This is a genomic window from Kitasatospora sp. NPDC053308, from assembly GCF_055585785.1.
Genome location: NZ_JBVJJY010000002.1, coordinates 321,334 through 435,308 on the forward strand (window position 1 = coordinate 321,334; position 113,975 = coordinate 435,308).

Here is a 113,975-nt window from a genome sequence, read left to right on the forward strand (position 1 = left end):
GCCGCCGCGCGGCTCCGGGAGGCCCTGCGGTGAAGCTCTCGCCGGCCGACCTGCACGCCTCCCTCTCCGACCCGCTGCTGGATGCGATGACCTTCCTCAACGAGGTCACCACCCGCCACCCCGGTGCCGTCTCCTTCGCCCCCGGCCGCCCCTACGAGGGCTTCTTCGAGCCCGAGGACGTTCCGGCGCACCTGGAGCGCTTCCTGGCGCACCTCGCCGACCGCGGCCTCGACCGGGACGCCGTGCGCACCACGCTGTTCCAGTACGGCCCCACCAAGGGCATCGTCAACGACCTGGTCGCCCGCACCCTGGCCAACGACGAGGGCCTCACCGTCGCCCCCGAGGCCCTGGTGCTCACCGTCGGCGCCCAGGAGGGCATGCTGCTCACCCTGCGCGCGCTCTGCGCCGGACCGGACGACGTGCTGCTGGTCAGCTCACCCTGCTACGTCGGCGTCACCGGCGCCGCGCGGCTGCTCGACCTGACCACCCGGCCCGTCCCCGAAGGCCCGGACGGCGGCCCGGACCCGGAGGCCGTCCGCGCCGCCGCCCGCGCCGTCCGGGCCGAGGGCCGCCGCCCGCGTGCCCTCTACGTCGTCCCGGACTTCGCCAACCCCTCCGGCGCCAGCATGCCGGTCGCCGCCCGCACCCGGCTGCTGGAAGCGGCCGCCGAGGAGGGCGTGCTGGTCGTCGAGGACAACCCGTACGGCTTCTTCGCCCGCACGCCCGGTCCGCGGCCGACCCTGAAGGCGCTGGACCGGCACGGCCGGGTCGTCCACCTGGGGTCCTTCGCCAAGACCTGCTTCCCCGGCGCCCGGCTCGGCTACGTCGTCGCCGACCAGGAGGTGGTGGGGCCCGCGGGCCGGCGCCGGCTGCTGGCCGACGAGCTGGCCAAGCTGAAGAGCATGACGACGGTCAACACGCCCGCGCTCAGCCAGGCCGTCATCGGCGGCATGCTGCTGGCGCACGACTGCCGGCTGCGCGCCGCCAACGCCCGCGCCACGGCCCACTACGCGGCCGGGATGGACACCCTGCTGCGGGAGTTGGACCGGCACTTCCCGGCCTCCGAGCGCCGGCGCCTGGGCGTCTCCTGGAACCGGCCGGACGGCGGCTTCTTCGCCGTCCTGACGGTGCCGTTCACGGCCGACGACGCGGCCATGGAGCGCTGCGCCCGCGACCACGGGGTGCTGTGGACGCCGATGGCGCCGTTCTATCCGGCGGGCGGCGGTGAGCACCGGCTGCGGCTCTCGATCAGCTCGCTGACGCAAGCTCAGATCATCGACGGCGTGGCGAAGTTGGCGGCCTTCATCCGCTCCTGACGGCCGCGGGCGCGCACACCGAAGGGGGCCCGGCTCGGGGTGAGCCGGGCCCCCTTCGACGGCGGCCTCTCAGCGCACCCGGGTGGAGAACAGCCGCGCCGACCAGTACACCGCCAGGACGGTCATCGCCACGACCACCAGCAGCCCCTGCCAGACCGCGCTGTCCCCGGCGTGCCCGGAGAACAGCGCGCGCATGCCCTCCACCGCCCAGTAGAAGGGGTTCCAGCGGGCGAGCTGCTGCAGCCAGTCCGGCGCCAGGGTGAGCGGCAGCAGCACCCCGGACAGCAGCGCGATCGGCTGCGCCAGGGTGTTCACCACCGGCGCCATCGCCGCGTCGGCGGGCACCATCAGCGCGATGCCGAAGGAGATCGCCGAGGTCATCAGCGCCAGCAGCCCCAGCAGCAGATAGGCGAGCAGCAGGTTCAGCGGGCTCACCCGCAGTCCGAACGGCAGCGCGATCAGCGTGATGAGGACGGCCTGCACCAGCAGCGCCACCATCTCCCGCAGTGCCCGCCCGAGCAGCAGCGCCAGCCGGCTCACCGGCGTCACCCGGGAGCGCTCGATGATCCCGGCCTTGAGCTCGCCGAGCAGGCTGAAGCCGGTGAACAACCCGCCGAAGATGCACAGCACCGCCAACAGGCCCGGCACGTACACCTGGTAGGCGTCGGCGTAGCTGTTCGCGCCCTCGGGGGCGAGCACCTTCTTCAGCAGCGGTGCGAACAGCAGCAGGTAGAACAGCGGTTGGATGATGCCGACGGCGATCCACACCGGGGTGCGGATCATGAGCAGCAGCTGGCGCTGGAAGACCAGCCAGGTGTCACGGGCGAGCTTCACGGTCTCCCCAGGAGGTCGTACGGGTCCCCGCCCTGCGCGGTCTACCCGCAGGGCGAGCGGGTCAGGACTGCCGCAGCGAGCGGCCGGTGCGGGCCAGGAACACGTCGTCCAGGCTGGGCCGTTGGAGCTGGACGGTGCCGGGTGTGACACCCGTCGCCTCCAGGGCGCGCAGCAGCTGCGGGATGGCGGCGGCGCCGTCCTCCAGGTACAGCCGCAGCCCTTCGTCCCCGTCGGCCTCCAGCCGGTGCAGGTACGGCTGCGGGCGCAGCACCGCGGCCGCCCGTTCGGCGACGCCTGCGCCGCCGTCCAGGCCGACCAGCACGACGTCGCCGGAGATCTCGCGCTTGAGCGCCTCGGGCGTGCCCTCGGCCACGACCCGGCCGTGGTCGACGATGGCGACCCGGTCGCAGAGCGCGTCGGCCTCGTCCAGGTAGTGGGTGGTGACGACGACGGTCATGCCCTCGGTGCGCAGCCGGCGGATCTCCTCCCAGACGCGCGCCCGGCCGGCCGGGTCCAGTCCGACCGTCGGCTCGTCCAGGAACAGCACCCGGGGCCGGTGGATCACCCCGAGCGCGATGTCCACCCGGCGGCGCTGGCCGCCGGAGTAGGTGGCGCACGGCCGGTCGCCGAACTCGCCCAGGTCGAAGGCCTTGAGCGCGTCCTCGGCGGCCTGCACGGCCCGCGCCTTGGGCGCGCCGTACATCCGGGCCTGCAGCACCAGCTCCTCGCGGGCGCTGACGTGGTCGGTGGTGCCGCCGCCCTGGGCGACGTAGCCGATCCGGCGGCGGACGCCGGCCGGGTCGGCGGACAGGTCGGCGCCGGCGACGGCGGCCTGCCCGCCGTCGGGGCGGATGAGGGTGGCCAGCATGCGCAGGGTGGTGGTCTTCCCGGCGCCGTTGGGGCCGAGGAAGCCGTAGATCTCGCCGGCGGCGACCGACAGGTCAATGCCGCGGACGGCGTCGACGGTCTGGTGCCCGCCGCCGCGGCGGGAGGTCTTCTTGCGGTAGGACTTGCGCAGTCCCGTGGTCTCGATCAACCGGAACTCCCGTACGGGGATGGGCTGCCACGGCACCTGGGAGGCGGTGCTCGGCACCTGCGGAGGGCGGTGCTGCTGCGACACCCTAGGGCGAACTCCGGCCCGGAAACAATGGCCTAGACCAATGGACGTGCGATCTCCCGGTCTGCTAATGGGGTTCCGGGCAGGGCTCAGCCGAGCGCCTCCAGGCGGTCCGCGGCCGCCCCCGCTCCGCCGCCGGCCAGCAGGTCCTTCCCGAGCCGGACCGCGGTGTCGCGGTACGCCGTCGTCCCGAGGACGGCCAGCAGTGCGGCCGCCAGCCGCTCCGGGGTGACCCGGGCGAACGGCACCCGCAGCCCGGCCCCGGCCGCCGCGACCCGGGCGGCGACGAACGGCTGGTCGTGCCGGATCGGCGCGGTGACGAGCGGCAGTCCGTGCGCCAGCGCCTCGCCCACGGTGTTCATCCCGCCGTGGCACAGCACCGCGTCCAGCTCGCCGCGCGCCATCAGTTCCAGCACCGGCGCCCGGTCCACCGCGACCGCGTGCGGCGGGAGTTCCGGCAGCAGGGCGGGTGGCGCCGCGAACACCGGCTGCACGGAACGGCCGCACAGCTCCAGCGCCCAGGCGGCCCGGGCCAGGAAGTCCGCGCCCAGCTCGCCGGCCAGCGTTCCCATGGTCACCAGCACCCGGCGGCGGCCCGGCAGCAGCCGCTCCCACGGGAAACCGGGATCGTGCGGCCGGTCCGCGATCACCGGCCCGACCGCGGCGAGGCCCGGCGGGGCCGGCACGGTCGCACCGGTCAGCGCCGGACCGCTGGTCGCCACCACCAGGGCGGGGGAGAACCGCGGGTCGACGTACTCCTCCGCCGGCAGCCGGGCGCGCTCCCACAGCCCGCGCAGCAGTCCGGTCATCCATGCCTCGACCTGCGGCAACGCCCGGTACGGACGGCCCAGTTCCATCGCCCCGGGCGCGAAGCTCGCCCACGGCAGCCCGTGCCGGTGCGCGACCAGTGCGCCCGCCGGGGTGTGCTGGTCGACCAGCAGCATGTCTGGCCGGTACTCCCGTACGGCGGCGTCCAGCGGTTTCGCGGTGAACCGCGCGTACGGGAGGATGAAGCCCTCCCAGAGCGAGCGCAGCGCGGCCAGCCCGTGTCCGCCCTGCGCCCGGAACGCCCGGGTGCCGGTGCCGAGCACGCGGGCGTCGGCGCCGAGCAGCGGCCGCAGCACCGACTCCGTCCCGGTCCAGGCGACGTCGTGGCCGCGTGCGGCGAGTTCGGCGGCGATGCCCGCGGCCGGGTTGACGTGTCCGGTCAGCGGGGGCATCACCAGCAGGAACCGCGTCATCGGGCGCCCTCCTCGGGGAGCAGCCCCTGCAGGTCGGCGACGGTCAGCGCCTCCAGGGCGGCCAGGTCGAGCCCGGCGCGCAGTGCGGCCAGGTCGGCGGCCGGGCCGAAGCGTTCGCTCAGGCGCTGGGCCAGCACGGCGAGTTCGGTCTCGTCCAGCAGCAGGTCGCCGTCCAGCCGGGCGTCCGGCGTGACGCGGCCCGCCCAGCCGGGCGGCCCGTCGGCGGCCTCGACCAGCAGCGCGACCAGCGCCGGATCCAACGGGACTGCGCGGGATGGCGGTTCGGGATGTGCCATGACAGGGGCTCCCACCTGCTCGGCGGTGCGACGGCGCAGGGCGGCCGCACCGGTGAGCGGTCGACGGATTCGGGAGGGTGGCCGCCTCGGCGGCGGGCGCCACCGGGCGCGTCTCGGGGTTCGAGATCACTTGTGCGACCCGGCGGGCGTCGGAATACTAGCCCGCGTGACCGCACTGGAGGCAGTGGCCGTTCACCTCCCCCCACACGCCGTGCCCATCGAGGCGGTGGGCGAGCGCATCGGCCTGACCCCACGTCAACTTCGTCTCTTCCGCCGCTTCCACGGCCTGGACCAGCTGCGTCTGGATCCGGCCGGGACGCTGCCCGACCTGCTCGACGCCGCCCTGGACGACCTGCCGGAGCTGCGCGGACGCGAACGCGACATCCGCTTCGTGATCCACGCCCGCAGCATGCCGGTGGCGGTGCCCCACCCGTTCAACCCCCTGCACGAGCTGCTCGCCGCCCGCGGCCTCGCGCACGCCGACGCCTTCACGGTGACCCACCACGCCTGCGCGGTGGGCCTGCTGGCCATCGACCTGGCCGGGCGGCTGCTGGCCTCCGATCCCGACCCGGCGGCGCTCGCGCTGGTCCTGGCGGGGGAGAAGACCTTCACCAGGGACGCCCAAGTGGTGCCCGAGACCGGCATCTTCGCCGAGGGCGCGGCTGCCTGCCTGGTCAGCGCCGGTGGCGAGCGCCACCGGGTGCTCTCCTTCGCGGTGCGCCAGCGCCCGGAGTTCGACGGCCGGCTGGCCGAGGACCCGGACCTGCTCGCCCGCTACCAGCGCGAGTACCCGAACGTGATGGTCGAGGCGATCGAGGCCGCCCTCGACCAGGCCGGTCTGGACCTCTCGGACCTGGCCGCGATCCTGCCGCACAACGTCAACCAGGCGTCCTGGCGGATGATCGCGCGCCGCATGGGCTACCCGGTCGAGAAAGTGGTGCTGGACAACGTGCGGTCGGTCGGGCACAGTTTCGCTGCAGACGGCCTCATCAATCTCCACACCGCCTCCACGCGGGGTCTGCTCCGCCGCGGCGACCACTACCTGATCGCCGCCGCCGGTGTCGGAGCCACCTTCTCCGCGATGGCCTTGCAGTGCTGACGGCCCGTCAGTGACCCGGGATCGTCGGCCGCACCCGGAACCCCTCAGGACGCACTTCCCACGTACGACGGGACGGTACCCCCATGTCAGAACCAGTGGTCCAGACCAGTGACCCCGAGCTGCGGGAGCGGATCCTGCACGGCATCGGCGAACTCCTGCCGCGCGTCCTCAAGCGCGACCTGCCCGAGATCCCGCAGGACGCCTGCCTCTTCGACGACCTCGGCCTCACCTCCGCCGGCACCATCGAACTCATCCTGGAACTGGAGGAGTCCCTGGACATCCAGGTGGACGTCGAGCAGATCACCGAGGACGACCTGCGCTCGGTCACCCGGCTCGCCGAGTACGTCGCCGGACACGTCATCCCCGAGGACTGACCGGATGGCCCCCGGCCCCCGCGGCCTGCGGATCACCCGGGCGCTCGCCCGGTCCTTCGACGGCCGCTCGGAGACCGCGCTCGACCCGGACCTGCGGGTGTTCGTCTCCGACCTGGTCCGCCCCTACGGTTTGCCCCTGCGCGAGGACCTGCTGCGCGAGGGGGCCGGCCACTGCTACGAGGAGCTCGCCGCCGGACTGCTGCGCGAGGCGCTCGCCGAGGACGAGCCGGTGGACCTGCTGATCCTCGCCTTCGACACCCCGGACGTCCGCCCCGGTGCGCCGTCCTCGCTCGCGCTCAGCCGCTCCGTACCCGGCAGTCCGCTCGCCTTCGCGATCTGCGACCAGGGCACCGCCGCCGCCTTCACCGCCCTGCGGCTGGCCGCCGAGCACCAGCGCACCGGCGCCTGCCGGCGGGCCGTGGTGGTGCTCGCCGAGCAGACCGCCCTGCACTACGAACCGTCGCTGCCGGTCGCACTGCCGGAGCGGCACGCGGCGGTGGTGCTGGTCTGCGAGGAGGCGCCCGGCCCCGGCCTGACCGTGCGGCAGGTCACGGGCGCCCCGGCGGCGTCCGCACCGGAAGCGCCCGTGCCGGAGCAGGCCGCACCGGGGCAGGCCGGACCGGGGCAGACCGCACTGGAGCAGACCGCACCGGGGCAGGGTGTGCCGCAGCGGGGTGCTCCGCAGCGGGCCGTACGGGATCGGGCCGAGGAGCTGGGGCCCGGGGTGGAGGTCGTGCTCGACGGCGGCTTCGACCCGGAGCAGGCCCCACCGGCCCAGCCGTTCACCGGCCTCTGGGCGCGGCTGGCCGAGCACCTGCCGCGCTGGCGGGCGCGCGGGCGGCCGGTGCTGCTCGCCGGGTACGACCGGCGGCTCGGGGTGCTCAGCACGCTGACACTGCCGTGACCGGGATCGGGTTCTGGCGCATCGACGCGGAGCAACCCGCCAGCGTCGTCGAGGAGTTGTGGCAGCTGCTCGACCCGCACGAACGCGCCCGGACGGCCGGCGCGAGTCCGGAGCTGCGCAGCCGCTTCACCGTGGTGCGCGGTGCCGTCCGGCAGCTGGTCGGCGCGCTGCTCGGGGTGTGTCCGGCCGGGCTGGTCTGGCGGCGCGGTCCGAACGGGAAGCCCGAGGTCGATGGCGCCGAGGGCCTGGGGGTGAGCTGGTCCGCCTCGGGCGTGCTCGGGGTGCTGGCCCTCGCCGAGGGGCGCGCGGTCGGCGTCGACGTCGAGCGGCTCCACGACGCCCGGACGGCCGAGCGGATGGCGGCCCGCTGGTTCCCGGTCGAGGAGGCGCGCTCGGTCGCCGAGCCGGCCGAGCCCTCCGAACGGGCGGCCCGGTTCACGGCGCTCTGGTGCCGTCGCGAGGCCTGCGTGAAGGCGTACGGCGGGCGGCTGACGCAGTCCTTCGGCGTGCCGGTGGCGGGTCCGTCGCCGGTGCTGGTGGTGGACCCGGGCGCCCTCGGCCCCGGTCCGGTCAGGCTCTGCGACGTCCCGGTCCCGGGGCCGTTCCGGGCCGCGGTGGCCGCGCTCGGAGAATCGCCGTTACATGTCAACTCCCATGTATGGCAGTGGACTTGACGGTACATCAACGACGTGCGGCTGTGGTCTGGACCAACCTGTGAGGCCGCTGGTAGCGTCCCGACCGCACGCGGCCCAGGGCCGGCCGCAGCCCCCTCCCGGCGAGCCGAAAGGCGCGTACGACGTGACTCCGCACGACCTCATTCCCCGCGAGACGGCACCCCGCGAGACGGCACCCGGCGAGACGCCCCGCCGCGAGGCGGCTCCCCGCGAGACGCCCTCCCGCACGGCGGCCCGGCACGCCGTGCCCCCGCACGCCGCGGCCCCGGCCGGCGACCGGCCGGCCGACCGGCGGATCGCCGTCCGCTTCGCGGCCGCGAGCAGCGGCTCCGGCCCGCTCACCCGCGGACAGGACAACATGATCCGCTGCATCCGCAGCTCCGCCCCGGAGCAGATCAACAAGGACTCCGTCTGGCCGGTGCCGCCCGGCACCTCGCTCTCCGCAGGCCTGGTCGCCCTGCGCCTGCTGGTCGAGCGGCACGAGTCGTTGCGGACCTCCTTCCCCGTGGGCTCCGGCCCGGACGGCTTCCCGGATCGCCAGGTGGTGCACCCGAGCGGCCGGTTCACCGTGACCGTGGTCGACGGCGGCACCGAGGACGACGAACGACTGGACGCGCTGGCGGCCCGGTTGGGCCGGGAGGACCTCCCCGTCCGGTTCGACCTCACGGTGGCGCCCCGGATCCGGTTCACCCTGGTCGCCCGGGGCGAGCGGCTGCTGCGCCTGGCCGCCGTGGTCTGCCACGCGGGCGCCGACGGCGCCGCCACCGCCGTCCTCATCCAGGACTGGTACGCCCTGGCCGCCGGAAGGCCGCTGCCCCCGGTCGCCGCCCCGACCCCGCTGCGGCTCGCGGCTGCCGAGCAGAGCAAGCAGGGCCGCCGGAAGGCGGCGGCGAGCCTGCGGCACTGGGCCCGGGTGCTGGGCACGGGCCCGCAGACCGTCTTCGCCGACGCGGGTGTCACCGGCCCGCCGCGCGACCACGCCGCCCTGATGGTGCGTTCGCAGGCGGGGGCCGACCACCTCGCCGCCGTCTGCCGCCGGGTCGGCGCGAGCCCGTCCGTGGTCCTGCTCGCCGTGTTCGCCGCACTGGTCGCCCAACGGGCGGGCCGCCGGGGCGAGCTGGTGATGTCGGCGCTCTCCGCCAATCGCCACCAGGCCGAGTTGGTCGACCACGTCGGCACCCTCGCGCAGGACGCGCTGATCCTGCTGGACACCGATGCGGCCGACCTCGATCAACTGATCGGGCGCGCGAAGTCGGCCTCGCTGAAGGCCTATTGGCACAGCGTCCTGGACGCCGAGCAGGTCTGGCAGCTGGTCGAGGACGTCGCCCACCTGCGCGGCTCGCGGTTCGCCCGCCAGGTCGTCGTCAACGACCTGAGCCTCACCGTCCCGCCCGCCGTGGCAGAGGCCCAGCCGCTCCCGTCCGCGGATCCCGAACTGACCCCGCTGCCCAGCCCCCCGCTGCCGGTCCGGCTGATGCTCGCCATCCTGCGGATCACCGGCAGCCTGGACTTCGTCCTCGTCGCCTGCCCCCAGGTGCTCGACGCCGAGGAGGCGGAGGGCTTCGCCCGAGCCCTGCTCGCGGTGCTCGCGGCCGCCGCGGAGGGCCCGGTGCTGCTCGCCGACCTGCCCGCCGTGCTCGGCCCGCCGGCCGAGGTGCGCGAGGGCGAGTGGCGACTGATCGACGGTAGCCGGATCGACCTCGGGGCGGTCCGCGACCTGCTGGACACCGCCCTGGGGCGCCATCGACTCAGCTTCATCGACGGTGAGTTGCTGGCCGAGATCACCACCGCCGATCCCGCACTCGACCCGGCCGCCGCCCACCGCGCCGTCGTCGCCGCCCTGCCGGGGCGCGACACCGCGATGGCGCCGCACCGCTACGTCGTCCGGCGCGTGACGCCGGACGGCGAGGAGGTCGAGTCCGGCAGCGGCCGCGACCCGGAGATCGTCGCCCGGCTCTCCGCCCTCACCTGAACCGCCCGCCCCTCAGCTGAACCACCGGCCGCTCACCTGCACCGCCCGCCCCTCACCTGAACCGCCTGCCCGTCGCCGGTAGCGCCGGCCTCGCCCGGATCCGCCCGGCGTCCGACTGGACCACCCGCTCCGCCCGATGTCCGCGCACCGAGCGGCCCTCCCCGCTCACCCGATGCGCCCGGCTCACCTGAAGGGATGACCGTCGGTCGCCGTGGCACGCTCACCCCGACGGGTCCTCGACGCCCGCCCCGAAGGGCCGTCCCCGCTCCCCGCACTCCTCCACCCCGTCGGCGGCGGGTCCCCGGGCGAGGTCCCACGCGCAGGTGGAGGTCGCCCCCGAGGTGAGCCCCCACGGGCTGGGGACCTCCTCGGCGTCGTCGCCCTGCAGCGGCAGCCGGTCGATCACCGCGACCAGTGCGGGGGGCAGCTGCGGCGCCAGCCCCCGGTGCACCCGGGACAGGATGTCGCGCCGGACGTCCTCCGGCAGCAGCGGCCTGGTCATCCGCAACGGGCGTGGCCCGGTCGGGCGTTCGGCGATGGCCAGTTGGTCCGACCAGGCCCGCCAGTAGTCGGCGTCATCGGTCTCACCGAGCATCAGGTGGTGCAGGTGCAGGCAGTACGCGGCCGTCCCGCTGCCGGATCCGGCCGCGAAGCGCCACCAGAACTCGGCGCCCTCGGCCTTGCCGGTGGCGTACAGCAGCGCCCCGAACACCTCCGCACCCTCCGGCTCGATCCGGCGCGCGTTGACCAGCAGGTCGAGGCCGCGCGAGGCGTCCGGCGCGCCCAGGACGAGGGCCACCACCAGGCCCAGCTCGAAGGCGGCCTGCTCGTGCTCCGTGGGCAGGTGGGCCGGCGCGGCCGTCAGCCGGGCCTGGCGGACCTCGGCGATCCGCTCGGCGTGGGCGCGTTCGGGCCGGGGCACGTGGAACACCGCGCGCCCTCCGCCCGCCGTGCACGCCCCGTCCGGCGGGGGCTCGACCGGCCGCCTTTCCGTCACAGTTCGCCTCCGCGGTCCGGGAGTTCGCCGACCCCGAGCCGGCGTGCCAGGCGCTCGCGGGCGTGCCGCAGGTTGGAGTGCACCGTGGCCACCGGTCGGCCGAGGTACGCCGCGATCACCTTGACGTGCAGGCCCAGGAGGTAGCGCAGGATCACCACGTCCCGTTGCCGGTCCGGGAGTTCGAGGATCGCCGCGTACAGCCGCACCTCGTCCGCCTCGCTGTGCAGCAGACCGTTCGCCACCTGCTTGAACGCGCCGATCACCGCCGCGAAGGTGACCGCCTCGACCTCCACCGGCTCCTCGGCGGACACCCAGTCCGAGACGTGCCGGTTGGCCAACCGCCAGGCGTACGCGGCCGGTTCCTCGAACCGCAGGACCTGCGGCCAGCAGCGCGCCAGGTCGGACTTGACCGCCTCGACCACCAGGGCGGCGTCGGCCTGGCTTCCTATCCTGGTCAACGCCAGGGCGTGCCAGGCGGGTTCGTGCGTCTCGCAGAAGGCCGCGTAGGTGAGGTCCAGGCGGAGGCCGAAGTCCGTGTGGACCGTGCGCTCCGACTCCGGCCCGCCGCTGAACTCCACTGTCGTCCCGTCCCGGTAGCCGCGTACGGGGGCACCCCTGTCGATCGTCATCGAGCCTGCTTTCCGTGGCCGTCGACTGCTCGCCGGGCCACCCGAGGGTCGGGCTGTCCGTGCCCATCCTCAGTCCATCGGGCCCGTCACTCCAGGCTGCCCGGTGAATACAGATAGTCATTCCATCGGATCGGGTGACTTATTGACCCCGGTACGGTCGCGATTGCCCCCCGGATACCGTGGGCAGCAATGCGATCCAGTGCCGTGACGAGAAGGGAGACGCGATGGGTCTGTTCGACGGAGTGGACCTGCGGCTGAACGTGCCGCACTCGGCCCGGATGTACGACTACTTCCTCGGCGGCTTCACCAACTTCGCCGCCGACCGCGAGGCCGCCGGCCACGCCCTCGCCGTCGCACCCTGGCTGCGCACCGCCGCCCGTACCAACCGCTCGTTCATGCACCGGTCCACCCGCGCGCTCGCCGAGGCCGGGTTCGACCAGTTCCTCGACATCGGCACGGGGATCCCCACGTCGCCCAACCTCCACGAGGTCGCCCAGAGCGTCCACCCCGCCGCCCGGGTCGTCTACGTCGACAACGACCCGATCGTCCTCTCGCACGCGCAGGCCCTGCTCACCGGCACCCCGGAGGGCCGCACCGCCTACGTCGAGGCCGACGTCAGGGACGTCGACGGGCTGCTCGCCGCCCCCGGCCTGCGCGACACCATCGACCTCGGCCGCCCCGTGGCCCTCTCCCTCAACGCCCTGCTCCACTTCGTCCCCGACGACCTGGGCGCGCACGCGCTCGTCGACCACCTCAAATCCGTGCTGGCCCGCGGCAGCGCCCTGGTGATCTCCCACGTCACCCCCGACTTCGCCCCGCAGGACATCGCCGACCTGACCCGCGTCTACGCATCCGCCGGTACGGTCGGCCAGGCCCGCACCCTGCCCGAGTTCATCCGCTTCTTCGAGGGCTGGACCTTCCTCCCCCCGGGGCCCGTCCCCACACCGCACTGGCGCCCGTCCGCCGACCAGCCCGCCGTCGAGGCCGCGGAGGCCGCGCTCTACGGGGCGGTCGCCCTCAAGCCGTGACCCGCGCGGGTCGTTCCCCGCCGATGTCCGCCGTCGACGAACCATCGGGGCGCGCGTCGCGTCCTGTGATTCCGGAAGCGGCTGCCCGCCGCGACATCCGGACGGAGGGGGACCATGTCCACGCAGTCTTCGCAAGCCCGACCCAGCCGCCGCGCCGTCCTGGGGCTCGGCCTCGGAACCGCCGTCGCCGTCACGGCCTCGACCGGCGGACCGGCTTACGCGCAGAGCGGATCCGACGCCCACCGGCAGCTCGCCGCCCTGGAACGGGACCACGGCGCCCGCCTCGGCGTGTTCGCCCAGAACGTGTCGACGGGGCGGACGGTCCGCTACCGCGCCGACGAACTGTTCCCGATGTGCTCGGTCTTCAAGACCCTCGCGGCCGCCGCCGTCCTGCGCGACCTGGACCGGGACGGCGAGTTCCTCGCCCGGCGGATCCACTACACGGCGGAGGACATCACGAGGTCCGGCGGCCAGGAGAGCTCGGCGACCACCCAGAAGCACCTGGCGGAGGGGATGACCGTCGCCGAGCTCTGCCGGGCGGCCATCGACCACAGCGACAACACCGCCGGCAACCTGCTGCTGCGCGAACTCGGCGGACCGACGGCCGTCACCGACTTCTGCCGCTCGACCGGCGACCGCGTCACCCGCCTCGACCGCTGGGAGACCGAACTCAACTCGGCCGAGCCGGACCGGGTCACCGACACCACCACCCCGCGCGCCATCGCCCGCACCTATCGCCGCCTCACCCTCGGCCACGCCCTGCCGCCCGCCAAGCGCGAGCAGCTCACCACCTGGCTGCGCGGCAACACGACCAGCACGAACCGGTTCCGCAAGGGCCTCCCGGCGGACTGGGCCCTCGCGGACAAGACCGGCACCGGCCGGTACGGAACGGCCAACGACGTCGGCATCGCGTGGACCCCGGCCGGCGAGCCCGTCGTCCTCGCCGTCCTGACCACCAAGCCCGACGAGGCCGCCGTCAAGGACGAAGCGCTCATCGCCACGACCGCGGCCCTGCTCGCCTCCGTCCTCGGCTGAGACCCACCCGCCCGGCGGGGGCCACCTCGCCGGGCACCGCTCCCTCGGTCGGCACGCCCTCCGGCGCCCTGTGCCGGGCACCAGTCCCTCGGTCGACGCTCCCTCCGGCGCCCTGTGCTGGTCACCGTTCTGTCGGCCGGCGCTCCTCCCGGGGTGCTGTGCCGGACGACGCTCCCTCGGCCGACGCTCCCTCCGGCACCCTGCCGGCCGCCGCGCGCCCCTTCCGGCGTGGCACGCCACCCGTGCGCCCCCTCCTCACCGGGCCCAGACTGGTGGTGGACCGATGCCGCCCCGCGACGCTGGGAGACGCATGCTGCTGGGACTCACCACCGCGCTGGTCGCGACCGTCTGCTTCGGCTTCGGGGCGGTCTTCCAGGCGCGCGGCGCCCGCTCGGCCCCGCGGGCCGACCGGGTACGGGCCGGCCTGCTGGCCGCGCTGGTGCGTTCCTGGCAGTTCCTGACCGGGACGCTGCTGGACATCGTGGGCTTCGTGCTGAGCATCGTCGCCCTGCGCACCCTCCCGCTCTTCCTGGTGCAGGCCGTCACCAACGCCAGCCTGGCCGTCACCGCGCTGGCCGCCGTCTGGCTGCTGGGGGCGCGGCTGCACCGGGCGGACCTCGTGGGCATCGTCGCCGTCGTGGTCGGCCTGACCCTGCTGGCTCTGGGCTCCGGGAAGGAGGGCCGCAACCACGCCCCAGCCGCCTTCCACTGGGCACTGCTCGCCACCACCGCCCTCATGCTGCTCGCCACCCTGGTCCTGGTGCGCCGCAGCGGCACCGCGGCCGCCGCCGGGCTGGGCCTGCTGGCCGGGATCGGCTTCGGGGTGACCAGCCTCGCCGTGCGGGTCATGGACGCCTCCGGCCCGTCGGCGGTGCTCACCGACCCCGCCGCCTACGCGCTGGCCGTCGGCGGCCTGGGCGGCTACCTCGCGTACGCGCTGGCCCTGCAACGCGGCACGGTGACGGCCGCGACCGCCGCCGGGACGGTGGCGGAGACCTTCGGCCCGGCCCTGGTCGGGGTGGCGGCCCTCGGCGACGCCGCGCGGCCCGGCTTCGAGTGGTGCGCGCTGACCGGCTTCGCGGTGGCGGTGGGCGGCACCTTCCTGCTGTCCCGTTTCGGCGAACTGGAGGGCGGCTCGGCCGAACCGTCGGCGCCGCAACCGGGCGCCGAGGCCGCGCCCGGCCGCGGCGCGGACCCACCGCCGTCCCGCCCCGGTAGCCCGGACGGCTCCGCCATGCGAAGGTGACTTGCCGGACAAAACAGACGGCGTGACGGAACGACGACGAGACGGCCCCAGAGCGGCAGGTGTGCGATGACGGAGGAACCCCGGTCGGAAACCCACCCCCGGCCCCGGCGGTCGGCGCCCACCGAGCGCCCGGTCGCGCTGGTCACCGGCGCCTCCTCCGGCATCGGCCTCGCCACGGCCGTCCGACTGGCCGAGGCGGGCTGGCGGACCCTGCTCAACGGCACCGACCGGGCCCGCCTCGACGAGGCCGCCGAACGCACCGGCGGTCTGGCCCTGCCCGAGGACCTCAGCAAACCGGACGGCCCGCGCCGGCTCGCCGAAGCGGCCCTGGCCGAGGCCGGCCGGGTGGACGCCCTGGTCGCCAGCGCCGGCCTCGGCTGGCGCGGCCCGTTCGCGGAAACCCCCTCCGACACCCTGGACCGGATGATCGAGGTCAACCTCGCCGCCCCGTTGCGCCTGGTCCGCCTCCTCCTGCCCGGCATGCTGGAGCGCCGGCACGGCCGGATCGTGCTGCTGGGCTCGATGGCCGGCCAGGTCGGGGTGCGCGACGAATCGGGCTACGCGGCGACCAAGGGCGGGCTGAGCATGTTCGCCGAGAGCCTCTGGTACGAGCTGCGCGGTACGGGCGTGGGGGTGCGCCTGGTGCTCCCGGGAGCGGTGGACACCCCGTTCTTCGACCGTCGGGGCACGCCCTACCAGCGCGAACGGCCGCGCCCCGTCTCGGCGGAGCGGGTCGCGGACACCGTGGTCGCGACCATCAGCACCGAGCGCGACCGCCTCTACGTCCCGCACTGGCTCGGCTTCCCGGCCCGCGTCCACGGCGTCGCGCCGGGCGTGTTCCGCCGGATGGCCTCGCGCTTCGGGTGAGCCCCGGGTGAGGACCGCGAGCAGGGCCCTCGCCGCCGCGGCCGCCGTCGAGTTCCTGCACCTCGCCCCGGCCGCCGTCCGCCTGCCGCCGCTGCGCCGCACCCTGGCCCGCCGCACGGCGGGCCAGGGCACCGCGGCCGGCCACATCGCGCTGACCTTCGACGACGGCCCCGATCCGCGCAGCACCCCGTACGTGCTCGACGCGCTGGACGAACTCGGCGCCCGTGCCACCTTCTTCCTGCTCGGCGCGATGCTGGAGCGCGCGCCCGCCCTGGGCCGGGAGCTGGTGCGGCGCGGCCACGAGGTCGCCGTGCACGGCTGGCACCACCGGCCGCAGTGGTACCCGGCCCCCGCCCGCGACCTGCGCGAACTGCGCCGCGCCAGCCAGGCGGTGACCGAGCTCTGCGGCGCCCGCCCGCTCTGGTACCGCCCGCCGTACGGTGTGCTGACCGCCGGTCCGGCCCTGGCGGCCCGCCGGCTCGGCCTGCGCAGCGTGCTGTGGACGGCCTGGGGCCGCGACTGGACGGCGGAGGCCACCGGTGCCTCGGTCTACGAGACCGCCCGCCCCGGCCTCACCGGCGGCGCGACGCTCCTGCTGCACGACTCCGACTGCACCTCCGCCCCGGACTCCTGGCGCGCCACCCTCGCCGCCCTGCCCCTGATCGCCGCCCACTGCCGCACCCGCCGCCTCACTCTCGGCCCCCTCCGCGACCACGCGGTGCCGCTCTCCTGAGCCGTGTCCGCGGGCTCCCGTGGTCCGCCCCCAGCCCCTTTGCGGCGCGTGGGCTCCCGTGGTCCGCCCGCAGCCCCTTTGCGGCGCGGGCGCTCCCGCCGTCCGGCTGTGACGGCACCCGCCGCCTCACCCCTCGGCTCCCTCCGCCCTCACGCGGTCCCGCCGTCCTGAGCCCCGTCCGCAGGCCCGCCGGTGGGGCTACGCCAGCCCGACCCGGTGGAGTGCCGCCCCGAACCCCTCCCGCCAGGCGTCCGGTGTGGCGCCCGCGGAAGGGCGGGGCGACGGCCGCCGCAGGGCCGCGAGCGCGTTGCGGACGACCTCGGCCGGGCGGGCGGAGGTGACGTCGGCGTGGCCGAGTTCGAGTTCGTGCTGGAGGTTGTCGCGCCCGTGCCCCTGGACGACGTCGAGGAGCAGCAGCCGCCGGCCGAGCGCCCGGGCCTCGCTGCAGGTGTCGCCGGAGCTGGTGACGACGAGGTCGGCGGCGGTCATCAGCGCGGGGACGCGGTCGGTGTAGCCGAACGGGTGGAGCCGGGGCTGTCGGCGCGCGGCGGCCTGCAGGCGGCGCGCGAGTTCGCGGTTGCGCCCGGCCACCGCGAGCACGTGCGGTCCGGCGGCGGCGAGCGAGGCGGCGGTCCGGGCGAGCGGACCGAGCCCCCAGGAGCCGGACATCAGCAGCACGCACGGGGCGTCGGCCGGCACGCCCAGTTCCTGGCGGGCCGCGGCCCGCGAGGGCGGCCGGTAGAAGGGCTGGCGCAGCGGCGCGGGCAGGACGGCGATGTCGGCCTCCGGCCGGTACCGCCGCACCGCGCAGGCGGCGACCTCCGAAGTGACCAGGAACAGGTCGGTGCCCTCCTGCACCCAGAGCCGGTGCGGCGTCACGTCGGTGCAGAAGACGAAGTGCCGGAACTCCCGCCCCCGCCCCCACTCCTGCAGCCGGTTGACCGCCGAGGTCGCGGTGGCGAACACCGAGACCACCAGCTGCGGCCGCTGCGCCTCGACCAGCGGCCGCAGCGCCGGGACCAGCCGGGAGCGGGCCGCCGCGTCGGCGAGCAGGGCGAGCCGGGCGCCCGGCCGCAGCGCGGAGAAGTGGAAGGCGTCGTACACCCCGGGCAGGTCGAGCAGCCGGCGGAACACCGCTTCCCCCGCCGCGCCCGAGTGCCGGCCGAGCAGGGCCATCGCGTCGACGGTGTCGGTGGTCCAGCCGCGTTCCCGCAGACTGTCCGCGCAGGCCAGGGCCATGACGTCGTGGCCCTGGCCGAGCGAGCCGGAGACCAGCAGGGCGTGCGGCATCGGGCGGCCCGGGTCAGGCGGTGGTGGAGGTGGTGGCCCGGTACCAGTCGGCGTACCGCCGCACGCCGTCCGCGAAGTTGGTCCGCGGCGACCAGCCCAGCAGTCGCTTGGCCTGCGCGGAGGAGATCCGCCGCCCCGCGTAGTCGGCCTTCCGGCCGCCGATGTGCTCGATGCTGACGGGCCCGAGCAGGTCGTCGACGGTGTCGGCGATGTCGCGCACCGACACGGCGGTGGAGCCCTCCAGGGCGAAGGTCTGGTCCTCGGCGGCGGGGGAGAGCGCGCGGACGTGGGCGTCGGCGAGGTCCTCCACGTAGACGAAGTTGCGGCTCTGCCGCCCGTCGCCGGCGATGGTGATGGGCCGGCCGGCCAGCGCGGCCTGGACGAACCGGGCGACGACCAGCTCGTCGCGCATCCGGGGCCCGTACGGGATGCCGTAGCGCAGGATGGTGAAGTGCTGCCCGTACAGCTCCCGGTAACTGTGCACCAGCATCTCGGCGGCGAGCTTGGTGGCCACGTACAGGTGGCCGCTGTGCTCCAGCTCGATCGGCACGTGCTCGTCCAACTCCTGTTCCTCGCCGCCGAGTTGTTCGCCGGCGAGAGCTGCGCCGTAGACCCAGACGGTGCTCGCCAGGACGGTCCGGCTGAGTCCGCTGCGCCGGGCGGCCTCCAGGACGGCCTCGGTGCCGTCGATGTTGGTCCGCACGGCGCGGACCGGGTCGGCGGAGACCTGCTCGACGTCGGCCATCGCGGCGAGGTGGTAGACCACCTCGCTGCCCGCGAGGGCGGAGGTGAGGGCCTTGAGGTCGAGGACGTCGATCCGCGCGTGCTCGGCGTCGGGGTTGAGGTACTTGTCGGTGGTGTCCACCGCGAGGACGTCGTGGCCGGCCGCGATCAGGTGGTCCACGACGTGTGAGCCGATGAATCCGCAGCCTCCGGTGACGGCTATCCGCACGTTCTTGCTCCCTTCGCTCCGGCCGGTCGGCCGGTCAGCCGGCCAGTCGCCGGTGCACCGCGGAGACGGCCTCGATGACCTGCTCCGTCTCGTCCACGGTCATGTCGGAGTGCACGGGCAGGCAGACCTGCCGCGCGCAGACGTCCTCGGCCACCGGCAGCGGCCCGCGCCGGTACGGTGCGAGCACCGGCTGCAGGTGCAGCGGCAGGTCGTAGACCTCGCCGGACAGCCGCACGCCGTACTCCTCGGCCACCGCCCGCTTGAACGCCGCGCGGTCGGTGCCGCGCGGCAGCAGGGCCACGTACTTGTAGTAGTTGCTCCGGCAGCCGGGCGGTTCGAGCACCGGCTCCAGTCCGTCCAGCCCGGTCAGCGCCGCGTCGTAGCGGCGGGCCACGGCCCGGCGGGTCTCGATGAACTCCTTGAGCCGGCGCAGGTGCACCGCGCCGACCGCCGCGTGGAGTTCGCTCATCCGCCAGGAGTAGCCGAGCAGCACGTGGTGGTTGGTGGTGAAGGAGCCCTTGCCCTGGTCGCGGTAGATCCGGGCCTCGTCGCGCAGTTCCGGCGACTCGGTGAGGATCATGCCGCCCTCGCCGCTGGTGGTGACCTTGGTCGGGTAGAAGGAGAAGGCCCCGGCCAGCCCGAAGGTCCCGGCGGCGCGTCCGCCGACGCTGCTGCCGTGGGCGTGCGCGGCGTCCTCGATCAGCGGAATGCCGCGCCGGTCGCACAGCGCCCGCAGTTCGTCGACCCGCGGGGTGACCAGTCCGCCGATGTGCACCAGGACGACGGCGGCGGTCTCCGGGGTGAGGGCCGCCTCCAGGGTCTCGGGGGAGAGCGCCAGGGTGGCCGGGTCGACGTCGGCGAAGACCGGCCGCCCGCCCGCGTGGACCACCGCGCCGGCGGTCGCGTAGAAGGTGACGGCGGGCACGACCACGTCGCGGCCCCGGACGTCCACGGTGCGCAGGATCACCTCCAGGGCGGCGGTGCCGCTGCTCACCGCGACGGCGTGCGAGGCGCCGTGCTCGGTGGCGAAGGCCTGCTCGAAGCGCTCGGTCCACGGACCGAGGGTGAGGGCGCCGGTGGTGAGCATCTCGGCCACCGCCTCGGCGACGGCCGCGCGGTCGTTCTCGTCGAACACGATGCGGGCGGCTGGAACGCCCATGGGGCACCTCCGGCGGCGGGCTGCCTGAGCAGCACCGATCGGGTCGGATCCTCCCGAACCGCATGGAAACGGTCGGGTCAGGCACATCACGCTACTTCGACCGGCGGGGTCACTGCCCGCCGTCGCCGCCCGCACGGGTGACCCGATTGCTTCCGCCGCAGGCAGGAGGGCTACTCCGGACGTCCGGCGTGCGCTCCGCCGTTCGGGGGAGGGCCGTACTGCGTCCGCAGTACGCAGACGGCCTGCGCCTGGATGACGACGGAGCAGGGGTCGGCGATCAAGGATGGGTCACGCTGCGGCGGACCGCGCCCGAGGGGGCGGGCGGCCCGCCCGTGGCGCGCCCCACCGAGAATCCGCATCCGAAGGAGTCCGCTCTCCCGTGGCCACGTTCCTCTACCGCCTGGGCCGATGGGCCTTCGCCCGGCGCCGGCTGGTGACCTTGCTCTGGGTCGCCCTGCTGGCGGTCGGCGGAGTCCTCGCCGCCAAGGCGCCCGCCGCACCCGACGACGGCTTCGCGATGCCCGGCACGGAAGCGCAGAAGGCCTTCGACCTGATGAACGAGCGGTTCCCCGGCGGTCACGCCGACGGTGCCGCGGCCCGGCTGGTGTTCGTCGCGCCCTCCGGGCAGAAGATCACCGCCGAGCCCCACCAGCAGGCGGTGCAGCGGACGGTCGACGAGCTCGCCCACGCCGAGCAGGTCACCGGCGCGGTCAGCCCGTTCACGGCCGGCGCCGTCTCCAAGGACGGCACCACCGCGTACGCGACGGTCAGCTACTCGGTGAAGGCCGGCGAGCTGTCGAAGGGCGCCACCGCCGCGCTGGAGCAGGCCGCCCAGCACGGCCGGGACGCCGGGCTCACGGTCGAGGTCGGCGGCAACGCGCTGATGGCCAAGCCCGGCGCGGGCGGCAGCAGCGAGGCGATCGGCATGGCGCTGTCCGCCGTCGTCCTGGTGATCACCTTCGGCTCGCTGGTCGCGGCCGGTCTGCCGCTGCTCACGGCGGTCGTCGGGGTCGGCCTCGGCATGGCGCTGATCACCGCGCTCGGCAGCGCGCTGGGCCTGTCCGGCACCACCGGCACGCTCGCCATGATGCTCGGCCTCGCGGTCGGCATCGACTACGCCGTGTTCATCGTCTCCCGTTACCGGGCCGAACTCGGCGAGGGCCGGACGCCGCACGAGGCGGCCGGTCGGGCCGTCGGCACCGCCGGGTCCGCGGTGGTCTTCGCCGGCCTCACCGTGGTGATCGCCCTCGCCGGGCTGTCCGTGGTCGGCATCCCGATCCTGGCCAAGATGGGCATGGCGGCCGCCGGGACGGTCGTCATCGCCGTCCTGGTCGCCCTCACCCTGGTCCCCGCGCTGCTCGGCTTCCTCGGCCGCAAGGTGCTGCCGCGCAAGGTCCGCAAGGCCCGGGGCGACGCGGCTCCGGCGGCGGCGAAGGAGAACGGCGGCGCCCGGTGGGCCCGCTTGGTGCTGCGCCGCCCGCTCGCGGTGCTGCTCGGCGGCGTGATCGGCCTCGGCGTCCTCGCGGCCCCCGCCCTGGACCTGCGGCTCGGCCTGCCGGGTGACGAGGCCAAGCCCACCTCCACCACCCAGCGGCGCGCCTACGACCTGCTCTCCGAGGGCTTCGGCCCCGGTTTCAACGGCCCGCTGACCGTCCTGGTGGACGCCCACGGCGTCGCCGACCCCAAGGCCGCCGCCGAGTCGGTGTCCCGGAAGGTCGCCGCCCTGCCCGGCGTGGTCACCGTGACGCCGCCGATGTTCAACAAGGCGGGCGACACGGCCCTGCTCAACGCGGTACCGGCGACCGGCCCGAGCGAGGCCGCGACCAAGGACCTCGTGCACACCATCCGCGGCGACGCGGCCGGCCTGAGGTCGGCGACCGGGGCGACGGTCCTGGTCAGCGGTACCACGGCGATGAACATCGACGTCTCGCAGAAGCTCACGGACGCGCTGCTGCCCTACCTCGCGGTGGTGGTCGGCCTCGCCGTCCTGCTGCTGCTGGTGGTGTTCCGCTCGGTGCTCGTCCCGCTGAAGGCGGCGCTCGGCTTCCTGCTCTCGGTGGCCGCCGCGCTCGGCGCCGTGGTCGCGGTCTTCCAGTGGGGCTGGCTGGCCGACCTGATCGGCGTGGAGCAGACCGGTCCGGTGATGAGCATGATGCCGATCTTCATGATCGGTGTGGTCTTCGGGCTCGCCATGGACTACGAGGTGTTCCTGGTCACCCGGATCCGGGAAAGCTTCGTCCACGGCGAGCAGCCCCGCGAGGCGATCGTCACCGGCTTCCGGCACAACGCCCGGGTGGTCACCGCCGCGGCCTTCATCATGATCGCGGTCTTCGCGGGCTTCATCGGGATGAGCGAGCCGATGATCAAGATGATGGGCCTCGGCCTCGCCGCGGCCGTCGCCTTCGACGCCTTCGTGGTGCGGATGACCATCGTCCCGGCCGTCCTCGCCCTGCTCGGCCGCCGCGCCTGGTGGCTGCCGCGCCGGCTCGACCGGCTGATACCGGACGTGGACGTCGAAGGCAGCAAGCTGCAGACGCCCGCCCCCGAACCGGGCCCCGCCCGGGAGACGGTCAGCGTCTGACGCACGCCGTGGGCGGCCCGGCCCCGTCCGGCCCCGTCCGGTCCGCCCGGCCCCGTCCGGTCGCCCGGTCCGTCCCGATCGGCTCGGACACCGATTCGAGCCCCTACCGCTACCGTTGCTGTCGGGGGCCGTCGCTCGCGCGCAGGCCCCCGACGAGCCCCGGCACCCACCGGACGCGGCGCGGCACCCACCGGCGGAGCCCGGCGGGTGTGGCCGGGGCAACCCCGACCCGGAGAGCACGACCATGACCGACACCTGGCGGCACCGCCTGCGCCGCGACCACCCCCGGCTGCTCGATGCCGTCGGCGGAGCGGCTCTGTTCGCGGTCACCGGCCTCGGCGCCACCGTCGACCAGGGCGGCGGCCGCTTCACCCCGCCCGACCCGACCACCGGCGTGATCGCGCTGGTCTCCGCCGTCGCCGTGTTCGCCCACCGCCGCTTCCCCCGCGCGGTGGCCGCCGTCACCCTGCTCTGCACCATGCTGCTCGCCTGGTCGAGCCCCCGGCTCACACCGATGCTGGCCACCCCGCTGCTGCTCGCGCTCTACTTCCTCGCCGTCCGCACCGACCGGGCCACGGCGCTGCGCGCCTCGATCACCACCGCCGTCCTGCTCACCGGCATCACGCTGCTGTTCGGCCCCGGGGGTCCGATCGGCGAACGGATCGGAGTGCTGGCCTGGGCCCTGCTGCCCGGCGCCCTCGGCGACTCCATCCGCAACCGCCGCGCCCACCTCGCGGCCATCGAGGAGCGCGCCGAACGCGCCGAACGCACCCGCGAGGAAGAGGCCCGCCGCCGGGTCGCCGACGAGCGGATCCGGATCGCCCGCGACCTGCACGACGTGGTCGCCCACCACATCGCCCTGGCCAACGCCCAGGCGGGCATCGCCGTGCACCTCATGGACAGCCACCCCGTCCAGGCCCGCGAAGTGCTCAGCCACATCACGGACGCCACCGGCGCCGCCCTCCAGGAGCTGCGGGCCACCGTCGGCCTGCTGCGCCGGGCCGAGGAGCCGGCCCCGCTCGAACCCACGCCGGGCCTCGACCGGCTGCCCGAGCTGATCGGCTCCTTCGAGCGCGCCGGACTGCCGGTCCGGCTCACCGTCCGGGGCGAACCCCGCCCGCTGTCGCCCGGCGTCGACCTCACCGCCTTCCGGATCGTCCAGGAGTCGCTGACCAACGTGGCCAAGCACGCCCCTGGCGCCGACGCCGAGATCACCCTCGCCTACAGCGGCAGCCGGGTCGCGGTCACCGTCGCCAACGGCCGTCCGACCGCGACCGGGCGCCCGCACGCCGCGCTGCTGCCCGCGCCGGTCCCCGGGGAGAGCGGCTTCGGGCTGATCGGCATGCGCGAACGGGCGGGAGCGGTCGGCGGCCGGCTCAGCGCCGACCGGCAGGCCGACGGCGGGTACCTGGTCACCGCCGAACTGCCCCTGCGCACCGGCGCCCGCGACGACGGCCAGGACGACATCGGCTCGGCCCAACCCGGCTCGGCCCAACCCGGCTCGGCCCAAGCTGGCTCGGCCCAAGCTGCCTCGGCCCGGGTCGGCCCGACCGGGGTCGGCCGGGGTCAGACCGGCCGCGGCCGCACCGGGTGTGGACAAACGGTCGGAATTCCGGCGGTCCGCCGACAAGATCACGCCGTTCGAGAGGACAGGGGCCACGCATGACCATCCGGGTGCTGCTCGCCGACGACCAGGCCCTGCTGCGCGGCGCCTTCCGCCTGCTGATCGACGCGGAGGAGGACATGGAGGTGGTCGGCGAGGCCGCCGACGGCCGGGAGGCCGTCGAACTGGCCCGCGCCACCAAGCCCGACATCGTGCTGATGGACATCCGGATGCCCGGCGCCGACGGCCTCGGTGCCACCGCAGAGATCTGCGGCGACGAGGAGCTGGCCGGCACCCGGGTGCTCATCCTCACCACGTTCGAGATCGACGAGTACGTCGCCCAGGCCCTGCGCGCGGGCGCCGGCGGCTTCCTCGGCAAGGGCGCCGACCCCAAGGAACTGCTGGCCGCCGTCCGCACCGTGGCGGCCGGCGACGCCCTGCTCTCACCGGCCGCGACCCGGGCCGTGATCGACCAGCTCCTGGCCCAGCCCGACCCGGGCGCCGCCGGTCCGCCGAGCGAGCGGCTCGCCGTCCTCACCGCCCGCGAGCGCGAGGTGATGTCGATGGCCGCGACGGGCCTCACCAACGAGGAGATCGCCGAGCGGATGGTCGTCAGCCCCTTCACCGTGCGCACCCATGTGCACCGGGCGATGGCCAAGCTCGACGCCCGGGACCGTGCCCAACTCGTCGCCATCGCCTACCAGTCCGGTCTCGTCCCGCCCGGCCGCCCGTCCTGACCTCGGTCGACCCGCGGTCCCGCCGGGTGGCCGCCGACGGCCACGGACCGGACCACGCGCCGCAGGTGGGCCGGGGGCTGGCTGAAGCGTCGTCACATTCCTTCGCGGGAAACGGGTCGCGCCCCGTGCTGGCCGAAAACGACCTCCGAACTGGTGTATCGGCGAGTAGTCTGCCGGTGACTCAGAATGAGGAGGATGTTCGTGGAAACCAAGGACACGGCCGGCGAGGTGCGGATTTTCCAGCCGTTGCCCGGGTGCCCGGCGGGCGGATCACAGGCGTTCGACTTCAAGCTCGCGCGTCTGCTCCGTCTGATCGGGGCCGAGGCCGCACCCGGCCCCGACTACCGGAGTGCGGCTCGATGGGAGGTCCACAAGGCGGTCGCCGGGCGGTCCGAGCTGCCCGAGGAGTACTTCGAGCCGCTGCTGGAGGCCGCGGTCCACGACCCCAACCCGAGCTTCAACCGGCGCTTCGTCGAGCCCGCCCTGCTCGCCTTCGGACAGCGCCGGGTCCGCCTCGCGCTGCTGGGTTACCTGCGCACCGGCACCAACCCGGAGCGGGCCGGTGCCGCGCGGGCGTGGTACTGGACGGCGCTCTCGGTCGGGGACGGCCGCAACGGCGCGGCGGCCGACGAGGGTTCGAGCGTCCGGGACACCTGGTACGAGACCGCGCTGCGCGAGTTCGTCGCCAACGACGACCTGGACGTCCGGCGCTGCATCCTCCCCGGCCTCCCGTTGGTGCCGCGCGCCTACCCGGCGGAGCTGCACGGTCTGATCGAGGCGGCGGTGGCGATCGCCCGCTCCCACCCCGACGAGTACATCCGGCACCGCGCCGAGATCCAGGTCGATCTCTGACCTCCGGGCGGCTCCGCTCCGGGTGCGCGCACCGCCTGCGTGCCCGGATCGGAATTCTCCTCCGGCCGTTCCCTTCGTCCACGATCCGGCGAATCGCGCGCGCCAACGGGCTTCCTCCGCCCGATGATTCATGGGTTTGTCGTCCGATCATGCCAATTCGGAACGGCCGCCGCGGAAACCGGCGCCCTGCCACCATGACGAGATGACCGAAGACATGCGCGCCTCGGCGACGACGGCCGCGTCCGTCCCCGTCGAACTCCTCGAACCCGCCGGCATCCGCCTGGTCGAAACCCCCGTGCCACCCCTCCCGGCGGCGGAGCGGGCCGCGGCGGACCGCGCCTGGGAGCGCGCCACCACGGCCAACCCCGGCCTCCACGACGGCCCGGCCGTCGCCTGCACCGGCCTCGCCGCCGACGGCCCCGACACGCTGGTCCTGCACTGGGCGCGGATCGGCTACCGCCGCTTCGCCCTGCGTCTCGTCCCGGGCGCCACCACCCGGGTCAGCTCCCTGTACGTCGCCGTCGTCCAGCCCTCCGACGACGGCCGGATCCTGATCGGCCGCTCGGCCGCCCCGACCGCCCACCCCGGCCGCTGGTGTCTGCCCGGCGGGTCCGCCGAACCGCCCCCGCCCGGCGAACCCCTCGACCCGTCCGCGCTGCGCCGGCACGCCGCCCGGGAACTCGCCGAGGAGACCGGCGTGTTCGCCTCGCCGGAGGAACTGACCCGCTGGCACCTCGTCCGCGGCGAACACGGCAACGTCGGGGTGCTGCACCTCGCCCCGGCCCGACCCGCCGCCGAACTCTGCGACTGCCACGAGGAATTGAGTGACGCCCACCGGTCACTCGGCACCCGGCCGGAGCTGGACCGGATCGCCCTGGTCGGCTCCCCGGCCGAGGCCGCCGCCCTCCCCGGGCCCCAGGCGGACCACCTCGCCCCGGTCCTGCGCCGCCTCCTCGCCGCGTCGTAGGGCCGTCGGACCCGGCCGGCTTCTCCGGGCCCCGCCGGGGGCGGCCGGCCCCCGGCCCGCCCCCGGTCCCCCTCCGGTGTCAGGGCTTGCGGGCCACCGCGCCGTACATGCTCACGCGGTCGGCGCCCGGGGCGGGGGCGGTGTCGGGCCGCCAGAGGGGCACGGTGACCACGCCGGGATCGAGCAGGTCCAGGCCGTCGAAGAAGGCGCGCACCTCGGCCCGGCTGCGGCCGACGAGCGGGGCGGTGGCCTTGTCGTACACGCCGGTGACCCGATCGCGGACCTCGGCCGGGATGAAGTCGGCGGTGCCGTGCGAGAGGACCAGGTGACTGCCGGAGGGCAGGGCGTCCAGCAGGGTGGCGACCACCCGGTACGGCTGGTCCTCGTCGCGCAGGAAGTGCAGGACGGCCGCGAGGACCAGTGCGACCGGGCGGGAGAAGTCGAGCAGTTCCGCGGCGCGGACGGCGTCCAGCAGCTGCGCGGGTCGGCGCAGGTCGGCCTGGATGACGGTGGTGCGGCCGCGGCCCGCGCCGGCCATCAGGGCGCGGGCGTGGCTGAGCACGATCGGGTCGTTGTCGACGTAGACGACCCGGGCGCCCGGGTCGGCCGCCTGCGCGATCTCGTGGGTGTTGCCGGCGGTGGGGATGCCGGTGCCGATGTCGAGGAACTGGTCGATGCCGAGGCCGGCGACCCGGCTCACGGCACGGGTCAGGAAGCCCCGGTTGGCGCGGGCGGTGGAGCGGAACTCGGGGTTGGCGGCGAGCGCCTTCTCGGCGGCGGCCCGGTCGGCGGGGAAGTTGTCCTTCCCGCCGAGGTAGTAGTCGTACATCCGGGCCGGGTGGGGGACGTCGGGCCGCAGGTCGGCCGCGGTCACGGCTCCGCCGGGCTCCCACATGGACTCGTATGGCACGCCTGCCGCCCCTTCGCCCGGTGAACTCTGCCGGTAAAAGTCTGATGATCTACATACGGCCTTGCTGGCGGACAGCCTAAAGCCCAGGTCACGGCCTCGGTGCCGGTTGGCCGGGTCGCCCCCGTATGTCCCTTTCGCGGACCTGCGTGGACCGCGGAACGGCCGTGCGTGCCAACGGCTCGCCGTGCGCTCCCGGCCGTCCCGGCGCAGGATGGGGGATCGGGGCGATCGAGCATCCGGCGACGGGAGGTCCGGGTCGTGGGAATCGCAATGGCAGACATCCGCGAGTGGCGCGGCCACGCCGTGGTCGACGACAAGAGCCACCGGATCGGCGCGCTGGAGTCCGTCTACGTCGAGACGGCCAGTGACGAGCCGTTCTTCGCCACCGTCACGGTCGGCTGGGCCGGCAACCGCCGCCTGGTGTTCGTCCCGCTGGAGGGGGCCGTGGCCGGGCCGGACTACGTCCGGGTGGCGTACCCGAAGAACCACGTCAAGCAGGCCCCCTCGATCGGGACGGACGACGTCCTGCCCGCCGAGGACGAGCCGGCCGTGTTCGCGCACTACGAGCTTCCGTACGCGACGGGTGCCGGTGGCGAGCGGCGGCTGGCGCGCCGCTGAAGGCCGGCCTGGAGCGACGGTCGGTCCCTTTCCGTCGGCAGCCGGGGGAGAGGCGGGCCTGGCACGCAGCCGGACGCGGAGTCGGTCGGGCGCGCCGATGAGCGGGGCCGGGCCGGGTAGCTGATCCTCGCTCCGGCCCTTGCCCTGGCCCGGTTGTCGCGGCGAGCAGCCCCGACCTGCTGCCCCCGGTCTGGGCCTGGGCTTCGGCCCGACGGCTCGGCCCGGTCCCAGGCCCTGACGTGCCGCCCACGGGCGGGACAGAGCCCGGTGATGACGTACCGGAGGGCCGCGACGGTTCACCCGTCGCGGCCTTCTTCGTGTGCCCGCTGAAGTTCCCGTGTCGCCCGACGCCCCGTCACGCGTCGTTCACGTCCCGGTCGCTGATTTTCGGATGAATGAGGCCGCCCGCAGTTGTACAGCCAACTGTGCCGGGGGCAGCCCGCACCTGCCCGCACAGCCGACCGCGGCGCACCCTCCCTCCCTGACTCCGTGACCAGCCGCACCCGATCCCGTGCGCCGTCCCCCGGCGGACCGGGCCCCGGGCGCGGCGGACAGGACAACCGTGGCCGCAGGCAGCGCCCTGACCATCACCTCATCCTCCGACCCCACCGAAGGCGACCGGCTCACCTTCCACTGGAGCACCGACGCACCCGACGCCAAGAACTGGGTCGGCATCTACGACGGCACCCGGCAGCCCGGCACCGGCTCGTCGCTGCTGTGGAAGTACACCCCGGGCACCTCCGGGGACGTCCAGCTGGACACCTCCGCGCTGACCGGCGGCCCGTTCACCGCCTACCTGCTCGCCAAGGACGGGTACGGCATCCTCGCCCGGAGCACCCCGTTCAGCTTCCGTCCCAAGCCGGCCGTCGTCCGCCCGCACGCCGCCGTGGACTCCTTCACCGCCACGCCCGTCGCCCCCGGCGCCGCCGTGACGGTCAGGCTCGGCGGCCTCTGGTCCCGCCCGGCCGGCAACCCGGCCGGCTCGGCCGCCTACCGCAAGGTCAGCGGCCCGGCCTGGGCCTCCGTCAGCGCCGACGGCACGCTCAGCGGCACCGCCCCGGCCGCCGCCGGCAAGGGCCCCGAGGTGGTCGTGGTCGGCGTCAAGGACAGTGCGGGCGCCACCGACACCGTCACGGTGCTGGTCCCCGTCGTCGATCCCGCCGCGCCGCCGCGCCTCAAGGCCGCGAGCTGGAACCTGCACGACGCCGGCGCCGCCCACGCCGACGCGCTGGAGAAGCAGCTCCGGGTGGTCCTCGCGCAGGGGCTGGACGTGCTGGCCTTGCAGGAGACCGCGGGGGAGCGTGCCAGCACCCTGGCCGACGCCCTCGGCTGGTACGCCCACCAGAGCCCGGGCAGCGTCGGCATCCTCAGCCGCTACCCGCTCACCGACGTCACCGACGTCACCGCGCCGACCGCCGACCTGCCGGCCGTCGCGGCGACCGTGCAGCTGCCCGGTGGCCGTGCCGTCCGCTTCTGGGCCGCCCACCTGGACGAGACGGGCTACGGCCCGTACGCCGTCCAGGACGGCAGCACCGCCGCCCGGGTCGTGGCCGCCGAGAACGGCTCGCTGCGGCTGAAGCAGGCCAGGGCGCTGGCCGACGCCGTGCGCGCGGACCTCGCCCGGCAGCTCCCGGTCGTGGTGGGCGGGGCGCTGTCCTCGCCCTCCCACCTGGACTGGACGGCCGCCACCGCGCCCGCGCACGGCGGGGTCGGACCGCTGGAGTGGCCGGTCACCGTGGCCCTGCAGGCCGCCGGACTGACCGACGCCTTCCGCGAGGAGAACCGCGACCCGGCCAAGGCTCCGGGCTGCACCTGGTCGCCCACCCGCAGGAAGCGCGGCGACCGGCCCGAGCCGCAGGACCGGATCGACTACGTCCAGTACGCCGGAGCGCTGAAGCTGGTCGAGGCGCACACCCTGGTGGCCGACTGGCCGCAGCCCGAGCCGAACGCGGCCGCCAACGAGTGGCCCTCCGACACCGCCGCCGCCGTCGCCACCTTCCAGCTCTGAGAGGCCAGTTCGTGATGCCCGAGCTCTCCCGCCGTACCTTCGTCGGCGCCACCGCGGCGGTCGGCGCCACCGCCCTGACCGGTCTGGGTGCCACCCCGGCCGAGGCCGCGCCCGCCCCCGCCGGGGACGACCGGCTCACCGGGACCATCAAGGACGTCAAGCACGTCGTCGTCCTGATGCAGGAGAACCGTTCCTTCGACCACTACTTCGGCACCCTGGCCGGGGTCCGCGGCTTCGGCGACAAGCAGGCGCTCCAGTTCCCCGACGGGACGGACGTGTTCCGCCAGCCCGACAGCCGGCGCAGCGACGGCGGCGTGATGCTGCCGTACCGGATGGACACCGCCAAGTACAACGCGCAGAACGCCGGCGGCCTCGCCCACGACTGGGCGACCGGCCACCAGGCCATCAACAACGGCGCGATGAACAAGTGGATCGCCGCCAAGGGCGAGCGCACCATGGGCTACTTCACCCGGGAGGACATCCCCTACCAGTACGCCCTGGCCGACGCGTTCACCGTCTGCGACGCCTACTTCACCTCGCTGGCAGGCCCCACCGACCCCAACCGGCTCTACCTGTGGACCGGCACCGCCGGCCCCGGCCGCGACGGCACCACCGGCCCGTGGATCGACAACACCCCGGTCACCGACAACCCGGTGGCGGACTGGACCACCTACGCCGAGCGCCTCCAGGCGGCCGGTGTCACCTGGCGCGTCTACCACAACCCCAGCAAGGACGAGCGCACCGGCGACTACGACGACAACGCGCTCTCCTACTTCAAGCAGTTCCACGGCTTCCCGAAGGACGACCCGCGGTACATCAACGCGATGACCAGGTTCGATCCGGCCGACTTCGACCGCCACTGCAAGGACGGCACCCTGCCGACCGTCTCCTGGCTCGTCGCGCCCTACCTGTTCTGCGAGCACCCGGAGGCCGGCCCGGCCTACGGTGCGCACTGGGTCGACCAGGCGCTGCAGTCGCTGATGTCCAACCCGGACGTCTGGAAGCACACCGTCTTCCTGGTCATGTACGACGAGAACGACGGCTACTTCGACCACATGGTCCCGCCCACCCCGGAGCCCGGCACCCCCGAGGAGTTCGCCCAGGGGCGGGCCATCGGCCTCGGAAACCGCGTCCCGCTCTGGGTCATCTCGCCCTGGTCACGGGGCGGTTGGGTCAACTCGCAGGTGTTCGACCACACCTCGGTGCTGCGCTTCATGGAGCAGGTCACCGGCGTGGCCGAGCCCAACATCTCGGCCTGGCGCCGCGCCGTCTGCGGCGACCTCACCAGCTGCTTCGACTTCGCCGCGCCCGACCACTCGATCCCCCGGCTGCCCGACACCAAGGCCCTGATGGCCAAGGCCGACGCGGGCACCAAGCTGCCGGGCGTGGCGCTGCCGGCCGTCGGCGCCCAGTCGATGCCCGTCCAGGAGCGCGGCGACCGCCCGCACCGCCCGCTGCCGTACCAGCCGTGGGCCGACGTCGAGGTGGACCGCACGACCGGCAAGGTCACCTGCACGATGAGCAACGACGGTTCGGTGGCCTTCCCGTACGCCGTCTACCCGAACATCGTGCTCCCCTTCGCGGGCACCCCGTACACCGTGGCCCCCGGCGCCACCGCCCGGTACGTCTGGGACGCCGCCGCCACCCACGGCCGCTACGACTTCACCGTGCACGGTCCGGACGGCTTCGTCCGCCGCTTCGCCGGGACGGTCGTCCGGGACGGACAGGACGGCCAGAACGACATCGGTGTCCCGATCGTGACGGCCGACCTGCACGGCAACGGCAGGCTCACCCTCCAGCTGGTCAACGACGGCATGACCGACGTGGCCTTCACCGCCGCGCCCAACGACTTCGCGGGCAGCGCGCAGACCGTCCGGGTCAAGCCCGGCAAGCAGGTCGACCTGGCCTGGCCGCTGGACAAGCAGGGCCGCTACGACGTCATCGTGACCGCCCACACCGGTCAGCGCTTCGTCCGGCGCTACGCGGGCTGGGTGCACTGAGGCAGGCCCGACACCGCCCGGGCCACGGCCGGGGGCGCCGAACCGGTGACCCCCGGCCGTGGCTCGGACCGGCCGTCGGACCCCGCCGATACCGTCGGGCGCATGCAGAACATCAGCACCTTCCTCTGGTTCGACGACCAGGCCGAAGAGGCCGCCGCCTTCTACACCTCGCTGTTCCCCGACTCCCGCATCACGCGCGTCACCCGCTACGGCGAGGCCGGCCCCGGGGTGCCCGGCACGGTCATGACCGTCGACTTCGAACTCGCCGGCCGGGAGTACGTGGCCCTCAACGGCGGGCCCGAGTTCACCTTCACCGAGGCCGTCTCGCTGCAGGTGGAGTGCGACGACCAGCGCGAGGTCGACGAGCTCTGGGCCAAGCTCACCGCCGACGGCGGTCAGGAGGGGCCCTGCGGCTGGCTCAAGGACCGCTTCGGGCTCTCCTGGCAGATCACGCCGAAGGTCCTGCTCGACCTGGTCGGAGGCGAGGACCGGGCCAAGGCCGACCGCGTGATGGCGGCCATGCTGCGGATGCAGAAGCTGGACGTCCGGGCCCTGCTCGACGCGGCCGAGGGCTGAGGCCGTGGCCGCCCGCACCCACCGCAGCACCGTCTACCTGCGGGCCACCCCCGAGCGGGTCTGGCACGCGCTCACCAACGCCGACGAGTCCGGCCTCTACTGGGGGCACCGCAACGTCTCGACCTGGCTGCCCGGCGAGCCCTGGGAGCACCGGCGCACCGACGACTCCGGGATCGCCGACGTCGTCGGCACCGTCGAGACGGCCGACCGTCCGCACCGGCTGGTCACCACCTGGGCCGGTCCGGAGGAGCGGCGCCCGGGCGGGCCCAGCCGGGTCACCTTCGACCTCCGCGACTGGCGGGACCTCACCCGGCTCACCGTCACCCACGAGAACCTCGCCGACGAGGCCGAGCGGGCGGACGCCGAGCGGGGCTGGTCGGCGGTGCTCTCCAACCTGAAGACCTACCTGGAGACCGGCCACCCGCTCCCGCAGCAGCCCTGGCTGATGCCCTGACGCCCCGGTGCCCTGACGCCCCGGTGCCCCGATACCCCTGGGCCGTGGTGCCCCCGTGCGGCGGGGCACCGGATCAGCGCCCGGCCTCCGCCGCCGGGCGCCCCTTCCGTCCCCGCCCCCGACCCCGCCCCCGCTCGCCGCGCAGGAACCGGCGCACCCCGGCGAAGCGCGCGAAGCGCTCCCGGTTCTCCACCGAGGCCCGGTCCAGCTCCTCCATCAGCCGACGGCTGCGGTGCTCCAGGTCCAGCTCGTCCAGGATCCGGTCCACCTCGGCCAGCATCGAACCGTGCAGCTGCCAGGCCTCCGGGTGCTCCTGCACCCTGCGCAGCAGCACCTGGGCGACGTTCTCCCGGGAGGCCCAGGCCGCCGCCAGCTCGGAGGTGAGCCGGTCCTCCGCCTCCTCGGCGTTGCGGCTCACCTGGGTGGTCACCAGCACCGCGAAGCTCACCAGCGCGCCGCCGACGTGGTCCAGGAGTTCCTCCATCCCCACCGCGACCTCCGGCGGGAAGAGCCGTTCGCCGGGCGCGCGCCGCTTGGCCAGGTCGGTCATCGAGCGGGCCAGTACCCGGACCACGACGACGCAGATCTCCAGGGTGTCCAGCCCGGTGCGCAGCACCAGCCGGGACAGCAGCCCCTCGCTGATCCGCGGGTTGAACCGCAGGCTGTCCTCCGCCTGCCGCAGCGCCCCGTCCACCTCGGCGATGGCCTGGTCCAGTCGGCGGGCCTCGTGCAGCCGTTCGGCGGCCCGGGCGACGGGGGTGGGGCGGCCCAGCTCCTCGGAGATGTCGAGCAGCAGCTGGCGGGCCCGCCGGGCGAGGTCCTCGATCGACTCCCCGGCGGTGTCCACCCAGACCGGCGGCGCGAACAGCAGGTTGAACAGCAGGCCGACGGCGGCGCCGATGAGGGTCTCCAGCACGCGGTCCCAGGCCTGGGAGGTCAGCTTGGTGACGCCCAGGATCAGCATCGCGCTGATCGCGACCTCTTGGACGAACTCCTCCACCCGGACGAAGCGGCCGACGACCAGCGAGGCCAGGATGATCAGCCCGAGGCTCCACCAGGAGAGCCCGACCACGGCGCTGAAGCCGATCGCGATCAGCACGCCGACGACCACCGAGTTGACCCGGCGGATGCTGGTCTTGAGCGTCGAGTAGACGGTGACCTGGACGACGAGCAGCGCGGTCAGCGGCGCCGTCAGCGGGGCGGGCTCGCTGCTGAGCTGCGTCGCCACCGCGAAGGAGAGGGTGGCGGCGACGGTGGCCCGTACGGTCTGGACCACGAAGGGTTCTCGGGCGCTGCGGCGGATCAGGGCCGTGAGTGACTCCGGGAGAAGGGCCATGTCGGCCTTCTTTCCCCGAATCCGCTCCGCACACTGCGCCCGGGCCCGTCCGGCACCCGTACGAGCCCACCCGGGCGGCCGGTTGCCGCCGACCGCGGGGCTCAGGCCCGGGGGGCGCGGTGGAAGCGCAGCTTCCAGGGGGCCACGGCGGACTCGACCTGCACCGCCATGCTCATCTTCGAGGCGCCCTCGATCCGCTCCTCGAAGCGGATGGGCACCTCGCGGATCGTCATGCCCCGCTGGACGACCCGGTAGTTCATCTCGACCTGGAACGAGTAGCCGTTGCTCTGCACGCTCGGCAGGTCGATGGCGCGCAGGGTGCTCGCGCGCCAGGCCTTGAAGCCGGCGGTGGCGTCCCGGACGCCCAGGCCGAGGATGGTGTTGACGTAGAAGTTGGCCCAGGCGGAGAGGGCCTTGCGGTGCCAGGGCCACTCGGCGGCGGTCGAGCCGCCGGTGACGTAGCGGGAGCCGAGCACGACGGCGGTGTCGTCGGCGAGCAGGGTCCGCACCATCTCGGGTATGGCCGAGGACGGGTGCGAGAGGTCGGCGTCCATCTGGACCACGACGTCGGCGCCCTCGTCCAGGGCCCGGGACATCCCGGCCAGGTAGGCGCGGCCGAGGCCGTCCTTCTCGGTGCGGTGCAGCACGCCGACGGTGCCGCCGGAGTCCGCGGCGAGCTTGTCGGCGATCTCGCCGGTGCCGTCGGGCGAGTTGTCGTCGACCACCAGCAGGTGGAGGTCGGGCACCGGGAGCTCGGCGAGCAGGCCCGCGAGGACCGGGAGGTTCTCCCGCTCGTTGTAGGTGGGGACGACCACAACGACCTTGGGGGAGCCCTCGACCATGTTCTGTTTCCCTCGTGACCCTCGCCGGTCGGCAGCCGTGCCGCACCGGTCGGTTTGCCTGGACGACCTGCGCTGATTGGACCGTGCGAGTGTATCCGGGGTGCGCGGCCCCTCCCGCCCAGGGGCGTTTCCCCCGGGTTCCCCGGCCCTGAACCACCACCGGCGGCCGAGCGGTTGCTACGCCGTGCCGTAGACCGTGTCGAGGTTGTCCCGGGCCGGGTGGGTGCGGGCGGCCGGGCCCGCCGCGAAGGCGCGCAGGACGTTCTCGGTGACCTTGCGGACCATGTCCCCGGCCCGGAAGTCGATGCCGTGGTCGGCCTTGCCGCCGCCGGGGCCGGTGGCGTCCAGGGTCTCGACCCAGCGCATGGTGCCGGAGGCGAAGACCCCGGCGCCGCTGGGCACGGTGTAGTAGGCGGTGTCCGCGTGGGAGGGGCGGCCCTCGCAGACCACGGGGGAGTGGGCGATCACCTCGATCGGGCGCGGGGTGGGGAAGGCGGTGTTCACCCGGTCGTACTCCACACCGACCAGGTGCGGGAAGGACGCCCCGGCCGCGACGCCCGTCCCCTCGAAGGCCCAGTGCCCGGGGGAGGTCACCACGTACGGGGCGTCCACCGGGTAGCCGTCGTAGATCACGCCGAGCATCGAGCTCTCCGGGTCGGCGCCCGGGCCGGCCCGGAAGTCGGTGGTGGCGGGGGCACCGGCCCGGTACCCGGGGTCCTGCGCCCAGGCGTCCTTGTAGCAGACCACCGTGCGGTCCGGGCCGAGCTCGGTCGGCTCGAACCGGACCCGGCGGAAGCAGCAGTTGGCCCCCAGGATCGCCAGGTTGGTCCCCGCGTCGCGGGCCGCGACCACGTGGGCGCGTTGCTCGGGGGACCAGTACTCGTCGTGGCCCAGTGACACCACAGCGGCCGCGCCGGTCAGCAGGCCGGGCTCGCGGGCGACGTCGATGCCGGTGGTGTAGGAGAGCGGCAGTCCCAGCCGTTCGGCGAGGGCGATCAGCGGCGCCTCGTAGACCAGGAACAGCCCGGCGCCGTGGTCGTAGGCGTACGGCCGGTCGAAGACGACCTTCAGCGAACGGGTGGCCAGGCCGCCGGTCGGGCCGTTGTAGAGGCTGTACCCGCCCCACTCGTTGTAGGCCTGCCAGGTCGCCGGGGCGCTCATGACCACCGTCCTGCCGACGGTGACGGCCGAGCGGACGGTGAGCGGGACGTAGCGGCGGCCCGAGCCGTCCTCGGCGTCCAGGCGCAGCAGGTAGGCGCCCTCCGGCCAGCCGGCGGTGTCCACGGCGAGGGTGCGCTGCCAGCCGGTCAGCACGGTGCGGGTCGCCCCGTCCACGTGCGGTGCGGCCTGCCTGCCGCCGGGGACGTGCTCGCGGCGCCAGACCAGACGGGCGCGGGCACCGCCGTACCAGCCCATCCGGTACGCGGAGACGGTGAAGGCGGCGGCGGGGGTGGAGACGTGCAGGCCGAAGGGCTCGCCGGGCAGCACGCTGACCCGGTCGGCGAACCCCTCGATGGCGGAGTCCGGGCCGGGATCGGTGATCTCCCAGCCGGGCGTGCCGGGGAGGTCCCGCTCGCTCCGCAGGTCGGTCGGGGGCGTGGTCGTCGCCCCGGCGTGCCCGGCGGCCGGGTCGTCCGCGCCGTGGTCGCCGGGCCGGCCGCTCGCGGGGTGCGGGGCGGCGGCCGCGGTCTGGGGCCGGGGGCCGCAGGAGGTGGCGGCGGCCGCCATCAGGCCCAGGCCCAGGATTCCCCGCCGACTCGGTTCCGCCACCGCGGCCTCCCTGTGGTTCGCAGCTGTGCCGGCCGGACTGCCCCGGTCCGGCGCGTCAACCTCGCGTGTCAATGTGAGTGGACATCCTTCCCTCTTGTGAGGGGGGAGTGCGACCCAACGCGCCGGGGTCGCCGTGCGGCGCCCGGCCTCGGTCGCCACCCGGGAGGGCCGTACGGGCGCACCCTGGCGTGTCGGCGCGCGCGGTGGCCCGGCGGGCGCGTCCGGGTCACCTAGCCTGACCAGGCCCGCCGTCCGGCGGCCACAGGGCGCCCGGACCCGTACGCGGCCGGCCGAGTCGTGGACAGGGGTGTACGTGGTCTCGTCGGGTTCGGCCGCACCGGGGGTGTCCCGCCCGACCCGGGGTGAGCGGTTCCGGGCGTGGATGCTGGAAGGCCTGGCGGACATGGCCAAGCAGCACCCCGGTCCGCACGCGGAGGCACCGGCCGAGAAGGGCCAGCGCTGGTGGCGGGTGATGTGCCTGACCGGTCTGGACTACTTCTCGACGCTCGGCTACCAGCCCGGCATCGCCGCCCTCGCGGCCGGTCTGGTCTCGCCGATCGCCACCATCGTGCTGGTGATCGTCACCCTGCTCGGGGCGCTGCCGGTCTACCGGCGGGTCGCCCAGGAGAGCCCGCACGGACAGGGCTCGATCGCGATGCTGGAGCGGCTGCTGTCGTTCTGGCAGGGCAAGCTCTTCGTGCTGACCCTGCTCGGCTTCGCGGCCACCGACTTCATGATCACCATCACCCTGTCCGCCGCCGACGCCAGCGCGCACCTGGTGGAGAACCCGCACCTGCACAGCGCGCTGACCGGCAAGCAGGTCATGCTGACCCTGATCATGGTCGCGCTGCTCGGCGCGGTGTTCCTCAAGGGCTTCAGCGAGGCGATCGGGCTGGCCGTGGTGCTGGTCGCGGTCTACCTCGCCCTCAACGTCGTGGTGGTGGTCAACGGGTTCTGGCACGTGCTCAAGGCCCCGCACGTGTTCAGCGACTGGACCGACGCGCTCACGGCCGAGCACGGCAACGCGCTCGCCATGATCGGCGTCGCGCTGGTCGTCTTTCCCAAGCTCGCGCTCGGCCTCTCCGGCTTCGAGACCGGCGTCGCCGTGATGCCGCACATCGAGGGCGACCCGGAGGACACCGAGGAGAAGCCCACCGGCCGGATCCGCGGCACCCGCAAGCTGCTCACCACCGCCGCCGTGATCATGAGCTGCTTCCTGATCGCGACCAGCTTCATCACCACGCTGCTCATCCCGGCCGACGCCTTCAAGAAGGGCGGCGAGGCCAACGGACGGGCGCTGGCCTACCTCGCCCACGAGAACCTCGGCAGCACCTTCGGCAGCGTCTACGACCTGTCCACGATCGCCATCCTCTGGTTCGCCGGCGCCTCGGCGATGGCCGGGCTGCTCAACCTGATGCCGCGCTACCTGCCCCGGTACGGCATGGCGCCGCACTGGGCCCGGGCGGTGCGACCGACCGTCATCGTGCTGACCCTGATCGCCTTCCTGGTCACCTGGATCTTCGACGCCAACGTCGACGCCCAGGGCGGTGCGTACGCCACGGGCGTGCTGGTACTGATCAGCTCCGCGGCGATCGCCGTCACCATCGCCGCCCACAAGGCCGGCCAGGCGCGCTGGAGGGCCGGGTTCGCGGTGATCGCCGCCGTGTTCCTCTACACCACGGCGGTCAACATCGCCGAGCGGCCGGACGGCGTGAAGATCGGTGCCTGCTTCATCGCGGGCATCATGCTGGTCTCCTTCCTCTCCCGGCTCAAGCGGGCCTTCGAACTACGCGTCACCGACGTGGTGCTCGACGACGTCGCGGAGCGGTTCGTCCGGGACTACATGCACCGCCCGCTGCGGCTGATCGCCAACGAGCCGAACAGCCGCGACCTCGCCGAGTACCGCGACAAGATCCACCAGATCCGCCGGGACAACGACATCCCGGCCGAGGACGACCTGGTCTTCGTCGAGGTCACCGTGCTCGACCCGTCCGACTTCGAGGCCGAGCTGACGGTGCACGGCGAGGTGCTGCACGAGCGCTACCGGGTGCTGTCGCTGCAGAGCTCCAGCGTGCCGAACGCCCTGGCCGCCCTGCTGCTGCAGGTGCGGGACCTGACCGGGCAGCAGCCGCACATCTACTTCGAGTGGACCGAGGGGAACCCCTTCGCCCAGTTCCTGCGCTTCTTCCTGTTCGGACAGGGCGAGATCGCGCCGGTCACCCGCGAGGTGCTGCGCGAGGCCGAGCCGGACCGCACGCGCCGCCCGGCCGTGCACGTGGGCTGAGGGCCGGGCGCCCGGTCAGCGGGACGGGTGGGACCTGCTCCAGGCGGGCGCGACCAGGGCCACCAGGCCGACCGCGAAGGCGAGTTGCAGGATGTGACGGATCCAGTCGATGCCCGAGGTGTGGCGGACGCCGATCCAGCCGGAGACGGCGTTGCCGAGCCAGGCCCCGGCGGCGCCGAGCAGCATGGTCAGCCACCAGGGGATCGACTGCGGCCCGCGCAGGATCAGCTTGGCGAGCACGCCCAGCACGAAGCCGATGAGCAGAATCCACAGGAGCTGGAACATCGCAGTCCACCTTCCGGGCGGCACCGGCCGCGGCCGGTGCGCCCCATCGCCGAAGACGCGGTTCGTCCCATGATCGCCCGGATCGGCCGGACGGGCACGTCGGCGGACACCTCCGCAGGTCAGAGCCGTGACGGCGGGTCGCATCGGGTACGGAGGGGCGAGATCGCGCCGCCGGTCGGGCCGGAAATCCGCTGTCCGGCAGACCGGGGACGCCGATAGGAATGGGCCGTGACGCGGAGGTGCCGCGTCACCGAGAGGAGCCCACCCGTGATACGCCTCCGTGCCGCCGCCCTGACCGTCGGCTCTGTCGCCGCCGCCCTGACCCTGACCATGGGAACGGCCCAGGCCGCGCCCGGTGACACCAGCACCATGTGCTCCTCCTCGCTGACTCCGGGCGGCTACGTCGACGTCCAGTGGTGGAACAGCGGCGGCTGCGGCTCCGGGTTCACCCCGAACACCAAGAAGATCATGCAGCTCACCGGCTACCCGGTCGGCACCGTGGTCAACGCCTGCGCCTCCACCTGGCCCCCGGTCGGCTGGACCATCGTCAGCAGCTTCTACAGCGCGGGCTGTCAGTACTCCGCGGTGCCGAGCTTCGACAAGAACTCCTGGCAGCTGAAGCGCGTCTCCTGACGACGTCCGACGGTTCCCCACGGCGGTGCGGGCCTCGGCGGCTCCGCACCGCCTCAGCCGCTCCGCACCGCCTCGGCAGTGCGGCACCGCCTCAGCGGTCCCGCACCGCCGTGACGGCCTCGCGGACATCCCGGTCCGGATCGTCGGCGAGGCCGTCCAGCAGTTCCGCGGCGCCCGGGGTGGACCAGCCGGCGACGGCCCAGACCAGCTCCCCGCGCACCTTCGGGTCCGGGTGGGCGGCCAGGCGCGCCAGGGCGTCCACCGGGCCGCGGCGGCGCATCCCGAACCAGTGCAGGACGGACCACAGCTCGTCCGGGTCGCCGGGATCGCCCGCCGCCGCGAGCCGGGCGAGCAGGACCGGGACGGGCGGCGGCGGGCCGTCCAGCGGGTGCGGACGGCGCTCCCGCAGCCGGCGGCTGCCGTACTCGCCGCGGATCCGGCAGCCGAAGCAGGTGCACGGCCGGGTGCCGTGGGCGTTCGGGAGGTAGCGCCAGCCGGCGACCTGCGGCACCGCGCGGATCCGGTGCACCTCGCGGGCGGCGGCCGGGCGGGGCAGGAAGACCTCCCAGCCGCGCGGGTCGGGCAGCGCGCCGATCCGTCGCACCGCCTCGGCGGCGCGGACCCGCCGCTGGCCGCCGGTGGCGCGGTCGCGGTAGTGCCCGGCCAGCACCTCCTGCTCGTCGTCCAGCCGGACGTGCACCGCGACCAGTGCGCCCTTGGGCCCGAACCTGGCCAGCTCGCGCAGCCATTGGTGGGTCAGCGTGTACGAGGGCAGGACCGGGAAGCAGTAGAGCCCGCGCGCCCCGTCCTGGCCCCGGCTGTCGGCCCGGATCCCGGCGCGGCGGATGCGCGGCCCGTTGGCCGCGGCGGTCAGGTGCACGAACATCGCCATGGGGGGCGATGGTAGCGAGCGGGCGACGGGTGCTCCGAGTGGTTTTCCGGCGGCCCGCTCGGTGTGCGGCGCGCGATCAGCGCGGTCCGTCCCGGTGCGTGCGGCGCTCGATCAGGGCGGCCAGGCCGTCCAGGATGCGCTCCAGACCGAAGCCGAGGGCCTGGTCGCCCCCGCCGGGTTCGGCCATCGCGGCCGCGACGCCGGGGAAGCGGTCGGCGTGCCGCTGCACCACCGTGCCGAGGGCGACGAGGAATTCGGCCTCGGGGGAGCCGGCCGGTCCGGCCGCCCGGGACTGCTCGGCGATGCCGCGCACGTGCCCGGCGAGCAGGACGGCGGCGTCCATCCGCTCGGGGCCGGTCAGCCCGTGGCCGTCGAGCGCGGCCACCACCCGCTCCAGCCAGGAGAGTTCCTTCGGGCCCATGATGCGGGGGCCCACGGTGGCGTCCAGCAGCCACGGATGGCGCCGGAAGGACTCGGCCAAGTGCGCGGCCCAGGCGGACAGTTGCTCCCGCCAGTCGGCGCCGGCCGGCGGGGCGGGGGGCTCGTCGATCGCCGACTCGACCATCAGGGCGACCAGTTCGGCCTTGCCGGGGACGTAGCGGTAGAGCGACATCTTGGTGAAGTCGAGCAGCCCGGCCACCTTCTGCATCGAGACCGCGCCCAGGCCCTCGGCGTCGGCGACCTCGACCCCGGCCGCGGCGATCCGCTCCAGGCTGAGGGCCGGCTTCGGCCCCCGGCTCGGCTTGGCCGGCGGGCCCCAGAGCAGTCGCACCGTGTCGTTCGCCGCCTCGCTCATCGTCTGCTCCCGTCCGGGCTCCGCCCTGGTTCCGCATTCCGGCCCTGCTGCGGGGTTGCCCCGCGCGTCAACTGTGTCTACCGTACACAGCAGCAAACAGTGTCTGCCAGACACAGTTTCTCGATCCTCGGACGGAGTGGTCCCATGAGCACCAAGGTCCTGATCTCGGGCGCGAGCATCGCCGGCCCCGCCCTGGCCCACTGGCTGGGCCGGTACGGCTACGAGGTGACCGTGGTCGAACTGGCCCCGGCGCTGCGCGACGGCGGCCAGGCCGTCGACTTCCGCGGCCGCACCCACCTCACCGTGCTGCAGCGCATGGGCGTGCTGGACGAACTGCGCGCCCTCGGCACCGGCGGCACCCCGATGACCTTCGTCGACCCCGACGGGCGCCGACTGCTGCACCTGCCGGCCGAGTTCGCGGGCGGCGACGTGGAGGTCCCGCGCGGGGAACTCGCCCGACTGCTGCACCGGCACAGCCGCGCCCGCGCCGAGTACCTCTTCGGCGACTCGATCACCGCACTGGAGGAGACGCCGAGCGGCGTCCGGGTGGCCTTCCGCAACGCCGCGCCGCGCGAGTTCGACCTGGTGATCGGCGCCGACGGGCTGCACTCCAACGTTCGCCGGCTCGCCTTCGGACCGGAGCGGCGCTACGTCCGCCACCTCGGCTACTACGCGGCCACCTGGCAGCTGCCGAACGACCTCGGGCTGCCGGTGGGATCGGTCGGGCTGAACGTCCCCGGCCGGCTGATGTCCGTCGGTGCCGCCCACCGGGACCCGAGTCGGGCCGGTGCCTTCTGCCTCTTCGCCTCCCCCGAGCTGCGCTACGACCGCCACGACCCGGCGCAGCAGAAGGCACCGATCCGGTCGGCCTTCGCGGGCCTCGGGTGGCGGGTGCCGCGGCTGCTGGAGAGCCTGGACGCCGCGCCCGAGCTGTACTTCGACTCCATCAGCCGCTCCGACGTGCCCGCGTGGTCGAGCGGCCGGATCGCGCTGGTCGGCGACGCCGCCTGCGGCGCGACGATCGGCGGCATGGGCACCGGCACGGCGGTCGTGGCCGCGTACGTCCTGGCCGGGGAGCTGGCCCGGGCGGGCGGCGACCACCGGAGCGCCTTCGAGCGGTACGAGCGGCTGCTGCGCGGCTACGCCCGGGGCTGCCAGAAGGGCGGCGACCGGACCGGGCCGTTCCTGGCGCCGCGCACGGCGACCGGGCTGCGCCTGCGCAACGCGGTGCTGAACCGGCGCTGGGCGCTGGACCGGATGCTGGAGCTGGGCAAGCAGGTCAGCAGCGTCGAACTGCCGGACTACGAGGCGGAGTCGTCCGGCCGCGTCCGAGCGGCGGGATGAGCGGCGGGATGAGCGGCGGCGGGGCTCACCGCGGTGGCCCGAGGCGGTTGCCGTTGTCGAGCAGCCCCTCGACCTGGACGGCCGAGCGGGCCGGTCGCTCCACGGCGAGGGTGTGGTCCGGGGCGGGCCGGTCGGCGGACCAGTCCTGGCCCTTGACGGTGAGCCGGGTGACACGGCGGCTGCCCGCCGCGAGCAGGTACTCGGCGCCCTGCGGGGAGTGCCACCACGTCCAGGCCACCGTGTCCTGCTCGAACCGGCTGCACGCCCGGCCCGGCCCGCCGCCGGTGCGCTGCGGACCCCGGGCGGCCGGCAGGACGACCGCGGTGGCCGCGCTGCCCTCGCCGTTCCAGCGGTCGGCGCGCAGACAGACCCACGCGGCCGAGCCCGCGCCCTGCGGCAGCGGCTGGACGGCGAAGGTCCACAGGTTCAGCTGCTTGACGCCCGGCTTGCCGTCCGGGACGGCGCAGCCCGCGCGGGCCCAGGCCTGCAGCGCGTCCTGGGCGGTCGCTTCGCGGGGCTCCCGGGGTTCCCTGGCGTCGCGGGCGGACGGCGCGCTCGGCTGGGCGCGGTCCGGGGGCGGGACGTACGTGAGGTGCGCGGGCACGAGGCCGCCCAGGTCGGCCAGCAGGAAGGCGTGCTTCTCGGCCACCGCGGGGGAGGAGCGCAACTGGAGCAGGGTGGCGCCCTGGCAGTCGGCGAGCCCGCCGGTGGGAGTCGGGTCGGTGATGCCGTCCGGGTGCGGCAACGGGCGTGCGGGGGTGTCGGGTTGATCGATCCGGCGGGTCTCGGCGGCGTCCACCCAGGGCGCCAGCAGGTAGCGGACCGCCGCCCCCTGGCGGCGCAGTGCCACCGCGCCCGCGGTGGTCAGGTCGGAGTCGTCGGCCCGGGCGAGGTCCAGGCCCCCGTCGCGGCCGTCCGTGTAGCGGGCGATCCGCCGGCCGTCGTACAGCACCACCACGCCACTGCCCTCCACCGTCCCGGCGAACAGCAGCTGGGGCGCCGCGGCGGGCGGGGTGGTGTCCGTGCCCGGCTCGGCGCGGGTCTGCGGGCCGGGCCGAGCCCAGGCGGCCAGGGCGCGGCCGAGCAGCGCGCCGTCCTCCCGGCGCTCGCCCCGGGCGGGCCAGGCGGAGAAGTCCACCCGCGTGGTGTGCTGCCACGCGTCGGGCGCCACCCGGACCAGCCGGGACGGGTCGGCCGCGCCCGGGGCGGGCGCGGAGACGGGACCGGCGGGCGTCGCGGGGCCGGAACCGCCCAGCACGGCCGCCGTGGTGGTGAGCCCGAGCAGCCCGACCGCCAGCGCGGCCGTCAGCGTCCGGCGGCGGCGCAGCAGGTCCGTGGGCTGCACCCGGACCGCGCACGGGTCGAAGGCGGGCAGCGCGGGATCGGGACCGGTCCGGAGCCCGGCCGCCGCGGCGACCGCCTCCTGCGGCTGCGCGACTCCGGCCCGGCGCAACACCTCGGCGGCCTGGTCGGCGCCCAGCTCCTCGACCGCGCGCAGGGCGAAGGCGGCGCGGGCCGGGGCGGAGAGCGCCGCGAGCGCGTGGTCGAGTTCCGCGTCCTGCTCGCCGCCGTGCGGGACGAACAGCCGCAGCCCCCAGACCCGCGGCGCCAGCAGACGGGCGGCCGGGCGCGGGCGGAGTACGGCGCGCAGCACCCGCAGGCGCAGGGCGGCGTACACCTGCTCCGGCTCGGAGGTGTCCGGGTCCGCGGCGTTCGCCCGGTCGGCGGCTGCCGGTTCGTCCCGGCGGGTCCAGGGGAAGGGCAGGGCGCGCTGGACGGCCGCGTGCGCGGCGAGCACCCGGCTGTGCCGGTCCCGGTCGGCAGGCAGGGCGAGGTAGGCGAGCCGGACCAGCCTGCGGTAGTGGCGCACCAGCGCGGCCTCCGCTTGCGCCACCGGACGTGCCGCGGCCCCGCGGGCCGACGGAGCCGCGCCCACCGTCCGTCCTGGCAAAGGGGCCTCCCGGGAACCGTGGTGCTGTCGTGGTGGACGGTCCAACGAGTCGATCATGTGATGGTTGCGCCGTCCGGGCTGACCGGCGGACGACCGGGGGCGCGCGGCGGGCACCTCGCGCCCCCGGTCTCCTCTTCGCTCGTTCCGCGCACCGGGGTCGGGCAGCCGGGAGCGGGCAGCCGGGAGCGGGAGGCCGGCGAGTCGGGAATCGGGCGGTCGGGGCCGCGTTCGTGGCCATGGGTCCAAGGTCCCACCCGTTCGGCCCCTTGGCCCCTGGCGGTCGGCGCCGCCGCGCGCCATGCTGCCGGTAACCGGCCGGGACGATCCGCGCCCGGTCGGACCAGCAGCGTTGGAGGAGGTGAACCGGCGTGCGGCATGCCACCGTCGAATCCGTGATGACCAGCCCCGTGGTCCTGGTCTCTCCCGAGACCGGGTTCCAGGAGATCGTGGCGCTGCTGAGCGAGTACGACATCACCGGCGTGCCCGTGGTGGACCCGGAGGGACGGCCGCTCGGCGTGGTCTCCGAGGCCGACCTGCTGCGCACCCTGGCCGCGCAGGAGGACCCGGGCAGTCTGCTCCCGGCGCCCGAGTCCGCGCAGGCGGGCCCGGACGGCGAGGTCACGGCCGCCGACCTGATGACGGCCCAGCCGGTCTGCACCACGCCCGGCACCAGCGTGGTCGCGGCCGCCCGCACGATGAGCCGGCACGGGCTGAAGCGGCTGCCGGTCCTGGACGAGGAGGGGCGGGTCGTCGGCGTGGTCAGTCGGGGCGACCTGCTGCGGGTGTTCCTGCGCGAGGACATGGTGATCCGGCGGGAGATCGTCGAGGAGGTGCTCGGCCGGATCGAGGGGGTCAGCCCGGCGGAGATCGGCGTGGAGGTGAACCAGGGGCGGGTGGTGCTCAGTGGCAGCGTGCCCGAGCCGCACCTGGTGCCGATCGTGCTGAACCTCTGCCGCTCGGTGGACGGCGTGGTCTCGGTGACCGACCGGCTCGGCGCCGGGGGCGCGGCCGCGGTGGGGTGAGCCCACGGCTCACCCGGCACGTCGCGGCCCCGCCCGAAGTGTCGCGGCCTGCCCGGTGCGTCGCGGCCTGCCGGTGCGTCGTGGACCCGGACGGCCCGGTTCGCATACAGCGGAGCGTATCGGGTAACTCACTCTGTGTGCCCGGCTGATCGGATCGCCGAGGCACCGGAGCACCGGGGAGGCGGCCGTGACAGTCGTGTTCGACGCGGACTTCACTTCGACCAGGCAGTGGATCACCGGGCGCACCAGCGCCTATCCCCGGATGGGGCCGACCAATCGGAGCGACCACAAGCTCGACTACCTCGTCCGCGGCTACTGCCCCGGTGGGGTGTTCACCGCCACCCGGCGGCACAGCGGCGGCCTGTGGAGCTGCAACCTGCTGACCACCGAGGGCAGTCCGGACGGTTTCCAGGTCCGTACCGGCGACGTGCTGTCCGCGCGCGTGACGCTGCCCGTCGAGCTGGGCGCCTGGCCGGCGATCTGGACCTGGCGGGACGGCGGCAACGAGGTGGACCTCTTCGAGTACCACCCCGACAACCCGGACCTGCTGGAGATCTCCAACCACGTCCGGGGCGGCTTCCGGTACTGGCACGGCGGCGGCGCCGGGATCGGCCCGGGGGCGACCTTCGACCTGCGGGTGGTGCTCGGCGCGCACTCGGTGGACTGGTACGTCGACGACGCGCTGGTCTACGCGGACCTGCACGGCGTCGGGTCCGGCTGGCACGCGTACCTGATCGTCAACCTCTCGGTGGCGGACGGCACGTACCACGACCGGCCGCCGACCGGGGGGCCGGACCGGCTCAGCTGGACCTGTCACAGTCTGCGGGTGGAGCGCTGACGCGCGGGTCCGGTGCGCCGGGCCGTCGATCAGCCCGTTGATGGGCCCGGCGATGGGGCCGTCGATCAGCCCGGTGGTCGCTCAGGGTGCGAAGGCGGCGGTGATCGGGCCGTGCGGGCCGGAGCGCTGGAACCAGACCGCGCGGCGGTGCGCACCGATGTGGGCCGGGTCGGTCACGTAGAGGTCGTCGCGCGGGGCCCGCTCGTTGCCCGGGGCCAGGGCGGCGTCCACGGCCTGGGCGGCGATCGCGTGCAGCAGCGCGGTGGCGGTGGCCTCGGCGGCGGACGGCGCGATGGCGAGGGCGGTGAGTTCGGCCCAGAGCGCGGTGGACACGTAGGCGATCGGGGAGTGCCCGAGCGACGGGTGCCGGCTCGGGTCCGCGTGGCGGCGCAGCGCTCCGGTGGCGACGAGCCGCTCCGGCGAGCGGCCGTCATCGGGCGGGGCGCCGTCGCCCGGCGGGTGGTGCGTCATGCGCGGGTACGGGGTCACGTGCGGCACGCTACCCCGCGCGGGCCGGTGCGGGTGCGGGATGGCTGCCGGAACGTTTTCTCAGACTTTCCTCACAGCGCTTTCACCGGTGCCGGGCGCACGATGGTGGTAAGGCGCTGATCACCTCGGCGGGCCCCGGCGGTCGGGGCCGGAGGAGGAGGTCCTGATGAGGCACTGGCATGGGTACGGGCACGGCCACGGCTTGGGCGGCTGGGGCATCGGCCTGATGGCGTTCGGGTCGCTGCTGGTCCTGGTGCTGCTCGTGCTGCTCGCGGTCGCCCTGTTCCGGTACGTCTCGCGCTCGCGGCAGCCCGTCCCGCACGGCCCGGCGGCCGCGGCGGGCGCCGGCGGCGGGCCGTGGGCGGGGCCTGGGGGCACCCGGGGCTGGGGGGCGGGCCCGGAGCAGGTGCTCGCGGAGCGGTTCGCGCGGGGTGAGATCGACGCGGAGGAGTACCGGCACCGGCTCGACACCCTGCGTTCCGCGAACGGGCCGGGTGGCGGTGGGCCCGGCGGCGACTGGTCCGGTGGCGGGCCCGGCAGCGGGTCCGGCGGAGGGTCAGGCGGAGGGGCGGGGGCGTAGGCCGCGCGCAGGGGGCGCGACACGGGACGGGCCCGCCGTACGTGCTGTACGGCGGGCCCGGTGTGCGCCGGAGGCGCGGGTGCTGTCGCGCGAACCGCGTGATTACTCGACGACCAGCTCGACCGGGATGTTGCCCCGGGTGGCGCGGGAGTAGGGGCAGACCTCGTGCGCCTGCTTGACCAGCAGCTCGCCGGTCTCGCCCGCGAGGGACTCGGGCAGCTCGACCCGCAGCACGACCGCGAGACCGAAGCCGGCGCCGTCCTTGCCGATGGAGACCTCGGCGGTCACCGAGACCTCGCTGGTGTCCACCCGGGACTGCCGGCCGACCAGGCCGAGGGCGCTGGCGAAGCAGGCGGCGTAGCCGGCCGCGAACAGCTGCTCGGGGTTGGTGCCCTGGCCGTTGCCGCCCAGCGCCGGCGGCATCGCCAGCGCGAGGTCCAGCTGCCCGTCGGAGCTGACGGCGCGGCCCTCCCGGCCGTTGGCGGTGGCGGCTGCGGTGTAGAGCGCGTCCATGGTCGGTTCCCTTCGTGGTGCTGCTCGGGGTTCTGCGGTTGCTCGCATGCGGAGGGGTCGGAGCGCCGCCGTCGCTGCGGCGGCGGGTCTTCCGGCGCCCTGCCGTGCCACCATTAGAGCACGCAATTCAATTGCGCACAACTGAATCGTGTGACGGTGGTCGGTACCATGGATCCATGACCACGCTCCCCGACCTGGCGGACGAGGACCTGCTCCGTCTCGACCAGCAGATCTGCTTCTCGCTCAACTCGGCCTCGCGCGCCTTCGGCGGCGTCTACCGGGTGCTGCTCCGGGAGCTCGGGCTGACCTACCCGCAGTACCTGGTGATGCTGGTGCTGTGGGAGGACGGCGAACTGCCGGTCAAGCGGATCGGCGAGCGCCTGCGCCTCGACTCCGGCACGCTCTCCCCGCTGCTCAAGCGGCTGGAGGCGGCCGGTCTGGTGCGCCGTGAGCGCAGCCCGCAGGACGAGCGGTCGGTCACCGTCACGCTGACGCCCGAGGGGTCGGCGCTGCGCGAGCGGGCCGGGCAGGTCCCGCGTCGGCTGCTCGCCGCGACCGGGCTGCCGGTCGAGGACCTGGCGTCGCTGCGCGGGCTGCTGGAGCGGGTGACCGCCGCACTGGACTCGGCGGCGGTGGAGCCGGCGCCGTAGCGCCGCTCACCGCGGAGGTCGCGGGTGGGGCTTGTCAAGCCGTCGGCACGCCCGGTGTGATCTGGGTCACGTGGCGGGTGCTCCGGTGGGGCCGTCCGACCCGATTCGGCAGGTCAGCGGCACTGTTCGGAACTGAACGTAAACGTTCGCCAATTGTCCGGCCGATCCGGTCGACATCCCGCCTCTCCCGGACGGTTACACCACGAGCCCCCGAAGGGGCCGTCGGCGTGCCACCCGGTGGGCCGGCCAGCTGACCCACGAAAGAGGGGGCGTGCGTGAACACTCCCGGGCCGGGCGAGGAGCGGAGCCTGCGGGCGGACCCGCTCGGCGACCTGCCGAACGACTTCGAGGCGTTCTTCACCCGCGAGAACTCCGGCTACCTCCGCTACGCCCAGCAGCGCCTGCGGCACCGCGAGGACGCCCAGGACGCGGTCCAGAACGCCGGCACCACGCTCTACAAGAACTGGCGCCGCGCCCTGGCCAGTGCCGATCCGCAGGCCTTCGCCTTCAAGGTGGTGAAGGACGCCGTGGTGGACGTCCTGCGCGAACGCCGTCGCGCCGAACGCAAACGGCTGCGGGTGATAGCCCAGCGCCGGTCCGACACCAGCCAGGACGAGCTGGAGGAGCTCGCCGAGCTGGACGCCCTGGACTGGGCGATGGACGAGCTCGCGCGCGCCGCGCCGGTGCAGGCGGATGTGGTCCGGCTGCGCCAGGCGGGCCTGTCGTACCACGACATCGGCCGCTCGCTCGGCATCGCGCACACCACCGCCCGCACCTACTACAGCCTCGGGCGGCGCCACCTGGAGTACCTGCTGGAGCACCCGGACGAGGGCGCAGCGGGGGAGACGTGAGGACCGGGAGGGCCGTGACGTGGGGGCCGTGACGTGAGGGCGGGGACATGAAGGTGGGGGACCTGCTGCGAGCGCACTCCGCCGAGCTGGAGCGGGAGTTCGACGACCACGACCCGGTGGCCTTCACCCGGCGGCTGGCCGAGCGGCTCGCCGCCGCCCGTCGGTCCGCACCGGCCGTGCGGGAGCGCCCGGCCCGGCCGCCGGCGGGCGCCCGACCGCCGCACGCGCCGGTGCCGGGGCCGAGCCCGGGCGCGGGGCCGGGAGCGGGGCCGGGAGCGGGCGCCGGCCCCGGCCCGGCACCGCCCGCGGGGGCGGCGGGGCAGTCGCCCGGGGCGGGCGGACGGGCGGAGTTGCGACGGGACCTCCGGCACCTGTGCGCCGGGGTGGCCGGGGCCGCGAAGCCGGAGGAGCTGGCCCTGGACCTCGAACTCGCCGAGAAGACCGCCTTCCGCACCCTCGGCTGCCTGCTGTACGGGATGGGCCGCACGGCGGACGGCGTCTTCTGGTGGCGGATAGCGGCCCAGTACGGGGACCAGCTGGCGGTGCACTGCCTGGCCGTGCACTACAGCGCCGAGGGCGAACGGCGCGACGCGGCGCGCTGGGCCGCCCAGGCCCAGGACCTCAGCGCCCCGGGCCGGCTGCCGGACCTGGCACCGGACCCGCGGCCGAGCGGCGCCGCCGAGCTGGCCCGGCTCCTGGCGGAGGGCTACGACGGGGAGATCCTGCTGACCCTGCGGGAGGCGGTGACGACGCGCCCCCGGAGGGATCCGGCGCGGCTGGGCGTCCGCGCGGTGCGGGGGCGGGGCGTGGCGCGGATCCGGTGAGGCGGGCGGGTGGGACGGGCGGGTGAGTACGGAGAGGCCGCCGCAACCGGTGCGGCGGCCTCCCGGGCGCGAGCCCGACCGGTCAGTCGGTGCCGGACTCGATCGCGGCGTGGTCGAGCGCGGTGGACTCCTCCGCGTCGCCGGTGCCCGCCGCGATCGGGGCGGCCCCGCCCGGGGCGAGCTCACCGATCAGGCCGCTCCACGGCGCCAGCTGGCCGTGCACCGCGTACTGCTCCAGCTTGCTGCGCGAGTCGGCGATGTCGAGGTTGCGCATGGTCAGCTGGCCGATCCGGTCGTCCGGCACGAACGCGGCGTCGACGCTGCGCTCCATCGACAGCTTCTCGGGGTGGTAGCTGAAGTGGGGGCCCTGGGTGTCGATGACCGAGTAGTCCTGACCGCGCCGCAGCCGCAGGGTGACGCTGCCGGTCACCGGGTGGCCGATCCAGCGCTGCATGCTGTCCCGGAGCATCAGCGACTGCGGGTCGAACCAGCGGCCCTCGTAGAGCAGCCGGCCGAGCCGGCGGCCCTGGGTGTGGTAGGTGGCGAGGGTGTCCTCGTTGTGGATGGCGTTGAGCAGCCGCTCGTAGGCGATGTGCAGCAGCGCCATGCCGGGGGCCTCGTAGATGCCGCGGCTCTTGGCCTCGATGATCCGGTTCTCGATCTGGTCGGACATGCCGAGGCCGTGGCGGCCGCCGATGCTGTTGGCCTCGTGGACCAGGTCGACGGCGCTGGCGAACTCCTGGCCGTTGATCCGGACCGGGCGGCCGAACTCGAACTCGACGGTGACGTCCTCGGTCCGGATCTCGACCGCGGGGTCCCAGAAGGCCACGCCCATGATCGGGCTGACGATCTCCATCGAGGCGTCCAGGAACTCCAGCCGCTTGGCCTCGTGGGTGGCGCCCCAGATGTTGGCGTCGGTGGAGTAGGCCTTCTCGGCGGAGTCCCGGTAGGGCAGGTCGCGCTCGGCCAGCCACTCGGACATCTCCTTGCGGCCGCCGAGCTGGTCGACGAACGCCTGGTCCAGCCACGGCTTGTAGATCCGCAGGCTGGGGTTGGCGAGCAGGCCGTAGCGGTAGAACCGCTCGATGTCGTTGCCCTTGTAGGTGGAGCCGTCGCCCCAGATGGAGACCCCGTCCTCCTGCATGGCGCGGACCAGCAGGGTGCCGGTCACGGCCCGGCCGAGCGGGGTGGTGTTGAAGTACGTCTGCCCGGCGGAGCGGATGTGGAAGGCGCCGCAGGCCAGGGCGGCCAGGCCCTCCTCGACCAGGGCGGCCCGGCAGTCGACCAGCCGGGCCTGCTCGGCGCCGTACGCGCGGCCCCGGGCCGGGACGTCGGCGAGGTTGGGCTCGTCGTACTGGCCGATGTCGGCCGTGTAGGCGTAGGGGAAGGCACCGTGCTCGCGCATCCACGCGACGGCGACGGAGGTGTCCAACCCACCGGAGAATGCGATGCCGATCCGTTCACCGACCGGCAGCTTGCTCAAGACCTTCGACATGGATGCACCCTATGACCCGCCTGGGCGGGCCCCTGATTCAGCGTTGTGTGACGGGATTCGGCGTATTCGATCCGATGCCCGCACTCTGGCATAGATTTGCAGAGTTACGCAAGGGCATGCGGTCGCGGGGCTCGGGCCGACCGGGCGCGGCGGTGCCGTCCGGAGCCGGTGGAACCGGACAACCGGCCTGGCGGGATGCCGGTTCGGGGCGGAACGGAAGGCCGGGGCCCGGCCCGGAACCGCGACGGGCCGGCTTCCCGAAGGAATCCGGCCCGTCCCCGTCGCCGCCGCGTCAGCGTGCGGCGGGTGCCGCCCGGGCGCGCAGCCAGGCGGTCCGGGCGGCGAGGGCGCCGAGGCCGAGGGCGACCAGGTGGCCGGCGTCGGCCAGTTGCTGGTCCACGGCCCAGGCGGCGGCCAGGACCAGGGCGAGCGCCGGAAGGCCGTAGCGGCGCAGCGGGACCGGGCCCAGGGCGAGCAGACAGGCGCCGGTGGCGACCAGCCCGTAGCTGATGCCGACGTCGCGGGCGTGCGACAGCGCGCCGGGGATGCGGGCGGTCAGCATCACCCACATCGCGCCCTCGGTGAGCAGGGTGGCGCCCACGTGCCCGAAGACGAAGACGGCGGCGGCCCGGGCCGCGCCCCAGCGCCACTCGGCCAGGCCCAGCACGACGGCGACCGCCGCGATGCCCACCCAGGCGGGCACCCCGTCGACCACCAGGCCGCTCGTGAAGATCGTCCACCACTTGCCGACCTCCATGTGGTGCACGTTGCTGCTGTTGTGCCGGACGAACCTGGCCCGCTCGGCGTGGCCCTGGCCGGCCAGCCAGGCGGCGGTGAGGGACAGCAGCAGGACGTACGCCGTGGTGAGCCGCAGCCGGACGACCGCTCTCAGCGCGGGGCGCGGGGGAGCGGCGGTGCCGGGGGTGGCGGGGGTGGCGGTGTCGGTCGGTGGCCTCGTCCTGAGACGATCGCTCATCGTGCCTGGTGCCCTTGCTCTGCGGTCCCGCGCCCGGCACGCCCGGTGCGTGGCCGAGCGGTCGTGGCCGGGAGGTCGAAGCGCCAGCGTACGCCAGCGGCATGCGGCCGGCGGCGCCGGGCGATCACCCGTACGGGCCGGTACGGCGGCGGGCGACGGCCGGGCGGGGTGAGGGTGGGGGGACGAGCGTCGAGGAGGCGTCGATGGCCGACAGCACCGCCAGTGGCTCCGCGGAGCGCCGGCGGCCCTGGTGGGCGCGCGCCGCCCGTACGGCGTGGGCCTACGTCCGGCGCGCCCCGGGCACCTACCTCTGGCTGGCGATCCTGCTGGTCACCACCCAGGTGATCCGGCACGTCGACCCGGCGACCGCCGACCGCATCCTGCAGCGGCGCTCCACCAACCTGCACCACCTGCAGGTGTCGCCGGTCCGCGTCCTGGTGACCAGCGCGCTGTGGATCGCGGGTGGCGGCTGGCTGTCCTACTTCCTGCTCTACAACCTGTTCCACGTGCCGGCCGAGCGCTGGCTCGGCACGCTGCGGTGGATCTCGGTGGCGATGCTCGCGCACGTCGGCGCGACCTACGTCAGCGAGGGCGTGCTCGGCTGGGCGATCCACCACGGACTCGCCCCGCCGAAGGCCGTCCACACCCTCGACTACGGCGTCAGCTACGCGCTCGCCGGGGTCGTCGCGGTGCTCACCTACCTGATCGTGCGGCCCTGGCGGTACCTGTACGCGGCCGGGGTGCTGGTCGTCTACGGCCTGGGCGTCCAGCAGAGCCGGGACTACACCAGCATCGGCCACTTCAGTGCGGCGCTGATCGGGTTCGCCTGCTACCCGCTGACCCGGGAGCGGCCGGGCTCCTTCGACCCGGTCGCCGCGGTGCGGGCGGTCCGGCGGCGGGTGCGGGCGCGCAGCCCCCGTCGGTGACGGCGCGTCGGCATTCGGTGAATGCCAACTGTGGCAAAGCGTAGGGCTCTTACCCGCTTCTTACCGCCGGGGCCTTCCCCCGGACCGATCGGCTCAGCAGGCTGTCCTCCTGTTCCGCCGAGTCCGCGCGACCGCGCGGCCGGCCGCAGGGGAGGACTGCCACCGTGCCCACCAGGCAACGACGACGGCTGCTGCTGAGCGCCGTCACGCTCACCGTGATCGGCTTGACCACCACCCAGGCGCTCGCCGCGCCGCCCGTCCCCGTGGAGCCGCAGCCGTGGCAGGTGCGGCACCAGGCGGACATCGGGAGGAAGCACGCACAGAAGGTGCGGCACGCGGCCGGTGCGACGACCGCCGCTCCGGGCCTCAGCCCGAAGGCCGCGGCGGAGGGCGGGGACGGCGGGAGCGACGAGGCGGAGAACTCCGCCGAGGGCACCGCCCAGTACACCGAGGCCCGCACCGCCCCGGGCGTGGTCGCGCCCGGCGCCTACGGGGCGGCCTGGGCGCAGTTGCAGTCCGTGCCGCACACCGGCGGCAGCTGGGACCACGTCACGGACAAGCCGTACGACACGGACGACCCGCGCTACCGGGACGTCAACTCCAACTCCAGCGGCGGCGCCGGTCTGGTGACGGGCCGGATCACCGGTCTCGCCGCCGACAACGAGGGCTACGTCTACGCGGGCGGTGCCAACGGCGGGGTGTTCCGCTCCCGCACCGGCGGCGGGCACTGGGAGCCGATCGCCGACCGGCTGCCCACGCTGTCCACCGGCACCCTCAACCTCGACGGGGGCGGCCGGCTCTGGTACGCCACCGGCGAGTCCAATACCGGCGCGACCTCGTACGTCGGCACCGGCGTGTACGTGCTCTCCGACCCCAAGCACGGCGAGTTCCAGCCGGGCGACCGGGTGGGCGGCGCCGAACTGGAGTCCACCATCATCCATGCGCTGCGCTTCGGCGGCGGCAAGGTCTGGGCGGCGACCAGCCGGGGCGTCTGGAGCCACTCGGCCACCACGCTGTCGGGCCCGTGGACGCTGGAGTTCGCACCCAACCCCGAGTACCTGCCCGGTGGTTCGAAGGCCGGGGACCCGGCGGCGCCGTACAAGAACATCGCCAATGACATCGCGATCGACCCCAAGGACCCGAACAAGGTGATCCTGGCGGTGGGCTGGCGCGGCGGCGACACCTACAACGGTTTCTACAGCAAGGCCGCGGACGGCAGTTGGCAGCGCGTCGGCTCGCTCGGGGAGCTGCCGACGGATGCCGCGAACGTCGGCAACGTGACCTTCGCGCGCTCGGCGGACGGCTCGCGCTACTACGCGATCGACCAGTCCCCAGAGGTCATGGCGACCGATCCGGACACCGGCCTCAAGGGCATCTACGTCTCCAAGTCCGGCTCGCCGTCCGGCCCGTGGACCCTGGTGGCGGACAAGGACAAGCTGAAGAACTCCGGCTCCGCGCTGCAGGACGACGGCTACCAGCCCGGCATCCAGGCCTGGTACAACCAGTTCCTCCAGGTCGACCCGGCGAACCCGGACCACGTCTACGCCGGCCTCGAAGAGGTCTTCGAGACCACCGACGGCGGTGCCAAGTGGGCCACCGTCGGGCCGTACTGGAACAACGGCTTCCCGTGCTGGAGCATCGACCCGGCCAAGCAGACCGGCGACTGCTCGCAGACCACCCACCCGGACCAGCACGCCGTCGCCTTCGGCGGCTACCAGGGCAAGGCCACCGTCTACGTCGGCAACGACGGCGGCATCTACCGGCGGCCGTCCCAGGGGCAGTTGGACGCCTACGGCCACGCCAAGGACTGGACCCCGCTCAACGACGGCACCATCGACACCCTGCAGTACTACTCGGTCGGCGTCGGCAAGGACCCGGCGGACCGCTCCGGGCGGGGCGTGGTCGTCAGCGGCGGTCTGCAGGACAACGGCGAGTCCGTGCTGCGCGCCCACGACAAGGTGATGGGCTCCGATTTCGGCGGCGACGGCGCCGACACCCTGGTCGACCCGGAGAACGGCTGCAACATCGCCGAGGAGTACGTCTACCTCGACATGTGGGTCACCCAGAACTGCGCTGTCAACGACGGGAGTTGGACGAAGGATCCGAGCAAGGCCACCTCGTACGAGGTCGCCCCGCCCGACAAGGACCTCGGCGGCGCCGGCGCCCGCTTCATCGCGCCGATCACCAGCGACCCCAAGGACGGCAACACCTGGATCGCCGGCGGTCGGCACGTCTGGGTGCAGCACAAGGGCTACGCGATCCGCAGCGGCAGCGAATGGACGTCGGCCTACGACCTGGGCGCCGGCCACGTGGCCACGGCGGTCGCGACGGTCGACGGCACGGTGTACGCCGGCTGGTGCGGCCCGTGCAACAACGTCGGCTTCAGCCGCGGCATCGCCGTCGGCAAGACGGACGGCACCGGGTGGCACCAGCTCGACCTGCCCGTCGACGGCACCCTGCCCAACCGCTACATCTCCTCGTTCGCGGTCGACGAGCACGACGCCCAGCACGTCTTCGTCGCCTTCAACGGCTTCTCGCGCACCTGGACCGAGGGGCCCGGCGCGGGCGTCGGTCACCTCTTCGAGACCCACGACGGCGGCGCCACCTGGACCGACGTCTCGGCCAACCTGCCCGACGTCCCGGCCACGTCGGTGCGGATCCTGCCCAACGGCGGCCTCGCCCTCGGAACCGACCTCGCCGCCTTCTACCGCGCTCCGGGCACCGCCGACTGGCGGGTCCTCGGGCGCAACCTGCCCACCACGGCGGTGCAGCAGCTGAAGACCGGACCGGACGGCAAGCTCTACGCCGCCACCTTCGGCCGCGGCATCCGGTCCTTCGACCTGCGCCGTCTCGGGCACGGCCGCTACGACGAGACGGACGACTGACCCCTTTTCATCGACCCCTGTCATCCCCGGCGCCCGGCCCGCTCACCGTGAGCGGGCCGGGCGCCGGTCTGTTCGGGAGGGGGCCGCCGGGCTGGGCCGGCGACACGGATGTCGGTCGGTCGGGATCGTCCGAGCTGTCCCAGCTGTCCGAGCTGTCCGAGCCGTCCGAGCCGTCCGATCGGGGCCGTCGGTGACCGTCCGGGCTGTCCGAGCCGTCCGTGACCGTTCGCGAAGTCTGCCCGGAACGGTCCGGGCTGCCCGCGACTGACAGGCTCCCTGCACGTTCTTGCGCGCTATTGAGCGAACGGACTATAAACGACTCATCTTCGATCATTCGCGTGCTGCGAACGCTGCATCGGCGCGTGAAGCCGTCGAGCCCGTTCGAGTCCCCTGCAGGAGGACACCGTGACCCATGTCGCCGACGAGATCGCCAGCCAGCCGCAGTGCTGGCGCCGCGCGCTGGACCTGACTCCGCCTGGACTGCCCGGGCCCGGTGAGCGGGTGGCCGTGGTGGGCTGCGGAACGTCGCTGTACATCGCCCAGGCCTACGCCGCGCTGCGCGAGGGCGCGGGCCTGGGGGAGACCGACGCCTTCGCCGCCTCCGAGTTCCCCGCCGACCGGGCGTACGACCGGGTCCTGGCCATCAGCCGTTCCGGCACCACGACCGAGGTGCTGACCGCGCTCTCGCGGGCCGCCGACACCCCGACCACGGCCCTCACCGGCGTCCCGGACGCTCCGATCAGCGCCGTCGCCGGGACGGTGATCGACCTGGGGTTCGCCGACGAGACGTCCGTCGTGCAGACCAGGTTCGCCACCACGGCCCTGGTCCTGCTGCGCGCCCACCTCGAGGCCGTCCCGGCCGATCTGCCCGACCAGGCCGAGCGCGCCCTGCTCGCCCCGCTGCCCGAAGGCGCCGCCGAAGCGCGCCAGTTCACCTTCCTCGGCACCGGCTGGACGGTCGGCCTCGCCAACGAGGCCGCGCTCAAGCTCCGCGAGGCCTCCGGCTCCTGGACCGAGTCCTACCCGGCGATGGAGTACCGGCACGGCCCGATCAGCGTCAGCGGTCCCGACAGCGTCGTGTGGTTCTTCGGTGAGCCGCCGACGGGCCTGCTGGAGCAGGTCCTCGCGACCGGAGCCGCCGCCTCGGTGTCGCCGCTGGACCCGCTGGCCGACCTGGTCCGCGCCCAGCGCCTCGCGGTGGACCTCGCCACCGGCCGCGGCCTTGACCCCGACCGGCCGCGCAACCTGGCCCGGTCGATCATCCTGACCGCCTCATGACCGGGCGGGGACACGGCGCGGTCACGTCCGCGCAGCGCGGCGGCACGTTCACGACCGGGCGAACACGCGGCCCGTACGCCGTTGGGCGAGCAGGCGGTACGAACGGTGCTGTGGCATGACGGTCATCGCACTCGACGTCGGCGGCACCCAGATCAAGGCGGGCGTGCTGGCCGAGGACGGCTCCCTGATCCACAGCGAGCGGCGGTTCACCCGGGCCGAGCGCGGTCCGGACGCCGTCCTGGACACCGTTGTGGCCTGCGCCGTCGACCTCGCCCGGGAGTTCGCGCCGACGGCGGCGGGCATCGCGGTGCCCGGCATCGTCGACGAGGCGTCAGGGACGTCCGTGTTCTCCGCCAACCTCGGCTGGCGACGGCTCCCCGTGCGCGAGTGGCTGGAGGAGGCGCTGGAGCTCCCGGTCGCCTTCGGCCACGACGTCCGGGCCGGCGGCCTGGCCGAAGCCCGGCTCGGGGCGGGTCGGGACTGCCGCTCCTTCCTGTTCGTCCCGGTCGGCACCGGCATCGCCTCGGCGATCATGCTCGACGGAAGGGCCGTGACCGGCCGGGGTGGCGCCGGAGAGCTCGGTCACCTCGCGGTGCGACCCGGAGGGGAGCCCTGCCCCTGCGGCGGCCGCGGCTGCCTGGAGACCGTCGCGTCGGCCTCGGCCATCGCCCGCCGCTACGGTGCCGCCGCCGGGGCCGCCGGGCTCAGCGCCGAGGACGTCCGGCGGCGCGCCGAATCCGGTGACGCGGTCGCGGCCTCGGTGTGGCGCGAGGCCGTCGACGCGCTCGCCGACGGCCTGAGCGCCGCCACCGCCCTCCTCGACCCCGAGCGGATCGTCATCGGCGGCGGCCTGGCCAGGGCCGGGGCCCCGTACTTCGACCCGCTCCGGGCCGCCCTGGCCGAACGGTCGACCTACCGGACGGCACCTCCGGTCGTCCCGGCGGAACTCGGGCACCAGGCCGGATGCCTGGGAGCGGCCCTGCTCGCCCAGGACCTCGCCAGAGGCCTCGCCGGGGGCCGTGCCGGGGGCCGTGCCAGGGGCCGTGCCGACGGGCCCGACCGGGGGCTCGGCGGGGACCCGGAGCGGGGCCGCGTCGACGGGCTCGACCGGGGCCCCGCCGGGGACCCGGACCGGGCCGGGCAGCCGGCGGCGCGGGCCCGGCGGCTCCACCCGGTACCACGTCAGACCGGTGGCGAGGTCGAGGAATGATCCTCACCGTCACGCTGAACGCCGCGCTCGACGTCACCTACCGGCTCCCCGGTCTCCGCCCCCACGCGAGCAACCGCGTGCGCGAGACGGACGCGCGGGCCGGCGGCAAGGGCGTCAACGTCTCCCGGGTCCTGCACGCCCTCGGCCACGACACCGTCGTCACCGGCCTGGCGGGCGGAGCGACCGGCGAGACGGTGCGCGCGGAACTCGCCGAAGCCGGGATCGCCGAGCGACTGCTCCCGATCGCGGGCGAGACCCGCCGGACGGTGACCGTGGTGGACGAGGAGCAGGGCGACGCCACCGTCCTGCTGGAACCCGGGCCGGTCGTCACCCCGGCCGAGTGGGCGCGCTTCATCGACCGGTACGACCGACTGCTCGCCCGGGCCGCGGCCGTCGTGCTCTCCGGCAGCCTTCCCGGCGGTCTGCCCGCCGACGCCTACGCCGTCCTGGTCCGTCGCGCCCGTGCCCGCCGCGTGCCCGCCGTCCTCGACGCCGACGGCGAGGCCCTGCGCGCGGGCCTCGCCGAGGCGCCCGCCGTCGTCAAACCCAACGCCCACGAGCTCGCCGCGGCCGGCGGCACCGACGACCCCCGCGCCGGTGCCGAGGCGCTGCGCGCGGCGGGCGCCCGGGCCGTGGTCGCCTCCCTCGGCCCGGCCGGACTCATCGCCTGCACGCCGCAGGGCAGTTGGGCCGCCCGGCCACCCGAGGCGATCGCCGGCAACCCCACCGGCGCGGGTGACGCGGCGGTCGCCGCCCTCGCGCTGGGGCTGGTCGCCGGAACGCCCTGGCCCGAGCGCCTCGTCCGGGCGGTGGCCCTGTCCGCCGCCGCCGTCGCCGCGCCCCTCGCCGGCGACTTCGACCCCGCCGTCCACCGCCGGCTGCTCGGTCGCGTGGCCGCCGAGCGACTCCCCGCACGCACTGGAGAATCCCCATGCCCCTGACCGGTACCGGCCGGATCGTCACCGCCGCCAGCAAGGACGGGCGCGGCGTCGGCGCGTTCAACGTCATCCAGCTCGAGCACGCCCAGGCCATCGTCGCGGGCGCCGAGGCCGCCGGGGCGCCGGTGATCCTCCAGCTCAGCGAGAACGCCGTGCGCTACCACGGCGGACTCGGCGCGATCGGGGCGGCGGTCCTCGCCGTCGCCGAATCCGCCCGGGTGCCCGTCGCCGTCCACCTCGACCACGCCACCTCCGCCGAGCTGGTCCACCAAGCCGTCGACCTGGGCTTCTCCTCGGTCATGTTCGACGCCTCCGTACTGCCGTACGCGGAGAACGTGCGGACCACCGCCGAGGTGGTCGCCCATTGCCACGACGTCGGGGTGTGGGTGGAGGCCGAACTCGGGGAAGTCGGCGGCAAGGACGGTGTGCACGCCCCCGGCGCCCGCACCGACCCGGCCGAGGCCGCCGCCTTCACCGCCGCGACCGGTGTGGACGCCCTGGCCGTCGCCGTCGGCACCTCACACGCCATGCTCACCCGCGACGCGGCGCTCGACTTCGAGCTGATCGGCGCCCTGCGGGCCGCCGTGCCGGTCCCCCTGGTGCTGCACGGCTCCTCCGGCGTCGCCGACGCGGACCTCACCACCGCCGTGGAACACGGCATGACCAAGGTCAACATCGCCACCCACCTCAACCGGGTCCTCACCACCGCCGTGCGCGAGGCGCTCGCCGCCGACCCGCACCTCGTCGACACCCGCCGCTACCTCGGAGCCGGACGCTCGGCCGTGGCCGCCGAGGTCACCCGGCTGCTCGACGTGCTCCGGGCGCCCCGCCGGGGCGGGTCCGTGCACACGTTCTGACCCGCCGTGACCGCGCGCCGGTGCGCGCCGGACCCGGGCCGCCCGGCGAGGCGCGATTCCTCCGTGCCGTGCCGGGGGCGAGCGCATCGCCGTCGGGCACCGGTGATCACGGCACGTTCTTCGCCCGGGAGACCGCCCGCACCCCGGGCGACTTCCGCCGCGACCGTGCCGGGCGCAGAGGTGGGCAGCCGGGCAGCCGGGCAGGCGGGCGTCGGTCCGGTGCCGTTTCCGCATCGCTCCGCTGGGCAGTCGCGAGCACCGGAGCACGATGACGGCGCCGAAGGAGAGCCGAAGGAGAGGGGTGGCCGACGTGAAGGCAGTGGTGTTCAAGGGACCGTTCGAAGTGTCGGTCGACGAGGTGCCCGATCCGCGGATCGAGGCGCCGGGGGACGCGATCGTGCGCATCACCACGACCAACATCTGCGGGTCGGACCTGCACATGTACGAGGGGAGGACGGCGGTCGAGGAGGGCAAGGTCCTCGGCCACGAGAACATGGGCGTCGTCGAGGTGACCGGCCCCGGCGTCAACAGGATCGAACCCGGCGACCGGGTGTCCGTGCCGTTCAACATCGCGTGCGGCAGCTGCCGCAACTGCGTGGACGGGCTGACGGCGTTCTGCCTGCGGATGAACCCGGCCGAGGGGGTGGACGGCGCGGCCTACGGCTACGCGAACATGGGCCCCTTCGACGGCGGCCAGGCGGAGTACCTGCGGGTGCCGTACGCGGACTTCAACCTGCTGGAGCTGCCGGCGGGCACCGAGCACGAGAACGACTTCACCATGCTGTCGGACATCTTCCCGACCGGCTGGCACGGCACCGTGCTGGCCGGGATGCGGGCGGGCGACACCGTGGCGGTGTTCGGCGCGGGCCCGGTCGGCCTACTGGCCGCCCACAGCGCGCTGATCCGCGGCGCCGCCCGGGTGTTCGTCGTCGACAAGGAACCCGGCCGGCTGGCCCTGGCCGAGCGGATCGGCGCCGAACCGGTGGACTTCGCCGCGGGCGACCCGGTCGGGCACATCGTCGACGCCACCCACGGAGCCGGCGCGGACTGCGATGTGGAAGCGGTCGGCTACCAGGCCCACGACCCGACCGGCCAGGAGCACCCGGAACTCGTCCTCGACCAGTTGGTCGCCGCGGTCAGGACGACCGGTGGCATCGGGGTGGTCGGTGTCTATGTCCCGGAGGACCCGGACGCGGCCACCGACGGCGCCAAGGAGGGCCGGATCGGCTTCGACTACGGCACCCTCTTCACCAAGGGCCAACGGATGGGCACCGGCCAGTGCCCGGTCAAGCGGTACAACGCCCGCCTGCGCGACCTCATCCTCGCCGGGAAGGCGGAGCCGTCCTTCCTGGTCTCGCACGAGCTGCCGCTCGCGGACGCGCCGCAGGGCTACCGCTGCTTCGACCACCGCGACGACGGTTGGACGAAGGTCCTGCTGCGCCCGACCGCCCTCGCCGCGTGACCGGCGGGGGCCGGCGGACGCCGGCGGGCCGGTGGAGGCCGTCCCTCCCACCCCGAAGGAGGACGACGTGACGGAGCAGGACACGCAGGACATGACGGAGCAGGACATGACCGAGCAGGACGACGAGCGGCTGCTCGCGCTCTACCTCAACGACCACCTCGCCGGCTCCTACGGTGGTGCGGCACTCGCCCGCCGGATCGCTCGCGAACACCCGGACACCCCCGAACTGTGGCGCCTGGCACGGGAGGTCACCGAGGACCGCGACGAACTCGTGAAGCTGATGCGCTCCCTCGGCATCCGGCCGCGATGGCACCGGATGCTGCTGGGCACCGCCGCGGAGAAGGCCGGCCGGTTGAAGCTCAACGGACGAGTGGTCCGCCGGTCGCCGCTCAGCGACCTCCTGGAGACGGAGGCCATGCGGGCGGGCGTCCAGGGCAAGATCGCGCTCTGGCGGGCGCTGCGCGCGGCGACGGCCTCGGACGACCCGCTCGCCGCCAGGCTGCGCCGGCTGCAGGAACGCGCCGAGCGCCAGGCGGATGTCCTGGACGCCCGCCAGGCCGAGGCCGCCGCCCGGGTCCTACGGTCGGCGGGTGCGGGCGCCCGCCCGGCCGCGCGACGCTGACACGGCCGCCTGGCGTCGGCGGTCGCGGGTGCCCGGACGGCGCAGCGCACGCGGGAGCCCGGCCGGGTCCGGGGGCCGTGCGTCCGTGCGGCGCGTCCCTGCGGGGCGCCCGCGCGATGTGCCCGTCCGGCCTGCCCGTTCAGTGCCGGTTCCGTTCCGTGCCGGTTCACTGGGGGAGCACGCGTCGGCCGGCACCACGACGGAGGGTGCGCGGGGTGGCGTTGCGGCGGTAGGCGGCGAGGAGTCCGGTGGGGTCAGCGCGAGACCGGCCCGGGTGCCGGGCCCCTGGGGTAGTCGTCCGGACTCGGCCGGAGTCCGGCCACGCGGCCGCCCTCGCGCACCACGGCCTCGAAGTGTTCTGCGACCGCCTCCTCGCACGCGTCCGCCCGCCGGACAACGACGACGACGTCGCGCTCCTGGCCCTGCGCGTGCCCCGCGGTGACCGCGACCGCGGGTGACCCGGTAGGACCGACCGCGGCGGGTGCCGGTCAGTGGTGGTGAGGGTCGGTGGCGGTGCTCTCGCCGGTGGTCTCGGGGGTGTTCCTGTCGCCGTTCTTCTCGCGCCGGGTCTCATCGGCGGGCCGGATCTCGGCGGCGGGTCGTGTCGGCTCGGCTCGTCCCGCGTCGGCGGGGTGTTCCTCGTCCTCGAACGACACGTCGACGCGTTGTTCGGGGCGGCGCTCCTCCTGCCGGGCGACGGAGGACAGGACGGCCTCGTCGGCGTCCGTGAGCGGCGGCTGCAGCAGGCTGCGCGGCCACAGCCGACGGCTGAGCACGACATTGGTCTCGGCCGCGTAGACGGTGACCTGCGCGGCGAGGTAGAGCCAGAAGAGCAGGCCGATCACGGTCGCGAAGAAGCCGTAGACCTGGCTCGCGTGCCGCAGCTCGTGGGTGACCAGGACCGAGCCGACGGCCTGGAGCGCGGTGAACAGCGGCCCCGCGATCGCACAGCCGGGCCACAGCGCCCGGGTGGGGACCTCACGCGGGGTGAGCACCCGGAAGCAGGCCAGGCACAGGGCCGTGTTCAGCAGGGCCGAGACGATCAGCCCCCCGATCCGGGCGGGCGCCCCGCCGAGCGCGCTGCCGACCAGCGAGGCGGTGGCGGTGCCCAGCACCAGTCCGGTGCCCAGGACGGCGAACAGCAGCAGGCTGCGCGCCAGCCGCGGCCAGTAGCCGGGCCGTTGCACCCCGGGGATGTTCCACACCTCGGCCATCGCGTGCTGGAGGACCTGCGCGATCCCGAGCGCACCGTAGAGCATGCCGAGTGCGCCGATCACGACGGCCACGCCGCTGCCCTGCAGCGAGTGGACGTTCTGCCGCAGTTGGTCGCCGATGATCGGGAAGTCGGCGAGCGCGGAGTCCACCACCGAGCGCTGCGCGCCGGGGTGGCCGTGCAGGACGAAGCCGAGAACGGTGCTCAGCAGGAGCAGGAGCGGGATCAGCGCGACGAAGCCGTAGTAGGTGATCAGGGCGGACAGCAGCCCGCCCCGGTCGTCCCCGTACTTGCGCACCACCCCGACCACCACGCCGGTGGCCCGGTGACGCTGCTGGAAGCGGTCCACGGCCCGCAGGGCCCGTTCGATCGGATTCACGCGCAGCGTCTGCCCCGGTCGTGGCGGTCGACACCCCTCAGCGCCGGGGCCGGGCCGGTCGACCCGGCCCCGGCCGCGGGGTGCCCCGCGGTAAGCGCCGGGCGGGCGTTACTTGTCGGGCTGCTCGGCCACGCAGAGGATGTTCCCTTCGCAGTCCTTGAACCAGGCAGCGCGCAGACCGTCGCTGCCCTCGGCGACGCCGTCGACGGTCTTCAGGCCCGGGAAGTCGTACTCCTCGAACGTGATGCCGCGGGCGCGCAGCGCCGACATCTCGCTGTCGAGGTCGGCGACTTTGAAGCTGGCCAGGGTGTGCGCGGCCTGACCGCCGCTCGGTGTCTCGTACATCCCGAAACGGGTACCGCCGCTCTCGAAGGTGAGGTCCTCGGGGGTCTCCTCGACGAGCTTCAGGCCCAGGGTGTCGGTGTAGAAGGCCTTGGCCCGCGCACGATCGGCGACGGGGATCATGGCCAGCACGGGTGCGTCTCCCAGCATGGTGATTCGCCTCCTCCTGCTTCCAGGCTAGGTACCTCGCGACGGGTGTGCCCACGGCGGGACCGGCCGACTTCGCGGTGTGCCGGGCGGGTCGCGGGGTGTGACGCGGGCTGCCACCGGCCGCGGCCTGTCACCGGCCGTGCGTCGGGTCGGCCGTCCGGTCGTGCGTCGGGTCAGGCCGCCGAGGACGGCTCCCTGCGGGCGCGGGCGGAGACGGCGGCCCGGGCGATGGCGGAGGAGGACGACGCCGCACGGGTCGCGGAGACGGTGGCGGCGTTGGGGGGTGAGGGGTAGGGGAGGCGGGAGTGCGGAGCCGGGCGTCAGCGCGGGGACGGACGCCCGGTCGGAGGGGGAGGAGGAACTCCGGACCGGGGGAGGAGCACGCGGGGTCACGCCGTCCGGGCGATCAGGACCGGCTGGGGGAACCGGGTTTCGGTGGGTGACCCTGGCCGGCCTCGGCGGTGAGCAGGTGGGGCAGCGCGTCGTCGGCGCAGACGACGACGTCGAACCGGGCGTCGGGGGAACGGAAGCCCGCGGCCGTGAAGTCGTCGTAGCAGCGAGCGACGAGGGAACCGCTCAGGGCGCTATTCTCGCCGGGCGCGTCGGTGCGCTGAGCGGTTTCCGACGGTCCGGGCCGCCCGGCCCGACCGGGTCAGGGAGGGGACGTCACGTGGAGCACGCGCGGGACCGGCCGCCCGGTCCGGAGGCGTCGCCGGTCGGGCTGCCCGAGGGGTCCTGGTGGGACTGGGACGTCTTCTCCTGGCGCCCCGGCGAGCTGCGCCTGGCGGCCGGCCATGACCTCTGCTACCACCACGGCCTGGAGCTGGTCTTCGCCGACCCGCTCCTCGTCCAGTGCCCGGCGTCCTTCCAGGACCCGGTCTTCCGCGCGGCCACGCCCGGGGAGCGGCAGCGGGTCGAGCGGCAGTGCGGCGAGCCGCCGGGCGTGCTGGCGGCCTTCGAGGCGGACGGCGGCGGAGCGGAGCCGGTGACCGGGCTGATCGCCGCCGGGAGCCTGGAGGTGCGGCTCGGGCTGGTCCTGCGGTACGACGGGGGCGCGGAATCCGGTGGCCGGACGGCACCGTCGCCGGGATGATGCGGACATGCGCACCTTCGAAGAACTGATCGCCGAGGCCGAGAGCGTGTCCGTGGACGGCTGGGACTTCTCCTGGCTTCAGGGCCGGGCCAGCGAGGAACGCCCGTCCTGGGGCTACCAGCGGCTGCTGTCCGAGCGGCTCGGCACGGCCACGGCGGTGCTGGACGTCCAGACCGGCGGCGGCGAGGTGCTGGCCGGAGCCCTGCGGCTCGCCGAGCCGCGCGGCGCGCTCCCGCGCGTCGTGGCGGCCACCGAGTCCTGGCCGCCGAACGTCGCCCGTGCGACGCGGCTGCTGCACCCGCTCGGCGCGGTGGTCGTCGCGGACCAGGACGAGCCGCCGCTGCCGTTCGGCGACGAGGCCTTCGACCTGGTCAGCAGCCGGCACCCGGTGCGGGCCTGGTGGTCGGAGATCGCCCGGGTGCTGCGCCCCGGCGGCCGGTACTTCGCCCAGCACGTGGGACCGGCGTCCGTCTTCGAGCTGGTCGAGTACTTCCTGGGGCCGCAGCCGGAGGCCCGCGAGGGCCGCCGCCCCGAGGTGGAGAGCGCGCAGGCCCGGGACGCCGGACTGGAGGTGGTGGACCTGCGCTCCGAGCGGCTGCGCATGGAGTTCCAGGACATCGGCGCGGTGGTGTACTTCCTGCGGAAGGTCGTCTGGATGGTCCCGGGCTTCACCGTGGCCGCCCACCTCGGCCGGCTGCGCGAGCTGGACGCCCGGATCCGCGCCGAGGGACCGTTCGTCGCCCACTCGGCGCGGTTCCTGATCGAGGCGCGGAAGCCGTAGCGGCACCGGAGGCCGCCGCCCGTGGTGACGTGCCCGGCGCCGGAGCGGGTAGGTTGGCTGGCCGTCGGTGGCTACGGGGTCGGAAGGTGATGGGTGATGGTCGCGCGGGCGGTGGTGGACTGTGCGCTCTACGAGGACGGGCGACGGCTGCCGGGCGACGTCGAGTTGTCCCAGGTGCTGCGGCGGATAGGGGAGGCGCCGGGCCGGTTCGTCTGGATCGGTCTGTACGAGCCCTCCGCGGATCAGTTCGCGCAGATCGCGGCGGCCTTCGAGCTGCACCCGCTGGCGGTGGAGGACGCCGTGGGCGCGCACCAGCGGCCGAAGCTGGAGCGGTACGGGGACACGTTGTTCCTGGTGCTGAAGACGATCACCTACGTCGAGCACGACAGGGTGACGGCGACCAGCGAGATCGTGGACACCGGCGAGATCATGGTGTTCGCGGGACCGGGCTTCGCGATCGTGGTCCGGCACGGCAGCGCGAAGTCGCTGGTGGGGGTGCGCAAGGACCTGGAGGCCGCACCGGAGTTGCTGGCGCTCGGGCCGGCGGCCGTCCTGCACGCGGTGGCCGACCACGTGGTGGACCAGTACCTGGAGGCGGCGGAGGCCTTCGAGCGGGACGTCGAGGAGCTGGAGTCCGCGGTGTTCTCGCAGGAGCGCACCGACGACTCCGGCCGGATCTACCAACTCAAGCGTGAACTCCTGGAGTTCAAGCGGGCCGTGCTGCCGCTGGGCCCGCCGCTGCAGCGGCTGTCCGAGGGGTCGGTGCCGCAGGTGCCGGGCGGCATCGCGGCGTACCTGCGGGACGTCGCCGACCACCACGCGCAGGCGAAGGAGCGGATCATCGCCTTGGGCGAGCTGGTGGACAGCATCCTGGCGGCGAGCATCGGGCGCCTGTCGCTGCAGCAGAACACCGACATGCGCCGGATCAGCGCGTGGGCGGCCCTGGCGGCGGTGCCGACCCTGGTGGCCGGCATCTACGGGATGAACTTCGACACCATGCCGGAGCTGCACTGGACCCTGGGCTACCCGGCGGTGCTGCTGTTCATCGTCACGGTGTGCGTGTTCATCTTCCGGGCGTTCCGCCGCAACGACTGGCTCTGACCCGGTGGTCACCGCACCACCGCGACGGGTTTAGACTTGGCGCGGTTGTGAAGGCACCTCGTTCGGTGAGGCGTCGCCACGGACACAGGCCACTGACCCCACGACGTCGAGAGACGCCCAGGTTCAGGACAGGTCTCCCCGGCCTAAGGGGTGACCCCAAGTGGCTGCACCGTCGAGGTGCTACGCCGTGGCGTGCCAAAGCTCTGACGAGATCAGGGGTGCTCTCCCGCGCCGGTGGGGCGGTTCGGTCCCGGCACGGCGCGGTGGATCCTCCTGGTGGCCGTTTCCGGGTCGACGCCGCAGTGCGTCCAGGCGGCGAGGAGGTGAGAGCCGTGGAGTGCAGTAGTCCGGGCCGAAGTCGGCCCCGCTCCGGGATGTTCTCGTCCGCTCCTGACGCCCGCCGCTTCTCCGTTCGCACGCCTCCCCGGTCCTCCCGCACCGCTCGCCGCTGAGCCGCGGGCCGCTCCCGGGGCCGGTCGGCGTGTGCCGGACGCGGTTCCGGGCGCCTGTTCTGGTCTTCAAGTGCCGCAACCGGCTGTGCCGTTGTGGAAGAGGGAGGGAGGCGCCATGCGCCGTTACGGTTCCGTGGTCGTGTTCTCGGCGATGTTCGCCTGGGTCGCGTTCATCACCGTCTGGATCGAGCACGGCCGGTAGGTCACCGGTGGGCCGTTAGGACCGTTCGCCGTTCGCCGTTCGCCGTTCGCCGTTCGCCGTTCGCCGTCCGGCGACCCGCCGACGCCTCGGGGAGGCCCCGGGGCGTCGGCGGGTCCGGGCGCCTACGCCGGGGTGACCAGGTCCAGGTAGGTGTCGTGCCAGAGGTCCTCCTCGCCGTCGGGCAGGAGCAGGACGCGGTCGGGGCGGAGGGCTTCGAGGGCGCCCGGGTCGTGGGTGACCATCACGATCGCCCCCGGGTAGGTGCCGACCGCGGCGAGGACCTCCGTGCGGGAGGCCGGGTCCAGGTTGTTGGTGGGCTCGTCCAGGAGCAGGACGTTGGCGCCGGAGTGCACCAGGGCGGCCAGGGCGAGGCGGGTCTTCTCGCCGCCGGAGAGGACGCCGGCGGGCTTGTCGACGTCGTCGCCGCGGAAGAGGAACGCGCCGAGCACGTGCCGGAGTTGGCCGTCGTCGAGGTCGGGCGCGGCCTGGGCGAGGTGGTCGCGGACGCTGCGGGCCGGGTCCAGGGTGTCGTGCTCCTGCGCGAAGTAGCCGAGTCGCAGGCCCGGGCCCGGGACGACCCGGCCGGAGTCCGGGGTCTCGTGTCCGGCCAGGATCCGCAGCAGGGTGGTCTTGCCCGCGCCGTTGGGGCCGAGCACGACCAGTCGGCTGCCCCGGTCCACGGCCAGGTCGAGGCCGCTCAGCACCGGTCGGCCGGCGTAGGACTTGGCCAGGCTGATCGCGCCGAGCGGCATCCGGCCGCAGGGAGCGGGCTCGGGCAGCCGGATGCGGGCGGTGCGTTCGGCCCGTCGGAGGGGATCGAGCCCGGCGAGCATCCGGTCGGCGCGGCGGGCCATGCTGCGGGCGGTGGTCGCGGTGGCGACGTTGGCCCGCATCCGGTCGGCCTGGGCGTGCAGCGCCGCGGCCTTGCGCTCGGCGTTGGCCCGCTCCCGGGCGCGGCGGCGCTCGTCGGCCGCGCGCTGGGCGAGATAGGCCTGCCAGCCGGTGTTGTGGACGTCGACGGTGGCGCGCTGCGGGTCCAGGTGGAAGACCCGGTTGACGGTCTCCTCGACCAGGCCGAGGTCGTGGCTGATCAGCACCAGTCCGCCCTGGTGGCCGGCGAGGAAGCCGCGCAGCCAGGCGACGGAGTCGGCGTCGAGGTGGTTGGTCGGCTCGTCCAGCAGGAGGGTGCCGTGCCCGGCGAACAGGATCCGGGCCAGCTCGACCCGGCGGCGCTGTCCGCCGGACAGCGTGCCGAGGGGGGAGTCCGTCACCCGGGCGGGTAGCCCGAGCCCGGCCGCGACCCGGGCGGCCTCCGCCTCGGCCGCGTAGCCGCCCAGGGACTGGAAGGCGGCCTCGGCGCGGGTGTACGCGTCCATCGCCCGGCGCTCCTCGGCCGGTGTACCGGCCAGGGCCATCGCCTCCTCGGCGGCGCGCAGCGCGCGGACGGCGGTGTCCAGGCCGCGGGCGGACAGGATGCGGTCGGTGACGGTGACGGTGGGGTCGGCGGCGCGGGAGTCCTGCGGCAGGTAGCCGACCGGCCCGGTCCGGGTGACCGTCCCGGCGGCGGGCGCGAGGTGCCCGGCGAGGGTGGCGAGCAGGGTGGTCTTGCCGGCGCCGTTGCGGCCGACCAGGCCGATCCGGTCGCCGGGGGCGATGTGCAGGGTGAGGTCGGACAGCAGCAGACGGGCGCCGACGCGGACGTCGACACCACGGGTGGTGATCATGGGATAACGCTCCGAAACGACTGACGGACACACGGGTGGCGTGGAGGTGGGTCCGTCAGCTAGGAGATTCGGGGCGTCGACATGTCGGCCAGGGTAACGGGCGGGCGCAGCGGGCGCATCCGAATACTTCGGCCACGCCCGCTGCGCGACGCCGGCCGGGCGCGTGCACCGGACCGTGCCGGGCTCGCGCCGGGCTCAGCCCCGCAGGACGGCGGTGAGCACCGAGGGGCGGAACAGCAGCGAGGGCGGCGCCACCAGCGACATCACCTCGTGGAAGGCCGCGGTGACCACCGGGTCGCGGGTGGCGCCGGTCAGCACCTTGTCCAGGAAGCGGTGCTGCAGCGTGACCAGGGCGCCGGACGGAGCGCCGGTGGTCGACTCGAAGCGGGCGTCCTCGGAGGAGGACATCACCCACGGGTCCTTGGAGGCCGACGCGATGGCGCGCCGGGCGTCCCGGGCCGCGGTGTGGCCGATGCCGCCGTGCCGCCGCACGGTGCGGCGCAGCTCCCGGGCGCAGAACAGCGCGACGGTGACCCCCTGGCCGTACACCGGGTTGAAGGTGCTCGCGGCGTCGCCGACGACCACCAGGCCGTCCGGGCAGCTGCGTTCGTAGTGCCGCCGGATGCCGGGGCCGGGGAGGAAGCCGCGCACCTCACTCGCCGGTTCGGCGTCGTGCAGGACGTCGCGGAGCAGCGGGTCGCGCAGTCCGGCCAGGTGTGCGGTGAACCCCTCCTCGCCGGGCCCGGGTTCGGCGCCGCGCATCCCGGCGAGGCTGACGATCCAGCGGTCGCCCTCGACCGGCAGCAGGACGCCCATCCGCGGCGCGTCGGGGGCCTTGGTCTGCAGGTAGACGGCCTGGCCGCCGAGGTCGACCCCGGCCGGGCGGTGGAACAGCCGGGAGGAGTAGGCGACGCCCGCGTCCACCCGCTCCTCGGGCACGGGGCGGCAGCCGAGCTCCGCCAGCCACTTCGGCACCGAGGTCGAACGGCCCGCCGCGTCCACCACCAACTCGGCCGGGACGTCGCGCACTTCGCCGCGCTCCGGGCCGCGCGCGCGGACCCTGACGCCGGTCACCGCTCCGGCGGACCCGAGCAGGCCGACCGCGTCGGTGCCCTCCAGGAACTCGATCGAGGCGTCGGCGCGGACCCGGTCCAGGACGAGTTGGTCGAGCACCGGCCGGGTGCAGGAGAGGAAGGCCACCCGGGCCGGGTACTCGGCCATCCAGCCGGCGGAGCTGAGCCACCTGACCTCGTTGGCCGTCACCCGGGTCGCGCCCGCGGCGAGCAGTTGCTGCTTGATGCCGGGCATCATCTCCTCCAGCAGCCGGTGCCCGGCCTCCAGCACCAGGTGCGCGTGCCGGCCCTGCGGCACCCCGGCCCGGAACGCCGGCTCCGCCGGATAGTGGTCCCGCTCCACCACGACGATCCGTTCGGCGTGGCCGCGCAGCGCCCACGCCGCCGCCAGTCCGGCCAGTCCGCCGCCGATCACCACCGCCGTGCCCCGCCCCGGGGCCCTGTCCGAAGAAGTCATGACACGTAGCGTAGTGGGGCGGGCCGACCTCCGTGACCGCTTCACCTGGATGAACGTCCCTGTACGGGGCCGTCGTTGACACCCGGGGCGCCCGCGGGCGGGGCCGCCGAGGAGTCCCGGGCACGCCTTCCCGGGCACGGCGGGCGGAGGGGTCGGGGAGGACCCAGGGGAGGGGCGCTAAGGAAGCGTCAAGATCGGGGCCCGGCGGCGTCAAGGAGCCGTCAGGGCGGGCCCTGCTGCCGGGGTGGGGGACTAGCGTCGCGCGGCGGAAGGCAGAGCGGCGCGCAGAAACGGATCTGCGGGGCGGGTTCTCCGGTGCGTCCGGAACCCCGGCGGGCCGTGCCACGGGGGAAAGGGACGAGCGGTCATGACGACCTCCACAGCGCGCAGGGCGTCCAGGTCCGAGGAGGACGACGGCCGACCCGGGGAGGCGGAGCCCGCCGCGTCGGGCGCGGCGGGCCGGTCACGCGCAGGGGCCCGGTCCGGCGCCCTGGAGCGGTTCGGCCGTGCGGTCCGTACGCTCGGCAGCCGGGCCCACCGGACCACCCCGCGCCTGGTGCGCGGCCTCACCGCGTTGAGCCTGGCCGCCCTGCTCGGCCTCGGCGCCACCGCCACCGCGGTGCTCACCGGGGCCCGCGACGGTGCCGACACCATCGGTCACCGGGCCGCGCCGCAGGCCACCCGCGCCGCCGACCTGTACTTCGCGCTCAGCGACATGGACGCCCAGGCCGCCAACCTGCTGCTGATCGGCGCCGACCCCGACTACACGGCGCTGCGCAAGCAGACGCTGGACACCTACGAGCAGCGCCGGGACCAGGCCGACGACGACCTGCGGCAGGCCGCCGGGGCGGCGGCCGACGACCCGGCCGGGCAGCGCGCCGTCCGGCTGGTGCTCGACCGGCTCGGCAGCTACGAGGCGCTGGTGGCCCGCGCGCAGTTGCTGGAGGAACAGGCCGCCGCGCCGGCCGGGCAGCCGGCGCCGGCCGCGCTGGAGACCTACCGGCAGGCCACCGACCTGCTGAGCCGGCAACTGCTGCCCGCCGCCGACCAGGTCACCGTCGCCAACGACTCCGCCGTCGAACGCGTCTACCGGCAGCAGCGGGACGACCTGGGCAGCGGCTGGTGGTGGCTGCTCGGGGTGGGGCTGCTCACCCTCGCCGCGCTGCTCGGGCTCCAGCGCGTCCTCGCAGTGCGCTACCGCCGGGTGGTCAACCCGGCGTTGGCCGCCGTCACGCTGCTGACCGGCGTGCTGCTGGTGGCCGGGCTGAACCTGGTGGGCCGCGCCGAGGACCACCTGGTGACCGCCAAGAGCAACGCCTACGACTCGGTGATCGCGCTCAGCCGGGCCCGCGCCGTCGCGTACGACATGAACGCCGACGAGAGCCGCTACCTGATCGACCCGGGCCGTGCCGTCGGGTACGAGCGGACCTTCCTCGAACAGACCCAGGCGATCGCCCGCTTCGACGGCGCCACGGTCGCGGGCTACAACTCCCTGCTGGCCGACGCCGCGCGGCGGTACCGCGCGGACCGCACGGTCGTCCCCTTCGGGGGTTACCTCGGCAGCGAGCTGCGCAACATCACGTTCCCGGGCGAGCGGGACGCCGCCGAGCGCGTGCTGGACGCCTTCCAGCAGTACCAGCTGACCGACCGCAGGATCCGCGACCTGCACGACGCGGGCAGGCTCAAGGAGGCCGTCACCCTCAACACGGGCCTCTCCAAGGGGCAGTCCAACTACGACTTCCAGCAGCTGGCCGACGCGATCGGCGACACCATCACGATCAACTCCGTTGCGATGGACCGGGCGATCGCCGCGACCGACGACGACCTGGACGGCGGCACGGCGGCCCTGGCCGCGGCCGCGCTGGTGGCGGCGCTCGGCCTCACCGCGGCCGGCGTGCGGCCCCGACTGCGCGAGTACCGGTAGCGCCGGCGCCGTCCGGCGGTCTCACCCAGCTGCCGGATTGACAAACGCCCTTGCCGTACCGGCACATGGCAGTCATGGCCGACGAAGAGTTCGAGAACGTCCTCACCACGGTGGGCCCCCGGCTGCGCGCCCTGCGCCGGGAGCGCGGCACCACGCTCGCCAAGCTGGCCGCGGCGACCGGCATCTCGCTCAGCACCCTGTCCCGGCTGGAGTCCGGACAGCGCAAGCCGACCCTGGAGCTGCTGCTGCCGCTGGCCCGGGAGTACCGGGTGCCGCTGGACGAGCTGGTCGGCGCCCCGGCGACCGGGGACCCGCGGATCCACCCGCGCCCGGTCACCCGGAACGGCCAGACGATCATCCCGCTCACCCGCCACCTGGGCGGGATGCACGCCTTCAAGCACATCGTGCCGCCGGGCCGGAACACCGAGCCCGAACCCGAGTTGAAGGTCCACGAGGGCTACGAGTGGCTGTACGTGCTGTCCGGCCGGCTGCGGCTGGTGCTCGGCTCGCGCGACCTGGTGCTGACGGCCGGTGAGGCCGCCGAGTTCGACACCCGCACCCCGCACGCCTTCGGCAACGCGGGCCCGCAGCCCGTGGAGTTCCTGAGCCTGTTCGGCCCGCAGGGCGAGCGGATGCACGTCCGTGCACGCCCGGGAACCTCCGTTCGGTAGGTTCGTTCCTGACAGGGGGTCTTCGTTGGGGCTCCCGTCGGGCCGTCGGGAGGGGCCGAGGACATGGGTGTGCAGCAGAGCGCGGAGTCCGGCGAGAGCGGCGGAGCCGCGGAGCGCGACGGGGCCGGGGACGGCCGCGCGGGCGCGACCGCGACGGCGGGTACGGAGGCGGCGCGTTCGGACGCGGGTACGGCCTCCGGCGCGGTCTCGGACGCGGTCTCGGGCACGGCTTCCGTTCCGGCGCAGGAGCCGCCGGCGAAGCGCCCGCGCAAGAAGCGCCCGTTCTGGCAGGAACTGCCGATCCTGCTGGTGATCGCCCTGCTGCTCTCGCTCGGCATCAAGACCTTCTTCGTGCAGGCCTTCTCCATCCCCTCGGGTTCGATGGAGCGGACCCTGGCGATCGGGGACCGGGTGCTGGTCGACAAGCTCACCCCGTGGTTCGGCGCGGAGCCCGAGCGCGGGGAGGTGGTGGTCTTCCGGGATCCGGGCGGCTGGCTGGAGGGCACGCCGACGGCGTCCGGCGACGGCGTCATGGGCACCGTCCAGAAGGCGCTGAGCACCGTCGGCCTGATGCCCTCGGCGGACGAGAAGGACCTGATCAAGCGGGTCATCGCGGTCGGCGGGGACACCGTCCAGTGCGAGGCGGGCGGTCCGGTGAAGGTGAACGGCGTCGCGCTGGACGAGCCGTACCTGTTCCCCGGCTCGACGCCCTGCGACAACGACCCCGTCGGCACCGTCACCGTGCCCAAGGGCAAGCTCTGGGTGATGGGCGACCACCGCAACAACTCGCGGGACTCCCGCTGGCACCACAACGAGACCGGGGACGGCTTCGTGCCGGTGGACAACGTCGTCGGCCGGGCCTTCGTGGTGGCGTGGCCGCTGTCGGACTGGTCCACGCTGCCCGTGCCGGACACCTTCGACAAGGTGCCGGCCGGCGCGGCCGGAGCCCCGCTCCGGAACGCGCCCGAGGCGCCCGGGGGGCCCGGGGCGCTCGCGCTGGCGGGGGTGGTGCCGGTGGCGCTGTGGCGGCGCAGGCGTTCCGCGCGCACGGGGCGCTGACCCCGGCCCGCCGTGACCCGGGCCGGCCCGCGCGGCCGGGCGGGTTCGGCGGAACTGCCCCCACGGTCCTCTACACGCCTGTAGAATTCCGAGGGCACTGAGCTGCACCCCGGCCGCAGCAGCCGCCCCGGCGGGGGAGGCCGCCGCGCCCGGGCCGGGCCGGGTCGGGAGGCGGAGCCGTGATGGAGAGTCAGGACGTGCCCCGGGGTGCCGGGGAACCGGCGGACCGCGACGTCCGATGGGTCTACCAGCCGGTCGAGGTGGACCTCGGCGACGGCACCTGGGCGGTGGGCCGGATCACCGGCTGGTGGCAGGACGCGGCCGGCCGGCGCTGGTGCCGGCTGCGGGTCGGCCGCAGCGGGCGGCCCGCGTGCTGGGAGCGCTTCGATCCGGCGCGGGTCCTGCTGCTGCCGGTCTCCGGGCTCTGAGCGCTCCGAGTGCTCCGGGCGCTCCGGGCTCCGGGCGGCGCTCCGGCTCTGAGCAGCGCGGTCGCGACTCCTTGGCGGAACCGTTCGGTGAGCCCTATCGTCCCTGGGAGCGACCGCCGACATGCCACTTCAGCAACCGGGGACGACGTGACTTCGGAGATCTACTTCAGCAACAACCACCGCGACCTGTGCGAGCAGTACGGCACGGGCGCGGGCTTCCAGTTCGAGTTCTACTGCTACCGCTGCTCGGACACCTGGCGTTCGCCGTTCGAGGCCTTCCGGACCGGGCAGATGGCCGGCTGGATCGGCAAGGGCGTCAGCGCGGCCTGGAACCTCATCGGGGGCAGCGCCAACACCATCAGCAACGCCGCGGACGGCCTCGCCGGACACACCTGGGGCACCTCCCGGGACGCCGCCTTCCAACGCGCGATCTCCAACGCCCAGGGCCACTTCAACCGTTGCGCCCGCTGCACCCACTACGTCTGCGGCCGCTGCTTCAACTCCGCCCAGGGCCTGTGCTTCACCTGTGCCCCGGACACCGCGGCCGAGGCGATGGCCGCGCAGCACCGCGGCCTGAACGACGCGGTCAGCGAGCGCGCGTACAGCGCGGGGCAGCAGTCGGGCGCGGCGTTCGACGTCACCACCCCGCGTCAACTGGTCTGTCCGCAGTGCCGGGCCGAGACGCACGGCACGCCGTTCTGTCCGGGCTGCGGTCACCGGTTGGCCCAGACCGTCCAGTGCACGAGCTGCCACCAGGACGTTCCGGACGGGGCGGCGTTCTGCCCGTCCTGCGGAACGAGGCGCTGAGGAGGCGCTGACGAGGCGCTGGAGAGACTCCTGGCGGAGACGGCGGACGGCGGGGCGTCCCCGGGACGGCGGTCCGGGGGCGCCCCGCCGTGGTGCGCGGGCCAGGAGGTACGGGCGGTGCGGGCCGTGCGGTGCGGTGCGGGCCGTGCGGGCCGTGCGGGCCGTCGCCCGGAGGCGAGGCCGACGGGCGGTCAGCCGTACGAGAGGTTGGCGCAGGGGTCGTCGTCGGCCGAGCGGGCGGCGCCGCTGACGCTGGTGGGCAGCGGGGCCGGGGTGCTCCCGGCGGTGGGGGCCGGGTTGGCGGCCGCGAAGTCCTGGCCGAGGACCACGCTGACGCCCCGGCCGCCGGGCTGGAGGGTGGCGCCAGGGAACAGCCTGGCGACCGCCTCGGCGGAGCCGCGCTCCCCGGTGCCGTACTCGACGACCGTGGTGCTGCGGGGCTTGCCGGTCGCGTTGCCGACGGTGGTGACGGTGTAGCCGGCACCCTTGACGGCCTCCGCGGCCTTGCCGCCGAGGCCGGTCTGCCCGGTGCCGTTGAGGACGGAGACCTTGACCTCGGCGGCCTTGGGGTCCGGCGTGGGGGCGGGTGTGGGGGTGGCGTCCGCGGCCGGGGTGGTGGGGGCGCCGGTGGCGGGGGCGCCGGCGTCCTGGCCGTCGATGGTGCGGTCGGCCTTGAGCGCGGCCCAGAGCAGGTCCGCGTCCGGGTGGACCACGGCGACCCGGGGGCCCTCGTAGCGCCAGGGCACGGTCAGGAACTTGACGTCGTGCAGGTCCACGTCCTTGAGCGACATGGCGAAGTCGAGCAGCTTGGCCGCCGAGCCGAGGCCGGGGTCGACGGTGAGCGACTTGGTGGCCGCGTCGGCGAGCGGCAGCAGCGTGGTCGGGTCCATGCCGCGGGACTTGATCTCCTTGATGAGGGAGGAGAGGAAGGCCTGTTGGCGCTTGGTGCGGCCGATGTCGGAGCCGTCGCCGATGCCGTGCCGGACCCGGACGTAGTCGAGCGCGGACTGGCCCTCCACCTTCTGCTTGCCCTTGGCGAACAGCAGCTTGCCCTTGCGGCCCAGGTTGGGGTTGAGGTCGCCCTCGTGGATGTCGTTCGGCAGGCAGACCTCGACGCCGCCCACCGCCTTGGTCATCGCGGCGAAGCCGTTGAAGTCCACCACGATGGTGTGGTCGACCCGCAGGTTGGTCAGCTTCTCGACGGCGTTCTGGGTGCAGGCCGGGTTGCCCTGGTCGGTGTCGCCCACCGAGAAGGCGCTGTTGAACATCACATTGGTCTGCTCCTTGGTCCACTTGCCGCCTGGGAGCTTGCACGGCGGGATGGTGACCAGGGAGTCGCGGGGGATGGAGATGCCGACGGCGTGCTTGTGGTCGGCGTAGACGTGCAGCAGGATCGCGGTGTCCGAGCGGGCGCCGCCGTCCCCGCCGCCGCCCAGGTCGCTGTTGCCGTTGCCGCGGCTGTCCGACCCGATCAGCAGGACGTTGACCGGGGTGCGGCCCTGGGCGTCCGGCGCGGCGGCCTCGGGGCGGTCCTTGCTGACGGCGTCGCCGTCGAAGGTGGAGATGTTGCTGTTCAGGCGGTAGTAGAGGGCGCCGCCGGCGAGGACCACGAGCGCCGTGCAGCCCGCCGTCGCCCAGAGCACCTTCTGCTTGGTGCTGCGCTTGGGCTTCTTCTTCGCCCGGCTGGTCGGACGGGCGGCCGGTGGACCGCCCGCCGTGTCCGCCGGGTCCGCCGTGTCCGCCGTGCCCCCGGTGTCCCGAGTGTCCTTCTTGTCATCAATCAGCGCTTTGCCCTGGTGTGGGACGGTCCGACGGCCCGCCGCCCGGCGTCCGCCCGCCCGGTGCGGCGAAATGTCGGAGTCGGGGGAACCCTTGCGGCCAGACACGTCGTCATCCTCCACAGTTGCCACGGAGTCCTCGTCGGAGCGGTGGGCTCGCGTGGCCCTGGGCCGGAGCCGACCCGGGCGAGGCCCGTCGGTAAAGTTTTACACCGCTGTAGAACGTCAGTGGAGCATACTAGGCGCGGATGAGAAAACCAGCTGGTCAGACCATGAGAATTGGCTGGGGCGAGCTCGTCCGCACCGACCCGAACCCCGTACGAGGAGCACGATGACTCACCGGATCGCACGTTCGATAGCCGGCGCCCTGGTGGCACTGCTGGCCGCCGTCGGCCTCACCGCCGTGGCGTCGAGCGCGACGGCGGTGGCCGCACCCCGGACCGTCGCGGCCGCCACCGCGGGCACGGACGCCCCGGGGGCGTCCGTCGCGGCGCCCGTCGCCCCGGCCGTCGCGGCGCCCGCGACCCGGTCCGGCGACGCCCCCGCGCACCTCGCGGCGAAGGACGACAAGAAGAAGAAAAAGGGCTTCTTCGCCAAGCTGGGCAAGTTCCTGCTGGTCGTCGTCATCCTGATCATCCTGTTCATCGTGCTGCTGATCTTCGGGATCATCTACGCCGCCAAGCGGATCTTCAGCCGCCGCAAGTAGCCGTACGGCGGCTGTCGTCGACCCCGCCGTTCCCGTCGGCCGTTCCGCCCCACCGCTACGCCCCGCCGTTCCGCCGTGCCGTCAGCCCTCGCCGTCAGCCCTCGCTGTGCGGTCGGCCGGGGCCGACGGCGGCGGGGCGGCGAAGCGGGCCGGGGCGTAGCCGGGCTGCTGCCGGCGGAAGGCGTCGCCGAGGTGGTGCTGCAGCCGGACGTGGCGGAACTGGTAGACCGCGCCGGTCCGGCGCAGCACCCCGCGCCGGTAGGCGTCGTCCAGGAAGGCGGTGACGTCCCAGGGCAGCCTGCCGGTCAGGGGGAGCCAGCACCGTGAGAAGACGAGCCACTGCCCCCAGGCGGTGAAGCCGAGCGCGTAGGAGAGCGTGCCGCCCACGCCCGCGGTGATCCCGATGAACGCCGCGTCGGCCGAGGTCCAGCCCAAGGGCCCGAGCAGGGGCCGGAGCACGAGGACGACCAGTTTGCCGCCGAAGGCGACGGCGAGGCTGAGCAACGGGACCAGGAGCGCCACCTGCCGGGTCACCGTCGCCCGGTTCAGCGCCAGCAGGCTCGTCGGGGTGGCGGCGGAGGCGACGTCCAGCGGCGATTCGAAGACCGCCAGGAACGCGAAGACCAGGCCGCCGCCGAGGCCGAAGATCAGCCCGAACACCGCCATGTTGACGAGCGTGACCCGGACGGCGCTCCAGTCCGCGAGCGGGGTGCCGAAGAAGACCGCGCGCTCCAGGGTGAGCGCGCTCGCGCAGCCCGTCCCCAGGATCACCCCGCCCCCCAGCACGGTGACGAACCGGTCGACGAAGGTACGGACCGATCTGCGGCCCGCCGTGCCGTTCGCGCGGGGCCAGCGCAGCCGGACCCGGGTCGGCTCGAACACCATGCCGCCCGCCCCCGCCATGAACGCGTACACCGACCCGAAGGCCACCCCGGCGACCGCGCCCATCAACGCGCCCTGCAGCAGCGTCTCGGCCATGCCGAACTCGGCGAGGAACAGACCGGCCGACCACTCGGCGCCGGCGACGCACAGTGCGGAGACCAGGACGACCAGCGCGGTGCGGGTGGACAGCCGCAGCGAGTCGGCGAGCCGCCACCAGGCGAGGTCGTGCCGGTCCCGGTCGAGCCGCACCAGGTGGTGGGCGAGGAAGCCGAGCCAGCGGCGGGCGAGCTCCGGGTCCCGGTCGGCTGGGCGGGCCGGGCCGCCGTCGACCGCCCGCTCGGGCGCGCGACGGCGGTAGAGCGTCGGGACGAACCCGGCCAGCAGGTGCTCCTCCAGGGCGTGCTCGGTCGGGAAGCGCCGGTCGTCGAGCAGTTCGCCGGGGGCGGCGTCCCTGCTGTCGCTGTACATCGTGCGCGCCAGGATGACCATCAGCGGCGTGCTCAGCACCTTGGCCAGGTGCGCGCTCGCCGCCGTCCGGGAACCCCGGAGTTCCGCGAGGACGGCGTCCCAGACCCCCTGCGGCCCGTCCGCTCCGCCCGGCGCGGCGCCGGACGCCGCGTCCGTGCCGCCCGTCGCGCGGCCGTGGGCGCGGACGGTGCGGGGCAGGTAGTCCGCGAGGTCCTCGACGGTGAGGTCGGTGAGCTCGATGGCGGCGGCCCACACCAGCGGCGTGCCCGCGGCGTCGACCGCCTCGGCGAACTCGGGGCGACGGCTGGTCAGGACGAGTGGCAGCGAGGCGGCGTTGAGCGCGTCGAGCGCCGCGCAGCGCAACCCCTCCGCGATCTCGTCGAAACCGTCCAGGACCGGCAGGACGAGGTCGGCGTCCACGAGCGCGGCGGCCAGCGTGCCCCCGCTGGGCACACGGCGGGCCAGGTGCGGGTGGTCGCGCAGCAGCCGGGAGGTGAGCCAGGCCCGTAGGGAGGCGACCGTCGGGTCCCACTCGCCGAGGCTGAAGATCACCGGCACCGGGTCAAGGTCCCCGCGCTCCGACAGGAGGTCCAGGACGAACCTGATGGCCAGAACCGACTTGCCCGAACCCGCCCGGCCGAGCACCACCAGGCGCCCGGAGGAGATCCGGCGGTACACCTCGGCGGCGTCGCGCAGGTCGCCGCTCAGGTCCACCACCCCCGGCACGGCGCCCGGTTCGAGCCGCTGGACGTTCGCCTCGTGGTCCGTCAGCCCGGGCGGCGCGTCCTGCCAGCGGACCGGCAGCGGGAACGGGTCCAGGACCCGGCGCTGCTCCTCCTCGCGCCGCCACCGGCGCCGGATCTCGTGGGCCAGCTCGTCGGCGGCGTCGGTGAGGTCGCCGTTGCGCCGGGCCGCGCGGGGACGAGGACGGGCCGGGGGTGTCGCGCGCTCCGGCGGCGCGGTGCCCGGCGGTGCGGTGCCCGGCGGTGCGGTGCCCGGCGGTGCGGTGTCCGGCGGCGGGCCGTCCGGCGGCGCGGTGCCCGGCGTCGGGCCGTCCGGTGGGGGGCCCGGTGCGGGGGCGTCGTCCCTCCCGCCGAGTGCGGCCGTCAGCCGCCGGTGGTCCGCCGGGCCCAGCTGCAGGGCGCCCGCCAGCAGGTGGACCGTGCCGACCCGGTGGTCGAAGGCCCGGTCGTTCTCCAGCCGGCGGATGGTGCTGACACTGACGCCGGACCGTTCCGCCAACTGCTCCTGCGTCAGACCCGCCTGCTTCCGGAACCCGCGTAACAGCGGGCCGAGCTTCTCCGTCACCGCAGCACTCCTCCACCCCCGGGTACGGCCGCGACCGAGCCTAGCGTGACGACCGGTCATATCTGACCGGTGCCGTGACCTGGGCCCTGACCTGCGCCGACCCCAGGATCGGAGCCGGGCCCCGCCGACCGAGGGCGCGGGGCGGCATCGAGGGAACACGACGATCCCGGTGAGGAGCCGACATGGCCTACCGCTACTGGTGCGGCGAGTGCGGGTACAAGACCCCCTGGCTCAGCGAATCCGAGGGCGCGAAGCGGCAGATCGAGCACTACGAGCAGCGGCACCCCGGGATCCCGCCGGGAGGGCAGATGGAGGTCGACCGAAGACCCGTCGGCGGAGGCGGCGGCGGGGGGTGCCTCGCCCTGCTGGCCCTCGGAGTGCTGCTGCTGCTCGCCGCGGCCTCCTGCCACCGCTGAGCGCCGTACCGCCCGCACGGGGGTCGGGCGGTACGGACGGGTCCACCGGGCACACCGGATGCACCGGGTCCATCGGAAGAGCCGGACGCACGACAGGCAAGGAAAAGGGAGGGCCTCATGCCCGAGACCGGAAGGCCGCCGCGGCCGGCCGAGGCGCCGCCGCGGCGCAGGGTGCCCGTACGGCCGGACCGGGCGGCGGCCCGGGGAGAGGCGGGTGCGTGGTGAAGCCCTTCGACGAACGGCCGGACCCCGAGCGGAAGCCGGTGGCCGAGCAGGCCCCCCGGGCGGACGACCACCCGGTCTCCGACCGGCAACCGGTCCTCGACAAGGGGCCGGGCCCGGACAAGCGGCCGGTCCTCGACAAGCGGCCGGTCCTCGACAAGGGACCGGTCCTCGACAAGCGATCCGTCTCCGACGGGACCCCGCCCTCCGACCGGCGGCCCGCACCGCCGCCGGCCGTCGAGTACGGCTCGCTCGTCCTCGGCCGCCGGCTCGGCGAGGGCGGGCGGGGCGCCGTGCACGAGCTTCCGCACCGGCGGATCGACGCGCGGGTCTCCGGGAGCGGCGGGAGGACCGTCTTCCAGGAGTACGACGCCTCGGTCCTGCCGCAGCTGGACGCCGACGCCCTGGCGGCCCAGGTGGCCCTGCTCGGTGAGGTGAGCGCGGGCGAGGGCGCCTGGCTGCGGGAGAGGACCGCGTGGCCGACCGCCCTCGTCCGACGGCACGGCCGGGTCTGCGGGTACCTGATGCGCGACGTACCGGACCGCTTCCGCTCCACCGATCGGACGACGGGCCCGGGCGGCGGCGAGCGGCGGCTCGCCGCCCTGGAGGGCCTGCTCGAGGACGACGCGCGCCCCGCCGGGACGGGCCCGGGCGTCGGCGACCGGGAGCGGCTGCTCCTGCTGGCCGACCTCGCCACCGCGTTGGGCCGGCTCCACGGGCTCGGCATCGCGGTCGGAGACCTGTCCCCGCGGAACGTCCTCGTCAGCCTCTCCCCGCGGCCCGAGTGCTTCCTCATCGACTGCGACGCCATGCGCGTACGCGGCGTCACGGCGCTGCCGCAGGCGGAGGTGACCGACTGGCGGACTCCGGCGGGGGAGGAGCAGGCGACCCCGGCGAGCGACGTCCACCGGCTCGGCCTGCTCGCCGTCCGGCTCTTCGCCCGTGACCGGACGGCGACCGACCCCGCCGTCCTCACCGCGGCCGGCCCCGCCGTCGTGGCCCTGGCCCGCGCCTCCCTCGACCCCGATCCGGCCCGGCGGCCGACCCCGGCGGCCTGGGCGGAGGCGCTGATCCCGGCCGCGGCCGCCCAGCCGTCCGGGACCTTCAGGCCGCACGGGACGCTCCTGGTCCGGCCTCCCGGGACGGACCGTCCCGCGTCGGCTCCGGTCACCCCCGAAGCCTCCTCGCCGCCATCCCCGCCCGGGGCCGGGCACTCCGGGGGCGACCGGACCTCCGGGACCGTCACCCCGCCGCCCGACCGGTCCGGGTGGATCGGCGCCGTGGTGGGCGTGCTCGTGCTGGTGGCCGTCATCGTCGTGCCGGCCGCCGTCCGGGACCACGACCACACCGCGGCACCGGCCGCCGGGCAGCCGGTGCCGGTGCACACCCTGGACACGCCCCGGCCGCTGCCGACGCCGCCCCCGCGTCCCACGCCGCCGGCCCCGACGCCGACCGATCCGGTCGCCCTCGCCGAGGTCGGCGACTGCTTCTACGACCTGGGCAGCGGCGACCGGGCCGACCTGTCGGCCACCGCCTGCGGAGCGGGGACGTTCAAGGTCGTCCGGATCAACCCGGACACGACCGATCTGACCAGCTGCGACGATGTCCCCGACAACACCGAGGCGGTGTCGTCGAGCCGCAACCACCTGGTGCTGTGCCTGAGTTACCAGAGCTCCGGCGGAACGGCCTTCCACGCCCACCAGGGTGACTGCGTCTACGGCGCCCCCGGCGCCACCGCCTGGGGCAAACAGGCCTGCCAGAGCGGCAACTTCAAGGTCCTCGCGGTCTACCGCGGCACGTCCGACCACGCGAAGTGCGACTCCTGGCCGCACTACAACTACTGGCGCCACATGCCGGTCGCCGCCGACCCGAAGCTGGACGTCCTGCTCTGCCTGTCCATGAACTACCCCGACGACGCCGGCTACGCCACCCTGAACGAGTGCCTCTCCAAAGCGGGTTCGACCTTCACCAACGTCGGCAGCTGCGGCGCCTCGAACGTCTACGTCACCGGGCGCACCGGCACCGCGAACGACTGGTCGTTCTGCGGCAACGACGGCGCGACCAGCTGGAGGTCGACCGACTACCCCGACTTCGCGTACACGGTGTGCTGGCGCTGGCGGTAGCGGCCGACGCGGTAGGGCCCGTACGGCGGCGCCCTCAGCGGGGCTTGGCGCGGGCGGCGAGGAGGGCGATGTCGTCCTCGGCGGCGGGTGACGGGGGCGGGACGAGGGCGTGCAGGACGGCGTCGAGGAGGTCGTCGAGGTCGCCGGTGGCGGGCAGGCACAGGGCGGCGAGGCGGTCGAGGGAGGTGTCGATGTCCTCGTCGCGGCGTTCGACCAGACCGTCCGTGTAGAGCAGCAGGGTCTGGTGCGGGTCGAGGGGGTGGGTGGTCTGCTCGTAGCCGCCGAGGCCGGTGCCGAGCGGCGGGCCGGTGGGGACGCGGAGCAGCCGGGTGGGCCGGTCGGGGGTGATCAGGGCGGGCGGCAGGTGGCCCGCGCTGGAGAACGTCCAGCGGCCGCGGCCCGGGTCGGCGAGGGCGAGCAGGCAGGTCGCGGGGCGCGCGGAGTCGTCGGCGGAGATGACGGTGTCGAGCTGGCGCAGGATCCGGTGCGGGGGCAGGTCCATGCCGGCGACGTCGCGCAGGGCCGAGCGGTAGTGGCTCATGTCCACGGCGGCCTCGACCCCGTGCCCCATGACGTCGCCCATCGCGAGCAGGGTGCGGCCGAACGGCAGCCGGACCGTCTCGAACCAGTCCCCGCCGACCACCGAACTGGTGCCGGAGGGCAGGTAGCGGGAGGCCAGGGCGAGGTTCTGGTGCGGGCTGCCGGGTTCGCTGAGCAGCGCCCGCTGGAGTTCCAGGGCGATGCCCTGGGAGCGGGTGTAGCGGCGGGCGTTGTCGAGGCCGGTGGCGGCCCGGTCGGCGAGGTCGCCGAGCAGGGCGACCTCGTCGGCGGTGAAGGGCGGGGCGGCGGCGGTGCGTCCGAGGGTGAGCAGCCCGACCAGGCGGCCGCGGGCGGCGAGCGGCAGGACGAGCAGCGAGGCGACGGCGGTGGGCCACGCGTCGTCGGGGCCGGGCTGGGTGCGGACCGCGACACCGCCGGCCAGGCTGCGGGCGGCGGCCGAGCCCTCCCGGTGCCGGATCGACTCCCCCGGTCGAGCCAGGTCGGCGAGCGCGGCGGTCAGGGCGGGGACGGCCCGCACGGCGGCGCGGTGCAGCCGCTGGGGCGCGCCGCCGCCGGCCCGGGCGGGTTCGGCCTCGGGCGGCAGGACGTCCACGGCGGCGAGGTCGGCGAGGCCGGGCACCGCGAAGGCGGCGAGTTCGGCGCAGGTGGTGCCGATGTCGAGGGTGGTGCCGATCCGCTCGGCGGCGGCGTCGAGCAGGGCGAGGCGGGCGCGGGCCCGTTCGAGCTCGCGGAGCTGCTCGCGGGCCGGGGCGGGGTCGTCCAGGACGACGACGATCACGCCGGTGGTGCGCCCGGCGTGCCGCAGCGGTCGCAGGCGCACCCGCAGGCCGGGCGGGACGGGGTGGCCGGCGCCGCCCGGGCCGCCGGTGGCGTGCTCGCGGTCGTGGCCGTCGGCGAGGACGCGGCGCAGGGTCGCGGCGGCCGCGGCGAAGGCGGTGGTTTCGACCGGCCGGCCGAGCAGGTCGCTGCCGCGCAGTCCGGTGGCGGCCGTGAAGGCCGGGTTGAGGTACTGCCAGCGCAGCCGCTCGTCGAGCAGGGCGACGCCGACCGGCGCGTCGGCGAGGACCGCGCGGAGCAGCTCGGGGTCGTCCCCGCGGCCGTCGGACGCGTCGTGGGGGTCACCGGGGTGGTCGCTGTCGGGGTCGCCGTGGGGGCCGTCGCTGCGATTCATACGGCGATCGTCGCCGCCGGGGCCGCCGCGCTCGCCGCCGGGGTCGTCGCTGCGGTCGTGGCGGCGGGCGCGGGTGTGGTCACTGCCGGTGAGTGCGCCGAGCCTCGCGGCGAGCGCCGCCGCCAGGGACCGGGTGTCCGGTGTCGCGGGCGAGGAGTCCGCTGCTCGGTTGCCGTGCCGGAAGTGCATACGCCCATGATCACGCGCCCGGGCGCGGCACGCCCCCGAGAGGAGGAAACCTTGACTGACCGGAGACGTGTCGAAGCGGGCCGACGGCCGGTCCGGGCCCCGGGGTGACGTGCGGTGGTCCTCCGGGCGACGGGCCGGCGAGCGGCCCGGGTCCGGCGGGCGAACGCCGGATGATCACCGGTCATACTTGGGCGGCGGCGCACCACACCGGGTGCCGCAGGCCGGACCCGAGACGCCGTGAGCCCCAGACCGGAGGAACCGATGAGCCCCCACCAGCCGACCACTCGCCCGGCGGCCGGGGGCCCCGCGGTGCCGTGGAACCGGCAGCGGCTGCGCAGCAACAACGAGTGGCTGCTGCTGGAGCTGCTGCGCACCGGTGGCGGCTCCTCGCGCGCCCAGCTGGCCCGGGACACCGGCCTCTCCAAGCCGACCGTCTCGGCCGCGCTGGCCGCCCTGGAGCAGGCCGGGCTCGTCCGGGAGGCCGGGCGGCTCGCCCCCGAGCGCGGCCGCACCGCCGTGCTGTACGAGGTCGACCCGACGGCCGGCCACGTCCTGGGCGTGGACATCGGCCGGGCCCGGCTGCGGGTGGCCGTCGCGGACCTGGCCGGGACGGTCGTGGCCCGCCGGGACGTCGCCAACCGCGGCCGTACCGCGAACGCCGTCGCGGACGCCGTGGTCGCCGCCGCGCACGGGACGATCGCCGAGGCGGGACTGGCCGCCGGGGACATCGTGCACGCGGTGATCGGCACCCCCGGTGTGTGGGACGAGGCGCGGCGCGGGGTGCGCTACGCCTCCAGCCTCCCCGGCTGGGGCCGGCCGGGGCTGTTCGACCGGATCGGGGAGGGCTTGGGGACGGCCGTGTCGGTGGCGAACGACGCCAACCTGGCCGCGCTCGGCGAGTACACCCTCGGGTCCGGGCGGGGCAGCCGGATGTTCGCCTACCTGCTGGTCGGCACCGGCCTCGGGCTGGGCGTGGTGAAGGACGGCGAGCTGCTGGTCGGCGCGCACGGCGCACTGGGCGAGATCGGCATGGTGCCGCTGCCCGGCCGCCCGGAGGAGCCGGTGGCCACCATCGAGCAGCAGACCTCCGCGGACGCGGTGGTGCGCACCGCCCGGGACTTCGGGCTGGCCGGGGAGGGCTCCGCACGACAGGTGACGGCGAAGCAGGTGTTCGAACGGGCTCGGGCCGGGGAAGCCGCGGCGGTCCGGGCGGTCGAGCGGGAGGCCGAGCAACTCGCCTACACCGTCGCCGTGTTGTCCGCCGTGCTGGACCCGGACCTGGTGGTGCTCGGCGGCGGGATCGGCAACAGCGCGGACCTGCTCCTGGAACCGCTGGAGCGGGCCCTGCACCGGATCGCCCCGATGCGCCCGACGCTCGCGCCCAGTCTCCTGGGAGAGGAGGCGGTGCTCCTGGGCGCGGTCTCCACGGCCCTGGAGACGGCCCGGCCCGAGGTCTTCGAACGCCGGACGGCGGGGCTGCGCTGACGGACGGGCGTCCGGGCGGCCGGGCGTCCGGACGGCCGGCGGGGTCGGCGGGCGGCTGGACGGCCGGACGTGGCCACCGGTCGGCCGGCCGTGGCCGCTCAGTGTGACGGCGGACGGGAGGGTGATCACGCTCGGTGGTCGGTAGGTCTCGATCCGGCCAACGAGTGCGGAAACGGTGTGCAGGCCGTGAGGGACGGCTGCTTGAATCGCCCGACTCATCCCCACGGAACGGAGCGTTCTCCTCCCATGCCTTCACGGATATCCGGGCGTCGCCGGGCCGGTCTGGCCGGATTCGCCGGACTCGTCCTCACCGTCGGTCTGGCACTGACCGGTTGCGACCCGTCGGCCGCCGACGGCGGTGCCAAGGCCTCGGCCACGCCGGGCGCCGTCGTCACCACGGCGCCGGCCGCGCCGCCGACCACCCCCGCGCCGCCGGCGGCGACGCCCACCACGCCGCCCGCGGCCCCGGCCGCCACGCCCCCGGCGCAGCCGGTGGCCCCCTCGGCCACGGCTCCGCAGGCGCCGCAGGCTCCGCAGCCGAAGGTGACCACCGCGCAGCCGCCGGCCGACCCGGAGCCGCAGCACACCGCGGCGGCCGCGGGCGGCGGGTGCGAACTCCGCTCGGCCGCCGGCAACTGCTACGAGGCCGGGCAGTTCTGCCGCAACGCCGACCTCGGGAAGAGCACCCACGACGCGAGCGGCCGGGTGATCTCCTGCCGGATGGTCAGCGGCAAGCCGCACTGGCAGGCCTGATCCGGCCCCGGACCGCGTCCCCGTCCCCGTCCCCGTCCCCGTGGCCGTCCTCGTCCCGCCGATCGGCGGTGAGACGTCGAGCACGCCCTACTGCGGGGCGGGGGCGGTCAGCGGGGCGAAGGTCTGCCGGAGGTCGACGACCGTGGTCGGGCCCTTCACCCAGGCGAGCGGGGCGTGGTGCACCCGGACCCCGGCCGGCTCCCGCAGCAGCGCCTCGCCGGCCGCGTTCTGCGGCCACTCCACCGAGCCGGTGGCGGTCCGCGCCGGGACCAGCCAGTAGTCGCCGCGGGTGTACTCGCCGCACGGCCGGAAGTACACCTGGACGCCGTCCTCCAGGTCGAGCCAGGCGCCCTCCTGGAGTTGCAGGGCGCCGCCGGCCAGCGGCAGGGCGGCCCGGCCGCGGGGCTCCCGGTGGTCCCAGCGGCGCAGGAACGGGTGCCGCTCGGCCAGCCGCCCGACCTCCGGCGCCGGTTCGGCGGAAAGCCGCACCCGGCGCCCCGGCAGGTCCGTCTCCTCCACCTGGAGCAGGTCCGCCGGCTCGCCCCGGTTGACGTACGCGCTGTCCGCGACCTCCACCCAGTCGCCGACCGAGAGGCTGAGCTTGTCGTCGTCGCCCAGCGAGGTGAGGTCCACCCAGACGCCCTCGATCGCGGCGATCGGCAGGACGACCGAGCCGTTCTCCCGGGACCACTTGAACGTGGCGCAGCCGTCCGCCGGGCCGCCGCGGTGGACCTCCACCCGGTACAGCTGGTTCTCCGGACCCCGGTAGCCGGCCTCCGGATGGGCCAGGCACGGGTCCTCGCTCGCCCGGTCCGGCCGACGGGCGCGCGCGGCCAGCAGCCCACCGGGCCGCTCGTGCGCCTCGGCCCACGCGTCGAAGGCCTCCCGCACCCGGGACACCCCGCCGTCCGGGACGTTCAGCTCCGAGGCGGGCAGGGCGAGCACCTGCCAGACGACCTTGGCCCGGGCCGCCGTGTCGGGCATCGCCGCACCGAGCGCGACCTCGCGGAGCTCCGGGTCCTCGACGGCGGTGACGCTGCGCTCCCACACCTTCAGGTAGACCAGGAACGGGAATGCGCCGGGCAGCCGGTCGCCGTCGCGCTCCTGGTCCCGGTAGGCGTCCGGCTGGTCCCAGTACGTCCAGCCCGCGGGCGCCTCCCGGGCGCCGCCGTCGGCCTGGACGGTGCTGCCCCGGCCGGGCTCGTCGGGCGCGGCGATGCCGGGCCCGGGCCGGTCGGCCTCGCACAGGACGCCGTCCACGTAGTAGCGGCCGCCGCCGATGGTGAGGTCGTCCACGTCGTGGTTGCCCGGCACGTAGCCGATCGCGAATCCGGCCGCCCCGGCCGGGCCGCCGCGGCGGCCGATCAGGTCGGCGGCGAGCGTGCGCAGCTGGTACCGCTCGATCGCGGCCTGCTCGTTGGCGTCGGCGTCGAGCTGGACCCGGCCCTGCTGGGTCAGCACCGCGGAGTAGTGCTTGCCGGGCCGGAAGGTCAGGCGCGAGAAGTCTGCGTGCACGGTTTCCCTTTCGGATTCGCTCGGGTTCACCCGGCGCGGCTCAGGAGGCGCGGGTCGGGTGGCGCGGGTAGGGCAGCGCGGCTGCTCGGGTGGCGCGGGTCAGGAGGCGTGGAAGATCCCGGCGTCGGTGTCGGCCGGGGTGTACTCGGCCAGCCGCGCCCGCAGGTTGTCCTCGCGCTGGGGCTGGAACAGGTCGTGGAAGGCGCCGAGTTCGGAGCGGTCCTCGGCGCCGCGGGTGATCTCCGGCGCGCATCCGGCGGCCGGCCGGCCGTAGTCGGGCGTGCCGTAGCGCAGGCTGGTGAACAGCGGGCGGACCCGTTCGGTCTCCAGCGCGCGCAGCCGGTCGGCCTGCGCCGGGTCCAGTTCGCCGCGCTCGACCAGCTCGGTCACCGCCGAGCGCACCCGGTCCGGCTGGCACTCGTACCGGCGCGGGGTGCGGGAGCCCGGCGGGACGTAGCAGAACCGCAGGCAGCCGAGCGAGCGGCGGGCCACCCGCAGCCGTCCGGTGAACACGCTGTCCTCGGCGATCGGCACCGCGTGGGTGTGCACCTCGCCGACCACCGTGGAGCGGTGGGCGTGCAGCAGGGCGTGGGCGTGCTCGCAGTCGGGCCCGGAGAGCGCGGGGCGGTCGGACCCGGTGGCGTCCAGGATGCTGTCGGAGAGGTGGATCTCCAACGGGTCGGTGCCGACCTCGTCGCCGACGACCTGGATCGTGCCCAGGATGCCGCGCTCGACGGTCACGCAGGCGGTGGTGCGGTCCAGCACCAGGCTGGGCTCCTGCGGCGAGTGCGGTTCGCAGTGCGGCTCCAGCGACCAGCCCGGCACCAGGGTGCAGTGCCGCAGGGTGAGGGAGGCCAGCGGTCCGGTGACGTTGACCCCGCGGCCGGTGATCAGCAGCCCGTCCAGGACCAGCCGCCCGCCCGGGCCGACGCCCCGGACGTTGAGCGCGTCCGGCCGGTTGCTGTACCAGTCGAGCAGCCGGATCACCGGCCGGGTGCCCTCGGCGGCGCGCAGTTCGAGGCGGTCGTCGGCCGCCAGGTCGAAGTCCAGCTGCTCCTGGTAGGCGCCGCTGTGGGTGATCTCGATGACGGCGGCGCCGCCCGCGCTGCCCGACTCCTGGTCGGCGCGCCACTGCCGGTAGGCGTCGTTGATCCGCTCGTACGGCCCGCCGGGGCCGACCCGGTAGACCGGCCGGTGCCGGGCCTCCGGGCGGTCGCGCGGGTACTCCCCGCCGCCGGTGTCGTCGCCGAAGGCGTAGTGGTAGTCGACCCAGACGCCGCGGCGCGGCGCGGAGCGGGCGCCGAAGGCGATCCGGCCGAGCAGCGGGTCGACGGCGACCTGCCCGCGCTTGGGCCGGTACGTCCAGTCGCTCAGGTCGGCCACCGTGATCTCGGCGGGCGGGACGGGCTCCTGGGAGCCGTCGCGCCAGATCGCGAAGCTCTTGCCCGGCCCGTAGTAGTCGGCCAGGCGCTCGGCGAGCTGCCGGCGGCGGATGGGCGCGGGCACGTTGTCGATCGTCGCCGGGTGGGTGGTCGACGGCTCCGGCTCGGGCTTGGTGACCAGTTGGGCGTCGTTGCCGAGGACCGAGAAGGTGAAGAGGTTCCTGGCCCGGTCGATGCAGTACGCGGGCGCCCGGGTGACCGGGTAGGGCTTCAGCCGCCACACGTACAGGGCGACCCCGGCCGGGGTGTAGCCGCCCTGGCGGCGGGCGGAGGCGGCCCGGCGGGCGTCGACGGTGTGCGCCTGCCCGTCGAAGGGCCCGCCGAGCAGGTCCAGTTCGGCGCCGCGCCGCACGTCCACCAGTCGGCCCCGGCTCAGCCGCTGACGGTCGGTCGGCTCCTCGTCCGGGCGCAGCAGCCGTACCGGCTGGGTGCCGCCGAGCAGCCGGGAGAGCTCCACCGCCCGGGCCGGCCAGTCGGCGACCGAGGCGGACAGCTCCTCCAGCAGGGCGAGCGTGCCCTTGCGCCGGCGGTTGGCGACGGTGTTCGCGACGTCGTGCCGCGGCGCCAGCCGGGCGGCGAGCCGGTCGCGGGCGGCGGCCCGCTCCGGGGAGGCCCCGCCGTGCAGGCCGGTGGCGAGGACCTCCTCGTAGCCGGGCAGGATCCGGTAGCCGACCAGGTCGCCGAGGTAGGCGACGGCCCAGTCGGCGGCGGTCTCCACGAACCAGTCCTGGTAGCCCTGCTCGATGCCGCTGCGGACGACGTCGACCTGTTCGGCGATGACGGCCAGCAGGGCGCGCAGCGGCTCGCCCGCCTCGGCGTCCCGCAGCCGGTGCCACTGCGGCAGCAGCTCCGCCAGCCCGTCCGGTTCACGAGTCATCCGCGGACCTCCTTGAGGATCAACGTGTCGGGCAGGTTCGGTGACAGCAGGACGAGTTGGGCCGGGCGGATGCCGCGGAACACCGTCACCACGCGGCCGGGCGGCAGCGGGCGGGTGTCGGTGACGGACGGGTTGAGGCGCAGCAGCTCGGCGAGCGGGATGCCGTTGCGGGCGGCGACCTCGGTGAGGGTCTCCGGGTCGGGGCCGCGCACCCGGTACCGCTGTTCGTCGTAGCGGGCGAGCCGGGCCGGGACGCTCGGCTGCGGCTGGGCGAGCTGCTCGGACAGGTGCTCCAGGCCCTCCGGGGTGAGGCTGCCGGGCACGCCGGTGAAGGCGTCGGCCTCGACCCGGTCCACGCCGGGCACGGCCTGGGCGGCGGCGAGCACCTCGGACAGGTGGGCGCTCTGGCCGAGTTGCCGCCCGGCGTACCCGAGCCGGTCGAGCAGGGCGCGGCGCAGCGCCGGTTCGACCAGGTCCCAGGAGTGGTCCGGGTCGACCTTGACGCTCAGGGCGAGGACCAGCAGGACGAGTTCGCGCAGCGCGACCTCGACCGGCAGCTTCGGGTCGCCGTAGGCGGTGAGCGAGGAGCGCAGGGTGCGGATCAGGTCGGAGTCGGTGGTGAGCGGGATGTCGTCCACCCCGGCCACCGTGACGTGGACCAGTTCCCGCCGGCCGTCCGAGAGCCGGGTGGCGCTCGCGCGCCCGATGCCGGCCCGGGAGCGGGTGAAGTCCTCGTAGTCGGGCACCGAGACCAGCCGGTCCAGGGCGGTGACGGCGAGCGGGATGGTGCGCCGGGCGAGGTCCGGGCCGTCCGGTCCGGCGCCGCCGGTGGCGGGCAGCGGGTTGACGACGGCGGAGACGCCGAGCGGGCGGGTGGTGAGCTGGGTGATCCGTCCGGCGCCGACGTTGCCGCTCTCGCCGATGCCGATCCGGTAGCGGGCGCGGACGTTCTCCCGGCCGGTGGGCAGGCGTGAACCGTGCACGCCGTCGCCGAAGGTGACGGTGGTGCGGCCGTCGCTCGTGGTCGCGGTGACGTAGACGCGTTCGTCCGGGCCGCGTCCGGCGAGGCTGTCGACCTCGTGCCAGCGCACTCCGTCGACCCGGACCTCCAGGGTGCTGCTCGCGCCCCCGGGGGTGTCGGCGGCGAGCCAGGTGAGCGGCGACTGCCACAGGGTGAAGCGCTGGCCGGGGACGCCGGCGTCGCCGCTGCCGATGGCCTCGTCGCGGGTGGCGCCCTGGGTGGCGCGGACGACGTTGCCGAGCACCTGGACGGAGTCGCGGCGGTAGCGGAAGGCGAGGTCGGCGCTGAGCGTGACGCTGGTGCGGACGGTGTCGCCGGGCAGGCGCGGGTCGACGCTCTGCTCGACGCCGGCGATCATGGCGAGTTCGGTGCCCCGGACTCCGGTGGTGTGCGGGATGTCGGTCCGCTCGCCGCTGACCGCGATCCACCGGCCGGGGGTCAGCCCGTCGTAGAGCCGGGCGAGGTCGATCCGGTTGCCGTGGACGTCCTCGGTGACGGGCTCGTCGGCGAGCCGCAGGGCCTCGCCGCGGGCGTAGACGGTGGCGTCCCTGATGTCCGAGAGCTGGGCGTCCTTGTCGTCCAACCAGGGCTGCTGCAGGGACAGTTCGGTCACCTTGCCGGTGATGCCGAAGTCGGCGCGGGAGATCACCCGGACGTCGGTCACCCGGGTGATGACCTCGGCGAGGTCGCGGCTGCCGGGGATGCCGCCGTCGATGCCCTTGCGCGGGCGCTGGACGACCACCCAGCTGCCGGGCGCGATCTGGTCGTACACCGCGTCGAGGGTGAGGAGCGTGCCGGAGACCGGCTGCCGCTTGGTGGTGAACACCACCTCGACCGCGGGCGGTGACTGGTCGGTGGCGGTGTAGCGGTTGATCCGGACGTTCAGCTCGCCGGACTCGGCGGTCTTCTCCTGGCCCGGGTCGAGCCGGTAGTCGAGCGCGGCGCCGCCGGGCCCGCCGTCGATCTTCACGTGGACGCGCCCGTCGGCCTGCGGACGGGACACGAAGACGGTGCGTTCGGGCAGCTTGGCCAGGAGCTCGGCGCTGACGCCGGCCTCCTGGTCGGGGGCGGGCACGGTGGCGCGCACCGCGGCCGCGTGCGGGTTCGGCGTGGGGACGGGCGGCTCGGTGGTGACCACCTTGACCTGCCCGGGGCCGAGGGGGACGGTGTGGTCCCACGGCAGGGAGAAGCCGTTGTGCGTCAGGCTGCCGGCCTCGACGTACGTGAAGTCGGCGGTCACCGGGACGGTGCCGGCGGTGTCGAAGTTGATCCGCACGCCGATCAGCGTGCTGCCGGAGAGCGGCCAGTCCACGTAGCGGTCGATCCGGCCGTCGGCGCCGAAGACGGGCTTGAGCGGCGCGGTGGCGCCGAACGGGGTGGCGACCACCCGCATCGCCTGGATCTCGTGCACGGCGAGCGGCGCCGTCAGGTCGACCCGCTGCCAGGCGGGGTAGAGGCCGTCGCGCAGCCGGGGGTCGAGGGCGGACAGCAGCTGCACGCCGAGGTCCGAGCCGGGCGCGAACAGGCGCTGCGGGTCGCGCGCGAGGTCCCGGGCGCTCAGCGGGGGCCGGGTGGGGGCGGTGCGCAGCGCCGCCAGCAGCGAGCCGAGCCCGCGGACGGCCGGGTCGGCGCTGTCGGTCCCGGTGCCGGGCGAGGTCGGCCCGGGCTTGTCGGGGGCCTGCTGCGGCTCCAGCTGGTGGGCGCGGTCGCGCAGGCCGGACAGCTCCTCCCCGAGGGCGGTGAACCAGTCGGCCACCGGCTTCCGCGAGCGCGCCAGTTCGGCGGCCTCGGCAGCGTGGGCGAGCACCGGGGCGAGCCGGTCGGCGAAGTCCGCGGGGGTGCTCAGCGGGCCGGACGGCCGGTCGAGGTCGGCGCGCAGCGGGGCCAGCACCTGGTCGTCGAAGTCCCACAGGACCCGGCTGTGCCCGGGACGGGGGTTGGGCGCGTCCTCGGAGACGGTGATCCAGTCCGCCAGCTCTTCGCGCAGGTCCTTGAGGGTGCGCAGGTCCCGGGGCAGCCCGATCACCGTGACGTCGTTCTCGCGGTCGAGCCGCACCTCCGGCACCAGCCGCAGCACCCGGTGGACCGGGTCGGCGGCCTTGTCGGCGCTGAACACGAACAGCAGCCGGTCGCCGGGCTTGATGTTGTTGGCGGTGCCGGCGGCGAACAGCTCGGCCCGGCCGCCGGGGTTCAGCTGTCCGGGCGTCAGCTGGTACGGGCGGCGGCGCAGCACCGCCAGTTCGTTCCAGGCGGAGCGGGCGGCGAGGTCCTCGGCGGTCTCGAAGGACTGCGGGTCCTCGCCGGGGCCGGGGACGCTCTGGCTGCGGGCGCCGCGCGGGACGGTCACGGTCGGGTCCTCGGCGGCCCGCGGGTCGTGGTCGAGCGTGTAGGCGAGGTAGGTGTCGGCGGCGACGCCGGGCCGGGGCCGGTGTCCGACCAGCCGGCCGAGCAGGGTGAGCGAGCCCTCCTCGACGGCGGTGCGCAGGTAGCCCTCGTTGGCGATCCGCTCGGAGTGGAAGGTGAGCACGTCGGCGAGCACGGCCCAGGAGTCCAGCAGCGCGATCGCCGGGTCGTCCGGGGTGCGGACGGTCAGGCCGTGCAGCGCCGGGTAGGCGGGGCCGGACAGCCGGGCGAGCAGGCTGTCGAGGAACTCGCGGTAGCTCCCGACCCGGTAGCCGATGGCGTCCAGCCCGGGCGGGTTGAACAGCGGGACGGGCGTCGCGGTGGCGGTGCCCGCGCAGCCGCAGGCGCACCGGCCGCTCATCGGCCGCCTCCCACGCTGGTGCACTGGCCGTTCATCGGCCACCTCCGATCACGATCGAGAGCCGGCCGTTCTCCGGCCGGTCGGGGTCGTTGTCACAGCCGGCGATCTCCAGCGCTCCGAGCCGCAGCAGCCCCTCGGCCGCCGCGCCGTCGTCCCGCCCGAACTGCCGCCGCAGCCGGGTGACCCGGGCACTGACCACGCCCGGGACGGCGGCGGCCGCGGCCACCAGCCGGGAGACCCGCACCGGTTCGCCGAAGCCCAGGGCGTCCGGGTGGAAGAAGCCGAGGCGGCCGTCGGGCAGGGCGCGGTTGCCCAGGACCCGCCGCAACTCGGCGAGCACGTGGCCGCGTTGGTGGCCGGGGGCGGCGCAGACCTGCAGTTCGAGGTCGATCGGCACCACCAGGGCGGGGCGGACGACCAGGTCGTGGCCGATCCGGCGGTACGCCTCCAGGCCGTGTCCGACCGCTTCGAGCAGGGTGGTGTCCGCGACGGCGTGCCCGTACGGCTCGACGGCGACGTGGACCTCCTGGACGCTGCCGGTCCAGCGGAGTTCGGCGGCGGCCCGCCGGACGCCCGGCAGCGCGGCGGCCAGCTCCGCGTAGTCCGCGGCGGTGACGGCGCGCAGCCGGGTGCGGCTCAGCGCGAGCGGGGCCGCCTGCCGCACCCGGTCGAGCGGTTCGGGATCGGTGCCGCCGGTTGCGGGCATCGGGTTGCGGACCCGGAGCAGCGCGTCCTGCGGTGTGACGGTGCCGCGCCCCCTCGGGTGGGGCGGCTGGTCCCGGCAGACCACCAGGTGGTTGATGGCCTCCGCGCCGACGTTGCCGGCCGTGCCGTTGCCGATCCGGTAGGCGACCCGCAACTCCGTTCCCGGCCTGGGCGGTTGACCGTGCCGGCCGTCGCCGAAGCGCAGCGCGAGGCGGCCGTCGTCCGCCGGCTCGCCGACGAAGTGCCGCTCGCGCGGGCCGTCGGAGAGCAGGTCCCGGCGGGGCGTCCACTCCTGGCCGTCGGCGGTGGCCCGGACGGCGGGCAGGGCGGCCCGAGGGTCCTGGACGGCGATCCCGGAGGCCGGGCCGGCCAGCGCGGGGGAGTCCGGGTCGAGCCCGGAGGCGTACCGCCCGCCCCAGCTCTGCGCCACCTCCCAGACGGCGGGCCGCCCGAGCACGCCGCCGGAGCGGGCCCGGGCGGTGAGCACCTCGAGGCGGCGCAGCTTGGCGGCGAGCAGCCGGGTGCGGCGGGCCAGCAGGTCGCGCAGTGCGGCGGCGGGCCGCTCCGCGAGGCGCAGCTCCTGCACCACCTGCGCCCCGAACAGCAGCGTCAGTTCGGCGAGTTCGGCGCGGGAGAGCGGGTGGCCGCAGTCCGCCCGGTGCCACAGCTCCGCCAACCGCTCCCGGACCCGTCCGGGGATCCCGGCGAGCAGGACGGCCTGCCGGGCGCTCACGTGCGCCCGGTCCGGGTAGGCGGCCGCCTGGGTGACCGGCGCGTAGCGCAGTACCGGGCGGAAGGGCTGCGGCAGGACGGGGTAGCGGGTCTGGTCGAGCAGCGTCTCCAGGGCCGCCGCCTGGGCGTCGGCGGTGGGCGGCTCGACCACGGCGCCCTGGCCGTCCTCGCCCTCCGCGTCGGCGGCCGGGGCGAGTTGGATGCTCAGCCCGGCCCGGCGGACGGCCGCCTCGCCGAGCAGCGCGTCCAGCTCGCGGACCTCGTGCGGGCGGAGCCGGCGGCCGGTCCTGGTGCGGTCGAGCAGTTCGTGGACCGCCTCCGCCGCGGGGCTGCCCCCGGTGCGGTCCGCGCAGCCGCATCCGTCCGGCTCGCAGGGCGCCACCCGGACCGGCTCCGGCGGCACCGCGAAGGTCTCCGGTGCTGCGCCGCAGAAGGTGAGCGAGCGGCCGTGGTCGACCAGGACGACGTTGCCGCGGGCGACGCTCACGTCGGGGATCGGGCCGCAGTCGCTCCCGCCGCGCGCGGACAGGCAGAGCGGGAAGGAGAGCGCGTCCTCCGGCGCCCAGGCGACCTCGACCACCGGCTGCTGGTACAGCTCGTCGACCAGCCGCGTGACCGAGGTGAGCCGGACGGCCTGGCGGTGCGCCGGGTCGGCGTCGGCGGCGGCGCCGGTGCGCGGGCCGAGCACCTCCTCGACGACCAGCAGGTCGCCGGGGCGCAGCGCCAGGTGCCGGGTGCGGTCCTCGGGCCGGTCGGTTTCGTGCCAGTCGTCGCGCAGGGTGGCCGAGGTCGCGCCCTTCGGCAGGACGCAGTCCTGGTCGCCCCAGGTCCAGAACCGGATGGTGTTGTGCGCGGGGTGCAGCACCAGGTCCGTTCCGCCGAGCGGCTCGAACACCTCGACCGCCGCCGTCCGGGTGAGGGCGTCCAACTGCTCGTCGGGGATCACCGTGGACAGCTCCGGGCGTTCCTGCGGGCCGAGCCGGCTGACGTCGACGGCGGCGAAGCGGAAGCGGCCGGGGTGGAGGGTGAGCGGGCGGTCCGTCGTCAGGGCGACGAACGCCCGGGCGTTGCAGCCCTCGTGCACGGCGTAGTCGATCAGCCGGACGTGCCGGCGCACCGACACCCGGAGGCGGGCGGTGTCGAGGTACGCCTCGGTGGCCACCGCGTCCTGCTGGTAGGAGAGCCGGTCGGCGGTGTGGGCGAGCAGTTCGACCAGGGTGATGCCGAGGTCGGGCAGGTGCCGCTCGGTCCAGCCGGGGGTGGTCAGGCTCATCCGGTCCAGCACCAGCCGGCGCAGGCTCTCGTAGTCGCGGGCGGTGTAGTCGATGACCGCGGTCGCCGGGGCGGAGGGCGGGCAGGCCTCCTCGGTGCGGCAGTCGAAGGGGGAGGGGCAGTCGGCGCCGAAGGAGAACCCGGCGCTCGCGTACCTCGGGTCGAAGCCCGGGTACGGCCGGGTGCCCGGCCGGCCGTAGGCGTCCGCCTCGACCACGGTCAGCCGGTAGCGGGAGGTGTCGCCGACCCGGTCGAGGGTGACGTGCATCCGGTCGTCCAGCTCCGGATCGTCCGCGCGCTCGATCTCGACCGCGAGGGCGCGCAGCCCGGTGATCCGGCGGCCGCCGTCGACGCGGAGGTTCTCCGGGCCGAGGCGGTCCGGCGCCCGGCCGAGGAAGGTCACGGTGAGCGTGCGCCCGTCGCCCTCCGGCTCGGCGCCGTCCAGCCCCAGCAGGTGCGCCGCGCGCACGTCGGCGCGCCGCAGTTCCGTCGCGCACCGGGCCGTCCCGTACCGGGGCGCCGGGGTTCCGGTCTCGGCTCGTCCGGTCATGCCGCCACCCCGCCCTCGAAGACGTCCTGCCGCTGGGTACCGGTCCGGCGGACCACGTAGGCCAGCTCGACGCGCACCACGTTCTCCTCGCTCTCCACGTCGAGTGCGGCGACTTCGATGACGTCGCCGAGCCACCGCTGCAGCGCCGCCTGCACGGACAGCTGCAGGGTGGCCGCCAGCTCCGGACTGTTCGGCGCGAACACCAGGTCGAGCAGCCCGCAGCCGAAGTCCGGGTGCATGACCCGCTCGCCGGGGCTGGTGAACAGCAACTGCTCGATCAGGTCGCGCACGTGGTCGTCGTACGCCGCCTCGGCGGTGCGCCCGCGGCTGTCGATCCGGAACGGGAACGCGAGGTCCGTCCGGGCCGACCCCGGCAGCGGAGCCGTCGGCCCGGCGCCTGGCCCGGCCTGCGGTACGGCCCGCGCGCCCCAGGGGTGCGCACCTCCGGTGGGCGCACCTCCGGTGGGCGCACCTCCGATGATCATCGGCCCGGTGTTCATACGCCCTCCGCCCGCTGCTGGACGACGGTGACGATCGGCGGCCCCTGCGGGACCTGCTCGGCGCTCTGGCACAGCCCGACGGCGGACCGCGGCAGTGCGGGGGAGCCGTTCACCCGGATCCGGGCGGACGGCACCACCCAGCGGACCGTCACACAGGGCTGCGGCTTGCCCGCCACGTTGAACGGGCAGCCGGTCACGGTGTACGGGTCGGCCGTACTGGTGACGGCCTGGCCGGCGGCCAGCACCCGCGCCTGGGCGGGCCTGGCCGTCGCCTGGCCGCCGTGCGGGCAGGTCACCGTCGCATTGACGTGCAGCAGGTTTCCGGTCATGTGGTTCTCCCCCGTCAGGTCACGCTCAGGGCGTCCTGGTTGATGGAAACGGTGGCACCGACGAGCGAGATCTCGGCGCCCTGGCCGTTGCTGATCCGGATGCCGGAGTCGTTGATCACGATCGAGGCCCCGCTCGGGGTGCGGAGCGTGATCCCCGTGGTCGGGTCGTCGGACAGTACGATCACCCGCCGCCCGGTGGTCTCCAGCACGGTGTTCGGCGCCCCCGGCGGGCCGGTCGTCGCCTCCACCGGGACCTCCGAGGCGGAGCCGTACCAGCAGCCCGTCCAGATCGGGTAGCTCTGGTCGCCCTGCTCGAACTCCACCCACACGCCCGCCCCGACCGGCGGGACGGCGTAGTGCCCCATGCCCTGACCGGCCACCGGGAAGCAGGGCATCGCCCAGGTCGACACGGCCTCGCCCAGCACGTCGGGCACCTGGGCCTGGATGCGGCCGATCCCGAGCGGGTCGGCGTTGTTCACCACGGTTCCCCGGAACTTGCCGAGGTAGCGGGTCGGTTCGGCCATGCGGGCAACTCCTGCCGCTCGGTGCCGGGCGGTCGGCGGTCACGGGACGACGGTCGGCTGGAGGGCGATCAGGCCCTCGCGGGTCAGCGTGAAGTTCTGGGTGTACGAACCGCGCTTGAGGTTGTGGGTGACGCTCTTGACGAAGTACAGGCCGTCGTAGGTGAGCCCGGCACCGCGCACGCCGACCAGCTCGCGCGGCCGCAGCACGTGCCCGTACCGGACGACGTCGAGCCGGCCGGAGCCGGAGACGGCGTCCGCCGACTGCATCGCCTTCGCGATGGTCTCCGCGACGGCCTGGGTGGTGTCCTTCTTGGCGGTGTCGGCGATGACCTTCTTCTTCAGCGCCGGCGCCGGCCTGAGCGCCAGCGGCGGGCGCAGGATGCTGACCTCCGGCACCGGCAGGACGGAGGACACCTTGGTCGCCGGGAGCTGGATGCGGGCCTCCGGCTCCTCGCGGGCCGTGCCGTCGAAGGCGAAGGTCAGCTGGTCGACGTTGGACAGCGCGTCCATGTTGACGTTCAGCGCGGGCTGCGGGACGCCGAGCCGGTTCTCCGGCCCCCAGTAGGCGCGGCTCATCCCGGGCACCGGGCCCGGGTCGAGGTAGAACACGTAGCCGTTGGCCTTCGCCAGCTCGCTGACGTACCCGAGGTCGGTGCCCTTCTGGAAGTCGATCCGCCGGGTGGGCATCGGCGTCTGCGGCACCAGCTCCGGGACGACCAGCGGCAGGATGCCGTACTGCCCGTACTTGCCGATGATCGCGGCGACCCGGGCCGCCGGGGACATCGCCGGGAAGGGCACCCCGGCCTGCTCCTCCAGGTCCATCAGCACCGTCAGGTCCTCGCCGGTGACGGTGAGCGTGGACTGGCCGGGCTGGTTGCTGATGCCCACCTCCTGGCGGATGATCACCCCGTCCATCAGCACGGTCGGGGTGCCGGTGACGGTCGCCATCAGCACGACCCTGATCTTCGGGTCGAAGAAGCCGCCCGGCAGCAACGCGGTGTTGATCAGCCCGGTCTTCGACAGGTCGAAGGCCAGCTGGAACCCGCTGCGCTGCCCGGACGCCACCGTCACCTGCGCCGACAGCAGGGCGTCCGTCACCGGCTGCGGCACCGGCACCGGGATCTGCGGCCCCATCAGCAGGCTGAGCCGGATCGACCCGACGAGCCCGCCCCCCGTGACGGCCGCGAGGTCAGGCACCACCCACCCCCGGCACGGCACCCGGCAGCGCGATGGTGATCCGCCGGCCCGGCGTCGCCGTCAGTTCCCGCGGATCGACCACCGGGTTGGCGTCGGCGATCCGCCACCACTGGTCGGCGCTGCCGAGGTAGCGGTTCGCGAGCAGGTCGAGGCGGTCGCCGGCGCTCACGGTGTGCTCGGCGAGCGGGGTCAGCCCGTCCGCGCTCGGCAGCAGCCGGCGCCGCAGGTACGGCACCTGCCGCCCGTCCGGCGTCGTGTGCACGGCCACCGGGACGCCGTGGTACCGGCTGGTCAGCGGGTACGGCGAGGGCGCGGGAAGCGCGCCGGACGCGGGGTCGACGGTCATCGGAGCCCCCCTCCCAGGCCCAGCACGCCCAACCGGCCGTCGGCCGCGGCGCCGACCAGCCGCTCCTTCTGCGCCAGGTGCACCAGGTACAGCTCGGCCCCGCGGTGGCCGGTCGGCAGATCGGTCACGGTCAGCACGCGCAGGCCGATCGCGACGGCGGCCCTGATCGGGTTCAGCTCGATGTCGAACGCCTCCTCGGTGATGGTGAGTTCGGTCAGCCGCACCGGCAGGATCCGCTTGCCGCCCCAGGTGAACAGCGTCAGCGGCGCCTCGACCGGCGTGATCTCCAGCGTCCCCGCCGCGGCGAGCGCCTGATTGGTCCTCAGCTGCGCACTGGTCGGCTGCACCAGCAACTCCAGCGTCGCCAGCTGCGGATGGATCCCGTTCGGCGACGGCACGTCCAACTGGTCGGTGGCGTCCAGCTCCGCGGTGAACTTCCAGGTCTCGACCGCCGGCCCCTTCAGCCGCAACGCCTCCGTCCGGTCCCCGCTCCCCTCCGCCCCCGCCGTCTGCGGCGCCAACGACCGCTCCAGACTGTCCGGATTGAACTGCAGCACGACCACCCGCTGCGGCGTCCCCCGCTGCGGATCCACGATCACCAGCCCGGCCCTGATGGGCCTCGGGGTGTCGCTGTAGCCGGTCACGCGTCTCCTCCTTCCCCGTCGGACTGCTTCTCCTGGGCGGCCCGTCGGCCGCGCTCAGCGATGGCGGCGCGCGCCTGGCCGCGGACCTTCTCCTCCGGGTCGTGGTCCCGCAGGAACATGAACAGGGGGTGGAGTTCCTCCCAGTCGAGGCGCCCGGCGCAGAAGACGGCGATCCGCCGGACGAGCGGCTCGGGATCGTTCATCGCCCAGCGGAACAGCGCGAACATCTCCGGGTCGAACGGGCCGTAACAGTGGACGGACAGCTTCCGCAGGGCGTTCATCAGGGCCACGCCGTCCCGGGTGCTGTCGAACAGCTCGGTCATGGTCCCGTTGTCGTGCACGCCGATCCGCCGGCGGACGAATTCGACGGTCGGTTCCCGGTCCGGGCCCGCGATCAGGAAGTAGTGGACCTGGAGGAGATGGTCCTCGATCCAGTAGACGGCCGCACCGCGGTCGGGCGTCAGCCAGATCTTCTGGAAGGGGGAGCCGTCGCTGCTCTCGGTCGTCGAGTGGAAGTCCCAACCGGCTTCTTCCGCGAGCCTGTCGACCTCGGCACGACCGAGTACGTCCTTGGGCACGAGCCGCACGAACAGGGTCAACGGAACTCCTTGATGGCAGTCGGGAATTGAGCGGTCACGAGGGTATCCAGAGGCCGCCGGACGACTTCCGCCATCCGGGGTGCAGCTTCTCGTCCGAGGCTATTCGGCCGTCGGGTGCGAGGAACCGCGCGGCGTTGTGCATCGCCCACAGGGGGAACTGCACGACCAGCTGTTCATCGCTGAGCATCAGGACATCGGCCTTCGCCTTGGCGAAAGCGCGGACCATGAGGAGCTTGGACCGTGTCGTCATCCCCGCCACGGCCGTTTCGAGCTGAGCGCCCCGTCTGGTGAGACCGCCCGTCCGGGAGTTCGTGTGATCGGCGGCGATGTCCTGCGGGTTCAGCAGGTACTGCGCGCCGGCCACCGCGTTGCGCGGCGCCATGGTGTTGGTGTTCGACACGACGTCCTGCCAGGTCGCCCCGGGGAAGTTCGCGAGTTGCCAGGCCGCGATGTTCGTCATGGCGGCCGCCGGATAGCGAGCGCCCTCGACGGTCGGCATGAGCCTGGCCATCGCCGCCATCGTCTCGGCGGCCTTCGGATTGCTGCGGAAGAACTCGTCCTGCGGAACCCGGCCCTGCACGAGGTCGAAGAAGGCCCGCTGCATCCGCTGACGGGCTTGGGTCGATCGGGCGGCCACGCTGACGCCCTCCTTGCCAAGGCCGTGGGCGATCCTGTCCTCGATCTCGGCCAGCTTGTCGGCCGCCGCGTCCTTCGCCGCCGGCCCCTCCTTGACGTAGTGCCCCGACCCCAGACCGCTGAGCACCTTGGTCAGCCCGGGCGGAGTCTCACCTGCCCGGTCGCCGGTCCTGATGACGCCCTGCTGTTCGCTGACACCGATCTCCACACCACCGGCGGATGCCATGATGATGCGCTCGTGTCCCGGAGGCCGGTTCCCCCCGCGGATGGCGCGAGCCTCGACCAGACCGGCGCGGGCCGGCCGGGTCACCAGGCTGGGCGTGTCCGACGCGCTGCGGCGCTCCTGGTAGGCGCGTTGCGCCGTGTTGAGATCGTCGGACCCGGCGACGACGCTCGGCGCGTTGATCATTTTCTCGGCGAGCTGATCCATGATGCGCATCAGTGCGGGTTCGTTCTTCCGCACCAGGTCCTCGGCCGCGGGGATGTGGTCCCGGACGTCCTTCTCCGGGTTGAGTTCGGCGGTGATCGCGGTCAGCGGCCCGTCCTCGCGGGCGCTCAGACGGGTCAGCCGGTACCACGCCCGCATTCCGCGGAGGACTCCACGGAGCGTCAGGCGCCCGACACCGTGGCCGAGCAGGCGATCCACCTTCGGCCGGATCCGGGCGACGATGAGCTCCAGGCGCTGCTTCTTGGCGTCCGGGGAGTTCTCGTGGGCGCGGCGTTGGGCGCGTTGCCGCTGGCGCTTCTGGTGCCAGGCGCGGAGGCGGTCGCGCTGGGTGCGGTAGGCGTCGCGGAGCTTGTGGGCGCCGGTGGTGAGGGCGCGGCCCAGCTTGCTGTCGAGGAGTTTGCGGCCGAGGGTGCGGGCGGCGACGCGGACGCGGGTGAGGGCGGACTTGACGGTCTGGCGGGAGGCGTTGAGAGCGCGGCCGACGGCGGAGGCGGGGCGGCGGGGTGCGGTGGACTGGGGGCGGGTGACCTCGCGGCGCGGGCGCCCGGGGGTCGCCGAGGGGTGGCGCTCCGCGTGCCGGACGGTGTGCCGGGCGGGGCCGGTGCGGGCCGGCCGGGCGGGGCGGGCGCGGCCGGGGGAGGGCGGCTTGCGCAGCGCCCGGGTGGCCCGGCGCAGCCCCGCGCGGGCCTTGTTGACGGCGTTCCCGGCGGCCTTGCGGGCGCCCCTGCCGGCCCTGGCCAGCCCCTTGAGGATCTTCTGGGCGATCGCCTTGAGCTTGCCGCCGACCGCCTTCCCGGCGCCCTTGAGCTTGCTGAGCAGGAAGTTGGAGATGAAGTCGAGCAGCGCGACCACGCCCGCCGCGACCACGTCGGCGAACAGGCAGGCGGCCGCGCCGGACTTCACCGCCTTGAGGAAGGTCACGAACTTGCCGATCGCGGCGACGATCCTGCTGATGGTGTTCCACGCCGCCACCAGGCCCTCGATGATCGCCATGATCGCGCCCGCCGCCGGCACGATCAGCGACACCAGCTTCTCGACGACGATCGAGACGATCATCCCGGGCAGCGAGGCGACGATCGCCTGCCAGGCCATCCGTCCGATCTGGGCCATCGAGATGCAGCCCTTGACCAGCACGTTGACGATGGTGGAGGTCAGGCCGACCACCGACTCGACCTTCTCGTCGAACCACTGCTTGACGGCGCTCTTGATCGCACCCCACAGGTAGTGCCGGACGCCGTCGATCGCGGCGGTGCCGAGCTTCTTCAGCCATCCGCCCGGGTCGGCGGCGACGTCGCCGATCAGGACCGCGAACTCGCCGAAGACCGCGATCGCCTTCTGCACGAAGTCGATCGCGTCCATGACGGCCTTGCGGACCGCCTCGACCGCGGCCTTGAGCCCGGCCTCCAGCACGTTCAGCAGCGCGTTCAGCCCGGCCGCCAGCAGGTCGAGCAGTTTGTTGACGGCGTTCTTGAGCCTGTCCGCCCACGCGTTGACCTTGGCGACGGCCTTGTCCCGCCACTCCTCGATCTTCTTGCGGAACGTGTCCCGCAGTTCGGGGAAGGCCGCCAGCAGCACGTCGCAGAGCGTGATCAGCGCGTCGGCGAGCTTGTCGATCAGCTCGACGGCGAACTTCCGCGCCTGGTCGATCGCCCAGTTCGCGAACGTCCGGAAGCCGTCGATGATGTCGTCGACCAGACCGCGGAAGTAGTCGAAGACCTTGGTGACCGCCTCGACCAGCGCGTCGAAGGCGGCCTTGACCTTGGACTTGACCCAGCCCCACCAGCCCTCGGACTCCTCCTTCTTGCGGTCCTTCTCCTTCTGCGCCTTCTCCTCGGCCTCCCTGCGCTTGTCCTGGATCTTCTGGTTGTCCTGCTGCTGACGGTCCTGGACGTCCTGGTCGGCCGCGGTGCGCTTCTTGTCGATCTGCCCGGTCTTGTCCCGGTGCTCCGCGTCGGCGTCCTGGTCCGCGGTGGTGACCTTCCGGTCCTGCTCGGTGCGCCACTGCTCCCGCTCGGCCTTCACCTTCTCGGCGGCCTCGCCCCGCTCGCCGGCCTGGGCCTGGGCGTTGTCCGCCACCGCCTGGTCGACCTCGGCCTGGTTCTGCCGGCGCGCCTCGGCCTCACCCTGCCTCTGCCGCGCCTGTTCGGAGCCCAGCCGGCTCTGCCCCTGGCCGACCGCGGCCTGGATCTGCGGGCCGCGCTCCTGCTGGGTGACCACGCCGATGCCCGGCTCGGTGTCGACGGCGCCGCCCGCCCGGGCACCCCCGGTCCGGCCGCCGCCCGGGACGGAGGCGGTGAGGGTCTCCGCCGGCACGTCCGGGTAGATCCGGTCCTCGCCCATCGGCTTGGCGGCGTCCTCCCGGCCGACGCCGAGGATCCTGGTGGAACTCTCCTTGAGCTTCGCCGCCTGCCGGTCGGTGCGGGCCGGGTCGCTCTCCCCGGTCAGTTCGACCGTCGGCGCGGCGCCGACGGTGGTGTTCAGGGCCGGGTCGGTCGTGGGCACGTCGCCGACCGCGCCCTGCAGCTGCTGCACCTCCTGCGGCGAGACCTGGTTGCTCGCGTCGTCGGCGACGTGCGGCGCGGCGATCCGGTCCCCGGGGTTCCGGCCCTCGACCTTCTTCTGCTCGGCCTTCTGCTGCTCGCCGTCGGTGCCCTGCGGCCCGACCCGCTCCAGCCGTTCCGTCACCGCCTCGGCGGGCGGCGCGGCCTCGGGCGGGCCGGACTGGGTCCGCGGCGCACCGGACGGGCGCTGGACGGCCGGCGGGGCGGCCTGCAGCCTGGCGTGCCGCTCGCCGACCGTACGGTCCACCGAGGTGTCCACGCCGTCGAGGGTGGCGGCCATCCGGTCGGGCGGCAGGCTCGCGGCCGTCGCGAGGGCGCCCTGCGGGTCCTGGGCGGAGACGTCCGGCGGGGCCTGCTTCCGCTGCCTGGACGCGGTGCCCCCGGCGGCGCCGCCCGCCCCGCCGCCCGCCGCGCAGCCACCGCCCGCGCCGCCGTCCTTGCCGCCGTCCTTGCCGCCGGTGTCGTCCGGCTCCGCCTCGGTGGTGGGCTGCTGCGAGCCCGCGCAGGCACCGCCGCCGGACTCCAGCGAGGCGTCGGGTGCGGGCTGGGCGGCCGGCCCGGCGGGGACGTCGGTCTGCTCGGCGGCCGGGCCGGGGGCGGCGCCCGCCGCGGTGCCGGTGTCGGTGCCGGTGTCGGGGCCGGCGCCGGGGGCGGTGCCGGGACGGACCGGGCCCTCCCCGCCGACCGGACCTCCGGTGGCGGGTCCGGCGGCGTGCTCCGGGCCCGCAGCGCTCGGTTCGGGGGCTGCCGTGGGCCCGGTCTCGCGGGCCTCCTCGGCGGGGGACTCCGGCTGCTGCGGCTCCGTCGGGTCGGGCCCGGCGGCGGCAGCGGGTGCCGGCGGCGCGGCCGGGTTCTCGGTCGGGCCGGTGGTCGGTTTCTCGGCCGGGCCGGTGGTCGGGTTCGTGGCCGGGTCAGGGCCGATCTCCTGCTCGACCGGCTGTTCCGGCTGGAGGTCCCGGGCGCCACCGTCCTCGGGCTCGGCGGTGGCGGCGGCCGACTCGGTGGCGGCCCCCGTGGGCGGGGCCTGCTCGGGGGCCGCCGGGGGCTCCGTCTCGTCCTCCGGCCGGCTCTCCCGCTCGGCCTGCACCTGGTCGGCCTTGGTCGCGGGCGGCTCGGGGAACTCGGGTGCCTCGGCGCCGGCGGCGGGCGCGCCGTCCGCCGCCGGCGTGATCTGATCGGCCGTCGGGACGGCGGACACGTCGAGGTCGGAGGAGGGCAGGAAGTCCCCCGGATTGAGTTCCGGCCCGGGGGCGGCCGACTGCGCCGGCCGGTCCTCGTCCGTGGCGGGCGTGTCGGGGACGTCCGCGTCCGCGCCCGGCTCCAGGCCCAACGGCCGTTCCGCGTCCGTGGTTTCGGTATTTCGGCGGTCACCGGGGTGACCGTCCAGCAGCCCGTGCCGGGCCAGCGGACCGTCCTCGGCCTGCGCGATCGCGTCCAGGCGCTCGGGCTTGACGGGGGCCGACTGCGGTGGCGGCGCGGCGGCGGGATCCTGGGGCTTCGCGCCCGCCGAGGGCTGGGTGGCGACGTTCACCGGTCCGGCGGCCGGCGAGCCGGGGCCGGGAACCGCCGCCGGCTGGGCGCCCTCCTCCGGCGCGGCGGCCTGCTCGGGCCCCGCCCCGGGAGTCGGGGCGGCCGCCTCCCCGACGGTGGTCGGCTGCGCGTCGGCGGCGGGCTGGGCTTGGGCCTGGGCCTGGGGCTGGGCTTGATCGGCCTCCCGCTGGGGGGCCGACTGCGGGGCTTGCCGCTCGTCCGGCGGAGTCTGTGCGGCCTCGCCCTCCGAGGGCTGGGGCTGCCGACCGTCCTGTGCCTCGTTCCCACCGTCCTTGTCCGCCGTGTCCGCCGTGTCTGCCTCGCCTGCCTTGCCTTCGCTGCCTTCCTTGCCCTCTGTGCCGCCGTTCCCCTGGCGGCGCTTGCGGCGTTGCTCCTGATCGCCTGACGGCCGTGCCCCCTGGGGGAGTTGACCGTTCCGTTCCCGCGCGTCCGTCGGCCCGAGCTCCTCCGTCGGCTTGCGCTCTTCGGTGGCCTCCTCGGCGGCCCCGTCGGTGACCGGCTCGGGTGTCTGCGCGCCGTCCACGTCGGCGGGGCGGTGCTCGGCGGCCTCGACCAGCTCCAGCACCCGCGCGTAGTCCGACGAGGGCAGCCGGTCCGCCAGGCGGGCGAGCACGGAGGCCTGCAACTCCGGTGCGAAGCGGGCGAGTTGCAGGCGGACCCGGCCGGAGGAGTCGGTCGGGTCGCCGCGCAGCGAGCGCAGGATGCCGGCGGCCAGCCGGTCGACGAGGGTGGCCGGGTCGAGCCGCTCGGTGCGGAACCGGTCGGCGTCGACGGTCGCGTAGCGGAGCCAGCCGGGGGTGGCACCCGGCGTCGCCGCCGTCGGCCGGTCCTCGCGCGCGCCGTGCTCCGCCTCCCGTTCGATCGCGTCCTGCGGCAGGCTGACCGCGCCCAGATCGCGGCCGGCCCGCAGCGCGCCGAGCGGGTTCGGGGCCTGGACGGTGTGCAGCAGTTCGTGGGTGAGCAGCCGCCGGCCGTCCTCACCGGCGGGGCGGTACTTGCCCTCGCCGAAGAAGAGGTCCGGACCGACGGCGACGGCGTCCGCGCCGATCAGCTCGGTCAGCGCGGCGGAGTCCCGGTCGGTGTGCACCCGGACCCGGCTGAGGTCGTGCCCGAGCCTCGCCTCCAGCTCCCGCCGCACGCCCGGGTCCAGCGGCTGGCCCGCGCCGGAGACGATCTCCTTCGGTTCGGGCGTACGGGCCTTCGGCGCCCGCGTCTTGCGCCGGGCCGCGCCCTGCTGGGCGTCCGGCCCGGAGTCCCGGGCGGGCGCGTTGAGCCGGCTCATGACCGCCCCCGTTCCTGGGCCCGGCCACCGCCGGACAGCCCGGTGTGCAGGGCCCGTGCGAGTGCCCGGCCGAGCCGCTGCGCCGACGCGTCCGCGGGCAGCGGCGGCAGTCCGGCGAGCACGTCCAGCGCGCGGTCGCCGTCGACCGCGAGCGGTACCCCGCGTTCCGCGACCAGGCGGGCCAGCTCGCTCCGGAACGCCGCCGCCAGCCGGTCGTGGTCGATCCGCGCGAAGCCGTCGAGGACCAGCTCGCCGATCTCGACCTCGATCCGCCCGGCGCTGCCGGTGCCCGCGCTGCCGGTGCCCGTGCCGCCGGTGCCCGCGCTGCCGGTGCCCGTGCCGCCCGTGCCCGCGCTGCCGGTGCCCGTACCGCCCGTGCCCGCGCTGCCCGTTCCCGCGCTGCGCCACCCCGCACGGTCCGCGGTCACGCGGCCCGGCCCGGAAGCGGTTCCGGGCCCCTCGGTCAGATCCATCCGGAGACCTCCGAAGGCGTCAGCGAGCGCTCCAGCTTGAGGTACTCGGTGCGCGCGGCGGCCAGCAGGTGCCGCATCTGCAGCGGGCAGCCCTCGTCGGCGGCCAGGAAGGCGGCGGACAGGGCGATGTTGCGGATGGAGCCGCCCGCCACGGTGAGCTGGGCGAGCCGCTCCGGATCGACCCCCTGGCTGGGAGTCTGGGCGGGGATGACCCGGCGCCAGATCTCGGCGCGCTCCGGCACTCCTGGGAACGGGAAGTCGGCCACGAACCTGATCCGCCGCATGAACGCCGGGTCCAGCGCCTTCTTCATGTTGGTGGTGAGCACGGCGAGGCCCCGGTAGGCCTCCATCCGCATCAGCAGGTAGCTGACCTCCAGGTTGGCGTAGCGGTCATGGCTGTCCTTGATCTCGCTGCGCTTGCCGAACAGCGCGTCGGCCTCGTCGAACAGCAGCAGCGCGCCTCCGCGTTCGGCCGCGTCGAAGACCCGCCGGAGGTTCTTCTCGGTCTCCCCGATGTACTTGCTCACGACCTGGGAGAGGTCGATGACGAACAGGTCCACGCCGAGCTGTCCGGCGACGACCTCGGCCGCCAGGGTCTTCCCGGTGCCCGAGCCGCCGGCGAACAGCGCGGTCACGCCGAGGCCGCGGCGCAGCACCGACTCGAAGCCCCATTCCTGGTAGACGGTGCCGCGGCGGCGGACGTGCGCGACGATCTCGCGCAGCGTCGCGAGCTGGCGCTCCTCCAGGACCAGGTCGTCCCAGCCGGCGCGCGGTTCGACCCGCCGGCCCAGCTCGTCCAGGGACATCCGGGCTTCCACCAGTCCGGCGAGCCAGGCCAGTCGGCTGACGTCCGCACCCTTCCCGCCGTCCCCGCCGTTCCCGCCGTTCCCGCCGTCCCCGCCGTCCCCCTCGTCCGTACCCGGCGACCCCGCCTCGCCGGTGCCGTCGGCCTCGGCCTCGGCCTCGGCCGCCCGCCGGGCGGTCGCCGCGGCCGAGCGGATCACATGGCCGGGAAGCGAGAACTGCGCGGCCAGCGCGCGCAGCCCGCCCTCGGTGACCCCCGGCGCGCCGTCCAGCGCCTCGGCCCAGATCCCCAGTTGCTCCTCGGGGCCGAGCGGGGGCACGGTGAGCCTGGTGCGGTCCGAGGCCCCGGCGGGCGAGGGCTCGTCGCCGGACACGACCAGCGGCACCGCGAGGCCGGCCAGGAAGGCCTCCGCGCCGTTCGGGGCGTGCGGACGCTCCCGGCCCGGCTCCCCGCTCTCCACCAGCAGCGCGGCCGGGATCAGGATCGCCTCGCGCTGCCACAGCCGGGCGAGCTGCTCGCGCTCGGCGGGTTCGGTGGGCAGGTCCTCGCGGTGGGCGGCGTAGAGGCCGAGCCCGGCGCGGTGGGCCGCCTCCGCCGCGATCTCCCAGCGGGTGCGGCGGTCGGCGCCGCTCAGTCCGGTGTGCGGTGGGACGTCCAGCCCGGCCGAGGTCCACGCCCGTGCCAGCTCGGCGGCGCACCGCTCGTGCGGGCCGGGCAGCTCGCCGGGTGGTCCCACCCGGGTGAGCAGGCCGTGCAGCCGCACGTCCAGGTACGGCACGCCGACCAGGTAGTGCAGCACCCGCTCGTCGATCCGCAGCCGGGAGGCGGTGAGCGCCGTCTCGTCGTCGAGTTCGACCAGCCGGAAGCGGCGCAGCGGGCCGACCGGGGTGAGCGCGCTCCAGTGCGGCTGGTCCAGGGCGGCGAGGGCGAGGGAGAAGGTCGGGTGCGCGCGCGCCGGGTCGCCGCCCGCCGCGGCACACCGGGCGGCGGCGGTGGGGTCGATCGCGGGAGCGGCGGCCAGCACCAGGACGTCGCGTTCGAACGGGGTGAGGCCGAAGGAGGCGGTGAGCGCGTCCAGGGCGGTGGCGGGCTGCCGGCGCCCGCTGCGCCGGGCGGCGGATGCCGACGGTCCGGCGGGCCCGGCCGACCGGCCGGCCGCGTGCGCGTCGACCCGGTCGAGGACGGCGGCGACCGCGGCGGACAGCGCCTCCCGGTGCGAATCGTCCGCCGAGCCGTCGCGGCCCTGCCTGCGGCGCGTGCTCATCTCCGACCCCCCCTCCTGCGGTCAGTGCGTGAGGTCCACGACGGGGCCGGTGAAGGCCCCCTCGCCGGACACCGTCAACTCGCTGGGCACGCCGTCCACCTGGAGCCGGGCCAGGTACGCCGTCGGGCGGACGCCGACGACCGGCACCCGGACCTCGAACGGATCGGTGCGCGGCACCGACGGCGCGGGTGCGCGGAACTGGTGGCTCGCCCCTGGCCGCCCGGCGGGCGGGTGCAACTCGTCCAGGAGCAGCAGGACCTGCTGGTCGTCCCGGAGCGGCAGGTCCAGCCGGACGTCCAGCCGGGCCGAGACGCCGGCCGGTCCGTCGCTGCGCTCCGCGGTGCCGATCGGGGCGACGATCCGCGGCTGCCGGGCGAAGGTCTGCACGTTGGACTCCACGGC

At 74.8% G+C, this 113,975-nt stretch carries 95 protein-coding genes and 1 riboswitch (2 of these 96 only partly in view); of the genes, 52 read left to right on the forward strand and 43 right to left on the reverse strand.

Translation table 11 applies throughout. The features are described from left to right. Together ACZ6Y7_RS06725 and ACZ6Y7_RS06730 are read left to right on the forward strand one after the other, a co-directional pair. Positions 1-33, forward strand: the final stretch of a protein-coding gene (locus ACZ6Y7_RS06725; protein ID WP_465756743.1) for an alpha/beta hydrolase. It extends 903 nt beyond the left edge of the window; the window shows 33 of its 936 coding nt (coding positions 904-936); the start codon falls outside the window, past its left edge; it ends in the stop codon at positions 31-33. Further along, positions 30-1,316 (forward strand): aminotransferase-like domain-containing protein, encoded by a 1,287-nt coding sequence (locus ACZ6Y7_RS06730; protein WP_465756744.1) that lies wholly within the window; start codon positions 30-32, stop codon positions 1,314-1,316. Before ACZ6Y7_RS06725 ends, ACZ6Y7_RS06730 begins: the two co-directional genes overlap by 4 nt. Before the next feature lie 69 nt (positions 1,317-1,385). On the opposite strand, the gene ACZ6Y7_RS06735 is transcribed toward ACZ6Y7_RS06730, so the two are convergent. The 4 genes from ACZ6Y7_RS06735 to ACZ6Y7_RS06750 form a co-directional block, all read right to left on the reverse strand. Beyond that, positions 1,386-2,150 (reverse strand): ABC transporter permease, encoded by a 765-nt coding sequence (locus ACZ6Y7_RS06735; RefSeq protein WP_465756745.1) that lies wholly within the window; start codon positions 2,148-2,150, stop codon positions 1,386-1,388. 61 nt (positions 2,151-2,211) lie between these two features. Then, positions 2,212-3,243: an ATP-binding cassette domain-containing protein gene (locus ACZ6Y7_RS06740; RefSeq protein ID WP_465756746.1), complete on the reverse strand. Its 1,032-nt coding sequence runs from the start codon at positions 3,241-3,243 to the stop codon at positions 2,212-2,214. Positions 3,244-3,356: 113 nt separating this feature from the next. After that, positions 3,357-4,508, reverse strand: a complete 1,152-nt coding sequence (locus tag ACZ6Y7_RS06745; protein ID WP_465756747.1) for a glycosyltransferase — start codon at positions 4,506-4,508, stop codon at positions 3,357-3,359. Then, positions 4,505-4,804 carry a hypothetical protein gene (locus ACZ6Y7_RS06750; RefSeq protein ID WP_465756748.1) on the reverse strand — a complete coding sequence of 100 codons (300 nt, stop codon included), beginning with the start codon at positions 4,802-4,804 and terminating at the stop codon, positions 4,505-4,507. Before ACZ6Y7_RS06750 ends, ACZ6Y7_RS06745 begins: the two co-directional genes overlap by 4 nt. Positions 4,805-4,970: 166 nt before the next feature. On the opposite strand from ACZ6Y7_RS06750, the gene ACZ6Y7_RS06755 reads away from it, so the two are divergent. The 5 genes from ACZ6Y7_RS06755 (at position 4,971) to ACZ6Y7_RS06775 (ending at position 9,827) form a co-directional block, all read left to right on the forward strand. Continuing rightward, complete coding sequence (locus tag ACZ6Y7_RS06755; protein WP_465756749.1) at positions 4,971-5,903, forward strand: 3-oxoacyl-[acyl-carrier-protein] synthase III C-terminal domain-containing protein; 933 nt, start codon at positions 4,971-4,973, stop codon at positions 5,901-5,903. Between the two features lie 83 nt (positions 5,904-5,986). Next, positions 5,987-6,277 carry a phosphopantetheine-binding protein gene (locus tag ACZ6Y7_RS06760; protein ID WP_465756750.1) on the forward strand — a complete coding sequence of 97 codons (291 nt, stop codon included), beginning with the start codon at positions 5,987-5,989 and terminating at the stop codon, positions 6,275-6,277. A gap of 4 nt (positions 6,278-6,281) precedes the next feature. Further along, a complete protein-coding gene (locus ACZ6Y7_RS06765) occupies positions 6,282-7,181 on the forward strand; it encodes a hypothetical protein (protein ID WP_465756751.1) in 900 nt (299 codons plus the stop codon). After that, a complete protein-coding gene (locus tag ACZ6Y7_RS06770; protein WP_465756752.1) occupies positions 7,178-7,855 on the forward strand; it encodes a 4'-phosphopantetheinyl transferase family protein in 678 nt (225 codons plus the stop codon). Before ACZ6Y7_RS06765 ends, ACZ6Y7_RS06770 begins: the two co-directional genes overlap by 4 nt. A gap of 124 nt (positions 7,856-7,979) precedes the next feature. Then, on the forward strand, positions 7,980-9,827 hold the full coding sequence (locus ACZ6Y7_RS06775; protein ID WP_465756753.1) for a condensation domain-containing protein: 1,848 nt from the start codon (positions 7,980-7,982) through the stop codon (positions 9,825-9,827). 220 nt (positions 9,828-10,047) lie between these two features. On the opposite strand, the gene ACZ6Y7_RS06780 is transcribed toward ACZ6Y7_RS06775, so the two are convergent. Together ACZ6Y7_RS06780 and ACZ6Y7_RS06785 are read right to left on the reverse strand one after the other, a co-directional pair. Further along, complete coding sequence (locus ACZ6Y7_RS06780; protein ID WP_465756754.1) at positions 10,048-10,758, reverse strand: hypothetical protein; 711 nt, start codon at positions 10,756-10,758, stop codon at positions 10,048-10,050. A gap of 62 nt (positions 10,759-10,820) precedes the next feature. Beyond that, complete coding sequence (locus ACZ6Y7_RS06785; RefSeq protein WP_465756755.1) at positions 10,821-11,453, reverse strand: RNA polymerase sigma factor; 633 nt, start codon at positions 11,451-11,453, stop codon at positions 10,821-10,823. Between the two features lie 224 nt (positions 11,454-11,677). Between ACZ6Y7_RS06785 and ACZ6Y7_RS06790 the strand changes: the two genes are divergently transcribed. From ACZ6Y7_RS06790 to ACZ6Y7_RS06810, 5 genes are all read left to right on the forward strand, one after another. Further along, entirely contained in the window at positions 11,678-12,481 is an 804-nt protein-coding gene (locus ACZ6Y7_RS06790; protein ID WP_465756756.1) for an SAM-dependent methyltransferase, read from the forward strand. Between the two features lie 114 nt (positions 12,482-12,595). After that, positions 12,596-13,516, forward strand: coding sequence for a class A beta-lactamase (gene bla / locus ACZ6Y7_RS06795; protein WP_465756757.1), 921 nt, complete (start codon positions 12,596-12,598; stop codon positions 13,514-13,516). Between the two features lie 310 nt (positions 13,517-13,826). After that, a complete protein-coding gene (locus tag ACZ6Y7_RS06800) occupies positions 13,827-14,762 on the forward strand; it encodes a DMT family transporter (RefSeq protein ID WP_465756758.1) in 936 nt (311 codons plus the stop codon). 66 nt (positions 14,763-14,828) lie between these two features. Next, positions 14,829-15,629, forward strand: a complete 801-nt coding sequence (locus ACZ6Y7_RS06805) for an SDR family NAD(P)-dependent oxidoreductase (protein WP_465756759.1) — start codon at positions 14,829-14,831, stop codon at positions 15,627-15,629. A gap of 7 nt (positions 15,630-15,636) precedes the next feature. After that, on the forward strand, positions 15,637-16,362 hold the full coding sequence (locus ACZ6Y7_RS06810) for a polysaccharide deacetylase family protein (RefSeq protein ID WP_465756760.1): 726 nt from the start codon (positions 15,637-15,639) through the stop codon (positions 16,360-16,362). A gap of 198 nt (positions 16,363-16,560) precedes the next feature. Here ACZ6Y7_RS06810 and ACZ6Y7_RS06815 read toward each other — a convergent pair whose 3' ends face one another. From ACZ6Y7_RS06815 to ACZ6Y7_RS06825, 3 genes are read right to left on the reverse strand one after another with little or no spacing between them, the layout of a single operon-like run. Then, positions 16,561-17,652, reverse strand: a complete 1,092-nt coding sequence (locus ACZ6Y7_RS06815; protein WP_465756761.1) for a glycosyltransferase family protein — start codon at positions 17,650-17,652, stop codon at positions 16,561-16,563. 13 nt (positions 17,653-17,665) lie between these two features. Next, positions 17,666-18,604, reverse strand: coding sequence for an NAD-dependent epimerase/dehydratase family protein (locus ACZ6Y7_RS06820; protein WP_465756762.1), 939 nt, complete (start codon positions 18,602-18,604; stop codon positions 17,666-17,668). Positions 18,605-18,638: 34 nt separating this feature from the next. Then, a complete protein-coding gene (locus tag ACZ6Y7_RS06825; protein ID WP_465756763.1) occupies positions 18,639-19,763 on the reverse strand; it encodes a DegT/DnrJ/EryC1/StrS family aminotransferase in 1,125 nt (374 codons plus the stop codon). Between the two features lie 379 nt (positions 19,764-20,142). Here ACZ6Y7_RS06825 and ACZ6Y7_RS06830 point away from each other — a divergent pair, with 379 nt between their 5' ends. The 5 genes from ACZ6Y7_RS06830 (at position 20,143) to ACZ6Y7_RS06850 (ending at position 26,503) form a co-directional block, all read left to right on the forward strand. Further along, positions 20,143-22,344, forward strand: a complete 2,202-nt coding sequence (locus ACZ6Y7_RS06830) for an MMPL family transporter (protein ID WP_465756764.1) — start codon at positions 20,143-20,145, stop codon at positions 22,342-22,344. 244 nt (positions 22,345-22,588) lie between these two features. Next, positions 22,589-24,010, forward strand: a complete 1,422-nt coding sequence (locus tag ACZ6Y7_RS06835) for a sensor histidine kinase (RefSeq protein WP_465756765.1) — start codon at positions 22,589-22,591, stop codon at positions 24,008-24,010. After that, positions 24,007-24,684, forward strand: coding sequence for a response regulator transcription factor (locus tag ACZ6Y7_RS06840; RefSeq protein WP_402212411.1), 678 nt, complete (start codon positions 24,007-24,009; stop codon positions 24,682-24,684). The genes ACZ6Y7_RS06835 and ACZ6Y7_RS06840 overlap by 4 nt, the downstream gene beginning before the upstream one ends. Before the next feature lie 195 nt (positions 24,685-24,879). Beyond that, complete coding sequence (locus ACZ6Y7_RS06845) at positions 24,880-25,536, forward strand: hypothetical protein (protein WP_465756766.1); 657 nt, start codon at positions 24,880-24,882, stop codon at positions 25,534-25,536. 202 nt (positions 25,537-25,738) lie between these two features. Beyond that, the gene (locus ACZ6Y7_RS06850; protein ID WP_465756767.1) at positions 25,739-26,503 is read left to right on the forward strand and encodes an NUDIX domain-containing protein; all 765 of its coding nucleotides are present in this window, start codon (positions 25,739-25,741) and stop codon (positions 26,501-26,503) included. Between the two features lie 79 nt (positions 26,504-26,582). On the opposite strand, the gene ACZ6Y7_RS06855 is transcribed toward ACZ6Y7_RS06850, so the two are convergent. Then, the gene (locus ACZ6Y7_RS06855) at positions 26,583-27,398 is read right to left on the reverse strand and encodes an SAM-dependent methyltransferase (RefSeq protein ID WP_465757007.1); all 816 of its coding nucleotides are present in this window, start codon (positions 27,396-27,398) and stop codon (positions 26,583-26,585) included. Between the two features lie 285 nt (positions 27,399-27,683). Here ACZ6Y7_RS06855 and ACZ6Y7_RS06860 point away from each other — a divergent pair, with 285 nt between their 5' ends. From ACZ6Y7_RS06860 to ACZ6Y7_RS06880, 5 genes are all read left to right on the forward strand, one after another. After that, on the forward strand, positions 27,684-28,031 hold the full coding sequence (locus ACZ6Y7_RS06860; protein ID WP_465756768.1) for a PRC-barrel domain-containing protein: 348 nt from the start codon (positions 27,684-27,686) through the stop codon (positions 28,029-28,031). Between the two features lie 562 nt (positions 28,032-28,593). Further along, complete coding sequence (locus ACZ6Y7_RS06865) at positions 28,594-30,039, forward strand: endonuclease/exonuclease/phosphatase family protein (protein WP_465756769.1); 1,446 nt, start codon at positions 28,594-28,596, stop codon at positions 30,037-30,039. Between the two features lie 14 nt (positions 30,040-30,053). After that, positions 30,054-32,039 (forward strand): phosphocholine-specific phospholipase C, encoded by a 1,986-nt coding sequence (locus ACZ6Y7_RS06870; RefSeq protein ID WP_465756770.1) that lies wholly within the window; start codon positions 30,054-30,056, stop codon positions 32,037-32,039. A gap of 102 nt (positions 32,040-32,141) precedes the next feature. Beyond that, a complete protein-coding gene (locus ACZ6Y7_RS06875; RefSeq protein ID WP_465756771.1) occupies positions 32,142-32,615 on the forward strand; it encodes a VOC family protein in 474 nt (157 codons plus the stop codon). A 4-nt stretch (positions 32,616-32,619) separates the two neighbouring features. Next, a complete protein-coding gene (locus ACZ6Y7_RS06880) occupies positions 32,620-33,069 on the forward strand; it encodes an SRPBCC family protein (protein ID WP_465756772.1) in 450 nt (149 codons plus the stop codon). A gap of 73 nt (positions 33,070-33,142) precedes the next feature. Here ACZ6Y7_RS06880 and ACZ6Y7_RS06885 read toward each other — a convergent pair whose 3' ends face one another. The 3 genes from ACZ6Y7_RS06885 to ACZ6Y7_RS06895 all read right to left on the reverse strand — a co-directional run bounded on the left by ACZ6Y7_RS06885 (position 33,143) and on the right by ACZ6Y7_RS06895 (position 36,975). Then, a complete protein-coding gene (locus tag ACZ6Y7_RS06885) occupies positions 33,143-34,405 on the reverse strand; it encodes an FUSC family protein (RefSeq protein WP_465756773.1) in 1,263 nt (420 codons plus the stop codon). Positions 34,406-34,506: 101 nt separating this feature from the next. Further along, the gene (locus ACZ6Y7_RS06890) at positions 34,507-35,247 is read right to left on the reverse strand and encodes a polyprenol monophosphomannose synthase (protein ID WP_465756774.1); all 741 of its coding nucleotides are present in this window, start codon (positions 35,245-35,247) and stop codon (positions 34,507-34,509) included. A gap of 177 nt (positions 35,248-35,424) precedes the next feature. After that, complete coding sequence (locus ACZ6Y7_RS06895) at positions 35,425-36,975, reverse strand: N,N-dimethylformamidase beta subunit family domain-containing protein (protein WP_465757008.1); 1,551 nt, start codon at positions 36,973-36,975, stop codon at positions 35,425-35,427. A gap of 424 nt (positions 36,976-37,399) precedes the next feature. On the opposite strand from ACZ6Y7_RS06895, the gene ACZ6Y7_RS06900 reads away from it, so the two are divergent. Continuing rightward, positions 37,400-39,301 (forward strand): APC family permease, encoded by a 1,902-nt coding sequence (locus ACZ6Y7_RS06900; protein ID WP_465756775.1) that lies wholly within the window; start codon positions 37,400-37,402, stop codon positions 39,299-39,301. Between the two features lie 15 nt (positions 39,302-39,316). Here ACZ6Y7_RS06900 and ACZ6Y7_RS06905 read toward each other — a convergent pair whose 3' ends face one another. Then, on the reverse strand, positions 39,317-39,586 hold the full coding sequence (locus ACZ6Y7_RS06905) for a GlsB/YeaQ/YmgE family stress response membrane protein (RefSeq protein ID WP_465756776.1): 270 nt from the start codon (positions 39,584-39,586) through the stop codon (positions 39,317-39,319). A gap of 267 nt (positions 39,587-39,853) precedes the next feature. Here ACZ6Y7_RS06905 and ACZ6Y7_RS06910 point away from each other — a divergent pair, with 267 nt between their 5' ends. Then, entirely contained in the window at positions 39,854-40,219 is a 366-nt protein-coding gene (locus tag ACZ6Y7_RS06910) for a hypothetical protein (RefSeq protein WP_465756777.1), read from the forward strand. Between the two features lie 91 nt (positions 40,220-40,310). Here ACZ6Y7_RS06910 and ACZ6Y7_RS06915 read toward each other — a convergent pair whose 3' ends face one another. Both ACZ6Y7_RS06915 and ACZ6Y7_RS06920 read right to left on the reverse strand, forming a co-directional pair. After that, positions 40,311-41,111 carry a HEAT repeat domain-containing protein gene (locus ACZ6Y7_RS06915; protein ID WP_465756778.1) on the reverse strand — a complete coding sequence of 267 codons (801 nt, stop codon included), beginning with the start codon at positions 41,109-41,111 and terminating at the stop codon, positions 40,311-40,313. A gap of 76 nt (positions 41,112-41,187) precedes the next feature. Then, on the reverse strand, positions 41,188-41,907 hold the full coding sequence (locus ACZ6Y7_RS06920) for a TetR/AcrR family transcriptional regulator (RefSeq protein ID WP_465756779.1): 720 nt from the start codon (positions 41,905-41,907) through the stop codon (positions 41,188-41,190). A 144-nt stretch (positions 41,908-42,051) separates the two neighbouring features. Between ACZ6Y7_RS06920 and ACZ6Y7_RS06925 the strand changes: the two genes are divergently transcribed. Beyond that, positions 42,052-43,251 carry an FAD-dependent monooxygenase gene (locus ACZ6Y7_RS06925; protein ID WP_465756780.1) on the forward strand — a complete coding sequence of 400 codons (1,200 nt, stop codon included), beginning with the start codon at positions 42,052-42,054 and terminating at the stop codon, positions 43,249-43,251. A 25-nt stretch (positions 43,252-43,276) separates the two neighbouring features. Here the strand turns inward: ACZ6Y7_RS06925 and ACZ6Y7_RS06930 are convergent, their stop codons facing one another. Continuing rightward, the gene (locus ACZ6Y7_RS06930; RefSeq protein ID WP_465756781.1) at positions 43,277-45,145 is read right to left on the reverse strand and encodes a hypothetical protein; all 1,869 of its coding nucleotides are present in this window, start codon (positions 45,143-45,145) and stop codon (positions 43,277-43,279) included. Between the two features lie 452 nt (positions 45,146-45,597). On the opposite strand from ACZ6Y7_RS06930, the gene ACZ6Y7_RS06935 reads away from it, so the two are divergent. Next, entirely contained in the window at positions 45,598-46,224 is a 627-nt protein-coding gene (locus ACZ6Y7_RS06935; RefSeq protein ID WP_465756782.1) for a CBS domain-containing protein, read from the forward strand. 187 nt (positions 46,225-46,411) lie between these two features. Continuing rightward, complete coding sequence (locus ACZ6Y7_RS06940; protein WP_465756783.1) at positions 46,412-47,062, forward strand: LamG domain-containing protein; 651 nt, start codon at positions 46,412-46,414, stop codon at positions 47,060-47,062. A gap of 81 nt (positions 47,063-47,143) precedes the next feature. Here ACZ6Y7_RS06940 and ACZ6Y7_RS06945 read toward each other — a convergent pair whose 3' ends face one another. Continuing rightward, the gene (locus ACZ6Y7_RS06945) at positions 47,144-47,551 is read right to left on the reverse strand and encodes a hypothetical protein (protein ID WP_465756784.1); all 408 of its coding nucleotides are present in this window, start codon (positions 47,549-47,551) and stop codon (positions 47,144-47,146) included. Positions 47,552-47,717: 166 nt separating this feature from the next. On the opposite strand from ACZ6Y7_RS06945, the gene ACZ6Y7_RS06950 reads away from it, so the two are divergent. Next, a complete protein-coding gene (locus ACZ6Y7_RS06950) occupies positions 47,718-48,131 on the forward strand; it encodes an SHOCT domain-containing protein (protein ID WP_465756785.1) in 414 nt (137 codons plus the stop codon). 102 nt (positions 48,132-48,233) lie between these two features. On the opposite strand, the gene ACZ6Y7_RS06955 is transcribed toward ACZ6Y7_RS06950, so the two are convergent. Beyond that, a complete protein-coding gene (locus ACZ6Y7_RS06955) occupies positions 48,234-48,644 on the reverse strand; it encodes an organic hydroperoxide resistance protein (protein ID WP_465756786.1) in 411 nt (136 codons plus the stop codon). 176 nt (positions 48,645-48,820) lie between these two features. Here ACZ6Y7_RS06955 and ACZ6Y7_RS06960 point away from each other — a divergent pair, with 176 nt between their 5' ends. From ACZ6Y7_RS06960 to ACZ6Y7_RS06970, 3 genes are all read left to right on the forward strand, one after another. Beyond that, entirely contained in the window at positions 48,821-49,294 is a 474-nt protein-coding gene (locus ACZ6Y7_RS06960) for a MarR family winged helix-turn-helix transcriptional regulator (protein WP_402212352.1), read from the forward strand. A gap of 275 nt (positions 49,295-49,569) precedes the next feature. After that, positions 49,570-50,145 carry an RNA polymerase sigma factor gene (locus ACZ6Y7_RS06965; protein ID WP_465756787.1) on the forward strand — a complete coding sequence of 192 codons (576 nt, stop codon included), beginning with the start codon at positions 49,570-49,572 and terminating at the stop codon, positions 50,143-50,145. A gap of 47 nt (positions 50,146-50,192) precedes the next feature. Further along, the gene (locus ACZ6Y7_RS06970; protein WP_465756788.1) at positions 50,193-50,969 is read left to right on the forward strand and encodes a hypothetical protein; all 777 of its coding nucleotides are present in this window, start codon (positions 50,193-50,195) and stop codon (positions 50,967-50,969) included. Between the two features lie 82 nt (positions 50,970-51,051). Here the strand turns inward: ACZ6Y7_RS06970 and argG are convergent, their stop codons facing one another. Continuing rightward, positions 51,052-52,464, reverse strand: coding sequence for an argininosuccinate synthase (argG, locus tag ACZ6Y7_RS06975; RefSeq protein ID WP_465756789.1), 1,413 nt, complete (start codon positions 52,462-52,464; stop codon positions 51,052-51,054). A gap of 292 nt (positions 52,465-52,756) precedes the next feature. Further along, positions 52,757-53,440, reverse strand: a complete 684-nt coding sequence (locus ACZ6Y7_RS06980) for a rhomboid-like protein (RefSeq protein WP_465756790.1) — start codon at positions 53,438-53,440, stop codon at positions 52,757-52,759. A 203-nt stretch (positions 53,441-53,643) separates the two neighbouring features. Between ACZ6Y7_RS06980 and ACZ6Y7_RS06985 the strand changes: the two genes are divergently transcribed. From ACZ6Y7_RS06985 to ACZ6Y7_RS07020, 8 genes are all read left to right on the forward strand, one after another. Further along, positions 53,644-54,366, forward strand: a complete 723-nt coding sequence (locus tag ACZ6Y7_RS06985) for a rhomboid-like protein (protein WP_465756791.1) — start codon at positions 53,644-53,646, stop codon at positions 54,364-54,366. A gap of 164 nt (positions 54,367-54,530) precedes the next feature. Continuing rightward, positions 54,531-57,251, forward strand: a complete 2,721-nt coding sequence (locus ACZ6Y7_RS06990) for a ligand-binding sensor domain-containing protein (RefSeq protein ID WP_465756792.1) — start codon at positions 54,531-54,533, stop codon at positions 57,249-57,251. Positions 57,252-57,656: 405 nt separating this feature from the next. Continuing rightward, positions 57,657-58,529: an SIS domain-containing protein gene (locus ACZ6Y7_RS06995; protein WP_465756793.1), complete on the forward strand. Its 873-nt coding sequence runs from the start codon at positions 57,657-57,659 to the stop codon at positions 58,527-58,529. 115 nt (positions 58,530-58,644) lie between these two features. Continuing rightward, positions 58,645-59,739 carry an ROK family protein gene (locus ACZ6Y7_RS07000; RefSeq protein ID WP_465756794.1) on the forward strand — a complete coding sequence of 365 codons (1,095 nt, stop codon included), beginning with the start codon at positions 58,645-58,647 and terminating at the stop codon, positions 59,737-59,739. After that, the gene (locus tag ACZ6Y7_RS07005) at positions 59,736-60,680 is read left to right on the forward strand and encodes a 1-phosphofructokinase family hexose kinase (RefSeq protein ID WP_465756795.1); all 945 of its coding nucleotides are present in this window, start codon (positions 59,736-59,738) and stop codon (positions 60,678-60,680) included. The genes ACZ6Y7_RS07000 and ACZ6Y7_RS07005 overlap by 4 nt, the downstream gene beginning before the upstream one ends. Then, on the forward strand, positions 60,671-61,534 hold the full coding sequence (locus tag ACZ6Y7_RS07010) for a class II fructose-bisphosphate aldolase (protein ID WP_465756796.1): 864 nt from the start codon (positions 60,671-60,673) through the stop codon (positions 61,532-61,534). Before ACZ6Y7_RS07005 ends, ACZ6Y7_RS07010 begins: the two co-directional genes overlap by 10 nt. Before the next feature lie 310 nt (positions 61,535-61,844). Further along, positions 61,845-62,996 (forward strand): glutathione-independent formaldehyde dehydrogenase, encoded by a 1,152-nt coding sequence (locus ACZ6Y7_RS07015; protein WP_465757009.1) that lies wholly within the window; start codon positions 61,845-61,847, stop codon positions 62,994-62,996. Positions 62,997-63,063: 67 nt separating this feature from the next. Then, on the forward strand, positions 63,064-63,618 hold the full coding sequence (locus ACZ6Y7_RS07020; RefSeq protein WP_465756797.1) for a hypothetical protein: 555 nt from the start codon (positions 63,064-63,066) through the stop codon (positions 63,616-63,618). Between the two features lie 488 nt (positions 63,619-64,106). Here ACZ6Y7_RS07020 and ACZ6Y7_RS07025 read toward each other — a convergent pair whose 3' ends face one another. Both ACZ6Y7_RS07025 and ACZ6Y7_RS07030 read right to left on the reverse strand, forming a co-directional pair. Beyond that, positions 64,107-65,210 carry a YihY/virulence factor BrkB family protein gene (locus ACZ6Y7_RS07025; protein ID WP_465756798.1) on the reverse strand — a complete coding sequence of 368 codons (1,104 nt, stop codon included), beginning with the start codon at positions 65,208-65,210 and terminating at the stop codon, positions 64,107-64,109. A gap of 108 nt (positions 65,211-65,318) precedes the next feature. After that, the gene (locus ACZ6Y7_RS07030; protein ID WP_465756799.1) at positions 65,319-65,702 is read right to left on the reverse strand and encodes a VOC family protein; all 384 of its coding nucleotides are present in this window, start codon (positions 65,700-65,702) and stop codon (positions 65,319-65,321) included. Positions 65,703-66,372: 670 nt separating this feature from the next. Here ACZ6Y7_RS07030 and ACZ6Y7_RS07035 point away from each other — a divergent pair. From ACZ6Y7_RS07035 to ACZ6Y7_RS07045, 3 genes are all read left to right on the forward strand, one after another. Then, complete coding sequence (locus ACZ6Y7_RS07035; RefSeq protein WP_465756800.1) at positions 66,373-66,795, forward strand: hypothetical protein; 423 nt, start codon at positions 66,373-66,375, stop codon at positions 66,793-66,795. A gap of 7 nt (positions 66,796-66,802) precedes the next feature. After that, a complete protein-coding gene (locus ACZ6Y7_RS07040; RefSeq protein ID WP_465756801.1) occupies positions 66,803-67,576 on the forward strand; it encodes a class I SAM-dependent methyltransferase in 774 nt (257 codons plus the stop codon). 96 nt (positions 67,577-67,672) lie between these two features. Further along, on the forward strand, positions 67,673-68,677 hold the full coding sequence (locus ACZ6Y7_RS07045) for a magnesium and cobalt transport protein CorA (protein ID WP_465756802.1): 1,005 nt from the start codon (positions 67,673-67,675) through the stop codon (positions 68,675-68,677). A 50-nt stretch (positions 68,678-68,727) separates the two neighbouring features. After that, positions 68,728-68,902: riboswitch (M-box (ykoK) riboswitch) on the forward strand. Between the two features lie 551 nt (positions 68,903-69,453). Here ACZ6Y7_RS07045 and ACZ6Y7_RS07050 read toward each other — a convergent pair. Together ACZ6Y7_RS07050 and ACZ6Y7_RS07055 are read right to left on the reverse strand one after the other, a co-directional pair. Then, positions 69,454-71,055 (reverse strand): ABC-F family ATP-binding cassette domain-containing protein, encoded by a 1,602-nt coding sequence (locus tag ACZ6Y7_RS07050; RefSeq protein WP_465756803.1) that lies wholly within the window; start codon positions 71,053-71,055, stop codon positions 69,454-69,456. 195 nt (positions 71,056-71,250) lie between these two features. Further along, positions 71,251-72,585, reverse strand: a complete 1,335-nt coding sequence (locus ACZ6Y7_RS07055; RefSeq protein ID WP_465756804.1) for an NAD(P)/FAD-dependent oxidoreductase — start codon at positions 72,583-72,585, stop codon at positions 71,251-71,253. 367 nt (positions 72,586-72,952) lie between these two features. On the opposite strand from ACZ6Y7_RS07055, the gene ACZ6Y7_RS07060 reads away from it, so the two are divergent. From ACZ6Y7_RS07060 to ACZ6Y7_RS07080, 5 genes are all read left to right on the forward strand, one after another. Next, positions 72,953-74,509 carry a hypothetical protein gene (locus tag ACZ6Y7_RS07060; protein WP_465756805.1) on the forward strand — a complete coding sequence of 519 codons (1,557 nt, stop codon included), beginning with the start codon at positions 72,953-72,955 and terminating at the stop codon, positions 74,507-74,509. 74 nt (positions 74,510-74,583) lie between these two features. Continuing rightward, the gene (locus ACZ6Y7_RS07065) at positions 74,584-75,180 is read left to right on the forward strand and encodes a helix-turn-helix domain-containing protein (protein WP_350522648.1); all 597 of its coding nucleotides are present in this window, start codon (positions 74,584-74,586) and stop codon (positions 75,178-75,180) included. Between the two features lie 63 nt (positions 75,181-75,243). Beyond that, positions 75,244-76,239 (forward strand): signal peptidase I, encoded by a 996-nt coding sequence (gene lepB, locus ACZ6Y7_RS07070; RefSeq protein ID WP_465756806.1) that lies wholly within the window; start codon positions 75,244-75,246, stop codon positions 76,237-76,239. Between the two features lie 182 nt (positions 76,240-76,421). Continuing rightward, positions 76,422-76,667, forward strand: a complete 246-nt coding sequence (locus ACZ6Y7_RS07075) for a hypothetical protein (protein WP_465756807.1) — start codon at positions 76,422-76,424, stop codon at positions 76,665-76,667. A 147-nt stretch (positions 76,668-76,814) separates the two neighbouring features. Then, positions 76,815-77,474 (forward strand): double zinc ribbon domain-containing protein, encoded by a 660-nt coding sequence (locus ACZ6Y7_RS07080; protein ID WP_465756808.1) that lies wholly within the window; start codon positions 76,815-76,817, stop codon positions 77,472-77,474. 191 nt (positions 77,475-77,665) lie between these two features. Here the strand turns inward: ACZ6Y7_RS07080 and ACZ6Y7_RS07085 are convergent, their stop codons facing one another. Next, complete coding sequence (locus tag ACZ6Y7_RS07085; RefSeq protein ID WP_465756809.1) at positions 77,666-79,360, reverse strand: LCP family protein; 1,695 nt, start codon at positions 79,358-79,360, stop codon at positions 77,666-77,668. Positions 79,361-79,583: 223 nt separating this feature from the next. On the opposite strand from ACZ6Y7_RS07085, the gene ACZ6Y7_RS07090 reads away from it, so the two are divergent. Continuing rightward, positions 79,584-79,958 (forward strand): hypothetical protein, encoded by a 375-nt coding sequence (locus tag ACZ6Y7_RS07090; protein WP_465756810.1) that lies wholly within the window; start codon positions 79,584-79,586, stop codon positions 79,956-79,958. An 81-nt stretch (positions 79,959-80,039) separates the two neighbouring features. On the opposite strand, the gene ACZ6Y7_RS07095 is transcribed toward ACZ6Y7_RS07090, so the two are convergent. Next, positions 80,040-82,616 (reverse strand): helix-turn-helix domain-containing protein, encoded by a 2,577-nt coding sequence (locus ACZ6Y7_RS07095; RefSeq protein ID WP_465756811.1) that lies wholly within the window; start codon positions 82,614-82,616, stop codon positions 80,040-80,042. 182 nt (positions 82,617-82,798) lie between these two features. Between ACZ6Y7_RS07095 and ACZ6Y7_RS07100 the strand changes: the two genes are divergently transcribed. Continuing rightward, positions 82,799-83,032: a hypothetical protein gene (locus ACZ6Y7_RS07100; RefSeq protein WP_465756812.1), complete on the forward strand. Its 234-nt coding sequence runs from the start codon at positions 82,799-82,801 to the stop codon at positions 83,030-83,032. A 218-nt stretch (positions 83,033-83,250) separates the two neighbouring features. After that, on the forward strand, positions 83,251-85,377 hold the full coding sequence (locus ACZ6Y7_RS07105; RefSeq protein WP_465756813.1) for an LppU/SCO3897 family protein: 2,127 nt from the start codon (positions 83,251-83,253) through the stop codon (positions 85,375-85,377). Between the two features lie 34 nt (positions 85,378-85,411). Here ACZ6Y7_RS07105 and ACZ6Y7_RS07110 read toward each other — a convergent pair whose 3' ends face one another. Next, on the reverse strand, positions 85,412-87,298 hold the full coding sequence (locus ACZ6Y7_RS07110) for a PP2C family protein-serine/threonine phosphatase (protein ID WP_465756814.1): 1,887 nt from the start codon (positions 87,296-87,298) through the stop codon (positions 85,412-85,414). Between the two features lie 261 nt (positions 87,299-87,559). Between ACZ6Y7_RS07110 and ACZ6Y7_RS07115 the strand changes: the two genes are divergently transcribed. Beyond that, positions 87,560-88,783, forward strand: a complete 1,224-nt coding sequence (locus ACZ6Y7_RS07115; RefSeq protein ID WP_465756815.1) for an ROK family transcriptional regulator — start codon at positions 87,560-87,562, stop codon at positions 88,781-88,783. A gap of 246 nt (positions 88,784-89,029) precedes the next feature. Next, complete coding sequence (locus tag ACZ6Y7_RS07120; protein WP_465756816.1) at positions 89,030-89,536, forward strand: hypothetical protein; 507 nt, start codon at positions 89,030-89,032, stop codon at positions 89,534-89,536. A gap of 87 nt (positions 89,537-89,623) precedes the next feature. Here ACZ6Y7_RS07120 and ACZ6Y7_RS07125 read toward each other — a convergent pair whose 3' ends face one another. From ACZ6Y7_RS07125 to ACZ6Y7_RS07195, 15 genes are all read right to left on the reverse strand, one after another. Further along, a complete protein-coding gene (locus ACZ6Y7_RS07125; RefSeq protein ID WP_465756817.1) occupies positions 89,624-91,051 on the reverse strand; it encodes a DUF6519 domain-containing protein in 1,428 nt (475 codons plus the stop codon). 99 nt (positions 91,052-91,150) lie between these two features. Continuing rightward, entirely contained in the window at positions 91,151-93,370 is a 2,220-nt protein-coding gene (locus ACZ6Y7_RS07130; protein WP_465756818.1) for a hypothetical protein, read from the reverse strand. Then, a complete protein-coding gene (locus ACZ6Y7_RS07135; protein ID WP_465756819.1) occupies positions 93,367-97,155 on the reverse strand; it encodes a putative baseplate assembly protein in 3,789 nt (1,262 codons plus the stop codon). The genes ACZ6Y7_RS07130 and ACZ6Y7_RS07135 overlap by 4 nt, the downstream gene beginning before the upstream one ends. A 31-nt stretch (positions 97,156-97,186) precedes the next feature. After that, positions 97,187-100,414 (reverse strand): putative baseplate assembly protein, encoded by a 3,228-nt coding sequence (locus ACZ6Y7_RS07140; protein WP_465756820.1) that lies wholly within the window; start codon positions 100,412-100,414, stop codon positions 97,187-97,189. Continuing rightward, positions 100,411-100,791, reverse strand: a complete 381-nt coding sequence (locus ACZ6Y7_RS07145) for a GPW/gp25 family protein (protein ID WP_465757010.1) — start codon at positions 100,789-100,791, stop codon at positions 100,411-100,413. Before ACZ6Y7_RS07145 ends, ACZ6Y7_RS07140 begins: the two co-directional genes overlap by 4 nt. A 119-nt stretch (positions 100,792-100,910) precedes the next feature. Then, the gene (locus tag ACZ6Y7_RS07150) at positions 100,911-101,243 is read right to left on the reverse strand and encodes a hypothetical protein (protein WP_465756821.1); all 333 of its coding nucleotides are present in this window, start codon (positions 101,241-101,243) and stop codon (positions 100,911-100,913) included. 14 nt (positions 101,244-101,257) lie between these two features. Continuing rightward, entirely contained in the window at positions 101,258-101,767 is a 510-nt protein-coding gene (locus ACZ6Y7_RS07155; RefSeq protein ID WP_465756822.1) for a phage baseplate assembly protein V, read from the reverse strand. Between the two features lie 39 nt (positions 101,768-101,806). Then, the gene (locus tag ACZ6Y7_RS07160) at positions 101,807-102,964 is read right to left on the reverse strand and encodes a hypothetical protein (RefSeq protein WP_465756823.1); all 1,158 of its coding nucleotides are present in this window, start codon (positions 102,962-102,964) and stop codon (positions 101,807-101,809) included. Continuing rightward, a complete protein-coding gene (locus tag ACZ6Y7_RS07165; protein WP_465756824.1) occupies positions 102,957-103,310 on the reverse strand; it encodes a LysM peptidoglycan-binding domain-containing protein in 354 nt (117 codons plus the stop codon). The genes ACZ6Y7_RS07160 and ACZ6Y7_RS07165 overlap by 8 nt, the downstream gene beginning before the upstream one ends. Continuing rightward, positions 103,307-103,954 carry a CIS tube protein gene (locus tag ACZ6Y7_RS07170; protein ID WP_465756825.1) on the reverse strand — a complete coding sequence of 216 codons (648 nt, stop codon included), beginning with the start codon at positions 103,952-103,954 and terminating at the stop codon, positions 103,307-103,309. Before ACZ6Y7_RS07170 ends, ACZ6Y7_RS07165 begins: the two co-directional genes overlap by 4 nt. Then, positions 103,951-104,553 carry a hypothetical protein gene (locus ACZ6Y7_RS07175; RefSeq protein ID WP_465756826.1) on the reverse strand — a complete coding sequence of 201 codons (603 nt, stop codon included), beginning with the start codon at positions 104,551-104,553 and terminating at the stop codon, positions 103,951-103,953. The genes ACZ6Y7_RS07170 and ACZ6Y7_RS07175 overlap by 4 nt, the downstream gene beginning before the upstream one ends. 34 nt (positions 104,554-104,587) lie before the next feature. Then, positions 104,588-111,031: an eCIS core domain-containing protein gene (locus tag ACZ6Y7_RS07180; protein ID WP_465756827.1), complete on the reverse strand. Its 6,444-nt coding sequence runs from the start codon at positions 111,029-111,031 to the stop codon at positions 104,588-104,590. Continuing rightward, positions 111,028-111,459 (reverse strand): hypothetical protein, encoded by a 432-nt coding sequence (locus tag ACZ6Y7_RS07185; protein ID WP_465756828.1) that lies wholly within the window; start codon positions 111,457-111,459, stop codon positions 111,028-111,030. Before ACZ6Y7_RS07185 ends, ACZ6Y7_RS07180 begins: the two co-directional genes overlap by 4 nt. Positions 111,460-111,494: 35 nt before the next feature. Then, positions 111,495-113,573 (reverse strand): ATP-binding protein, encoded by a 2,079-nt coding sequence (locus ACZ6Y7_RS07190; protein WP_465756829.1) that lies wholly within the window; start codon positions 113,571-113,573, stop codon positions 111,495-111,497. A 21-nt stretch (positions 113,574-113,594) separates the two neighbouring features. Then, on the reverse strand, positions 113,595-113,975 hold the 3' end of the coding sequence (locus ACZ6Y7_RS07195; protein ID WP_465756830.1) for a Pvc16 family protein. It continues 888 nt past the right edge of the window; only the last 381 of its 1,269 coding nucleotides appear in the window; the start codon falls outside the window, past its right edge; its stop codon occupies positions 113,595-113,597.

What these genes read in the sequence shown, in the direction of transcription:
- ACZ6Y7_RS06745 (WP_465756747.1), bottom strand. Translation starts at nt 4,508, where the DNA reads ATGACGCGGTTCCTGCTGGTGATGCCCCCGCTGACCGGACACGTCAAC.
- ACZ6Y7_RS06750 (WP_465756748.1), bottom strand. Translation starts at nt 4,804, where the DNA reads ATGGCACATCCCGAACCGCCATCCCGCGCAGTCCCGTTGGATCCGGCG.
- ACZ6Y7_RS06760 (WP_465756750.1), top strand. Translation starts at nt 5,987, where the DNA reads ATGTCAGAACCAGTGGTCCAGACCAGTGACCCCGAGCTGCGGGAGCGG.
- ACZ6Y7_RS06765 (WP_465756751.1), top strand. Translation starts at nt 6,282, where the DNA reads ATGGCCCCCGGCCCCCGCGGCCTGCGGATCACCCGGGCGCTCGCCCGG.
- ACZ6Y7_RS06785 (WP_465756755.1), bottom strand. Translation starts at nt 11,453, where the DNA reads ATGACGATCGACAGGGGTGCCCCCGTACGCGGCTACCGGGACGGGACG.
- ACZ6Y7_RS06790 (WP_465756756.1), top strand. Translation starts at nt 11,678, where the DNA reads ATGGGTCTGTTCGACGGAGTGGACCTGCGGCTGAACGTGCCGCACTCG.
- bla (WP_465756757.1), top strand. Translation starts at nt 12,596, where the DNA reads ATGTCCACGCAGTCTTCGCAAGCCCGACCCAGCCGCCGCGCCGTCCTG.
- ACZ6Y7_RS06800 (WP_465756758.1), top strand. Translation starts at nt 13,827, where the DNA reads ATGCTGCTGGGACTCACCACCGCGCTGGTCGCGACCGTCTGCTTCGGC.
- ACZ6Y7_RS06805 (WP_465756759.1), top strand. Translation starts at nt 14,829, where the DNA reads ATGACGGAGGAACCCCGGTCGGAAACCCACCCCCGGCCCCGGCGGTCG.
- ACZ6Y7_RS06815 (WP_465756761.1), bottom strand. Translation starts at nt 17,652, where the DNA reads ATGCCGCACGCCCTGCTGGTCTCCGGCTCGCTCGGCCAGGGCCACGAC.
- ACZ6Y7_RS06825 (WP_465756763.1), bottom strand. Translation starts at nt 19,763, where the DNA reads ATGGGCGTTCCAGCCGCCCGCATCGTGTTCGACGAGAACGACCGCGCG.
- ACZ6Y7_RS06835 (WP_465756765.1), top strand. Translation starts at nt 22,589, where the DNA reads ATGACCGACACCTGGCGGCACCGCCTGCGCCGCGACCACCCCCGGCTG.
- ACZ6Y7_RS06840 (WP_402212411.1), top strand. Translation starts at nt 24,007, where the DNA reads ATGACCATCCGGGTGCTGCTCGCCGACGACCAGGCCCTGCTGCGCGGC.
- ACZ6Y7_RS06845 (WP_465756766.1), top strand. Translation starts at nt 24,880, where the DNA reads ATGTTCGTGGAAACCAAGGACACGGCCGGCGAGGTGCGGATTTTCCAG.
- ACZ6Y7_RS06850 (WP_465756767.1), top strand. Translation starts at nt 25,739, where the DNA reads ATGACCGAAGACATGCGCGCCTCGGCGACGACGGCCGCGTCCGTCCCC.
- ACZ6Y7_RS06855 (WP_465757007.1), bottom strand. Translation starts at nt 27,398, where the DNA reads ATGTGGGAGCCCGGCGGAGCCGTGACCGCGGCCGACCTGCGGCCCGAC.
- ACZ6Y7_RS06860 (WP_465756768.1), top strand. Translation starts at nt 27,684, where the DNA reads ATGGCAGACATCCGCGAGTGGCGCGGCCACGCCGTGGTCGACGACAAG.
- ACZ6Y7_RS06870 (WP_465756770.1), top strand. Translation starts at nt 30,054, where the DNA reads ATGCCCGAGCTCTCCCGCCGTACCTTCGTCGGCGCCACCGCGGCGGTC.
- ACZ6Y7_RS06875 (WP_465756771.1), top strand. Translation starts at nt 32,142, where the DNA reads ATGCAGAACATCAGCACCTTCCTCTGGTTCGACGACCAGGCCGAAGAG.
- ACZ6Y7_RS06885 (WP_465756773.1), bottom strand. Translation starts at nt 34,405, where the DNA reads ATGGCCCTTCTCCCGGAGTCACTCACGGCCCTGATCCGCCGCAGCGCC.
- ACZ6Y7_RS06890 (WP_465756774.1), bottom strand. Translation starts at nt 35,247, where the DNA reads ATGGTCGAGGGCTCCCCCAAGGTCGTTGTGGTCGTCCCCACCTACAAC.
- ACZ6Y7_RS06895 (WP_465757008.1), bottom strand. Translation starts at nt 36,975, where the DNA reads ATGGCGGCCGCCGCCACCTCCTGCGGCCCCCGGCCCCAGACCGCGGCC.
- ACZ6Y7_RS06900 (WP_465756775.1), top strand. Translation starts at nt 37,400, where the DNA reads ATGCTGGAAGGCCTGGCGGACATGGCCAAGCAGCACCCCGGTCCGCAC.
- ACZ6Y7_RS06905 (WP_465756776.1), bottom strand. Translation starts at nt 39,586, where the DNA reads ATGTTCCAGCTCCTGTGGATTCTGCTCATCGGCTTCGTGCTGGGCGTG.
- ACZ6Y7_RS06915 (WP_465756778.1), bottom strand. Translation starts at nt 41,111, where the DNA reads ATGGCGATGTTCGTGCACCTGACCGCCGCGGCCAACGGGCCGCGCATC.
- ACZ6Y7_RS06920 (WP_465756779.1), bottom strand. Translation starts at nt 41,907, where the DNA reads ATGAGCGAGGCGGCGAACGACACGGTGCGACTGCTCTGGGGCCCGCCG.
- ACZ6Y7_RS06925 (WP_465756780.1), top strand. Translation starts at nt 42,052, where the DNA reads ATGAGCACCAAGGTCCTGATCTCGGGCGCGAGCATCGCCGGCCCCGCC.
- ACZ6Y7_RS06935 (WP_465756782.1), top strand. Translation starts at nt 45,598, where the DNA reads ATGACCAGCCCCGTGGTCCTGGTCTCTCCCGAGACCGGGTTCCAGGAG.
- ACZ6Y7_RS06950 (WP_465756785.1), top strand. Translation starts at nt 47,718, where the DNA reads ATGAGGCACTGGCATGGGTACGGGCACGGCCACGGCTTGGGCGGCTGG.
- ACZ6Y7_RS06955 (WP_465756786.1), bottom strand. Translation starts at nt 48,644, where the DNA reads ATGGACGCGCTCTACACCGCAGCCGCCACCGCCAACGGCCGGGAGGGC.
- ACZ6Y7_RS06960 (WP_402212352.1), top strand. Translation starts at nt 48,821, where the DNA reads ATGACCACGCTCCCCGACCTGGCGGACGAGGACCTGCTCCGTCTCGAC.
- ACZ6Y7_RS06970 (WP_465756788.1), top strand. Translation starts at nt 50,193, where the DNA reads ATGAAGGTGGGGGACCTGCTGCGAGCGCACTCCGCCGAGCTGGAGCGG.
- argG (WP_465756789.1), bottom strand. Translation starts at nt 52,464, where the DNA reads ATGTCGAAGGTCTTGAGCAAGCTGCCGGTCGGTGAACGGATCGGCATC.
- ACZ6Y7_RS06980 (WP_465756790.1), bottom strand. Translation starts at nt 53,440, where the DNA reads ATGAGCGATCGTCTCAGGACGAGGCCACCGACCGACACCGCCACCCCC.
- ACZ6Y7_RS06985 (WP_465756791.1), top strand. Translation starts at nt 53,644, where the DNA reads ATGGCCGACAGCACCGCCAGTGGCTCCGCGGAGCGCCGGCGGCCCTGG.
- ACZ6Y7_RS07000 (WP_465756794.1), top strand. Translation starts at nt 58,645, where the DNA reads ATGACGGTCATCGCACTCGACGTCGGCGGCACCCAGATCAAGGCGGGC.
- ACZ6Y7_RS07005 (WP_465756795.1), top strand. Translation starts at nt 59,736, where the DNA reads ATGATCCTCACCGTCACGCTGAACGCCGCGCTCGACGTCACCTACCGG.
- ACZ6Y7_RS07010 (WP_465756796.1), top strand. Translation starts at nt 60,671, where the DNA reads ATGCCCCTGACCGGTACCGGCCGGATCGTCACCGCCGCCAGCAAGGAC.
- ACZ6Y7_RS07030 (WP_465756799.1), bottom strand. Translation starts at nt 65,702, where the DNA reads ATGCTGGGAGACGCACCCGTGCTGGCCATGATCCCCGTCGCCGATCGT.
- ACZ6Y7_RS07040 (WP_465756801.1), top strand. Translation starts at nt 66,803, where the DNA reads ATGCGCACCTTCGAAGAACTGATCGCCGAGGCCGAGAGCGTGTCCGTG.
- ACZ6Y7_RS07045 (WP_465756802.1), top strand. Translation starts at nt 67,673, where the DNA reads ATGGTCGCGCGGGCGGTGGTGGACTGTGCGCTCTACGAGGACGGGCGA.
- ACZ6Y7_RS07050 (WP_465756803.1), bottom strand. Translation starts at nt 71,055, where the DNA reads ATGATCACCACCCGTGGTGTCGACGTCCGCGTCGGCGCCCGTCTGCTG.
- ACZ6Y7_RS07055 (WP_465756804.1), bottom strand. Translation starts at nt 72,585, where the DNA reads ATGACTTCTTCGGACAGGGCCCCGGGGCGGGGCACGGCGGTGGTGATC.
- ACZ6Y7_RS07060 (WP_465756805.1), top strand. Translation starts at nt 72,953, where the DNA reads ATGACGACCTCCACAGCGCGCAGGGCGTCCAGGTCCGAGGAGGACGAC.
- ACZ6Y7_RS07065 (WP_350522648.1), top strand. Translation starts at nt 74,584, where the DNA reads ATGGCCGACGAAGAGTTCGAGAACGTCCTCACCACGGTGGGCCCCCGG.
- lepB (WP_465756806.1), top strand. Translation starts at nt 75,244, where the DNA reads ATGGGTGTGCAGCAGAGCGCGGAGTCCGGCGAGAGCGGCGGAGCCGCG.
- ACZ6Y7_RS07075 (WP_465756807.1), top strand. Translation starts at nt 76,422, where the DNA reads ATGGAGAGTCAGGACGTGCCCCGGGGTGCCGGGGAACCGGCGGACCGC.
- ACZ6Y7_RS07090 (WP_465756810.1), top strand. Translation starts at nt 79,584, where the DNA reads ATGACTCACCGGATCGCACGTTCGATAGCCGGCGCCCTGGTGGCACTG.
- ACZ6Y7_RS07100 (WP_465756812.1), top strand. Translation starts at nt 82,799, where the DNA reads ATGGCCTACCGCTACTGGTGCGGCGAGTGCGGGTACAAGACCCCCTGG.
- ACZ6Y7_RS07110 (WP_465756814.1), bottom strand. Translation starts at nt 87,298, where the DNA reads ATGCACTTCCGGCACGGCAACCGAGCAGCGGACTCCTCGCCCGCGACA.
- ACZ6Y7_RS07115 (WP_465756815.1), top strand. Translation starts at nt 87,560, where the DNA reads ATGAGCCCCCACCAGCCGACCACTCGCCCGGCGGCCGGGGGCCCCGCG.
- ACZ6Y7_RS07120 (WP_465756816.1), top strand. Translation starts at nt 89,030, where the DNA reads ATGCCTTCACGGATATCCGGGCGTCGCCGGGCCGGTCTGGCCGGATTC.
- ACZ6Y7_RS07130 (WP_465756818.1), bottom strand. Translation starts at nt 93,370, where the DNA reads ATGACTCGTGAACCGGACGGGCTGGCGGAGCTGCTGCCGCAGTGGCAC.
- ACZ6Y7_RS07135 (WP_465756819.1), bottom strand. Translation starts at nt 97,155, where the DNA reads ATGAGCGGCCGGTGCGCCTGCGGCTGCGCGGGCACCGCCACCGCGACG.
- ACZ6Y7_RS07140 (WP_465756820.1), bottom strand. Translation starts at nt 100,414, where the DNA reads ATGACCGGACGAGCCGAGACCGGAACCCCGGCGCCCCGGTACGGGACG.
- ACZ6Y7_RS07150 (WP_465756821.1), bottom strand. Translation starts at nt 101,243, where the DNA reads ATGACCGGAAACCTGCTGCACGTCAATGCGACGGTGACCTGCCCGCAC.
- ACZ6Y7_RS07155 (WP_465756822.1), bottom strand. Translation starts at nt 101,767, where the DNA reads ATGGCCGAACCGACCCGCTACCTCGGCAAGTTCCGGGGAACCGTGGTG.
- ACZ6Y7_RS07165 (WP_465756824.1), bottom strand. Translation starts at nt 103,310, where the DNA reads ATGACCGTCGACCCCGCGTCCGGCGCGCTTCCCGCGCCCTCGCCGTAC.
- ACZ6Y7_RS07180 (WP_465756827.1), bottom strand. Translation starts at nt 111,031, where the DNA reads ATGAGCCGGCTCAACGCGCCCGCCCGGGACTCCGGGCCGGACGCCCAG.
- ACZ6Y7_RS07190 (WP_465756829.1), bottom strand. Translation starts at nt 113,573, where the DNA reads ATGAGCACGCGCCGCAGGCAGGGCCGCGACGGCTCGGCGGACGATTCG.